Source organism: Sphingomonas sp. BL2 (assembly GCF_056680015.1).
In genome coordinates this window covers 3596563-3711905 of record NZ_CM155261.1, presented here as the reverse complement: position 1 = coordinate 3711905, position 115343 = coordinate 3596563, and the positions used below count along the sequence as shown (strand labels likewise).

At 62.2% G+C, this 115343-nt stretch carries 90 protein-coding genes and 1 riboswitch (1 of these 91 running past the window's edge); of the genes, 41 read left to right on the top strand and 49 right to left on the bottom strand.

Translation table 11 applies throughout. The annotated features are described in order from the left end of the window. Positions 1 to 837, bottom strand: the 5' portion of a protein-coding gene (locus tag AC1ME3_RS16990; protein ID WP_480954122.1) for a histidine kinase dimerization/phosphoacceptor domain -containing protein. Its footprint begins 264 nt before the window's first position; 837 of the gene's 1101 nt are visible here — the first part of the coding sequence; it begins with the start codon at positions 835 to 837; its stop codon lies off the left edge, out of view. A 303-nt stretch (positions 838 to 1140) separates the two neighbouring features. Here AC1ME3_RS16990 and AC1ME3_RS16985 point away from each other — a divergent pair, with 303 nt between their 5' ends. Together AC1ME3_RS16985 and AC1ME3_RS16980 are read left to right on the top strand one after the other, a co-directional pair. After that, positions 1141 to 2163: an IS110 family RNA-guided transposase gene (locus AC1ME3_RS16985; protein ID WP_480954121.1), complete on the top strand. Its 1023-nt coding sequence runs from the start codon at positions 1141 to 1143 to the stop codon at positions 2161 to 2163. 691 nt (positions 2164 to 2854) lie between these two features. After that, the gene (locus AC1ME3_RS16980) at positions 2855 to 3376 is read left to right on the top strand and encodes a hypothetical protein (RefSeq protein WP_480954120.1); all 522 of its coding nucleotides are present in this window, start codon (positions 2855 to 2857) and stop codon (positions 3374 to 3376) included. A gap of 77 nt (positions 3377 to 3453) precedes the next feature. Here AC1ME3_RS16980 and AC1ME3_RS16975 read toward each other — a convergent pair whose 3' ends face one another. Continuing rightward, a complete protein-coding gene (locus AC1ME3_RS16975; protein ID WP_480954119.1) occupies positions 3454 to 4443 on the bottom strand; it encodes a helix-turn-helix domain-containing protein in 990 nt (329 codons plus the stop codon). Next, positions 4440 to 9995 carry a hypothetical protein gene (locus AC1ME3_RS16970; RefSeq protein WP_480954118.1) on the bottom strand — a complete coding sequence of 1852 codons (5556 nt, stop codon included), beginning with the start codon at positions 9993 to 9995 and terminating at the stop codon, positions 4440 to 4442. Before AC1ME3_RS16970 ends, AC1ME3_RS16975 begins: the two co-directional genes overlap by 4 nt. An 893-nt stretch (positions 9996 to 10888) precedes the next feature. Between AC1ME3_RS16970 and AC1ME3_RS16965 the strand changes: the two genes are divergently transcribed. Further along, positions 10889 to 11809, top strand: a complete 921-nt coding sequence (locus AC1ME3_RS16965) for a sterol desaturase family protein (RefSeq protein WP_480954117.1) — start codon at positions 10889 to 10891, stop codon at positions 11807 to 11809. A gap of 45 nt (positions 11810 to 11854) precedes the next feature. On the opposite strand, the gene AC1ME3_RS16960 is transcribed toward AC1ME3_RS16965, so the two are convergent. The 7 genes from AC1ME3_RS16960 to AC1ME3_RS16930 form a co-directional block, all read right to left on the bottom strand. Beyond that, on the bottom strand, positions 11855 to 12016 hold the full coding sequence (locus tag AC1ME3_RS16960) for a hypothetical protein (protein ID WP_480954116.1): 162 nt from the start codon (positions 12014 to 12016) through the stop codon (positions 11855 to 11857). A 569-nt stretch (positions 12017 to 12585) separates the two neighbouring features. Then, positions 12586 to 14193 carry a glycoside hydrolase family 32 protein gene (locus AC1ME3_RS16955; RefSeq protein ID WP_480954115.1) on the bottom strand — a complete coding sequence of 536 codons (1608 nt, stop codon included), beginning with the start codon at positions 14191 to 14193 and terminating at the stop codon, positions 12586 to 12588. A gap of 196 nt (positions 14194 to 14389) precedes the next feature. Then, a complete protein-coding gene (locus AC1ME3_RS16950) occupies positions 14390 to 17260 on the bottom strand; it encodes a TonB-dependent receptor (protein ID WP_480954114.1) in 2871 nt (956 codons plus the stop codon). Between the two features lie 140 nt (positions 17261 to 17400). Then, positions 17401 to 18915, bottom strand: coding sequence for a glycoside hydrolase family 32 protein (locus tag AC1ME3_RS16945; RefSeq protein ID WP_333922609.1), 1515 nt, complete (start codon positions 18913 to 18915; stop codon positions 17401 to 17403). Beyond that, positions 18912 to 20219 carry a sugar porter family MFS transporter gene (locus AC1ME3_RS16940; RefSeq protein ID WP_207894249.1) on the bottom strand — a complete coding sequence of 436 codons (1308 nt, stop codon included), beginning with the start codon at positions 20217 to 20219 and terminating at the stop codon, positions 18912 to 18914. The genes AC1ME3_RS16945 and AC1ME3_RS16940 overlap by 4 nt, the downstream gene beginning before the upstream one ends. Positions 20220 to 20280: 61 nt before the next feature. Continuing rightward, positions 20281 to 21243: an ROK family protein gene (locus tag AC1ME3_RS16935; protein ID WP_333922607.1), complete on the bottom strand. Its 963-nt coding sequence runs from the start codon at positions 21241 to 21243 to the stop codon at positions 20281 to 20283. A 188-nt stretch (positions 21244 to 21431) separates the two neighbouring features. After that, a complete protein-coding gene (locus tag AC1ME3_RS16930) occupies positions 21432 to 22556 on the bottom strand; it encodes an ROK family transcriptional regulator (protein WP_333922606.1) in 1125 nt (374 codons plus the stop codon). A gap of 477 nt (positions 22557 to 23033) precedes the next feature. On the opposite strand from AC1ME3_RS16930, the gene AC1ME3_RS16925 reads away from it, so the two are divergent. Then, positions 23034 to 23570 carry a J domain-containing protein gene (locus AC1ME3_RS16925; protein WP_443027423.1) on the top strand — a complete coding sequence of 179 codons (537 nt, stop codon included), beginning with the start codon at positions 23034 to 23036 and terminating at the stop codon, positions 23568 to 23570. A gap of 532 nt (positions 23571 to 24102) precedes the next feature. Here AC1ME3_RS16925 and AC1ME3_RS16920 read toward each other — a convergent pair. Continuing rightward, positions 24103 to 24411 (bottom strand): hypothetical protein, encoded by a 309-nt coding sequence (locus AC1ME3_RS16920; protein WP_480954113.1) that lies wholly within the window; start codon positions 24409 to 24411, stop codon positions 24103 to 24105. A gap of 486 nt (positions 24412 to 24897) precedes the next feature. On the opposite strand from AC1ME3_RS16920, the gene AC1ME3_RS16915 reads away from it, so the two are divergent. The 16 genes from AC1ME3_RS16915 to AC1ME3_RS16840 all read left to right on the top strand — a co-directional run bounded on the left by AC1ME3_RS16915 (position 24898) and on the right by AC1ME3_RS16840 (position 41040). After that, positions 24898 to 25776: a TorF family putative porin gene (locus AC1ME3_RS16915; protein WP_480954112.1), complete on the top strand. Its 879-nt coding sequence runs from the start codon at positions 24898 to 24900 to the stop codon at positions 25774 to 25776. A gap of 113 nt (positions 25777 to 25889) precedes the next feature. Next, positions 25890 to 25979, top strand: coding sequence for a K(+)-transporting ATPase subunit F (gene kdpF / locus AC1ME3_RS16910; RefSeq protein WP_022685962.1), 90 nt, complete (start codon positions 25890 to 25892; stop codon positions 25977 to 25979). Between the two features lie 13 nt (positions 25980 to 25992). Continuing rightward, a complete protein-coding gene (gene kdpA, locus AC1ME3_RS16905) occupies positions 25993 to 27696 on the top strand; it encodes a potassium-transporting ATPase subunit KdpA (protein ID WP_480954111.1) in 1704 nt (567 codons plus the stop codon). Positions 27697 to 27707: 11 nt separating this feature from the next. Then, a complete protein-coding gene (gene kdpB, locus AC1ME3_RS16900; protein ID WP_480954110.1) occupies positions 27708 to 29744 on the top strand; it encodes a potassium-transporting ATPase subunit KdpB in 2037 nt (678 codons plus the stop codon). A 12-nt stretch (positions 29745 to 29756) separates the two neighbouring features. After that, positions 29757 to 30356, top strand: a complete 600-nt coding sequence (gene kdpC, locus AC1ME3_RS16895) for a potassium-transporting ATPase subunit KdpC (protein ID WP_480954109.1) — start codon at positions 29757 to 29759, stop codon at positions 30354 to 30356. Next, positions 30356 to 33031: a DUF4118 domain-containing protein gene (locus AC1ME3_RS16890; RefSeq protein WP_480954108.1), complete on the top strand. Its 2676-nt coding sequence runs from the start codon at positions 30356 to 30358 to the stop codon at positions 33029 to 33031. Before kdpC ends, AC1ME3_RS16890 begins: the two co-directional genes overlap by 1 nt. Continuing rightward, positions 33032 to 33718 carry a response regulator transcription factor gene (locus tag AC1ME3_RS16885; protein WP_334005796.1) on the top strand — a complete coding sequence of 229 codons (687 nt, stop codon included), beginning with the start codon at positions 33032 to 33034 and terminating at the stop codon, positions 33716 to 33718. It abuts the gene before it with no gap. Between the two features lie 121 nt (positions 33719 to 33839). Beyond that, positions 33840 to 34379 carry a hypothetical protein gene (locus tag AC1ME3_RS16880; RefSeq protein WP_480954107.1) on the top strand — a complete coding sequence of 180 codons (540 nt, stop codon included), beginning with the start codon at positions 33840 to 33842 and terminating at the stop codon, positions 34377 to 34379. A gap of 25 nt (positions 34380 to 34404) precedes the next feature. After that, the gene (locus AC1ME3_RS16875) at positions 34405 to 34797 is read left to right on the top strand and encodes a hypothetical protein (RefSeq protein ID WP_480954106.1); all 393 of its coding nucleotides are present in this window, start codon (positions 34405 to 34407) and stop codon (positions 34795 to 34797) included. Between the two features lie 12 nt (positions 34798 to 34809). Beyond that, positions 34810 to 35778, top strand: coding sequence for a magnesium and cobalt transport protein CorA (locus AC1ME3_RS16870; RefSeq protein WP_480954105.1), 969 nt, complete (start codon positions 34810 to 34812; stop codon positions 35776 to 35778). A gap of 148 nt (positions 35779 to 35926) precedes the next feature. Then, a complete protein-coding gene (locus tag AC1ME3_RS16865) occupies positions 35927 to 36190 on the top strand; it encodes a hypothetical protein (RefSeq protein WP_480954104.1) in 264 nt (87 codons plus the stop codon). Positions 36191 to 36430: 240 nt separating this feature from the next. Continuing rightward, complete coding sequence (locus AC1ME3_RS16860; RefSeq protein ID WP_480954103.1) at positions 36431 to 36724, top strand: hypothetical protein; 294 nt, start codon at positions 36431 to 36433, stop codon at positions 36722 to 36724. Then, a complete protein-coding gene (locus AC1ME3_RS16855; protein ID WP_056527030.1) occupies positions 36721 to 36984 on the top strand; it encodes a hypothetical protein in 264 nt (87 codons plus the stop codon). Before AC1ME3_RS16860 ends, AC1ME3_RS16855 begins: the two co-directional genes overlap by 4 nt. Before the next feature lie 17 nt (positions 36985 to 37001). Continuing rightward, complete coding sequence (lysA, locus tag AC1ME3_RS16850; protein ID WP_480954102.1) at positions 37002 to 38234, top strand: diaminopimelate decarboxylase; 1233 nt, start codon at positions 37002 to 37004, stop codon at positions 38232 to 38234. A gap of 187 nt (positions 38235 to 38421) precedes the next feature. After that, positions 38422 to 40311, top strand: coding sequence for a potassium transporter Kup (locus AC1ME3_RS16845; protein ID WP_480954101.1), 1890 nt, complete (start codon positions 38422 to 38424; stop codon positions 40309 to 40311). A 396-nt stretch (positions 40312 to 40707) separates the two neighbouring features. Beyond that, entirely contained in the window at positions 40708 to 41040 is a 333-nt protein-coding gene (locus tag AC1ME3_RS16840) for a YnfA family protein (RefSeq protein ID WP_480954100.1), read from the top strand. Between the two features lie 122 nt (positions 41041 to 41162). Here the strand turns inward: AC1ME3_RS16840 and AC1ME3_RS16835 are convergent, their stop codons facing one another. From AC1ME3_RS16835 to AC1ME3_RS16825, 3 genes are all read right to left on the bottom strand, one after another. Beyond that, the gene (locus AC1ME3_RS16835; RefSeq protein WP_480954099.1) at positions 41163 to 42557 is read right to left on the bottom strand and encodes a PepSY-associated TM helix domain-containing protein; all 1395 of its coding nucleotides are present in this window, start codon (positions 42555 to 42557) and stop codon (positions 41163 to 41165) included. 8 nt (positions 42558 to 42565) lie between these two features. Continuing rightward, positions 42566 to 44938: a TonB-dependent receptor gene (locus AC1ME3_RS16830; protein WP_480954098.1), complete on the bottom strand. Its 2373-nt coding sequence runs from the start codon at positions 44936 to 44938 to the stop codon at positions 42566 to 42568. Between the two features lie 79 nt (positions 44939 to 45017). Continuing rightward, entirely contained in the window at positions 45018 to 45428 is a 411-nt protein-coding gene (locus AC1ME3_RS16825) for a DUF2946 family protein (protein ID WP_480954097.1), read from the bottom strand. Positions 45429 to 45576: 148 nt separating this feature from the next. Beyond that, a riboswitch (cobalamin riboswitch) is annotated at positions 45577 to 45813 on the top strand. A gap of 169 nt (positions 45814 to 45982) precedes the next feature. Here AC1ME3_RS16825 and AC1ME3_RS16820 point away from each other — a divergent pair. Continuing rightward, complete coding sequence (locus AC1ME3_RS16820) at positions 45983 to 48022, top strand: TonB-dependent receptor (RefSeq protein ID WP_480954096.1); 2040 nt, start codon at positions 45983 to 45985, stop codon at positions 48020 to 48022. Positions 48023 to 48205: 183 nt separating this feature from the next. On the opposite strand, the gene AC1ME3_RS16815 is transcribed toward AC1ME3_RS16820, so the two are convergent. Further along, the gene (locus tag AC1ME3_RS16815; protein WP_480954095.1) at positions 48206 to 49729 is read right to left on the bottom strand and encodes a PAS domain-containing protein; all 1524 of its coding nucleotides are present in this window, start codon (positions 49727 to 49729) and stop codon (positions 48206 to 48208) included. 234 nt (positions 49730 to 49963) lie between these two features. Between AC1ME3_RS16815 and AC1ME3_RS16810 the strand changes: the two genes are divergently transcribed. After that, positions 49964 to 50371 carry a response regulator gene (locus AC1ME3_RS16810; RefSeq protein WP_209570587.1) on the top strand — a complete coding sequence of 136 codons (408 nt, stop codon included), beginning with the start codon at positions 49964 to 49966 and terminating at the stop codon, positions 50369 to 50371. A 56-nt stretch (positions 50372 to 50427) separates the two neighbouring features. Here AC1ME3_RS16810 and AC1ME3_RS16805 read toward each other — a convergent pair whose 3' ends face one another. The 7 genes from AC1ME3_RS16805 to AC1ME3_RS16775 form a co-directional block, all read right to left on the bottom strand. Next, entirely contained in the window at positions 50428 to 50571 is a 144-nt protein-coding gene (locus tag AC1ME3_RS16805; RefSeq protein ID WP_480954094.1) for a hypothetical protein, read from the bottom strand. Between the two features lie 321 nt (positions 50572 to 50892). Then, complete coding sequence (locus AC1ME3_RS16800) at positions 50893 to 51960, bottom strand: LacI family DNA-binding transcriptional regulator (protein WP_056059918.1); 1068 nt, start codon at positions 51958 to 51960, stop codon at positions 50893 to 50895. 10 nt (positions 51961 to 51970) lie between these two features. Next, positions 51971 to 53482 carry a tryptophan halogenase family protein gene (locus AC1ME3_RS16795; protein WP_480954093.1) on the bottom strand — a complete coding sequence of 504 codons (1512 nt, stop codon included), beginning with the start codon at positions 53480 to 53482 and terminating at the stop codon, positions 51971 to 51973. After that, positions 53479 to 54510, bottom strand: coding sequence for a cupin-like domain-containing protein (locus AC1ME3_RS16790; protein ID WP_133021367.1), 1032 nt, complete (start codon positions 54508 to 54510; stop codon positions 53479 to 53481). Before AC1ME3_RS16790 ends, AC1ME3_RS16795 begins: the two co-directional genes overlap by 4 nt. Next, positions 54503 to 55213: a SapC family protein gene (locus AC1ME3_RS16785; RefSeq protein ID WP_480954092.1), complete on the bottom strand. Its 711-nt coding sequence runs from the start codon at positions 55211 to 55213 to the stop codon at positions 54503 to 54505. The genes AC1ME3_RS16790 and AC1ME3_RS16785 overlap by 8 nt, the downstream gene beginning before the upstream one ends. Continuing rightward, the gene (locus AC1ME3_RS16780; RefSeq protein ID WP_480954091.1) at positions 55213 to 56802 is read right to left on the bottom strand and encodes a tryptophan halogenase family protein; all 1590 of its coding nucleotides are present in this window, start codon (positions 56800 to 56802) and stop codon (positions 55213 to 55215) included. The genes AC1ME3_RS16785 and AC1ME3_RS16780 overlap by 1 nt, the downstream gene beginning before the upstream one ends. Before the next feature lie 314 nt (positions 56803 to 57116). After that, entirely contained in the window at positions 57117 to 60164 is a 3048-nt protein-coding gene (locus tag AC1ME3_RS16775; protein ID WP_133021370.1) for a TonB-dependent receptor, read from the bottom strand. A gap of 203 nt (positions 60165 to 60367) precedes the next feature. Here AC1ME3_RS16775 and AC1ME3_RS16770 point away from each other — a divergent pair, with 203 nt between their 5' ends. Then, a complete protein-coding gene (locus AC1ME3_RS16770) occupies positions 60368 to 62626 on the top strand; it encodes a beta-glucosidase (protein ID WP_480954090.1) in 2259 nt (752 codons plus the stop codon). 333 nt (positions 62627 to 62959) lie between these two features. Beyond that, the gene (locus tag AC1ME3_RS16765) at positions 62960 to 64192 is read left to right on the top strand and encodes an MFS transporter (RefSeq protein WP_480954089.1); all 1233 of its coding nucleotides are present in this window, start codon (positions 62960 to 62962) and stop codon (positions 64190 to 64192) included. Here AC1ME3_RS16765 and AC1ME3_RS16760 read toward each other — a convergent pair. From AC1ME3_RS16760 to AC1ME3_RS16740, 5 genes are all read right to left on the bottom strand, one after another. Then, entirely contained in the window at positions 64189 to 65004 is an 816-nt protein-coding gene (locus AC1ME3_RS16760; RefSeq protein ID WP_253070125.1) for a glycoside hydrolase family 16 protein, read from the bottom strand. The two genes, AC1ME3_RS16765 and AC1ME3_RS16760, sit on opposite strands and share 4 nt — an antisense overlap. Before the next feature lie 16 nt (positions 65005 to 65020). Continuing rightward, a complete protein-coding gene (locus tag AC1ME3_RS16755) occupies positions 65021 to 66634 on the bottom strand; it encodes an adenylyl cyclase (protein WP_480954088.1) in 1614 nt (537 codons plus the stop codon). Between the two features lie 239 nt (positions 66635 to 66873). Beyond that, a complete protein-coding gene (locus AC1ME3_RS16750; protein ID WP_056059950.1) occupies positions 66874 to 67545 on the bottom strand; it encodes a DUF6445 family protein in 672 nt (223 codons plus the stop codon). 826 nt (positions 67546 to 68371) lie between these two features. Next, positions 68372 to 68977 carry a plasmid pRiA4b ORF-3 family protein gene (locus AC1ME3_RS16745; protein ID WP_480954087.1) on the bottom strand — a complete coding sequence of 202 codons (606 nt, stop codon included), beginning with the start codon at positions 68975 to 68977 and terminating at the stop codon, positions 68372 to 68374. Positions 68978 to 69237: 260 nt separating this feature from the next. Further along, a complete protein-coding gene (locus AC1ME3_RS16740) occupies positions 69238 to 71487 on the bottom strand; it encodes a TonB-dependent receptor (RefSeq protein ID WP_480954086.1) in 2250 nt (749 codons plus the stop codon). 187 nt (positions 71488 to 71674) lie between these two features. Here AC1ME3_RS16740 and AC1ME3_RS16735 point away from each other — a divergent pair, with 187 nt between their 5' ends. After that, positions 71675 to 73216, top strand: a complete 1542-nt coding sequence (locus AC1ME3_RS16735) for an alkaline phosphatase D family protein (protein WP_480954085.1) — start codon at positions 71675 to 71677, stop codon at positions 73214 to 73216. Positions 73217 to 73356: 140 nt separating this feature from the next. Here AC1ME3_RS16735 and AC1ME3_RS16730 read toward each other — a convergent pair whose 3' ends face one another. Then, the gene (locus AC1ME3_RS16730; RefSeq protein WP_480954084.1) at positions 73357 to 74232 is read right to left on the bottom strand and encodes an SDR family oxidoreductase; all 876 of its coding nucleotides are present in this window, start codon (positions 74230 to 74232) and stop codon (positions 73357 to 73359) included. Between the two features lie 78 nt (positions 74233 to 74310). On the opposite strand from AC1ME3_RS16730, the gene AC1ME3_RS16725 reads away from it, so the two are divergent. The 4 genes from AC1ME3_RS16725 to AC1ME3_RS16710 all read left to right on the top strand — a co-directional run bounded on the left by AC1ME3_RS16725 (position 74311) and on the right by AC1ME3_RS16710 (position 77285). Continuing rightward, the gene (locus AC1ME3_RS16725; protein ID WP_480954083.1) at positions 74311 to 75225 is read left to right on the top strand and encodes a serine hydrolase domain-containing protein; all 915 of its coding nucleotides are present in this window, start codon (positions 74311 to 74313) and stop codon (positions 75223 to 75225) included. 15 nt (positions 75226 to 75240) lie between these two features. Further along, the gene (locus AC1ME3_RS16720; RefSeq protein ID WP_480954082.1) at positions 75241 to 75381 is read left to right on the top strand and encodes a hypothetical protein; all 141 of its coding nucleotides are present in this window, start codon (positions 75241 to 75243) and stop codon (positions 75379 to 75381) included. A gap of 199 nt (positions 75382 to 75580) precedes the next feature. Beyond that, positions 75581 to 76558, top strand: a complete 978-nt coding sequence (locus AC1ME3_RS16715) for an SDR family oxidoreductase (RefSeq protein ID WP_480954081.1) — start codon at positions 75581 to 75583, stop codon at positions 76556 to 76558. 100 nt (positions 76559 to 76658) lie between these two features. Continuing rightward, a complete protein-coding gene (locus tag AC1ME3_RS16710; RefSeq protein WP_480954080.1) occupies positions 76659 to 77285 on the top strand; it encodes a class I SAM-dependent methyltransferase in 627 nt (208 codons plus the stop codon). A 98-nt stretch (positions 77286 to 77383) separates the two neighbouring features. Here the strand turns inward: AC1ME3_RS16710 and AC1ME3_RS16705 are convergent, their stop codons facing one another. The 3 genes from AC1ME3_RS16705 to AC1ME3_RS16695 all read right to left on the bottom strand — a co-directional run bounded on the left by AC1ME3_RS16705 (position 77384) and on the right by AC1ME3_RS16695 (position 80170). After that, entirely contained in the window at positions 77384 to 77749 is a 366-nt protein-coding gene (locus AC1ME3_RS16705) for a DUF4440 domain-containing protein (RefSeq protein WP_480954079.1), read from the bottom strand. Positions 77750 to 77887: 138 nt separating this feature from the next. Further along, the gene (locus AC1ME3_RS16700; protein WP_480954078.1) at positions 77888 to 78553 is read right to left on the bottom strand and encodes an SAM-dependent methyltransferase; all 666 of its coding nucleotides are present in this window, start codon (positions 78551 to 78553) and stop codon (positions 77888 to 77890) included. Positions 78554 to 78817: 264 nt separating this feature from the next. Beyond that, entirely contained in the window at positions 78818 to 80170 is a 1353-nt protein-coding gene (locus AC1ME3_RS16695; RefSeq protein WP_480954077.1) for an APC family permease, read from the bottom strand. 181 nt (positions 80171 to 80351) lie between these two features. Between AC1ME3_RS16695 and AC1ME3_RS16690 the strand changes: the two genes are divergently transcribed. Beyond that, positions 80352 to 81638 carry a glycoside hydrolase family 130 protein gene (locus tag AC1ME3_RS16690; protein ID WP_480954076.1) on the top strand — a complete coding sequence of 429 codons (1287 nt, stop codon included), beginning with the start codon at positions 80352 to 80354 and terminating at the stop codon, positions 81636 to 81638. Positions 81639 to 81709: 71 nt separating this feature from the next. Here AC1ME3_RS16690 and AC1ME3_RS16685 read toward each other — a convergent pair whose 3' ends face one another. Further along, positions 81710 to 82642: an AEC family transporter gene (locus AC1ME3_RS16685; protein ID WP_480954075.1), complete on the bottom strand. Its 933-nt coding sequence runs from the start codon at positions 82640 to 82642 to the stop codon at positions 81710 to 81712. Further along, positions 82639 to 84132, bottom strand: coding sequence for an FAD/NAD(P)-binding protein (locus AC1ME3_RS16680; protein WP_480954074.1), 1494 nt, complete (start codon positions 84130 to 84132; stop codon positions 82639 to 82641). Before AC1ME3_RS16680 ends, AC1ME3_RS16685 begins: the two co-directional genes overlap by 4 nt. A gap of 224 nt (positions 84133 to 84356) precedes the next feature. Here AC1ME3_RS16680 and AC1ME3_RS16675 point away from each other — a divergent pair, with 224 nt between their 5' ends. The 3 genes from AC1ME3_RS16675 to AC1ME3_RS16665 are packed head-to-tail and all read left to right on the top strand — an operon-like array spanning position 84357 to position 86503. After that, positions 84357 to 84761 carry a hypothetical protein gene (locus AC1ME3_RS16675; protein ID WP_480954073.1) on the top strand — a complete coding sequence of 135 codons (405 nt, stop codon included), beginning with the start codon at positions 84357 to 84359 and terminating at the stop codon, positions 84759 to 84761. A gap of 30 nt (positions 84762 to 84791) precedes the next feature. Beyond that, complete coding sequence (locus AC1ME3_RS16670; RefSeq protein WP_480954072.1) at positions 84792 to 85628, top strand: PQQ-dependent sugar dehydrogenase; 837 nt, start codon at positions 84792 to 84794, stop codon at positions 85626 to 85628. An 11-nt stretch (positions 85629 to 85639) separates the two neighbouring features. Next, positions 85640 to 86503 (top strand): hypothetical protein, encoded by an 864-nt coding sequence (locus AC1ME3_RS16665; protein WP_480954071.1) that lies wholly within the window; start codon positions 85640 to 85642, stop codon positions 86501 to 86503. A 338-nt stretch (positions 86504 to 86841) separates the two neighbouring features. Here AC1ME3_RS16665 and AC1ME3_RS16660 read toward each other — a convergent pair whose 3' ends face one another. After that, positions 86842 to 87336, bottom strand: coding sequence for a nucleoside deaminase (locus tag AC1ME3_RS16660; protein ID WP_480954070.1), 495 nt, complete (start codon positions 87334 to 87336; stop codon positions 86842 to 86844). A gap of 58 nt (positions 87337 to 87394) precedes the next feature. Next, a complete protein-coding gene (locus tag AC1ME3_RS16655) occupies positions 87395 to 88855 on the bottom strand; it encodes an aminotransferase class I/II-fold pyridoxal phosphate-dependent enzyme (RefSeq protein WP_480954069.1) in 1461 nt (486 codons plus the stop codon). Positions 88856 to 89057: 202 nt separating this feature from the next. Between AC1ME3_RS16655 and AC1ME3_RS16650 the strand changes: the two genes are divergently transcribed. Further along, positions 89058 to 89183 carry a helix-hairpin-helix domain-containing protein gene (locus AC1ME3_RS16650; RefSeq protein ID WP_480954068.1) on the top strand — a complete coding sequence of 42 codons (126 nt, stop codon included), beginning with the start codon at positions 89058 to 89060 and terminating at the stop codon, positions 89181 to 89183. An 81-nt stretch (positions 89184 to 89264) separates the two neighbouring features. Here AC1ME3_RS16650 and AC1ME3_RS16645 read toward each other — a convergent pair whose 3' ends face one another. From AC1ME3_RS16645 to AC1ME3_RS16625, 5 genes are all read right to left on the bottom strand, one after another. Continuing rightward, complete coding sequence (locus AC1ME3_RS16645) at positions 89265 to 89615, bottom strand: response regulator (protein WP_480954067.1); 351 nt, start codon at positions 89613 to 89615, stop codon at positions 89265 to 89267. A 91-nt stretch (positions 89616 to 89706) separates the two neighbouring features. Beyond that, complete coding sequence (locus AC1ME3_RS16640) at positions 89707 to 91197, bottom strand: PAS domain-containing protein (RefSeq protein WP_480954066.1); 1491 nt, start codon at positions 91195 to 91197, stop codon at positions 89707 to 89709. Between the two features lie 118 nt (positions 91198 to 91315). Continuing rightward, positions 91316 to 91780, bottom strand: a complete 465-nt coding sequence (locus AC1ME3_RS16635) for a response regulator (protein ID WP_480954065.1) — start codon at positions 91778 to 91780, stop codon at positions 91316 to 91318. After that, positions 91780 to 92781 carry a histidine kinase dimerization/phosphoacceptor domain -containing protein gene (locus AC1ME3_RS16630; RefSeq protein WP_480954064.1) on the bottom strand — a complete coding sequence of 334 codons (1002 nt, stop codon included), beginning with the start codon at positions 92779 to 92781 and terminating at the stop codon, positions 91780 to 91782. Before AC1ME3_RS16630 ends, AC1ME3_RS16635 begins: the two co-directional genes overlap by 1 nt. 607 nt (positions 92782 to 93388) lie before the next feature. Next, positions 93389 to 93940 (bottom strand): TetR/AcrR family transcriptional regulator, encoded by a 552-nt coding sequence (locus tag AC1ME3_RS16625; RefSeq protein WP_480954063.1) that lies wholly within the window; start codon positions 93938 to 93940, stop codon positions 93389 to 93391. Positions 93941 to 94031: 91 nt separating this feature from the next. On the opposite strand from AC1ME3_RS16625, the gene AC1ME3_RS16620 reads away from it, so the two are divergent. Continuing rightward, positions 94032 to 95096 carry an aldo/keto reductase gene (locus AC1ME3_RS16620; RefSeq protein ID WP_480954062.1) on the top strand — a complete coding sequence of 355 codons (1065 nt, stop codon included), beginning with the start codon at positions 94032 to 94034 and terminating at the stop codon, positions 95094 to 95096. Positions 95097 to 95297: 201 nt separating this feature from the next. Here the strand turns inward: AC1ME3_RS16620 and AC1ME3_RS16615 are convergent, their stop codons facing one another. The 6 genes from AC1ME3_RS16615 to AC1ME3_RS16590 are packed head-to-tail and all read right to left on the bottom strand — an operon-like array spanning position 95298 to position 102981. Beyond that, complete coding sequence (locus tag AC1ME3_RS16615) at positions 95298 to 95882, bottom strand: carboxymuconolactone decarboxylase family protein (RefSeq protein ID WP_480954061.1); 585 nt, start codon at positions 95880 to 95882, stop codon at positions 95298 to 95300. A gap of 59 nt (positions 95883 to 95941) precedes the next feature. After that, on the bottom strand, positions 95942 to 97513 hold the full coding sequence (locus tag AC1ME3_RS16610) for a hypothetical protein (RefSeq protein WP_480954060.1): 1572 nt from the start codon (positions 97511 to 97513) through the stop codon (positions 95942 to 95944). 53 nt (positions 97514 to 97566) lie between these two features. Beyond that, the gene (locus AC1ME3_RS16605; RefSeq protein ID WP_480954059.1) at positions 97567 to 98493 is read right to left on the bottom strand and encodes a CE1 family esterase; all 927 of its coding nucleotides are present in this window, start codon (positions 98491 to 98493) and stop codon (positions 97567 to 97569) included. After that, positions 98490 to 98807 carry a hypothetical protein gene (locus AC1ME3_RS16600; protein ID WP_480954058.1) on the bottom strand — a complete coding sequence of 106 codons (318 nt, stop codon included), beginning with the start codon at positions 98805 to 98807 and terminating at the stop codon, positions 98490 to 98492. The genes AC1ME3_RS16605 and AC1ME3_RS16600 overlap by 4 nt, the downstream gene beginning before the upstream one ends. Next, complete coding sequence (locus tag AC1ME3_RS16595) at positions 98804 to 100114, bottom strand: spinster family MFS transporter (RefSeq protein WP_480954057.1); 1311 nt, start codon at positions 100112 to 100114, stop codon at positions 98804 to 98806. The genes AC1ME3_RS16600 and AC1ME3_RS16595 overlap by 4 nt, the downstream gene beginning before the upstream one ends. After that, positions 100111 to 102981: a TonB-dependent receptor domain-containing protein gene (locus AC1ME3_RS16590; protein WP_480954056.1), complete on the bottom strand. Its 2871-nt coding sequence runs from the start codon at positions 102979 to 102981 to the stop codon at positions 100111 to 100113. The genes AC1ME3_RS16595 and AC1ME3_RS16590 overlap by 4 nt, the downstream gene beginning before the upstream one ends. Before the next feature lie 160 nt (positions 102982 to 103141). On the opposite strand from AC1ME3_RS16590, the gene AC1ME3_RS16585 reads away from it, so the two are divergent. The 5 genes from AC1ME3_RS16585 (at position 103142) to AC1ME3_RS16565 (ending at position 109729) form a co-directional block, all read left to right on the top strand. Then, a complete protein-coding gene (locus tag AC1ME3_RS16585) occupies positions 103142 to 104671 on the top strand; it encodes a carboxylesterase/lipase family protein (protein WP_480954055.1) in 1530 nt (509 codons plus the stop codon). Next, the gene (locus tag AC1ME3_RS16580; protein WP_480954054.1) at positions 104653 to 106263 is read left to right on the top strand and encodes an AMP-binding protein; all 1611 of its coding nucleotides are present in this window, start codon (positions 104653 to 104655) and stop codon (positions 106261 to 106263) included. The genes AC1ME3_RS16585 and AC1ME3_RS16580 overlap by 19 nt, the downstream gene beginning before the upstream one ends. An 8-nt stretch (positions 106264 to 106271) precedes the next feature. Then, complete coding sequence (locus AC1ME3_RS16575; protein WP_480954053.1) at positions 106272 to 106976, top strand: TetR/AcrR family transcriptional regulator; 705 nt, start codon at positions 106272 to 106274, stop codon at positions 106974 to 106976. 114 nt (positions 106977 to 107090) lie between these two features. Continuing rightward, on the top strand, positions 107091 to 108194 hold the full coding sequence (locus AC1ME3_RS16570) for a glycoside hydrolase 5 family protein (RefSeq protein ID WP_480954052.1): 1104 nt from the start codon (positions 107091 to 107093) through the stop codon (positions 108192 to 108194). Between the two features lie 434 nt (positions 108195 to 108628). Beyond that, entirely contained in the window at positions 108629 to 109729 is a 1101-nt protein-coding gene (locus AC1ME3_RS16565; RefSeq protein WP_480954051.1) for a hypothetical protein, read from the top strand. Positions 109730 to 109781: 52 nt separating this feature from the next. On the opposite strand, the gene AC1ME3_RS16560 is transcribed toward AC1ME3_RS16565, so the two are convergent. Beyond that, positions 109782 to 111293, bottom strand: coding sequence for a UvrD-helicase domain-containing protein (locus tag AC1ME3_RS16560; RefSeq protein ID WP_480954050.1), 1512 nt, complete (start codon positions 111291 to 111293; stop codon positions 109782 to 109784). Continuing rightward, positions 111293 to 113104: an ATP-dependent nuclease gene (locus AC1ME3_RS16555; RefSeq protein ID WP_480954049.1), complete on the bottom strand. Its 1812-nt coding sequence runs from the start codon at positions 113102 to 113104 to the stop codon at positions 111293 to 111295. The genes AC1ME3_RS16560 and AC1ME3_RS16555 overlap by 1 nt, the downstream gene beginning before the upstream one ends. A 110-nt stretch (positions 113105 to 113214) precedes the next feature. Between AC1ME3_RS16555 and AC1ME3_RS16550 the strand changes: the two genes are divergently transcribed. Beyond that, entirely contained in the window at positions 113215 to 113685 is a 471-nt protein-coding gene (locus AC1ME3_RS16550; protein ID WP_480954048.1) for a hypothetical protein, read from the top strand. A gap of 467 nt (positions 113686 to 114152) precedes the next feature. Here the strand turns inward: AC1ME3_RS16550 and AC1ME3_RS16545 are convergent, their stop codons facing one another. Next, positions 114153 to 115313 carry an acetyl-CoA C-acetyltransferase gene (locus tag AC1ME3_RS16545; protein ID WP_480954047.1) on the bottom strand — a complete coding sequence of 387 codons (1161 nt, stop codon included), beginning with the start codon at positions 115311 to 115313 and terminating at the stop codon, positions 114153 to 114155. Positions 115314 to 115343: the final 30 nt, after the last annotated feature.

The following is a 115343-nucleotide window of genomic DNA, read 5'->3' as shown; positions in this document are numbered from 1 at the left end:
GAGGATCAATCCAAGCGATGCCGCCTTACTGGACGGCACCTCTATTTGCGAAATGTTTGAGACCAGTTTGATGTCGTCGCGTCTGCTGGCACCAACGACGTCGCTGATTAGATTTTCGGTAAACGCCCCGACATCGAAGCGGGTTATGTCGTCCGACTGATAAAGACGGCGATGAACTGTCGCCAGCGCATCAACCCGTTCGAGCATGGTTTCAAGTTTTGATGAAACGGCCGGGTCTGATATGCTACGCGCCTGCAAACGCAGAAGCGAACCAATCATCGTAAGATTGTTCTTTACCCGGTGGTCGACTTCGTGAAGCAGCAGCGTTTTTGCGTCTAACGCGGCCTCCAGGTCGGACGTGCGTGCCTCGACCTCCTGTTCGACTAATAACTTCTGCTTTGAAATAATAGTTTGCGCTTTGACGCGGTCAGTAACATCAAGCTGGGAGGCGAAGAAGAAGACAACCTTACCAGCGTCATTGCGTACAGGACTCAGATACAACGCGTTCCAGAATGTAGATCCATCCTTTCGATAGTTTAGAAGGTCCACGGCAATGTCGGTTTGGGCGTCGATTGCCTGACGCACCTTAGTCACCTGCTCTCGGTCGGTGTCGGGACCCTGCAGGAAGCGGCAGTTACGGCCGATGATTTCACTCCGGTCATAGCCCGACAGCGTTTGAAAGGCTTCGTTGCAGAAAACGATCGGGTTATCGGTCTGCGCGGGGTCCGTGATGACCATAGGCATTCGGGTAGCCCGAACAGCCGCGGCAAAAGGGTCCGCTCGCCCGTGCTCGTAATCGAGCGCTTCCGTCAGATGCCAATCGTCCCGCTGCTTCATCACGCCTCCGTGGAGCGTGCCGACCAGCCGAACTCCGTGCCGGGACTAAATCGTTTTGATCGGCTTCCGTTCCGCTGAAAGATCGAGTTCGTCTCACTAAGGCATGGCCATTGGGCGGCATAGCTTGCGCGTACAAAGCCTCTTTGAGATTAAAAATCGGCGACCCGTCTTGCAGGCTGGAAGCTGAACGAATGGCAGAAGTAGGGAAAGCGAAAACGGCTCATGAGTGTCCGCTTGTGATGACGTGGACGGCTCTCCAACCCTCAAGCAGTATGTCCTGCGGAGAGTCGAAGGAGAGTCACGATGGGAAACGTCACAACGATCGGTCTGGATATCGCGAAGAACGTGTTTCAGGTGCACGGAGTGGATGCTGATGGCGCAGTGGTTGTTCGCCAGCGTCTGACGCGTGGGCGGATGTTGAAGTTCTTCGCCAAGCTGCCCCGGTGTCTGATCGGCATTGAGGCGTGTGCGACATCACACTTCTGGGCGCGCGAGCTGGTCGCGCTCGGGCATGACGTGAAGCTGATGCCGGCGCAGTACGTGAAGCCGTACGTCAAGCGAGGCAAGAACGACGCGGCTGATGCCGAGGCGATCTGCGAGGCCGTGACCAGGCCGACCATGCGCTTCGTCGGGATCAAGTCGCCCGAGCAGCAGAGCGCGATGATGCTCCATCGTGTCCGCCTGATCCTCAACCGCCAGCGCACGCAGCTGTCGAACGCGATGCGGGCGCACTTGGCCGAGTTCGGGATTGCAGCGCCGATTGGCAGAAACGGCATCGAGCAGCTCCTCGACGTAATCGCTGATCCTACCGATGAGCGCGTACCGGCCGATGCGCGGTTCTGCCTGGAGATGCTGGCAGCCCAGTTGCGCATCGTAAAGGAGCAGATCCTCGAGAACGATCGTCGCATCCTGGCGAGCGCACGCGAGACCGAGCTCGGTCGCCGACTGATGGAGATACCCGGCGTGGGTCCACTGCTCGCCAGCGCCATCGTCGCCACGGTTCCTGACCCCGCGATCTTCCGCTCGGGCCGCAACCTGGCTGCTTGGATAGGCCTGGTGCCGCGGCAGAACTCGAGCGGCGGAAAGGAGCGGCTGGGCAGCATCACGAAGGCGGGCCACCAATATCTGCGTCAGATGCTGATCGTCGGCGCTATGGCAGTCGTGCGCTATGCCGAGCGGAACGGGGCTAAGCGGCCCTGGCTCGTGCAACTGCTTGCCAGGCGGAAGACCAAGGTCGCCGCGGTCGCGCTCGCTAACAAGAACGCCCGCACGATCTGGGCGATGATGGCCAGCGGCGAGCGCTATCGCGAGCCGCAGATCGCGTAACAGGATACGGTGCGGGCGACCACACCGGACGAGGTTGGAAAGGGCGGATAGGAGCTAATGCAACAAGCCGGTTGAACCGCCGGATCGGGAAAACCCACAAAGACCCAAGCACCTCGAGTGCGTGTTTGTGATCGGGACCCGAACCGCGCGAATGGCATTATGGCCAGCGGCGCTAAGAGCCGCACAACAGGTCGGACACATGGCCGCACCAACCAGCATTGCAACGCGACTGTTCAAGCTTGCCAACGGAGGGCCGTCCACACATGGGTCTTTCATGAGTGACGACACTTGAGCCAAGTTCGATCGGCGCATTCATCTAAAAATTTAAGGTTACGGCAGAGGAAATGGCCGATGCAAAGTTGGATGCGCGCATCGCTATCTGTCCGAGGGGAGGCGCAAGGACGGATAGCGGATCGCCGCCCAGACTGGCCGGGATAGACACGCCGAGTTTCGTCAATACTCTGAACGTTGAACTAGTTCATCAATGCCGATGGGCGACGCAGGCCGAGACGAGGCAGGCGCTGTTCAAATACATCGAGGCGTCTGACCGGCCACCCAGCGGGTTCGCCAAACTGAGAATGATTAAAAGCTGCAGAATCGGCTCTTTATGCGTCGTCGTCCCGCGCTGCTGCCGCCGACATTGACGTGCAGCCCAACCTTCTGCCACTCTGAGAAGGCCATCGGAGATGACATGCTGACGTCCGCGTTTTTGACATGGCAATTCGCACTTGCCGCCGCCCTACCGGCAAACGCCTGCGAACTTCCTTCCGTCCAACAAGTGCCGACGAAAACGTCGATACTCGTGAACGGCGCAGTCGGAGCTAAATACTCATTCGATCGGGCGTCGATTGTACGTCATGCCTCCGCCTCCGCCGATGTAGATCAGCCGTCCACCGCTGGTCCGATCCGGGGGCGCTTCGAAGGTGTCCTTCTTTCCGACCTACTGAAGGCCGCGTCTCCGATCATTCCGCCACGAAAGAACAGCTTGATCGGCTTCGTCGTGGTCGCCCGGGCAACCGACGGTTACGAGATCGCCGTCTCCTATGCCGAAGCGGATCCCGCGGTCACCCGCACGCCAGCGCTGGTCGCCTTCTCGTGCAACGGACGGCCGATCTCGCCCACCCTCGTACTTCCAGGGAATCACGACTCCTCGCGCTACGTTCATGAGCTCGGAGGCCTAACCCTTCTCGACGCCGGATCGCTCGCGAGATAGCTGGTAGTGCAGGTCCTCAAGCCGTGTATGAGCTGATCGGACGCTCTGTTTGGCGCTGTTGACTGTTGCCTTTGCAGCTATTCACCAAAGAGTGCTGCACGCGCTTCCGAAGGCGTGATGCCGTAGCTGGCGCGGAACGTCTTGGTGAAGTCGGACGGATCGCCGCCGAATCCGGACACAAACGCCAACTCCTGGATCGGACGGTCGGGTTCGCGCGTGAGCAATGCCATGAACGTCTGCAGGCGCCGCTCGCGCAGATACGCCGCGACCGTTAATCCCTGTCCGGCGAAGGCGGCGTAGAGCTTGGTTCTGGAGACGCCGAGCATCATCGAGATCCGCTGCGGATCCAGAGCCGGATCGCCACTGCTGGCCGCGACGAGCGCCTTGGCGCGTGCGACAAGGTTAGATTTGGCGGCCCCTCGCTCATCTGTCCGGCCCTCGACGATGGTGAGCGCTAGGTTGGCACAATGAGTAAGCCCGCCGTCAAAGGCGACCGGGCGGATCGCACCAAGATTTTGGGCTAGCCAACGCAGCTGGAGTTCGAGCAAGCTGGCGAGCTCAACTCCGGTGAGGAGTCGGCCGGCGAGGTCTGTTGTCCCGGCGGTGCCGAGCGTGGCCGCCAGTTGGATGCGCGGCAGAAACAGCACCACGATGGACCCCGGATGGTCATGCATGACATGAGGCACCCCCGAATCCATGAGGAACAGATCCCCTTCGCTTAGCTGCAGCAGGCAGCCATTCGTCTCGACAGTGAAGCGTCCGGCCGTGACGAGGCAGACCAGGATGCCGTCCATGCTGTCCGCCGCGTCATCTTCGCGACTACGTCCGGTCGTGCCACCATTGCGCGATACGGAATGCAGGAAGGCCGCACGAGAGCCGACGAACCAGCGCATGGTGGTGTTGACCGGTTTCCCGTCGAACGTCGTCGGCTGCGTGCGGCGATAGAGCGCAGCGTCTGCGAGGTAGTCCGCACAAAGTCCCGAATCGCCGCTGTCCCGACCGTCGTATGCAAACCGTTTTGCGCGCCAGGGCCGGAATTCGTCGAGCGGAACCGGGACGGCGGTCACAGGCGGTAATTCAGCCGTAGCGTTGCACCCTGCGATCGGTAGTCGTCAGCTAGATCAGCTTCATACTGCGCCCGCAGGTCGAACTCTGTGGAACTTAGGATTGAGACGCCGGCCGCGACGTGCCCCATTAGGTCAGGCAGGGTCGTGACCGATTTGAACGGCGTCTCCGTCCCGACAAAGCGGGCAGTAACGCTCCAGTCGTTACCCGTCTGTAACACCGCGCCGCCTCTGACAAATGGGCGCAGCTCCCACCCACCCAGATCTAGCCTTGCTCCCACCTCGACCTGGGGCAAGAACGTGCCGGTACGGAGTGTCTTGCTGGCGAAGGCGAGTGCCAGGGGCGCGCCTGTCTCACGATAGCGATCACTGTGCGTGACGCTCAGGTTCGCGTCGAGCTGAGGCCGCAGGTAGAAGCTGCCGGCATCGAGCGTGTAGCTCACGCGCGTATGTAGGGCGGCGTGCTGGACGTCCGATTGCGCTTGCGCGACTCCGGAGACGCCCGGCAGGCTCACCGTCCGCATGCTGTCGTACGTCCCGGCACCCGCGGTGACGCCACCCACGATCTGAAGACGGCCTAGCTGGTATTTGAGCATCGCGCCCAGCGTGAAGTCATGTCCGTCGATGCGAGTGGGCCCATCGTCGTCGTAGAAGTCGCTGTGCTGGTAGGCGACGGTGATACCTGCCTTCAGATCGGTCCCGAGCGAGCGCTGCATGCCGAGCTGCACACCATCGGTGTTGGTGCGATAGCCCGTGACACCGTCCTCGTCGTCTCGGGAGCCCCAAAGGTGGAGACCGCGGACCCAGACGCAGTTCTCGTCCGACGTCGTGGCCGCTTCGGGCGCGGGGCAATCGACGATCGCGGCGAAAATGTTGCGCGCGGAGCCGGAGCGCGCCGTCGCAACCGCGCCCAGCACGTTGCCCGACAACTGCCGGAGCGAGGTGGAGAAGCTTTGCGGCGTGAAGGCGCGCGATAGCGCGGCGAAGCCGACGCCGCCGACCGAGCGGGCGCCGCTGTCGAAAGCGCCTTGGATCGCCGCTCCTACGCCCGCTTGGTTCGGCGCGAGTGCCGCCGACGCCGAACCGATCGAGGAGGCCGAGACGAGGTGAAGCGCATTCCCACGCACCGACTTGGTGACGCTGAAGTAACCGCCGCTCGAACCCGCATCGATCGTGAGTGCACTTGCGTCCAGCCCGCCCGCGGTCAGAACCGTCAGGTCATATCTCTGCACGACCGAGTTGACGACCATGGTGCCGCCCAGCTTAGCCTGTCCCGTCACATAGATGGTGTCCGCCACGATCGCAGTTGACGGCGAGGGCTGAGCAATGTTGATCTGGATGGTACCGGAACTCACCAGAGACCCGTTGACCATCAGGCTGCTTGGACCGTTGCCCCCCGGCAAGGGGCGGACCGAGAGCGTTCCCGTGTTCGTCAGCATCTGCGCATCGATGCGATTGGCCATGATCGTCCCGCCATTGTTGACGACGATTGCATTGATGCCGTTGTTCACGATGTCGCCGGCGATCATGCCCGTGTTGCTGATCGTCGCGCCCGTGGTGACAACGGCGTTACGCCCGAATCCCGCCCCGATGGCACCGCCGACGACTATCATGCCCGCATTCGTCAGATAGTTGTTGCGCCCAACCATGACCACGCCGGTTCCGTTGAATGATTGAACGGTCGAGCTGCCGTCGATCATGACGTTCACCCGCTCCGCGATCGGACCGGACGGCACTTCGTTGCCGACGCTCGACGCATAGACGCCGATCGCCTCGCTGCCGTAGACTGCCACGTTGCTGGCATCGTTCAGCGTCACGGTGGCCTGGCATGCCGAGCTGATGCAGGGCAGGGTCGTGCCGGGGATGCTCCCGCCGGCATCCGCGCCTGCGACCACCATACCCACCGGCATACCGGCAGGAGCGGGGCCCGTCGCGAAAAAGCCGCCGCCGCCGCCGACCGACTGGACGACGATGCCGTGCGCCCGGTCGCCCGTTGTTACGATCTGGCCGCCCAACAGATCCACCGAAACGGTACCGCCTGAACCGAGATTGGCTTGCGACCCCAGTGCTCGGACGGGTGCCAGCAGATCGATCTCCGACATGCCGCCGACCAGGCCGCCCCCGCCGCCGATCGACTGCGCTAGGACGCCGACCGCTCCTTCGCCACTAGTAAAGATTGCGCTCTTTGGACCGAGTTTGACGGTCACTTGTCCGCCCGTGCCGATATGGTTGCCGGAGAAGATACCCGTTCCGTCGAGTTCGACCCCGGTAGCGAACACGCCGCCGCCGCCGATCGACTGCGCCAGCACGCCATAGGCGTTGCGCCCGCTTGTCTGGATCACGGGGTTACCGACCGGATTGCCGCTGCGATCGACGATGCCGCCGAGATCGACCTCCACTGAGCCCGCGTTACTGCCGTTCAACCCACCGCCCGAGATGTTGAGCTTGAGCAGTGCCAGATTCTCGGGCGTGACGCTGACGATCGCTTGGCGGACGATGTTGGCTTCCTCCGGACTCTCGGTACCGTCGCCCTCGGCCGCACCTTTCTCCCCTTCCATGAAGGTGAAGCTGCCGCCACCGCCGCCGATCGATTGCGCGACAACGCCGATCGCACCGTCGCCCCGCGTGGTGATCGTCCCCGTGTCCTGGACGATGACGTTCCCGCCGTTGCCGGGAATACCGGTCGTATTGCCGCCTACCGACAAGGCGATGCCGGTGACGGAGCTGCTATTGGCGTTGGTCACGCCGGCATCACCGCCGCCACCGCCGATCGACTGCGCGAAGACGGCGTGGCTCTCGTCGCCTAGGGTGCTGAGCGTCCCATCGTTGATGACGAGGACCTGACCACTGCCGCCGGAGTCGCCGCCGCCGCTGCCGATGGCGATGCTGGCGCTCAGCGTGGCGTTGCCGCTCGCCGAGGAGGAGGCGCCGCCAGTGCCGCCGCCGCCGCCGATCGATTGCGCGAAGATCGCGCGCGATTTGGCGCCCTTGGTCGCAACCGAGCCGGTATTCTCTACCGTCACAGAGTTTCCGATGCCGCCTCGCCCCGCCGCGCCAGCGATCGCCGTGCCGACGTTGAGCGAGATGCTTGATTCGTCGGCTTCCTCACCGGGCGTGTCTGGCGTGGCTCCGCCGCCATCGGCCGCGGTCTGCCCGGAGCCGTTCAGATACTTCTGCAGCGTATCGAGGCGTGCGTAGGCGCCCCGGCCCTTCTCCTGCAGCTCGTAACCGCCAGCCACGGTCTCGATCAAGTCGTCGCTGATGCCGACGCCGGAGGCAAGATACTCGGCAATCTGCACCTGCAGGGCGGTGCCGGTGCCGACGCTGGCCGAGCCCGCCGCGCCGCCGCCGCCGCCGATCGACTGGGCGAAGATGGCGTCCGCGTTGGCGCCCCCCGTCAGGATCGCCCCACTGTTCTCGACGGTCACGATACCGCCATTCGCTCCGATCCCGCCGCTGCCGCCGACGCCGACATTGGCTTTCAACGTATCACCCACCGCGCCCTGCGTCGCCGCATTGCCGCCCGAGCCGCCACCGCCGCCGATCGACTGCGCCAAGATGCCGCGTGCGCCATCGCCGCCGGTCACCAATCCGCCTGAGTTAATTACGTCAACGTTGCCGGCATTCTCGATGACGAAGCCGCCACCCGCGCCGCCGACGCTGACCGCCGCGCTAATCGTGGGACCGACTTCCAAATTTTTGCTCTCGATATCGATCGCGGTGTTGCTTGCGGCGGCGGAACCGCCGACCCCGCCACCCCCCGATATCGCCTGCGCCACGATTGCGCTCGCCTCCTGTCCCAGCGTCATGACCAAACCCAGGTTGTCTACTGTCACGTTGTTCGAGCCGCCGCCGTTGCCACCGCTGCCACCAAGCCCCACGGTCGCCGTCAGGTTGCTCGGCAGCGTCGCGACCGAACTGGAGACGGCATTGCCGCCCGCGCCGCCGCCGCCGCCGATCGACTGGGCGAGGATGCCGATAGCCCCCGAACCGCCCGTTAGGACTACGCCGTCGTTGGCGACGCCGACGACACCGCCGGTGCCGGCGACGCCACCCGTCGCGCCAATCGCCACCGTGGCGTTGAAGGTCGGCAGCTCCTCTCCCGGAGCGTTCACCTGGATCGTCGTTGCGCGGGCGTCGCCGCCCACGCCGCCGCCGCCGCCGATCGACTGGGCGATTACGCCATATGCGCTCGCGCCCGCTGCGACGATGAGGCCGCTGTTCGTCACGCCGACCTGCCCGCTCGTGCCGCCGCCGCCGCCTGGGCCACCGATCGCGACGGCCGCGGTCGCTACGGTGCCCGCCGTCGTCGCGATGGCGCTGCCGCCGTAGCCGCCGCCACCGCCGATCGACTGTCCGATCATCCCGGTGGAGGCACTACCCGAGGTGGCGATCGACCCCGCGTTCAGCATGGAAATGCCGCCGCTGATCCCGCCCACGCCTCCGCTCCCGCCGACTGTATAGGTAAAGACCCCCGCCGTCAGCGTAGCCGCGTCGCCCGCGCGACCACCGAAGCCGCCGATGCTCTGGCCGAGCATACCGGTCGAGCGATCGGCAGTGGTGGTGATGTAGGCGCCCGCCTGGCCAATACCGGAAGGGCTGCCGTCGTCGGCGGTTCCAAAAGTCCCGTTCGCAAGGGAAACATCCCGTGCGGTGCCACCGGCGCCGCCGACACCACCCAGCGCGACCCCGATGCCTGCACCTTGTGCAGATGCGGAGCCGCCGTAACCGCCTGCGCCCGCGATCGACTGACCCACAAGCCCGTCCGAATCCGCGCCGGTCGTCGTGAGGCTGCCGCCGATCACCGTAGCCGCCACGGCGTCGCCCGTGCCCGCAGCACCGCCTCCACCGCCGTTCGCCTTGAACGCGGACGTGGCGGACGCGCCGGCGCCGCCCCCGGCGCCTAGGCTCTGCAGCAGCACCGCCGCCGCCGTGCCGCTGGTTCTGATCAACGTGTTGTTGATCTCAGCCGTGATCGAACCGGCTTCGCCGCCGCCGGCGCCGTCCCCGCCCGTACGGCCTCCCAAACCCGGCACCGGCGGGGCGCCCGCGCCGCCCAGGCCACCGATCGACCGGGCTACAATCCCACCCTGTAAGGCCTGGTTACCCGAGACATCAACATCGAGCACGGCACCGTCCACGGCGATGCTTGTCGTCTCCGTCATGACGGTCACCGCGCCGCCCGCGCCGCCCGCGCCGCCGCGGCCACCCGTGGCGCTGCCGAAACCTGACGCGCCGGGCCCACCGGCACCGCCCGCACCCCCAGTCGAGGTCGCCAAGATGCCGATGGCGGCGGTAGTGATGCGCGTCTGGGTAGTGGTCCCGCCCAGGTTCACAGAGACGTCGTTGCCCTCACCGCCGATGCCGCCGTCACTTCCATTGCCCACACCGTCGGCCGCATTGCCCCCAACGCCGCCGACGGACCTCAGATGGATGCCGATCCCCGGACCGGTGTTGGTCGCGATAAAACCGGCGTTGGCGCCGAGCGATATGGCGCCACCACTGCCCGCATCGCCGCCTGCGCCGGCCTGATCTCTGCTGGCTGACCCACCCATTCCACCGGCCCCGCCAATGCTTTCAAACAGTAGCGCACCCGCATCGCCGCCCGTCAGCGTTCCTCCGATACCATAGCCAATTGCACCCCCCTGGCCGCCCGTACCCCCTGCTCCGCCGCGTTCACCATTTGTCAGAAATCTGGGGGATCCGACACCACCCTGACCGCCGTTGCCGCCGTTCTGTGCGATGTAGACGGCAGGTCGACCATCCGTGACGAAGCTGTCGATCCCCACCCCTTCGGCTCCAGGCGCCGAAGATCCGGCGCCGCCTGTGCCGCCATTGTCCTGAGCATTTCCATCGGGACCGGGGGAGCCGTTCGACACTGGTGCAACGATGACGATCTGATCAGCCTTCGCGGGCACGGCGCACGTCAGACTGATCGCGGTGAGCGTGACTATCGCCGTTGAGCAATCCAACGAAGCCATTCTCGACAATCTGTGACCCATCATTCTATCCCCCCGTGCCCGAACCGATCCGATCATGTCCAATCTATCTAATCCCGTCGCGTCATCCTCGCTAGGGTTCGCGTTCGGACCGGCAGGGATCACGTCCGAAATCTAAGACGCAAGGTGGATGCCGTTCAGCGGATCAAGGTGCCCGATTCAGGCCTCTGCTATCCGAGCTTGTCAGCCCGTCTGTCAGGGTTTTTACAGCCGTAGATGACGAACTTAAAATCGTGATAGGTCACGGCGGGTATTACTGCATGCCATCGCTGATGCACTAGTCTGCTTGTTTGCTCATTCAAGGACAATTCACCTAGCCAGGGGATGAAATACCTGATGCGTCAATCTTGAGAGCCGAGCTATAGTCAGCGTCGGAATTGCTGCCAATCGGAACGGGAGGAACTGATGCAAACAGTATCGAATGGTATCCGAGGTATCGGGTCGTACCTGTGACATTGCCCGATCCGGTCGTCTACGCGATTCCGTTCTTCTTCGCCCTCACACTGCTGGAGGCCCTGTGGCTTGCTCGTCGTGACCAAAGCCGATGGTCGGCACGTGACGCCAGTTCCAGCATCGCACTCGGGATTGGTAGCTTCGTTGTGGGCCTGCTGACCGCAGGGATCGTGTTGGCGGCCGCGACATGGCTGCATCAATGGCGGCTCTTCACCGTAGGCTATCAGTGGTATTGGTTCGGCGCCTGTTTCCTGCTTGACGATCTGCTTTACTACGTGTTTCACCGCTCGGCGCACAGAGTACGCTGGTTTTGGGCGAGCCACGTCGTCCATCATTCCAGCGAGCATTACAATCTAGCCACGGCGCTCCGGCAGACGTGGACGGGCTTCTTCAGCCTGGCATTCGCGTTCAGGTTGCCGCTGGTAGTGATCGGTTTTCCACCTGCGATGGTGTTCTTCGTAGCCGGGCTCAACCTCATCTATCAGTGTTGGATACACACAGAAGTAATTGGACGAATGCCGCACTGGTTCGAGGCGGTCATGAACACCCCCTCCCATCACCGAGCGCATCACGCCACCAATCCACGCTATCTTGACCGGAACTATGCAGGCGTGCTGATCGTCTGGGACCGGCTCTTCGGCACGTTCGAGCCCGAATGTCGCAACGATCCCCCGCGCTATGGGATCGTGCATCAGCTCAGTCTCTTCAACCCCTTTCGCGCCGCTACACATGAGTGGATTGGCCTGATTCACGACGTGCGACGCGCACCTTTGCGAGCAAAGCTCGGCTACGTGCTGCGAGAACCCGGGTGGAGCCACGATGGCAGTCGTGAGACAAGCGAGACGATGAGAAAGAGATGGCAGGCCGAAACGTCTTCGAAAGCTAACGCTCAGCATCCGGATCAGGGTGAGCTCTAAGTCAAACGAGCGACTGTGACTGTTCTCGCTGCGTATATCGGGCGTCTAGGTCAGCGATGATTTCCGTTCAAGATTGTCTTCACTGTCCTCTTGGAGTTGCCCCTTGTCGAGCGTATCGCTTGGACGCCGGGCATCGCCTTCGTTCTGATGCTCCGTCGACAGATTCGACTCGTCAGTCTCGGTGGTCGGCTTGATTGGATCGGCCATGGTTGCTCTCCTTCAAGCGCCAACACCTGTGGCAGCACGGCGTTCCAGTTGGCCTTCCGCACTAGCGCTAGGGCAAGGACCGACCGGCTTTAGATACCGCAGAAGGCTAATCGCTCTGACGCAAATCCACCAGCATCATCCGATAAAAATTAAACAGCTGACGATGCGCGTTCGCCGCCTTTTCTGAGCAGTATCCCAACAGCCAGCGCATCTTCTACTGGCATCGCCGCTCGTGGTAGGCTTGCAGATCTTTCAGTTCGTCTATCGACATGTGTTCCCCCCTTTCGGTGCACTGCAAAGCTGGAAGGACAGGGTTAACATGTTGTGAATAAACCAATTCGGACCGCGGCCTGCAACCCCCTTTGCTAGTCTCGGCCTCTCTGCAAGCCGGAACGTGACAGGCGCGTGTTGCTTTTCGGGCAAAGCGATTAGCGTCCGTCAGAATCGACATGAACGAACGGCAGAAGTTGAGACGCGGATAGAGCGCTTCGAATGACCGGAAGTGGGTCAGCCGGACATGGATTAAAGGCGCCAAACCGAATTCGCTGCAAGCGCGAGTTCAAAACGCGCTAATTCATAGGCGTTATTGAAACACCCGATACCTTCAATCTAGCGTTGCTTACGCTCAGGTTAAGCAGCTTGGCCTCAAGAGGCGCCGTTATGAGTTCAGAAATTGTTGCTTTTCCGCTGCCGAGAAAAAGCTCAACCGATCCTGAATCAATGAATAGGCTTAAGTTTATCGAGCCCGTCGTGAAATCGCACGCGACACTACGTTGCTGCCGCCAAGCGTCAACATTCGGTACGTTGGGGCCGCTCTTTTCTCGGTGAAGGGAGACCGTATTGGTATGCGCAGTGAATAGAACTCGGGTTTCAAAATCATCATCCTTGCGAACCAATAAGATGATGTCGTCGGGCCAAATGGCCCCAATCCGGCTGAACGTCAGATCAATACGGCAGGCGGCCGCTTCTGCACCTGCCGGCCATACGTAATCCGTCCCTTTTGTAATCGTTTGATCCTGTCCGGCAATGGCGGGAGCAAAGACCTCATTCTGGGCAGCGAGCGGTGTGCTGAGCAGGCGTGGTACGTTCGCTACACGCTGAAGTCTTAGCTGGCGAACAAGGCTGAGTTGTCCGCGGTAATCTCGGGTGACAGGAATTTTGTTCACATAATCCCAGTTGCTCATCCAGGCTATCGAGTACGCCGACGCAAGCGGATCGGCCGCGGCTGGGTCGGTCCAGACTACAGCGGCGTAGAAGTCCGCCCCTCCATCGATCCACTGCCCCTCCAAGGCGTCGGACGTGAACGTCATCCCATCAAAGTCGCCGACCCAATAATAGCCGCCTACGGTGAAGCCGAGCTTGGTACCATTGCCGCCAACCAGCAATACCCATCTATCTGCCGACGTCGCGCCGTTAGCCTCGTACAGATGCAGCTTGAAGAGATGTGAGCATTCCATGACGCGCCCGACAATCGTCGAGGCGAAGCCACTGGCATATGTCCACTGCTTGAGATTGGTGGATGTGTAGATCCCGATCTTACCCTCCTCGGAGAGGGTCAAAACCCAACGGTTCGTGTGCGCATGCCAGAACACGGTAGGATCGCGAAAATCCTTGCGACCTCCCGGATTAGCCAGAACGATGTCATGGAACGCAAAGTTCGCTCCGTCGTCATGTGAGTACCACAATGCACAGGATTGGCCGGTGCCCGGCACCGGCATCGTTACGAGAGTTACGAGCGCTCCTGCGCCGAAACCGGCGGTATTTGCTGTATCAACAACGGTACTGCCGCTCCATACGTCTCCAAAGCGGTTGGTGTTTCGCGGGATCGCAATGCCACGGTCTTCCCATGTGACGAGATCCTTCGACGTCCAACGCCGCCAATTTGTGCCACCGGTAGGGTAGGTGGGATTGTACAACGCCCAAAGCGTCCAGGTATCGCCGATCTTCAGTGGGCGTTGCGGATCGTTGATCCAGCCGCCTGCCGGGGCAGTGATGTGATAGCGAGGCCGGCCGTTTTCTGCCTGAGGCACAGTGGCTGAAGGTGACGGAGGTATGGAGACCGAGCCGTCCGTCAAGGTCGTTGCTCCGCCCAGTGTTCGGCCACACCCAGCCATCATCGGAAAGCCGGCGATGAGCCCAAGCGTCGTGCGCCGGGTGTAGACGGTTTCACGTGGCATTGCCTTGGCTCCTATCAGGATATCTGTGGCAGACGGGTCCCGGCCTCCCGCACCCGAGCGGAATGGCATTTCGTTACACGGGACTCAGGGATCCTACGCTGCGCAGGTAGGTCAGAGTTCGAAGGCGTTGACCCGCGGTCAACTTGGTCCAAGTCCCTGCGCAGTGCCGTGTTGCCACACTGCGCAGGTCAGAGCGTTACATCTTGAATCGCAGGCCTAGGCTCATGTATCGACCTTCGATCCGGAGATCGCGACCAAAATACTGCGTCTCATTATAGTAGCGGTAGTTCTTGAACGGCTGCGCCAGGATGTTGCTGACGTTGGCCACGAGCGAGATGTTTTTGTACGGCTCGAAGCTCGCGGAGAAGTCCAGTCGTGACACAGGACGTACGAGTTCGCCCGCATATTGCGTTTCATTGATGGTGCGGTTGTAGCTCGTGGTATACCCCGACCGCCAGTTGTACGAGAGCCGGGCGGAAACCTTGCCCTTCTCGTAGAAGCCGGTGAGATTATAGGCCCATTTGGACAGACCAGTAATCCGCACTTGGCGATCACTTTCGCCGAGCGCCTGCGGCAGTTGGTTGGTGCCGTCGAGATAGGTGCCGTTCGCCTGCACGCCGAAGCCAGAGAACAGGCCGGGAAGGAAGTCGAAGAACGTCTGCGCCGAAGCCTCAATACCCTTGATGCGTCCGTTACCGGCATTTTCAGGACGGTTCAGCTGAACGCGGCCGTAGATCGGGTCGTTTACGACCTGTGTATAGTTGCCGATGAAGCCATTGAGATCGCGGTAGAACGCGGCGACAGATGCCGACCCGTTCTTGGAGAAGTACCACTCCAGAGTGGAATCATAGTTCTTTGACGTCAGCGGGCGCAGGTTCGGATTGCCGCCAGAGCCGGTTGCATCAAACTGCGGCGGCGAGCCATCCGGACCTGGGCTGTTGGCCGTGATGTTGAGCGAAGGGTTCAGCTGACCGAACCCCGGCCGGGTCCGCGTCTGCGTGTAGCCTAGACGAACCTGCCATTTCTGAGAGAAGCGAATGCGCGCAATGGCAGATGGCAAGACGTCGACGTAGTTCTGCTTGGTCGTCGTCGGGACGATACCAACGGTGCCATCGCTGCCCTGTACGCGACTGAAACCGCGATACTCACCATCTGTGTTGACGATGCGAGCACCGGCAGTGCCGTCAACCTCGATACCGCCGAGGTCGAACGCGAACTTGCCCTGACCATAGAAGGCATAGCTAGCCTCGCTAGCGGTGAAGCCGCCCAGCGGATCGACAGGGATCTCGGCAGTTGCGTACTTTGCCACAGCGTCACGAATGCCGCCGTCGTTCGGGAACAGCACGGTCGCCTGCTGGACCGACTGATAGGCAAGCTGGCGCAGTGCCTCGCTATTGGCGATGATCGCGTCACGATTTGGCGCAAGCCAGTTCTGAAAGCGCTGTGGATCGTTACGGAAGCCATCCGTAATCACTTCAAGCGCGCCGGTTGGAAGGCTCGCAAGCGGGATGTTGAGGCCGGCAGTGTAGGCGTAGCGAGTATTGTTCTGCGACGAGGCGTTGCGATCACTGGCACGAACGCCAAACTGAAGATGCGGCAGGAAGCCCCAGTCGGTTTCGAGATCCAGATCAAGACGGCCTTGAAGCCCGTTGCCCTTGGCGACGAACTCGCGCTGATTGAAGCCGCGCCAGCGGGCGTTGTCGGGGTTGGTGATGTCGTAGCTGCCTAGATCGAAAACTGCCGATCCGCGTGCGTCCCAATCGACGTTGATAGTCGGTGCAGTCGCAAGCTGGGAGTCGACGGCAAGCTCCAGGGCTTTGTAGCGGCTGTTGGTGTAGGCGAAGTCGCCCGACAGCGTTGCGCGGCCGGTCGTCCATTTAAAGCCCAATGCGCCCTGATATGTATCAGTCCGATCATCCTGCGCTACCCGTGAAAACTCGGGAACGTAGCCGCCCGTCTTGGTGAAGCTTGCGGCCTTGTTCGGCTCGCCCGGTACCAGGACGACGTTGCTGAGCGTGGGCGCAACGCCGTTGGCATCACGCCGTTCGAAGTTCACGTTAAACGAGTCCCGCAACACGTTGCCGCGATACGCCTGCCACAAACCTTCTGCGTAAACCTCAAGATCGGCCGATGGGCGCCACTGGATCGTACCGTTGATGGCCGGCCGGTGACGAACGCCCTTCTCGTAAAAGTTGCCGGCGTTTGCCGGAAAGTTGAAATTGCCAACGCCAGGGGTCGTGACCGTCAGATCATCGGCGGGATCATCGACGCCAAAACCGCGCGGCGTGATAACCGCGGAGTCAGCATAGCGATCGGCGTTGCGATAGGTGGTGCGCGTGTAGCTCATATTCACCAAGGCGCCGATCTCGCCAATCGGTGTGTCCCAGCGCTTCGTCAGCAGGAGGTTACCTGACGGGTCGAATGCTTTGGACTGATCATTGTATGATCCGCGGATTTCTCCGGCGATCTCGGTGTCTTTTACGTCGAACGGGCGACGCGAGCGCAGATTGACCAGCCCTGCCAGACCGGGTTCGATAAGATCGGGCGTCCCCGACTTGTAGACCTCGATGCCCGCGGCGACACCAGCCGGGAAATCCTGGAGATGCAAGACGCGGTCTTCGGCCGAGAAGAACTCGCGGCCGTTGAACGTCGTTGCAACGTCCGGGAGGCCACGCACCAGAATGACGCCTGCTTCGTCGTTGTAACGTAGAACCGTAACGCCGACGATCCGCGAGATGGCTTCGGCAGCGTTGTTGTCCGGCAGTTTGCCGATGTCGTCAGATACGACCGCGTCGACGATTGACGACGAATTGCGCTTGAGTTCCTGTGCAGAACCAAGCGCTGCACGGTAACCAGTAACAACGATTTCGTTGTCTCCGCCCGCCTGCGCGTTCTCCGGCGCCGCGTCCGATTGCGCCTGCGCAGCACTGGTGGGCGCAGAGTTGGGCAGTGGATCGCCGGATGTTGGCGTCTGGGCCGCTCCGGTCTGGTTCGTTGCCGGCGACACATCAGCTTGTGCCCAAGCTGAAGATGCAACAATCAGCGGCAGAAGTGCAGTAGTCGTCAACAGGACGTGGAAAGACCTCGTCATAAAAGAATCCCCTCTTTATTACGTTATTTGTTTCAGGTTATTGGTAGTCCGGGCCGCGAGGCCCGCTAGCTAGCTCGGGCCGGACATGCTTGCCGACTTTTGAACGGGACCCGTCGTCACTTCGCTGCGACCTTCACTGGGCCTGCGTTCATCGGCCATGCGGTGAGCTTCAGTTGCGCACTGCCGCCGCGCGAGGACGCGCTCCACCGCAGCAGGCCACTGCCACGGAAGAATCGATCGGTGATCGTCCGCTCGCCATCGTTGATGAAGACTTCGAGGATCGACTCGTCTGCCAGAATGCGCAGTTTCACGCGATGCGTCTTCAGATCGACGGGGGCGACGTGGCGGCTGGCAAAGCCGTCATGGAAATGCGGTCCAGAGCGCGTCCGATCCACGAAGACCTCGTTCACGGTCGGATTAACGCCGACGACGGTCTGATAACCCTCGCCATCCGTGAGCGTGATCGCCACCTGCTCGGACGAAGCAGCGTCGATCGCGAACTCCAGATCCGCCGAACCACCCTGAATGGGAAGCGCGGTCGGGCTGTCGTTCAACGTCGCGGCGAATTCCTGTCGGGCGCCGTGCAGGGTCGCGACCTCGCGCACCGGCGTCTGCATGATCCGATACCCGTCGGGCGATTTGCGCAGCGTAACCTGGCGTGGGACGGTCATCAGTCCGCGCGATGGCCAGGTTGGGATGGCTTCCGCGTAACGCCAGTCGTTAGCCCAGCCGATCCAGATGCGGCGTGGATCGTCCTTGGGCAGATCGTTCCACGACACAGCGGCGTAGAAGTCTGCCCCATAATCCATCCACTGCGCATCGCCGGGCCAGCCCTGAACCGGCGTGAATCGCGTCCCATCGAAGTCGCCGACGAAATACTGACCACCCGAGCCCCCACCGACGGCGTTGTCGCCGAGGTTGATGCCGAGCACCCAGTGCTTTTCGCCGGAAGCTCCGCCCTCGACGGGCAATTCGAACAGATCCGGACACTCCCAGTTTTTCCCGCGACCGCCGGCGGGGCCGAAGCTGCTGGCGAACGTCCACTGCTTGAGGTTCGGCGAGGTGAAGATCACCGCGCGGTTCTCCAGCGCCATCACTGCGACCATCACCCAGCGCTTGGTGGCGGCGTGCCAGAAGACCTTTGGATCGCGGAACTCTGGCGATCCGACGTTCAGAACCTCGCCGTGGACCGTCCAAGTCCGACCGCGATCGTTGCTATAGGCGACGTACTGCGACTGGAGCTTCGCCTTGGGGTTGTGCCCGGTGTAGATCGCGATCATCGGCGGTTTGCCGTTGCGTCCGAAGCCGCTGGTATTGTTCCAGTCGATCACGGCGCTGCCGGAAAAGGCCATGACGTCGGCGGTCTCGGGAATCGCGATGGGCAGTTCCTGCCAATGGACGAGATCGCGGCTGACTGCGTGTCCCCAGTTCATATGGCCCCAGCGGTCGCCATGAGGGTTGTACTGGAAGAACAGATGATACTCGCCGTCATAGTAGACGAGCCCGTTGGGGTCGTTCATCCAGTTCTTGGCTGGGGCGAAATGATAGCTAGGCCGGGGATCGGGCCGCTGCGCCGACGCCGAGGTTGCCAGAGCGGCAGCTGCCGCCATCAGCAGTGCAATCGTCTTCATGCTGCAGCTCCCCGCAAATCCATATCTTCCAAGGCGACACCGTTCGTCTCGGGCATCACTTTCCATGCCCAGACGAACTGGAGCAGCATCATCGCGCCAAAGAATGCGAACACCCATCCGCCGACGGCGCTGGCGACCACCGGGAACAGCCAGGTGATGATCGCTGCCATGACCCAGTGCGTGGTCGAACCCAGCGCCTGACCTTTGCCGCGAACGGAGCTTGGGAAAACCTCGGAGATGAACACCCAGATCACCGCGCCCTGGCTCACCGCGAACGCTGCGATGAAGGCGAGAAGTCCGACGAGGATCAGGGTGCCGTTCGGCGCGACGCGCTCGAGCTGCCAGCCGACCAGAAGCAATGCGGCAGCACAGATGATCGACCCGACGAACAGCAGCGGCTTGCGACCGAAGCGGTCGATCAGGAACAGTGCCAGCGCCGTAAACAGCAGGTTGGTACCGCCCACAGCAACCGATTGCAGCAATGCGCTGTCAGCACCGGCACCGGCCAATTCGAAGATGCGCGGTGCGTAGTAGAGCAGGGCGTTGATGCCGGAGAGCTGATTGAACATCGCGATCGCGATTGCGCAGGTGACGGGGAGGGCGTGCGACGCCTGGAAAAGGCGTGGAGCCCCCTTGGCGGCTTCGCGCGTGTCTGCGGCTTCGATGCGGAGCAGTTCGGCACCGGGGTCGCTAAATCCAAGCCGCGTCATCGCGGCGACGGCGCGTTCGCGGTGCCTATGCACCGCCAGCCACCTTGGGCTTTCTGGAAGAAAGAACGTGACGATGAGGAATATGACGGACGGCACCCCGACGATGCCGAACATCCAGCGCCAAGCCGTCTGGGGGGGCAGGATCTGCGCTATGATGTAGTTGGAGAGGAACGCGATGAGGATACCCAGCACGATGTTCAGTTGGTTCATCGCCACCAATCGGCCGCGGAACCGCGCCGGCGAGACCTCGGCAATGTAGATCGGCGTGACGACCGATGCGGCGCCGATCGCCACGCCACCCAGGAAGCGGAATGCAATCAGCACGTACCAGTCGTGCGCCAGCGCAGTACCGAGCGACGACACGACATAGGCTATCGCGACGGACAGCATGATGGCTTTGCGGCCGTACCGATCGGCCGGGGCGCCTGCTATCAGCGATCCCAGGACGGTGCCGATCAAGGCTGAGGCCACGGTAAAGCCAAGCGATGCCTCGGTCAGCGCGAACTGGCTTTGCAGCGCATTGGTCGCACCCGAGATCACAGCGGTGTCGAAACCGAACAGAAGACCACCAAGCGCAGCGCCTGCCGCGCTCATGATGATCGCCGGAGTTGCCCGGGCGTCATCGGCAACACCCGCGGGGCCTGAACTAACAACACTATGCATTGACGGCTTCCGCTTCGATGGAGGTGGTTTCAGTAACGGCCCAATGCATCGGCCACTGTCGGGTCGCTTTTCGATAGGCGAGCGCGAGGGCGCCTGTCAGACCTGCCGAAGAGCCCGCGGTTGGCGCCGCCACATAGTCGGCCATGTCGATCGCGCGCATGCTGGCATCGTAACCGGCAAGCTTCGCGGTCAGCGCCCTGCGCACACGGTCATACATGGGCGGTTGCATGACGCCTCCACCGATGATGATGCGGTCGGGCCGCACGGTATAGGTAAGTGTCGCACAAAGACCGGCGAGGTAGTCTGCCTCGATGTCCCATGCTGGATGACTGCTGGGCAACGTCTCCGCCGGCGTACCCCAACGAGCATGCATCGCAGGCCCTGAGGCCAGACCTTCAAGACAGTCGCCGTGGTAAGGACAGATTCCGGCAAACTGATCATCGCTAGGCGCGCGTGGCAGTTTGATATGACCTGCCTCGGGATGATTAGCGCCACCATGCGGAGCACCGTTAATCAGAACGCCAACTCCGATGCCTGTTCCAACCGTCACATAACAGAACGTATCGAGCCCTTGGCCGCTGCCAAACAGCCGCTCGCCAACTGCAGCACAATTCACGTCGGTATCGAGTGCTGTGGGCGCGGAGATAGTTTCGCGGAAATGCGCAAGAAGGTCGACGTTCTGCCAACCCGTTTTCGGCGTTGACGTGATGCATCCGTAATCGATTGCAATCGGATTCAAAGAAAGTGGCCCAAAACTGCCGATAGAGAACGCCGCAAGAGTGCCGTACTGCTCGCTCGCCTGAGCGAAGAAATCGCTGGCCGCGCCTAGTGTCTCTTTCGGCGTCGTGGTCGGGATGCGTGTCTGCATCAACGTCGCGCCATCACGATCGGAGATCGCGCAAAGAAATTTGGTGCCGCCAGCTTCGATTGCGCCGAGAATCAATGGCTCAACCATGAGCGCGATTCCGAAAATAGTCGGCGCACGACAGTGGCTTAGGACGAACGAACACGAAATCTCTCTCCTGACACTTGCCACGCCTTCGTGGTCAGGTACTAAATCTACTAGTGTGAGTTAGTCTGTCAAGCACAGTTAGAAATCCAGTCGGCATAGACCGTGTTTTTATTGTGGCCGTTTCGGGCAGATCAGCTTTTCTTGAACAGGCTCGCCAAGTCTGGGGTAAAGCTTGCGTGGAGTGGCAGCAGGGCTGCGCCCACGGCTGCAGCTACGTTGCCAAGACCTCCTCGGCGGATCTCAGGGACAAAGAAATCCGGCGGTGAATTAGTCAAAAAGTGATCTTGCAATCCTGTGGCGATTGCATCGAGACACGTGGAAGAAAGGGCACCGTCAATGATGACGGCTTCGAGATCGAGAAGGCTGTTTGCGCTAGTCACTGCGAAGGCGAGTGCCTCAACACACCGACGCGTCCACGCGGAACGCTCCTCGGCAACGGCTTCCTGGTTAAGAGCGTAAAGCGAGGCGTGGTGGATCAGATAGTCGCTCTTGCCGGCTGCGCAGACAGGCATTGACGCGAGTGCTCCGGCATTGCCATGTCTGCCTTGATGTACCCGACCGCCCAAAACTAAACCTCCGCCGACGAAGGTGCCGATATTGACTGCCAGGAAGTCCTGAAGATCGATGCCTGCGCCGCATAGCAGTTGGGCCAGTGCAGCGGCATTACCGTCGTTTTCGAAAAATGCAGGCCAGGCGAGTCCTGCTTGAAGGCGATCCGCCACATCAGCACGTCGCCACTCGTCCGCTTGGTCGATCGATATACCAAGCTCGTCACGCCATTCTCCGAGGAACCACGGCATTGCAATTCCAATGCCCATAAAGGCTTCGTTACTGAGCAAGTTCGTGGCCGCGAGATGTTCGTCAATGAACGCGTTGACGTGCCGAAGCACGGTATCGATAGATGGAAAGCTGTCGGCATGGCGACAGACGGCTTTGCGCTCTCCGTCGAAATCCAGAAGCGCGATCGTGGTATCCCCACGGCCAACCTCGACGCCGACCGTGTATCCACGCTTGCCGTTGATACGATAGATGGTCGCAGGCTGGCCCATGCCGCCGGTGCGCTTACCTGCCTGAAACAGCAGACCTTCACCATCCAGCTCGTCAACTATGCGTACGACTGCCTGTGGAGACAGCGTAGTCACGCGAGCGAGTTCAGCTTTTGACGCGCCGTTCATACGTCGCACGGCTGACAGGATCAGGCGCTCATTATACCGTCGCATCCCGCCCGCATTCGTGCCTCGCCGTATCGTATCCACGCCGTATCCTTTTCAAACGCGGCGTTTTGCACAGGTACTTGCCACCGTGGTTGCTCGTTAACCCGATCAGGCGTTTCGGCCTATGCCAAAGAGCGGCCGGTTAACAACGTCAACCGTAGCCCGTCGTGATTACCGAGACAGGTCAGGAACAGATCGTTTTCGGTGCGTCCTGCAAACCTGGTCGATCTTACGCGGTGTGGAGTATGGTCCCTTTCAGCTGGGCATGCGTGTGGCGCTCCGGCAAGGATATGAAGAAGTGTCTGAAGTTAGGATACGCAGAGGGACGATCGAACGCCGACTATGGGTCTGCGCCGGGGGCGTCGTGGTGTCGTCAAAAGCACGAAGTTGCGGATGGGAATGGTAGCCATCTGACTGTTGGCGCCTAAAGCTTTCTTTTGGATCACCGAGAAAGCTAGGTTAATATCACGCCTCAAGCGGACTTTTCTTTTTTGCGTTTTAGCCGCAAGTAACAACTAGATGGCTCTCTCACGCGACTATTATTCTGTTCTAGGCGTGCCCTCGACAGCAAGTCGAGACACTATCCACGCCGCGTGGAAAGCGCTTCTCCGTCAATATCACCCCGATGCCAACCATGGTGTGGATGTCTCTGCTCGTGCGAAAGAGATCAACGAGGCGTATTCTGTTTTGGGAAAGAAGGAAGCACGCGCCGCCTATGATCGGTCGCAGATCAGGCCGTCTGCCCACCGAGCGACTGCGGACCGCCCGTTTCACCCCAGGAAAGCCGGCAGGCGCCCGATGCGACCTAGCCCGTCGATGCAGCCCAGCGGTAGCCTCTCGCAGCCGCTAGAGACCAACGAATGGCTGATGGGCCTTTTCCTGCTGATCCTCACCGCCGCACCGATCGCTACAATCCTGGTTCTGTGGAATGACGAATCCGGATTGGCACCTACGGTTCGACGTAGCGTCGCCGCTCATCCAGTGCCTGAGCCTCCTGCAAAAGCCGTCCGCAGCTCATCGGGCACAAAACTCGGACTTGGACAGCCTGCTTCCTAAACTATCGCCCAGTCGGGACATTCGAGTTCGCAGGGTCAGGCGCCAAAAGCGGTGGCAACGCGAAGATGAACGAGCGGCCGAAGTGGGGAAGCCGGAAAGGGGGCGGGGACGTCTGATTATGGGTCGTCGCTGGTGCGGCGGGTGTCGACCAACTCACGCCGTTCTTTAGCAAGGGCGTGAACGGCGGCTTCTCTCAAAACCCGCCATTCAACCTATGCGAACACGATGTGCGGCTTCGTGACCCATCCCAGCCATCCCCCTATTGAGTGAGAGGCGAGTGACCTGCCATGTCGCAAAACACCTGTTTGTCGCACAGTGGTGTTTCAGACCGGGTTTTCCGATCAATTGCTTGCCGAACGGCCATTATGGGAAGGATAGTGGCCTGTCTGCTTTAGGGCGCCGGGATAGCAATAGCCGATGTTGTGCATGGCTATCGCCTTGTTCGAAAGTGACAGTTTTTGAAACGCTAGTGGCCAAGGATACTGACGAATGAGGAATCGAGAATGTGCGTTCGTAGCTGACAGCAAGAGCGCTAGGCCGTTTGTTCCAGCGCTGAGCCTGCCATCGAAAACATAACCGTTGCTAGCATGGCAAGCACGACTTCGCTCGCTCGCCAGCAGTCAGGAGCAATTCCGTCTTTCCACCACCTCCAGACCAATCCTGAGAATATGTACATGCCGGCAAACGCTAGATAAGCTTTAGTGGGAACCATCTCGCGGAAAGTTACACCCGCCACGACAAATACGAGCGTTAGTGCGGTGGCTACAAACACAGCCTGTACGAGTTTGCGTTGTATGGAGCAGTTCCAAATCACAAGTAAAGCCAATAGCTCGAGGATCATTAACCCAAGATATATGGCAGATATGAAAAGCGTTCCCATATTATGGTTTGTCTTTTTTATTAGCGATATATTTTGCGACACCCTCCTTCTCAGAGGTGGTACGATTTAAGCTATGGACATTTATCCACAGTAAAACGTCGAAAGCGACTATTGCTAGAACAATAACGGCTAGCATTAACATGCCAGGGGCTGACATTTGCCTAACGTCCTTATCAAATTACTCAATTATAAGACGTGAGATAGTTTGTCCGGCATATAGACAAAAGATCGGTTTGGCCGATCTCCGTAGTGCCGGCGTAGTGTTGAATTTTTATTCAAAAAAGTAGCAGTGCTGAGCCAGCTACTGACAGCATAAAAAAAGCGTCAGCTATATGCGCGCTATATGCCTTTTCCGGGAATCGATCTCGAATTGATATGCTGGATGAGCCTAATCGCACATCCCTGAAGGCGTCGTCACGTGACGAGTGCCGCTCAAGGGGTGTAATAATGAAGTTCCGTCATGCGGCCGTGGTCGTCGCGATCATGGCTTTTCCAGCCACTGTACAGGCTCAGTCGACGCCGAACGACAAGGCCGAGGCTGCTGAAGCCACGGCTCCGCCATCGACGCTGACGGTGAGCGGCTCTGCGGCAATTGCATCCGATTACCGGTTCCGCGGCGTATCGCAGTCCGACCGGGAAATGGCAGTCCAGGGTGGTATCACGGTGTCGCACGACAGCGGTCTGTATGCTGGTGTCTGGGGATCCAACCTTGCTGGGTGGGGAACGTTTGGCGGCGCCAACATGGAGCTCGATCTTATCGGGGGCTACAAGGCGAAGCTCGCTGATAATGCGACGCTCGACGTCGGCCTCACCTGGTACATGTATCCGGGCGGCGCTGATAAGACCGATTTCGCTGAGCCATATGTGAAGCTGACCGGCACGGCCGGCCCTGCAACGCTGACCGCAGGCGCTGCGTATGCGCCCAAGCAGCAGGCGATCGGCAAATGGTACAACACTGGCACCGATGCCGCGAACGGCGTCTACAACAACCCCGGCGACAAGGACGACAACCTCTATCTGTGGGGTGACGGTGCGCTGGCGCTTGCTGGCACGCCGATCACGGCAAAGGCGCATGTTGGCCACAGCTGGGGTCAGGACGGCTTGGGTCCGAACGCCACCGCCGTCGCACCTACCGGCGCCTACTGGGATTGGTCGCTCGGTGCCGATGCCACCTACAAGAACCTGACGTTCAACGTCAGTTACATCGACACCGACATCTCGAACCGGGAGGCAACGTACCTCCGCCCCAGCTTCAGCAAGGGTCAGGACGGCACCGGCAATATCGCTGGCGGCACGGTCGTGGTCTCGCTGACGGCTGCCTTCTGACCTTCTGAAAGGACATCTGATGCAGGACTTGCTCTGGATCGCAATCATGGTCGGACTGGTGGCGCTCACGCTCGCCTATGTCCGCCTGTGCGACAACGCCTGAGGAGACGGCAATGACCCTCGACCTCTGGCTGGCGGCGCTCACCGCGCTTGGCCTCCTAATCTACCTGGTGGCGGTTCTCATCCGCCCCGAACGCTTTTGAAGGAGGCGGACCGATGACACTCCAGGGCTGGTTCCTGATCCTTGCCTTTACCGGCATCCTGCTCGCGCTGGCGAAACCCGTCGGCCTGTGGCTTTTCGCCCTCTATGAGGGGCGGCGCACGCCGCTCCACATCGTGCTCGGCCCGGTCGAACGCGGCTTTTACAAGCTGTCCGGTATCGACCCCACGGAAGAGCAGGGCTGGCGCCGCTACGCGGTGCACATGTTGCTCTTCAACGCCGTCCTCATGGCGTTCACCTACGCGGTACTTCGCCTTCAGGGAATCCTGCCGGGGAACCCACAGGGCCTTGCCGGTGTCGGCGAGCATCTGTCGTTCAATACCGCGATCAGCTTCACCGCCAACACCAACTGGCAGAGCTATGGTGGCGAGAGCACGATGTCGAACCTCAGCCAGATGCTGGGGCTTACGATCCACAACTTCATGTCGGCAGCGACCGGCATCGCGCTCGCCTTTGCACTGTTCCGCGGCTTCGCGCGGCGCGAGACGAAAGCGATCGGCAATTTCTGGGCCGACGTTACTCGGATCACGCTTTACCTCCTGCTGCCGATCTGTGTCGCACTGACGATCTTCTATATTGCCAGTGGAGTGCCCCAGACCCTCGCTGGCGTCATTGACGTGCAGACGCTCGAAGGCGCTCGTCAGTCGATTTTGCTCGGGCCTGTCGCCAGCCAGGAAGCCATCAAGATGCTCGGCACCAATGGTGGCGGCTTCTTCAATGCCAACAGTGCGCATCCGTTCGAGAACCCGACCGCGCTGACCAACCTTATCCAGATGCTGTCGATCTTCGTCATCGGCGTGGGCCTGACCTGGACCTTCGGCAAGGCCGTCGGCAACACCCGGCAGGGTTGGGCGATCCTGTCCGCCATGATGATCCTGTTCCTGGTCGGCACAACGGTCACCTACTGGGCTGAGGCAGCCGGCAATCCGGTGCTGCACAATCTCGGCGTTGCGGGCGGCAACATGGAAGGCAAGGAGGTACGCTTTGGTATCGCCGCGTCCGCCCTGTTCTCGGTCGTTACCACGGCCGCGTCGTGCGGTGCTGTGAATGCCATGCACGACAGCTTTACCGCTCTTGGTGGTATGATCCCGCTGTTCAACATGCAGCTCGGCGAGGTCGTTATCGGCGGTGTGGGTGCCGGCATCTACGGCTTCCTGCTGTTCGCCATCCTCGCGGTGTTCGTCGCCGGGCTGATGGTCGGTCGTACGCCTGAATATGTCGGCAAGAAGATCGAGGCTCGCGAGGTCAAACTTGCCGTACTCGCAATCGCGGTGCTGCCGCTCATGATTCTCGGCTTCACCGCGCTCTCGTCCGTTCTGGGCCAAGGCCTTGCAGGCCCGCTCAACAAGGGGCCGCATGGTTTCTCGGAGATCCTCTACGCGTTCACCAGCGCGGTCGCGAACAACGGTTCGGCCTTTGCGGGTCTCACCGCCAATACGCCCTATTATAACGGGCTGCTGGGTGTTGCGATGTGGGTCGGTCGCTTCTTCATTATCGTGCCCATGCTGGCAATCGCCGGCAGCCTGGCTGCGAAGAAGTACACGCCCGAGAGCGCAGGCTCGTTCCCGACGACGGGCGGGCTCTGGGTAGGGCTGCTGGTCGGCATTATCCTGATCCTGGGCGGTCTAACCTTCCTGCCGAGCCTCGCGCTCGGTCCCATCGCCGATCATCTGATGATGATCCGCGGGCAACTCTCGTAAGGGCGCCGGACATGGCAAAGACCCAGACCAAGAGCCTGTTCACGGCCGACCTCGTCGTGCCGGCGATCAAGGCCTCGTTCCTAAAACTCAACCCGCGCGAACTGATCCGCAACCCGGTGATGTTCGTGACTGCCGCAGTCGCGGCACTGATGACCGTCCTGCTCGTGATCGGGCAGGACAATCTGTCGATCGGTTTCAAGCTGCAACTCGTTATCTGGTTGTGGCTGACCGTGCTCTTCGGCACGTTCGCCGAAGCGCTGGCCGAGGGACGTGGTAAGGCGCAGGCGGCAAGCTTGCGCGCTACCAAGGCGGAATTGACCGCCAAGCGCCTGAAAGGCGACGGGCGCCAGTTCGACTCCGTGCCAGCGAGCCAGCTCAAGGTCGGTGACATCGTCTTGGTCGAGACCAACGATTTGATCCCTTCGGACGGCGATGTCGTCTCGGGTGTCGCCTCGGTCAACGAGGCAGCAATCACCGGCGAGAGCGCGCCGGTTATCCGTGAGGCAGGCGGCGACCGATCGGCGGTTACCGCCGGCACCCGCGTCATCTCCGACGAGATCCGCGTCAAGGTGACGGTCGAGCCCGGCAAGGGCTTCCTCGACCGGATGATCGCACTCGTCGAAGGTGCCGAGCGCCAGAAGACGCCGAACGAGATCGCTCTGACTCTGCTGCTCGTCGGTCTTACGATCATCTTCCTGATCGCAGTCGGGACGATCCCGGGCTTCGCCACTTATGCCGGCGGGTCGATCCCGGTCGCGATCCTGGCAGCCTTGCTCATCACGCTGATCCCAACGACAATTGCTGCGCTGTTGTCGGCCATCGGCATCGCCGGCATGGATCGCCTGGTACGGTTCAACGTGCTCGCAAAGTCGGGCCGCGCAGTTGAAGCAGCGGGCGACATCGACGTTCTGCTGCTCGACAAGACCGGCACGATTACGATCGGTGACCGTCAGGCGAGCGAGTTCCGGGCGGTGTCCGGGACCAGCCCGCAGGAGCTGGCTGAGGCCGCCTTGGTGGCGAGCCTTGCCGACGAGACGCCGGAAGGCCGTTCGATCGTGCTTCTCGCGCGTGAAAAGTTTCACGTGGCAACAGCTGAGCTGCCTGCCGGTGCCGAGATCATCCCGTTCACGGCACAGACGCGTATCTCGGGTGTGAAGGTCGGCGGATCGTTGATCCAGAAGGGTGCGGTGGATTCGATCCTGCGTGCCAACGCAGGCTCGGGCGAGACCGCAGCGGCTACGGAACTGCGCCGGATCACCGATGAGATCGCACGCGCCGGTGGTACGCCGCTTGCAGTTGCGCAGGACGGACGTCTGCTTGGCGCCATCTTCCTCAAGGACGTGGTCAAGGCCGGCATACGCGAGCGTTTTGGCGAGCTGCGTGCAATGGGCATTCGCACGGTGATGATTACCGGTGATAACCCACTGACCGCTGCCGCGATTGCGGCAGAGGCGGGCGTGGACGATTTCCTTGCCCAGGCGACGCCTGAGGACAAGCTCGAGCTGATCCGTAAGGAGCAGACCGGCGGTCGACTGGTCGCGATGTGCGGCGATGGCACCAACGACGCACCTGCGCTCGCGCAGGCAGATGTTGGCGTTGCGATGAATACCGGCACGCAGGCTGCACGTGAAGCGGGCAACATGGTGGATCTCGACAGCGATCCGACCAAGCTGATCGAGGTCGTAGGTCTCGGCAAGCAGCTGTTGATGACCCGCGGTGCGCTGACGACCTTCTCCGTCGCCAACGACGTGGCAAAGTATTTTGCCATCATCCCGGCGATGTTCGTCGTCCTCTATCCAGGCCTTGGCGTATTGAACGTGATGCGGCTGGGATCGCCTGAAAGCGCGATCCTGTCAGCGATTATTTTCAATGCCGTCATCATTCCCTGCCTGGTTCCGTTGGCGCTCCGCGGTGTCGCCTACAAGCCGATGGCAGCCGGACCGCTGCTCGCCCGCAATCTCGCGGTCTACGGCCTTGGCGGCCTGGTAGCACCGTTCATCGGTATCAAGATCATCGACCTCGTGGTCGGTGGCCTCGGTCTCGCGTAAGGAAAGACAGACATGGGCAAGGATTTCTCCTCCGCGCTGCGGCCTGCGATCGTCATGACGATCCTGTTCGCAGTCCTTCTTGGGCTCGTCTACCCGTTCGCCATGACAGGGATCGGTCAAGCGATCTTCCCCTCTCAGGCGAATGGCAGCCTCGTGCGGGACGCTCGTGGCACGGTCATCGGCTCGAGTGTCGTTGGACAGGCGTTCACGGCAGATCGCTACTTCCAGACCCGGCCTTCGGCTGCGGGTAAAGGCTATGACGGTCTGGCGTCTTCGGGTTCGAACCTTGGTCCGGCAAGCCAGGCTCTGGTCGACCGCGTGAAGCCGGACGTTGCAAAGCGCCGTGCAGAAGGTGTTTCCGGTCCCGTACCGGCTGATCTGGTCACCGCCAGTGGCTCGGGGCTCGATCCCGATCTGTCGCCCGCTGCCGCGTTGGCGCAAGCGTCGCGCGTGGCTCGCGTTCGCGGTGTGCCAATCGACCGTGTTCGCCAGCTAGTCGCTGACACTACTGAGGCGTCCATCCTGGGCGAGCCGCACGTCAACGTACTGGCCCTCAACCGTGCACTCGACGCGCTATCAGGCACCAGCACCTCCGGGACACGCTCGCGCTGATGCCTGTTTCAGGCGATGGTAGACCTGACCCGGACGCCCTTCTACGCGCCGCTGCGCAGGAGGGCAGGGGGCGCTTCAAGGTTTTCCTGGGCGCGGCCCCCGGGGTCGGCAAGACCTTCGAGATGCTGTCCGAGGGCGCAGCGCGAAAACGGGACGGCGTCGACGTCGTCGTCGGGGTGGTGGAAACCCACGGGCGTGCAGAAACCGAAGCGCTTACCCGAGGCCACGAGATCATGCCTCGGCGGGCGATCGCCTATGAGGGCCGGACTCTTCAAGAGATGGATCTGGATGAGATCCTGGCCCGGGCACCACGTCTCGTTCTGGTCGACGAACTTGCACATACCAACGCACCCGGCAGCCGCCATCCCAAGCGCTATCAGGACGTCGAGGAGCTGCTTGTCGCAGGTATCGACGTCTATTCGACCGTCAACATTCAGCACGTCGAGAGCCTGAATGACATCGTCGCTAGCTTCACGCGTGTCCGGGTACGCGAGACGGTACCGGACAGCGTCCTGGAGATGGCCGAGATCGAGGTCGTCGACATCCCGCCGGACGAGCTGATCGAAAGACTACGGGCCGGCAAGGTCTATCTGCCTCATGAGGCGACACGGGCGCTCTCACACTTTTTCTCCAAATCCAATCTCTCGGCATTGCGCGAGTTAGCGTTGCGTCGTGCGGCCCAGGCGGTCGATGCCCGGATGCTCGATGACGTCCGCGCGCTGGGGCTTGGCGGTACATGGGCGGGCAGCGACCGTATTGTCGTCGCAATCAATGAACTGCCCGGTGCAGATGCGCTCGTACGTGCTGCCAAGCGGGTTGCAGACGGACTGCGTGGTCCATGGACCGCCGTCTTTATCGAAACCCCGCGTGCAGCTCATTTCTCTGACGTCCAGCACCAGCGCGTTGCCGCGGCCATGACGCTGGCGACGCAGCTTGGCGCAGCCGTCGCGACGGTGCCTGCGACGAATGTTGTAGAAGGTATCCAGAACTTCCTTACCGACGCCCGTGCGACCCAGCTGGTCATGGGCAAATCGCACCGGTCGCGGTGGTTCGAGTTCCTGCACGGCTCGGTCGTCGACCGGGTGATCCGCGATACCCCCGGAGTCACGGTCCACGTCCTGCCGATAATGGCTGATCAGGGCGGTAAAGAGCGTCGCCGACGCCGTCCCGCTCGGTGGGGTACGCCTGCCGGCTACGCGATCACGACTGCACTCGTTGCAAGCGTCACCGGCATTGCCAGTGCACTCTTCCATGTGCTCGATCTTGGTAACGTTGCGCTTTTGTATCTGTTGCCGGTCATGGCGGCCGCAAGCCTGTATGGTCTGCGCACCGGCCTCTACGCGGGTATCGCCTCGAGCCTGGCCTATAACTACTTTTTTCTGCCTCCCGTCGGTACGCTGAGCATCAGCAATCCGGAGAACCTGGTGTCGGTGGTGGTTCTGCTCGGCGTTGCGATCGCGACCAGCCAACTGACGTCGCGTGTCCGGGCACAGGCAGATCTAGCTGCGGCCAGCGCCCGCACCAACGCAACGCTTGCCGGTTTCCTGCGCCAGATCACCAGCGTCAACGATATCGACGTGGCCGCGCAGATGATTTGCGATGACGTCCGAGGTCTGCTCGACGTGCAGGTCGTTTTGCTCGTACCCGGAGTCGGCAAGAGCCTGGAAATTCTCGCCGCGAGCGATGCAGCGTATCATCTGGGCACGATGGATACCGCCGCTGCCACATGGGCCTTGGACACCGGTATGGCGGCCGGAAAGGGCTCGGGCACGCTTGCGGCATCGGAATGGCTGTTCCAGCCGCTAAAGGCGGGTGGGCGCGTGCTGGGCGTGCTCGGTGTGGCCAAGGATACGACCGCGAACCCGGTTCGTGCCGACCAGCTGCCGTTGCTTAGCAGCCTCATCGATCAGTCCGCACTTGTTCTCGAGCGGTTGCGGCTCGAGGTTGAAATGCGTGATGTGGAGACGGTACGGACCAGGGACCGGCTACGCGCGGCCCTCCTGTCTTCGGTCAGCCACGACTTTCGCACGCCGCTCACCGCGGTCATTGCAGCGGCAGACCAACTCGAGCACGGAGCGACGCCCGAACTGATCGGGACGATCAAGGGCGAAGCTGCCCGCCTCAATCGCTTCGTCGCCAACCTGCTCGACATGGCTCGCGTGGAGGCGGGCGCGTTGAAGCTCAATATCGAAGCGACCGACCTTGAAGAAGCGGTGACCGGTGCAGCGCACGATGCCCGGCGCGCTCTCGAAGGTCATGGCGTACGGCTTGACGTCCCGCCGGGCCTTCCCCTTGTCCGTGCCGACCCGCAGCTCCTGCACCATTGCCTGCTCAATCTCCTCGACAATGCCGGTCGCTATGGAGATCCGGGAACCGAAATCGTTATTGAAGGCCGCCATCGTTTCGGAGAGCTTCGTCTCGTTGTCTTAGACAATGGACCAGGCTTGCCGCCTGGCCGGGAAACGGAAGTGTTCGAGACGTTCCGCCGCCTTGAGGGCTCCGATCGTGCCATTGGCGGCACTGGCCTTGGGCTAGCGATCGTCAAGGCATTCGCTGAAGCAATGGGCATGGCCGTCGAGGCTGCGAACCGCGACGATGCCACCGGTGCCGCCTTCACTCTCGTCTTCCCCTCGACCCTGATCGTCCGTGATCCCGCACCAGAAGGTCTAACCTGAATGCCTGCCAAAGTACTCGTGGTGGACGATGAACCCGCCATCCGTCGCCTTCTTCGCAACACGCTCGTCCGGGCTGGCTATACGGTTGTCGAGGCCGAGGACGGACGGCAGGCGTTGCACCAGGCAGCAACCGAGCACCCAAGCGCTGTGCTGCTCGATCTCGGTCTGCCCGACCGCGATGGTCTGACCCTTATACCGCTGCTCCTCGTCCACGGCGATGCCGTCATATTAGTGGTATCCGCACGAGACGCGGTCGATGAGAAAGTGACTGCGCTCGATCTCGGCGCGCACGATTTCGTCAGCAAGCCATTCGACACCGATGAGTTACTGGCGCGGCTTCGCGTGGCGTTGCGCCACCACGGACTATCGGAAACAACACAGAAGATCGTGCAACGCGGCGATATCAGCATCGATCTGGATCGACGGATCGTGTTCCGAGGAACAGAGGAACTTCACCTCACGCGCAAGGAACACGACGTGCTTGCCGTGCTCGCCCGACATATCGGTCGGGTCGTGACACACGAGCGCGTACTTGCCGCTGCCTGGGGAGGTGAGGAGGAACCACGCGTCGAGTATCTCCGCATCGTCATCCGCAATCTTCGGCAGAAGCTGGAGCATCCAGGGCCGGTCGGCAGCGTGATCGCAAACGAACTGGGTGTTGGATATCGCCTGCGCTCCGACGCGTGACTATCGCGTAAGACCAGGCAAAATCGTCCTGCACTATGCGGGCGCTACGCAGATAACTGGAATCGATCTCGAATTGCTATGCCGAGGTCGATAACTGGATTGCCATAACAAGGATTGTGGCATGACGGCGTGGCATCGGTCGCGGCGTGCGGACCTCGGTTTGCGCGCCTCTGGACTTCTCCTTTGCGCAATAGCGTACACCGCTGTTTTGCGCCTGAGTGCGATGCATATTTCATCTCAGAATGCTGGCGCATTTGCTTACGTTTTTGCAGCGATCTGCTTCCTGGGAGCGAGCGCCGGCAGCGCGCTGGTGATGCTCGGCCACCATCTGTTCGACGAAATCGAGGTCAGCGAGCGCTGGCGGCCCCGGTCTCGTGACACCTTCCTGCCTCCGGAGAACTCGAAAGTCATGAATACGACGGAACCTGCATTGCTCGTGGTCGGACGAGATACCGATGGCAGCTGGACCGTACGCGAGAGTGCAGGGGAAATGCTGGGACGTTTCCCCTCTGCCCAAGCTGCGGAACGCTTTGCCCAAGGCGAACGGCGTGGCCGCACCGCCGTTGCGATCGCGACGTCCGCAGGGTTTCAACCACGGATCGCTGGCCGCTTGAGCCTTCGTACCGGCGGGGTCGGATCCCCGGAAACCGCTGGTGCATAGATTACCGCCCCGTCTCGTCGGCGTAATGCTGATCGCGGCATCGGGGGCATCGACCCTCGTGCACCGCTCGGTCTACCAAGCGGCTAACCAAGGACCGGCGCAAACTGCGGAATTCGCGCTTGGATTGTTGACCTTCATGCTCGCAAGCGCTGGTATCCTCCTGCTGGTGCATGGCGGCAAGCTTCTCGAGCGGGGCAACGCTTCTAGCCTAACGCCTGAGAGACATCCGGCGGACATCGCTGCAAGGCTGATGGAACCGATTAAGGTCCATGGACGCATCTACGATACCCGACGCGGCGCCTCCTTGATGCAGGCACGTCACGCTATTCGGACGTCGCGTCGCTTGGTCTCTCGCAACACGCCGCACGGTAAGCCTCTGCTCGGGACCCGACGTTCCATCCTGTCGATCTGGCGCTGATCGAGCTTCGCTGTGCCTGTCATTGCCGCCTACCTTTACCGGCACGGTCGCCGTGTCCGTGAGGTCTCGATCGACGAACGTGTCGATTGCCCGAGCGACCGGTCGGAGTTCGTCTGGATCGGTTTGTCCGACCCGTGCGAAGACGAGTTCGATACGCTGCGTGAACTATATGGTCTGCATCCTTTGGCGGTCGAAGATGCCCTGAAGGACGGGCAGTTACCCAAGGTCGATGTTTACGGCGACCAGCTGTTCGTGATCGGGCGTACAGCGCATCTGACTGACGGCCATATCGTCTATGGCCAGACTGCGACCTTCCTGGGTCACAGCCACATCATAACCGTGCGTCAGGGGTCCACCCGCTCGCACAAGACACTGCGCCAACATCTTGAGGCCGCTCCCGACCTTCTGGGGCAGGGGGGCGATTATGTCCTCCATGCGGTGCTCGACTTCATCGTCGACGGTTATCTGCCGTTGATGACGGCGCTCGAGGAGGAAGTCGCAGCGATGGAAGAGCGCATGCTCGACACGTTCCTCGACCGGGCGCAGATCGCGCGCATCTTCTCGTTGCGACGCGACCTGATGCGGTTCGATCGCATTCTGGTGCCGATGGAAGAGGTCGCCCGCAAACTGGCACGCAACGATTTGCCGTGCGTTGATACCGAAGCACGGCATTACTTCAGTGACGTTCTCGACCATATTCGCCGCATCGAAGCAATGGCGAGTGGTCTGCGTGAGGTCCTCACATCTGTATTCGAATTCAGCAACCTGATCGAGCAGCAGCGCACCGGCGTCATCACTCGTCAGCTGGCTGCCTGGGCCGCGATCCTCGCTGTCCCGACCGCGATCGCCGGCATCTACGGCATGAATTTCGAGCATATGCCCGAACTGCGCAGCCCTTACGGCTACCCGATCACGCTCGGCGTCATTCTGACCATCTGTTCTGGCCTGTACTGGCGCTTCCGCCGGACGCGCTGGCTGTAGCGCCAAGGCGGTAAATGCGACGAGCCGTTGCCAATGCTACGGCCGCACTATGGGGTTTGCGGGAATCGATCTCGAATCACTATGCCGGGGGTCGTAATTGGGGTGCGCGGGCGCCTGGACGCTCGATCATAAAGGCACGAAGGCGAACATGTCGTCTGAACCCAATCCGGAGCCCGATGAACGCGGGCTCGTCATCTACGTCGGTCAGGACAAGGCGGGCCATTGGCTCGTGCAGGACAACGGCAAGAAACTGGAAGGCCGTTTCGTTTCACGCAGCGCGGCGTTGAGCTTCGCCAAGGGCGAATGCCAGATCTACCATGCGAGCCTGGAAATGGCGGGCATCCCACTGGTTCCGTTAATCCCGTTCGGTCCGGTGACCGCAGATGATTACCAGCTGCCGCGCGCAGCCTGAGAGGGCACTGACATGACAGCCAGAATGAAATGGGTTGGCGCACCATCGGGGTCAGCCAACCACACGCGACCGGCATCGTCTGTGACTGTCGGCAGCCGGGTCGCGCAGAGCGATCCACGTTGGCCGCGTATCGCGTCTGCACTTGGCGATCTCCGAGAAAGGCATCGGCACTCCGTTCGTATCGTCGACGCCGACTGTGCTTGCGGAACGCTGCTGATCGAAGCGGCAAGGTACGCTCGCGTGCTCGGGTTTACCGCGATCGAGGGCCACGGCATTGATGGAGCACCGACGATGATCGGACGCGCCCGTGCAGCCGCGACGCGGTTGCACGAGCCCGCGATCGGCCTCACCTTCGAGCTTGCCGATATGGCGCAGGCGTTGGCACGGGAAGCCGATTTCCCGGCCGACATCGTGCTATGTCACGACCGTCACGGCAAGGGCAATCAACCCGGTATCGGGGGGCTACTGGCTGCTGCCGGCGACCTTGTGATCGGCGACCCGGTATCGGCCGTTACCCGCGGGCAGGCAGCATGACCCGGCGTGACCTGCAATGGAAAGCTGGCGGCTTTGCGCTGACGGCCATCTCCTGCGCCTTGTGTACGGCCGTCGATGGTTCGCCATTGATGATCGTTTTCTTTCCGCTAGCGCTGCTCGGCCTGCCGCTGATGATCCACGGCAAACGGGTTGGTCAGATGTTCCGCGCAGAACGGCGGGGGCACAGCCACACCATCGACGTGGTTCATACCGCGCGTGTTCGCCGACGGGGCCAAGGTGTCGACGGCTTCGGGCAATGACCATTCGAGGACCGAAGATGAGCTTCTTCGACTATCATGACGGCATCCTCCATGCCGAGCAGGTACCACTGCCGGAGATCGCTGACGCCGTGGGCACGCCTGTCCACGTCTATTCCGCTGGTGCCCTGCGTCACACTGCCAACGGTTTCACAGCGGCTCTCCGTCACCTTCAGTCCGCCCGGTTCGCCTTTGCGGTCAAGGCCAACCCAAACACCGCAGTGCTCCGGCTGCTCGCTGAATGCGGCTATGGCGCGGACATCGTGTCGGGAGGCGAACTGCGTCGCGCCCTTGATGCGGGCATCGCGCCCTCCGGGATTGTGTTCTCCGGTGTCGGCAAGACCGACCGCGAGCTCATTGATGCGCTAGATGCCGGGATCGGCCAGTTCAACCTCGAGCTGGAAGAGGAGGGACGTGTTCTGTCGCGTCTCGCGCAAAGCCGCGGGGTCCGAGCGCGTGCGGTCCTAAGGGTCAACCCGGACATCGACGGGGGCACCCACGCCAAGATCTCTACGGGCAAACGTGAGAACAAGTTCGGTGTCGCCATCGCCGAGGCGCCTGACATGTTCGACCGTCTTGCGAGCCTGGACGGGTTGGACCTGCACGGAATAGCGCTCCATATCGGCAGCCAGCTCGGCGACCTGGGCCCGCTCGAAGCGGCCTACCGGCGGGTCGGTGAACTGGTGTTCGAGTTACGCGCGCGCGGTCACACGATAACACGTGTCGATCTGGGCGGTGGGCTGGGCATTCCCTACCGTCCCGGCGATACGATGCCGTCGTTTGGTGATTATGCGGCGATGGTGTCGCGGGTAACGGCGCAGTGGAACACCGGCCTCACGTTCGAGCCTGGCCGGGTCATCGCTGGCTTGGCGGGGGTTTTGATGACCCGCGTTATATGGGTGAAGCCGGGCGTCACACATCCGTTCGTTATTGTGGATGCAGCCATGAACGACCTCGCACGGCCTGCGCTCTACGACGCGTATCATCGTTTTGCAGCAGTCAGGCCGAGCGGGGAAACGATGGTTGCCAATATTGCAGGTCCGGTTTGCGAGACGGGTGATACCTTCGGTATGGCGCAAACGATTGATAGGGTCGGACGCGGTGACCTCGCGGTATTCCATGCCACTGGTGCTTACGGTGCCGCAATGGCATCGAGCTATAACTGCCGCCCGCTAAGCCCTCAGGTACTGGTCGATGATACCGATTTTACAGTGGTGGGCGATCGGATCCTCCCGGCGGAGTTGGCAGCGTAACCTGCACCAACCTCGACGGTGTGGATGAGCGGACCTTGCCGATCGAAAAGCTACTGTGCAGCGAAAAACGCCAGCCTTTGGCCGGCGCGTCACCATGTTCGGCGCCCTCAAGGTCAATTCGGAGCGAACCGGGCTGGCCAACGTTCTCGTGGCAATGCTGACATAGCATCGGAGCGACGGGGAAAGCATGGACGTTCAGCGACAGCATCCGCATGAGATAAAAAAGCGAACTGGTATCGCTGCGGGATTAACGGCGCTGGGTGTCGTTTACGGAGATATCGGCACCAGCCCTCTTTACGCTTTTAAAGTTGCCGTCACGGCTGCGGGCGGCGCTCCGGGCGCTGCTGCGATTGGTGTCGCTTCGCTTATCATCTGGTCGCTTGTTGTCGTCGTATCGATAAAATACGCCATCCTTATCTTGCGTGCGGACAACGATGGCGAAGGTGGGGTAGTAGCCATGCTCGCGCTCCTCGGCGCTCGCCATGCGGAACCCCGAACGCGGCAGGCCGCTCTTTTGATTCTGGGCCTGGTAGGCGCAGCACTCCTTTATGGCGACGGCGTGATAACACCGGCCATATCAGTGCTTAGTGCAGTCGAGGGATTGCAGGTCGACGCACCTATGCTGGCGCCCGCAATCGTCCCAATCACCATCGTTATTTTGATCGGTCTGTTCGTCGTCCAGGCCCGTGGGACCGGCTTTATAGGGCGTATTTTCGGTCCGGTGATGCTCGTCTGGTTCTTGGCGATCGCGTTGCTGGGCATCGCAGCGGTCGTCCGCCACCCAGCAGCCCTCCACGCGCTCAATCCAACGAATGCCATCAACTTCCTGCTTCACTCGCCACTGGGCGTAAGCTTTGCTGTCCTAGGCGCTGTGTTCTTAGCTGTTACTGGCGGAGAGGCAATGTACGCTGACATGGGGCATTTTGGCCGGTTCCCCATCAGGTTGGCGTGGTTCACGGTCGCCTTGCCCGCGCTGGTGCTGAACTATCTAGGACAGGCCGCGCTAATCGAGATGGATCCGTCGGCCGTCACCAATCCGTTTTACGGCCTTGCCCCTGGCTGGGCGCATTATCCCCTCATCGCTTTCGCAACTGCCGCGACGGTAATTGCCAGTCAGGCCATTATCTCAGGGGTGTTTTCGCTTACCCAACAAGCGATCCAGCTTGGCTTTTTGCCAAGGCTGGATGTTCGCCACACAGCGGCCGATCAGGAAGGGCAGGTCTACCTTCCTCTTGCAAACTGGCTTTTGGCAGCAGGTACGTTAGCAGCCGTCCTTATCTTCCGATCATCCGAGGGGCTAGCTGGCGCATACGGTATTGCGGTCTCTGGCCTCATGGCAATATCGACCTTCTTGGCGGCGTTGGTTGCGCTCCGGTGGGGATACAGCCCCTTGCTCGTCGTACTCGTTAATGGCGCCTTCTTCCTGCTTGATATGGTGTTTTTTGCAGCGAACGGGGTCAAGCTCGTCGAAGGGGGCTGGTTTCCGCTTGTGATTGCAATCGTCGTTGCGTTCCTGATGCTGACGTGGCGGTCGGGAGTACGGCTAGTTGAGATGTCACGAGCACATCAGCGTGAGGATGAAGAACACTTTGTTCAACGTCTCGACGGGGTTTTGGATTGTCGGACGAACGGTATTGGTGCGTTTCTGAGCGCGGCAACAACTGGCATACCACTTGCGCTGACGCAGCATATCAGGCACGGACGATCGCTCCAGAAACGCGTTGTTCTTGTTTCGGTTGTTGTGGTTGAGACACCTTATGTCCCAACGGAAACACGCGCTGAAACATCTAGAGTCTGCGACAATATGGATCGCGTGATTTTAAGCTTTGGCTTTATGGAAGTCATAAATATCCCTGACGGTTTGGCGGCATCCGGTTTATTTGACTCGGGCGATCTTACGGACGTCAGTTATTATATTGGCCAAGAGACAATCATCGCGGATGCAGAGATTTCAGGCATGGCGCCATGGCGCGAAGAAATATTTGTCTCAATGCAGCGAAATACGGCACCGACTGGAAACTCTTTTTGTATTCCATCGCAACAACTGGTTGTTGTTGGAACCGAAGTTCGTATCTGATCATCGTATCAGTCCCGGCAGCGTCGACTAGATCCGTTGACTGTTCTGACCCCTACCCCATTGAACGGCCCAATCTATCACGCGCCATCCTGTCCGAAACCACGCGTTAGTCACCAATCGGGGTTGGCGACGGCGTTTTGCGACAATCGACAGGGTGCCGTCCGAAATCACCCGTTTGTTTCACAATGGTAATTGGGGAGCGGTGAGAAGATGTTCGAAATCTTAAGCTAAGCCCTAGCCTTTGCGGCGCATAGATCGAGTGACGAGTTGCGTGACATGGATCGCCCACGATCGAACAGGACCAGCGATCGTCACGCAAACCCTCGTTTGTGGAGCGCCCGCTACGGTAGGATGCGCCCATTTGCCGACGTTCGCCGGTTCTGCGAAAGCGTCAAAATGACTGCTTTCGCCTTCATTGGAGCCGCTCTAGCGGAGATCGCCGGGTGCTTTGCCTTCTGGGCATGGCTGCGGCTCGGGAAATCTGCGGTGTGGATAGCTCCCGGCATCCTCTCGCTATGCCTTTTCGCATACCTCCTAACCCTTCCCCAATCGGATCAGGCAGGCCGGTCCTATGCGGCTTACGGCGGCGTCTATATCGCATCGGCGATCGCGTGGCTGTGGTTCGCCGAGGACACGAAGCCTGACCGCTGGGACCTCCTCGGGGCAGCAATCTGCCTTGTTGGGGCGGCGGTGATCTACTTCGGGCCACGAACGGCGAACGGCAGCTAACCACCACGTCCGGCCGTTCCCGTGCGCCAAGGGCTTAGCGTACGATTTAGAACATCTTCTCACCGCTGCCCTAATTGCGAAGGGGTTTCTCACACAGTTGCCTGCGAGCTAGGGGGCGTCGTTCAAACAGTGCGAAGGGCGGGAGACTCCAGTCCCAGCCAGAGCCTCGCTCTGGGGAGGCGTCGCAGCAGGACCCTTTCGACTATCGTCACGATCAACAACGTCAGCCCGAACAGTGGCATATAGATCCCAAGACCGACGATCGCTGCGACCAACACGGGCCGGTAGCGTGGGCGCGCCGATGGCACCGGAGCGCCCAACAAGCCCGTTGGTCGCCTCCGCCACCACATAACCCCTCCCGATACGGCTAGGACGACCAGCAGCAGCGCAGTGAGTGAGCCGAGGATCTGGTTGGCGATACCGAACAGCGCGCCCTCGTGCGCCGCGATGCCGTAGCCGATGATCCGGTCGATCCAATGGCGGTCGGCGAACGCGACACGGCCGACAAGGCGCCCTGTAGCACCATCCACCTGCGCGTCAGATCGCAGCGGACGATCGGCTGCGTCAGACGACACCGCCCACGGTGCACCATCATGCTCGGGCGGAGACAGCAGCACGGGCGGCGCGATCCGCAACGGCCGGACCGTCGCGATCACGCGGGCAAGTTCACCCGGTCGGATCGTGGGCGTGGCCATGACCATGCCGTCATGCCCGGCGTGAGGGCCGAGCATTGCGTCTGTTTTCGGCGTTGGCGCCTTTCCGCTGATCGTCCAGTCAACCGGACCCTGCGTCGCGCCCGTGAGCGTGCGGACTTCGCCGAGATAGCTGCCCCAGGCGTTTGCCCACGGAAGGCCAGTGAGGATCAGCCCGAGCGCGAACACCGACACCCAGATGCCGGCAGTCGCGTGAATATCACGCCAGAACACGCGTCGGCCGCCCCTCAGGCGCGGGTAGAGGACACCCGCGAGCCCTTTCCGGTTGCGCGGCCACCACAGATAGAGACCTGTCAGGAGCATGACGATCGCCCAGCAGGCGGCGATCTCGACGAGGTAGCTGCCCCACACCCCCGCCAGCAATTCGCCGTGAAGACGCGACACGACATTGAGCGGCCGATCTTCCTCGCCAATGACGTTCAGCACCGCAAGCGAGTGCGGATCGACGTAGACGCGGTGATCAAAGCCATCACTGGAGACGATGATACGCACGGCGTTTCCCGGCTTTTCTGGGAGCACATATTTATGCAGCGACGATCTCGGGACTGCCCCCAGCGCTGCGCGGACCTGCGCATCGGGTGAGACCGTCCGTCCGGCAACCGGGAGATGATCGTAGGGCCGGTCCAACACTGCTTCCAGCTGCGGCCGCCACAGATAGATCGTGCCCGTCAGCGACAGCCAGATGATGAACGGGATGCAGAACAGGCCAGCATAAAAGTGCCAGCGCCATACCGCGTTGTACCACCGCGCACCGGGTGTCCGCCAGCCGTTAGGTGGGTTCCCGTTCATTGCTGAAGTGTCCATGCCCGCCATCATAAGGCCTTGGTCAGACGTATCCCGACCGTCCGCGGCGGGCCGACGAGATAGGAAAAGTAGCTGGTCGCAGTAGTGTTGCCGGGCGACGTCGTGAACTCCTGACCGAAGACCGGTACGGCGTCGAACAGGTTGGTAACGAACAGGTCGATCCCCACGCCGCCACGCATCGTCACCCCAGCCGAGGCGTCGACCAACGTATAGGCCGGACGCGGCAGCACCTCACCCTCACCAAACCCGCTGTTGGACCCGCCGACGTGACGCGCCGCGGCGAACAGATTGCCGGTCAGGTCATCTGTGAATGCTGCTTCATACTCGCCGCGCACATTCCACAGCCAGCGCGGCACATCGAGCACACGCGACCCTGCCGGCAGAAGCAGGTTGGGGACGTCATTGCGGTAGGTCGCGTCGGTGAACGAACCGCCCGCATGAAGATCGAGCCCCCGGATTGGCGACACGGTGACCTCAAGCTCGCCGCCACGGCTACGAACCCGGCCGGCATTGACGGTAAAGGAGATGGTCGTCGCATTGTTGATCCCGCACGCTGTCTGGAACGCCTGCTGATAATCCCTCCAGTCGATCGCATAGGCAGCGCCGTTGATCCGCACGCGACCGCCCCACAGGCTGGTCTTGGCGCCGATCTCATAATTATCGGTACGGTCGCTGTCGTAGGGTGGCGGTACGTCGGGAATGCCTGCCGCGCGACGTTCCGCGGCCGAGCAGATATCGTCGGTCACGGGCGCATTGACGCCGCCCGTCCGGAATCCCTGCGAGTAGCTGGCGTAGAGCGTCGCGGCACGGCTTGGCTCATAGCTTAGCGTGAAGCGCGGTGTGACGCCGTTCTCGCGATTGCGCTCGTCATAGTCGTAGGCGAGATCGCCGCCTGCGACGCCACCGACCCCGTAGCGTCGGCTCGCCTCGCGCTGGCGATAGGCAAACACCCGTGCGCCCGCCGCGACCTTCACCTTCGGTACAACGGCATAGGTCAGCTCGCCGAACGCCGCGATCTCGCTCTCACGGAAGCGCACCGTCGTGTCCTGGATGACCGCCGGGCTGCTGGTACCGAGCGGCAGCGGCGCGGTGACGCCGAACAGGTCAGCGACGGTGATCGTACGGCCAGAGTCCTGATGAAGATCGCGGTAGAGCGCGCCGAACACATATTGCAGCCGCCCCGGGCCATCGGACACCGCACGCACCTCCTGCGTGAACTGCTTCGTGCGGCCGAAATCCTTGAGCGGCGTTGGGAACAGCTTGCCGCCTGGACCCGGTCCGACGATGTCCTCGACGATCGGAGAATCGAACGCGGTGACGTCGAACGACAGCCGGTTGCGCCGGTCGAGCCAGGATGAATTGGACGATACGGTGAAACCACCGAGCGCATCGAACCGGTTCTCGATCAGAAGCGAGCCGATCACGAACCGATCCTTGGCGTACGTGTCCGCATACCGCGCCTTGAGCCGCGCGCGCTTACCAAAGGTCACGTCGCTATGGGGGCGGTCCACATTGCTGTACGCGTCCTGCCACATCAGCGACGGCGTGATCGTCAGGCTCGGCGTGGCATTCCAGCGAAGCGCAGCGCGAACCGTGCCGGTACGCGTCCAGTTGACGTCCTTGCGGACCGCCGACGTTCCGGCGTTCTCGGTCAGGTCGCCGGTAGTGGGTCGGAGATCGTCGATCCAGCCGCCCTGCCGGGCAAACCCGCCCGATATGCGCAGTGCCAGCGTATCGGCGACGATCGGCAGATTGAGCATCGCCTTGGCGTCCCAGCTCGTACCGCCATCGGTTACGGTCGAGACGCTCGCCTGACCCAGTGCGGCGATCTTGGTAGCATCCGGCTGGTTCGTCACGATGCGGACAAGGCCGCCCATCGATGACGAACCGAACAGCACGCCTTGCGGTCCGCGCAGCACTTCGACCCGAGCGACGTCGAACAGCTGCGGGTCAGGTTGTGAAAAGCCGCGGAGCGCGCGGGTCTGAAGCGGGGTCTCGTCGAGATAGACGCCTGTGGTCGGCGACTGGACGAACCCGACCCCGCCGATCCCGCGTATGATGTACTGCGAGTTGCCGGGCCCAGTGGTCGCGAAGGCCAGGCCCGGCACGGAGTCCGCGACACGTGAGAAGTCCTGCGCATTGAGGTGGCGAAGCAGGTCAGCGGACAGGATGGTGACGCTTGCGGGCACGTCTTGGAGCGCTTGCGGGCGTTTCAACGCAGTAACGATGATGTCGCCGGTTTGCGCTGGTCCAACGCTCAGCGCGTTGGTCGCTGTTGCGTCGGCCTTCGTGGGGGATGCCGCCAGATCCTGAGCAAATGCTGGTACTGCGAGCAGGAGGCAGGGCAGGCATGCCCCCGCCAACAAGTGGGATCGGATCATGAATAGGCCTTTGACCGGCCCCGCGAAAGCACGCGGGCCGTGGACGTGGTTGCCCCTGAAGGAGCACGCGATCAGTTGGTCAAAGGAGGGCCGGTGGACCTCGAAGCGGAGGCCGAAGATAGCTGCGGCGAGTGATCGCCGGCAGCACGGTCGACGAAAGCCCGACCGCCATGACGAAGGCGATCAGGATGACGAACTGAATAGGATCGATCGCACCGAGCGATGCTGCTGACAGGCCCGCAAACGCGCACAGCATTTCAGCCTTGCCGTGATCCTGCGACTTGCCATGATCGGGCATGTCGCCGTGTATCTCCGGCATCGCCATCGTCACGGCTCGAGGGGCGACGCCGGAACATAGCTCGATTGTGATCCGGCCATGCTCGCTGCCGATCATGTACCCGGACGGTACGAGCAACTTGAGTAACAACGCTGCCGCGCACACGAGCACAGCGAAGTAGCGTTGCGCTAGGAGGCGACGAACGGCGAACACCGAACGCGGGTAGCGCAGGCAGGCAGTCCTGTCATTGCCGTGTCGATCTTCCCTGCAAACGGACGGGATCAGAGAAGGCCGAGGCTGTCTTGCCGATCGAAACCTTCCTCGGTACGCATTGTCCGTCAGGCCGGAGAAGTGTCTCCGACCCGACAAAGATCGCGTTGGTGTCCCGAGAGGGACTTAATAGGGAACACGGTGTGGGAGACGCTCTCTCGAAGCCGAGGCTGTCCCTGCAACTGTAAGCGGCGAGCGAGACGTACATCGCGTCCTCTTCTGGAGGGTGCAGCCACTGGACCAACGCCGTAACGGCCGAGATCCGGGAAGGCCGTATGTCGAGCGACGACCCGTGAGCCAGGAGACCTGCCAGCGTCTGGTCGCTCTTGCTTTGGTCCAGGGGATGGTCGGGGCACGGTTCTTCCGTCTGAGCGACGAACGAGCGGCGGGGGTCGCATCGGTTCGTGTCGCGGGCGCTTGCGTCCGCCTGCCGACGCGTGCCGACCGTTCACAGCGGACGCCCCCGTCCGAAGTCGCTTGGCGCACGGGGGACGGACATGAAGACTCTAAGATTACGAACAAAATGGCTCGAATGCGTGGCTATCGCTTCAGTATGTAGCACCACACCCGCATGGGCTCAGGTGCAAGGCACCGAGGCTGTGCCTACGCAGGTACCGAACGACATTGTCGTGTTCGGCCGAGGCGAAGCAAAGATCGGTGTTGCGCATGCAGCGAGTGAGGGCACCGTCGCCGGTGCCGACCTTCTGGTTCGCCCGCTGCTGCGCGTCGCTGAATTGCTAGAAGCGATCCCCGGCATGGTTGCCGCGCAGCATTCGGGAAGCGGCAAGGCCAACCAGTATTTTCTGCGGGGCTTCAATCTCGATCACGGGTCGGACTTCACGACCTATATTGACGGGGTGCAGATGAACCTGCGCACCCACGGTCATGGCCAGGGCTATCTCGATCTCAACGGACTGATCCCGGAGATCGTGGCGCGCGAGGATTTTCGTAAAGGGCCATACCGTGCTGATGGCGGCGACTTCGCACTGGCGGGAGCGGCGTACATGACCACGATCGACAGCTTTGCCCGGCCGTGGCTTTCGGTCGAGGGCGGCTCTTATGGCTATGGTCGGATCGCCGCGGGCGGGACGATTGATGGGATTGGTGCGGGGAAGCTGACGCTCGTCGCACAGACCAAGGTCTACGACGGACCATGGGAGGAGCCTGAGCATCTGCGACACGCATCTGGCTTCGCGAAGTATACCGCTCCAGCTGGCGCAGGCCAGATCGAAGCCTCGCTCAACGCCTACCGCGCGACCTGGCGTCCGACCGAACAGATTCCCGAGCGCATAATCGGTACCGCGCTCTGCAAGAACGTGTTCTGCTCACCCGATCCGACGGCACGCGGCGAAACGACACGCCTCGTCGGCAACGTCGCGGTCCGCCAGCCCGACTGGCACGCCAATGTGTATGGTCAGTTCTACGACTGGTCGATGTATTCGAACCCGACCTACACCGATCCGGACGGGACCAGTGCGCAGATCCGCCAGTTCGACAAACGCTGGATCTTCGGCGCAAGGGGCGAAAAGCACTGGACGCTTGCACCGACCCTCGCCGTCTCGCTCGGTAGCGAAGAGCGCTACGACCATATCGGTAGCGTCGGTGTATATCGCACCAGCTCGCGATCCTTCCTGTCGTCGCTCGGTCGCTATCATGTCGAGGAAGCGTCGGCGGCATTGTACGGCGAAGCGACGTGGACGCCGGTTACGGGTCTCCGCCTGATCGGTGGGGTCCGCGGCGACTATTACCACTATGTCGTTCGCGCCCGGGATCAGGCAGCGGTAGTGGCCGGCGAGGGTAGCGGTGACGACACGATCCTGTCGCCCAAGGCGTCGATCGCGTACTCGCCAACCGATCGGCTGGAGTTCTACGGTAACTGGGGCCGAGGCTTCCACTCCAACGACGTGCGCGGCGCGGTGAATGTCGAAACGCCGGTGCCCGTGCTGGTTCGCGGCAACGGCCGTGAAGTCGGCGCCCGGTGGCAGTTGCCGGGCATCACGCTGACCGCAACCTATTGGTGGCTCGACGTCGACAGCGAACTGCGCTTCGTCGGAGATTCCAACGCGGTCGAACCGACCGGTGCCAGCGAGCGTCGTGGCTATGAACTGGTGGCGTTCTGGCGGCCAAGGCCGTGGCTTGCGATCGACGGCAACTATACGGCAAGCCGATCGCGCTACGACAATGGCGACCGCATTCCCAACGCCTTCGAGAACGCCGCATCCGCCGGGATCGCGCTGGTGCTTGATCCGTGGGAAGCAAGTGTTCGCGTCCGCCATCTCGGGCCCTATCCGTTGATCGAAGACAACAGCGTCCGAGATTCAGGAAGCACCGTCGTCAACGTCCGGGCGGCTCGCAAGATCGGACGGTTCGAGGTGTACGGCGAGGTGCTCAACGTCCTCGACAGCCGCGACAAGGACATCGCCTATTTCTATGAATCTTATATTCCATCGTTCGATACCGCGGGACCGACAGATGATCGGTTGAGCCGGGTAGTTGAACCACGCACCTTGCGCCTGGGTGCCCGGGTGAATTTCTAGGCAGTGCCAGATGATCGCCAGCCGCGAATGAAGCTGGCGATCATTTTTATTGCGGTACCGGTTCAATGTTCCCGCGCTACCCTGTGGGGATGGACCGTTGTTCCCCTACCAGGGGCAAAACGGATAGGGGCTATAACGTCAAGCCGAACACACTGTCTTGGTGCTTTGTGAGAGGCCAGCCCCTTAGTTCCTTTCTTCGGCTCTATTACGCTGCTCGTTGTCGTTTTCGTTGTCATTGTCGTTGTCGGCGCTGTCGACCAACGGTGCGACGGCTTCGAACACGACGCCGCCAGAAAGGTATGAGATTTTAGCCGTTCCACCGGTTTCGTGCGCCAAAACACGCTGAATGAGCTGTGTGCCAAAGCTGGTCCTCGTTGGCGGTTCAACCGGTGGGCCTCCTGACTCAATCCAGGTGAGGTGGAGATCATGTGGCTGCCAGCCGTCCATGACCTTCCAGCTCAGATCAATCACGCCCTCGGCGGTCGATAGCGCGCCGTATTTTGCGGCGTTGGTTGCAAGCTCATGGAGGGCAAGGGCGAAGGCGACGACGAGGCGGGGCGGGAGCTGAAGGTCCTCGCCGGAAAGCTTAAACCTCTGCCCGTCTTCCACCCCAAAGGGGGTAAGGGTACGCTCGACCAGCGCACGCAGAGATGTGCTTTCGAACCTGCCACTGATCAGCAAGTCATTCGCGGCCGACATCGCATGTATGCGTGCTTCCAGCGTCGTGCCGGCCTCCTGCACAGAGGTCGCCCGGCGCATCGTTTGCGAGACGATCGCCTGCAAGGACGCGAGCGTGTTCTTCACCCGGTGGCTTAGCTCATTAGCCAAAAGGGTCCGATGCTCCTCAGCGCGTCTCCGCGCAGTCACATCCTGGGTTGTCCCGACGATTGCCAATGGTGTGCCATCGGCGCGGTAGCTGGCCTGCCCCCGGATCTGTACCCAACGTTCCTCGCCTGCCGGCGTCCGCAAGCGGTACTCGATATCCAGCAGCGATCGGTCGCGTACGGCGCGCTCTATGCCATCGACCTGCATCTGCCGGTCTTCCGGATGGATCGACTCCCGCAGTTCGTCGAGGGTCAGAGGATCGGTCGGGGCACGACCGCATATCCTCTTGCATTCGGCAGATGCCGTCAGCCTGTACGTATCGAGATTGATGCTCCAGGACCCGAGACGGCCGGCATCAAGAGCAAACTGAAGCCGTTGCTCGCTCTCCTGAAGCTCGGCAATGCGGCGCTCTACCTCTGCTTCGAGGGCATCGCGATCGAGCTGAAGATTGACGAGGCGTTCGCGCTCAAGAGTGACGTCGTACTGCGAGGCGAAGAAATAGAGCAGCACCCCGTCGTCGTTAAACACAGGCGAAACCAGCAACCGGTTCCAGAAATGCGTGCCGTCCTTCTTGTAGTTCAGCAGGTCGAGTTCGATCGACTCCCGCGCACGTATCGCGTCTCGAACGCGGCAGACGTCGGCCATGTCCGTGTTCGGTCCCTGCAGAAACCGGCAGTTGCGACCCATGATCTCGCTGCGGGCATATCCGGTCAGCTTCCCAAAGGCGTCGTTCACAAACACAATGGGATTGTCAGGCAACCGGGGGTCGGTGATGATCATCGGCATGCGCGTCGCGCGGACAGCCGAGGCAAAAGGGTCGGACCCGCTATCGCCGCGCGTCAGTTCGCGTACGATCCGCGCTTCTTCCTGGATATCTCGCAAACGTCACTCCGTTCGCGCGCTCAACGGGCCTTATGTCGTTGGACGCTACGCGTTTTTAGCTCTTTAATGTCAGTAGGCTAAGATGGCTATTGCGACAAGACTACTGGGTTAACAGCCTGCAAACGACGCCGGCATGGCCCGCAAATACGGCCATGCCGCGGTCGCATTCCAAGAAAACGAGCGTAAAATCCTCGCGGGCCGCAACTCGGCCCATGGCGGGCGGGTTAGAGCTCCATGACCCTTTCAACCGTACCTTACGCGCTCGTTGTCGATGATGATCCGCTCATCATGATGGATACGACTGCTATCCTCGAAGACGCCGGATTCCGCTTTTACGAGGCCATGGATGGCGACGAGGCGAAGCGGGTCTTAGCCAACAATTGGGAAAGCATCGTACTGCTGTTCTCTGACGTCGACATGCCCGGCGACACCAACGGCTTTGCGTTAGCACGGCATGTCGCCGAACGCTGGCCGGCGATCGAAATCGTGATCGCGTCCGGTCATGTTCTACCAAAAGCGGGCGAAATGCCTGAAAAGGCCACATTCATCTCCAAGCCGTTCAACAAGCAAATGGTGCACCAGCATTTGCGGAATATGCTCCCGGACAACAAATTGCCGGAGCCGCTTAAAAAGGCGGTTTGATCAATGACACTGCTTATTGGTTAAAGCCGAAATAGTCGAGATGGGGAGGAATGATATCAATGTCGAACGATCGGGATCACGTCGATTGCGGAAGCTAGCAACGCACCAACGACCGTGAGGCCAAGGTTGTCCGCGAGTTCTAGTAACACTTCCAATTCGTCTTTCAGGTCTTGGGCCGTCAGCGGGTTATCGGAGCTCATAGAGACAGTATATTTGTTTTAATCCAGCGACGTCGATAGTATGGATGTGCGACGCTCACTGCGATTTCTACTACTGCTCGTAAGCTAGCTTAACGGATGGCGGCTATCGTGAGATATGATCGCACGCCCAAACGTCCAAATTTGGGCGGAAGCGGAATGGCCGGAATTGGTGGAAAGCAGAATGGCCGCTTTCGAGCGAACCGTGGCCTGAGCGGACGTTCGTTCATACGGCGGAGCGGATTTAATGATTGAATCCGGCTCCAGACCCAGCGCGTTCTTCGGATCCGCTGGTCACGACGACCTATTGAGCTATGTATTTGATCAGGTGTTTCCTTTTCCGCCAAAAATCGATGCGGTGGACTCGCGAACGGTCATCCTCGCGGGTACCGTAACCGGGGTGGCGGTCGTTGGGCCGTTGACGTGGTCGGCGATGATGAGGTTGACGGCCAGCGCGGTGACTTCGGCGATCGGCTGGACGATGGCGGTCAGCGACGGATGCGCCAAGCGGATGATCGGGGTATCGTCGAAGCTGATCAGAGATAGGTCCCCTGGCACGGCGAGGGTACGCTCGCGCGCGAGTTCGAGCGTCGCTAGCGTCATCTGATCGTTGCTCGCGATGATCGCGGTCGGCGGCTCGTTCAGTGTCAGGAGTTCCGATGCCGCGGCGCGACCAGAGGCGTGGCTGAAGTCGCCGATCGCCAGCAGATCGTCCGTCGCCAGGCCAGCCGCCTGCATCGCCGCACGCCAGCCGTCGACCCGCCACGCGCTCAGCTCATATTCCGCCGGCCCGGCGATAAAGCCGATCCGCCGGTGGCCGAGGTCGAGCAGATGCTCGGTCGCGATCCGTGCCGCTCGCGTGTCGTCCATGATCAGTCGGATGCCAGGCCCGTCGGTCAGCGAGCCGATCCGTGCGAAGCTGATGCCGTGTGCCTCGAGCAGGTTGATGATCAGCGGATTGCCCGAATGCGGGGGCGTCAGGATCACGCCATCGGGTTGCAGTGCGGCGATCGCGGCCAGCAACTCGCGCTCGATATGGTCGCTATGCGTGTCGACGAGCTCAACGATCAGGCGATAGCCGTGTTCGGCGCAGGTCAGCATCCCGCCGAGCATCATCTGGTCGAACCAGTCGGTCCCTTGCCGCGCGCGCCAGTCGGCGATGGTTCGCTCGCGGTCGTTGAGCGCGAGGATCAGGTACGAGCGTGATCCGCCCATGCGTTGCGCGGCGATCGACGGGACATAGCCGAGCTTGTCGATCGATGCCTGGACGCGTTGCATCATCTCGGGCCGGACACCCGTTTCCTTGTTCACCACGCGGCTGACAGTCTGCAGCGAGACACCAGCATCAGCCGCGACATGCTTGATCGTTACCGCCTGACGCCGCCGTGCCATGCGTCTGAACTCAGGCTGCGAGGACGGGTGAGGGGGCGGGTGCGGCGCCGCAGTAGCGCGCGACGTACTCGGCATGCTCGGGCAACCCCGCGACGGTCGCGTTGGTGCCGTCGCGCAGGCCGCCGAGCAGCCGCGCCAGTTCGTCGTCGCGCAGCTTGGTCGCGATCGGGTGATAGCTCCGCGGGACGATGCCCTGGCCGAGCATCACCTGCACCCAGCTGTTCTCCGCGAACAGCTCCTCGTTCTTGCGGAACACGCGGCCGGTTTCGCGGAATAGCTCGATCTTGTGTTCGAGCGAGGCGGGGATCGGCATCGCCGCGCATTGCCGCCAGAACGCGCTGTCGCGGCGGTTCGTCGCCTTGTAGTGCAGGATCAGGAAATCGCGGATCTGCAGCATGTCGGTATGCTGCTGGTCGTTGAACTCGGCGACGTCGCGGGGGCTGACTGGGCCCGACGGGAACAGCCGCAGCAACCGCAGTACGGCACGCTGGATCAGGTGAATGCTGGTCGATTCCAGCGGCTCCATGAACCCGCCCGACAGCCCAATCGCGATGCAGTTGCGATGCCATTGCTGCCGCCGCGCGCCGGTCACGAAACGGATCACGTTCGGCTCCGTCAGCGTCTTGCCCTCGATATTGGCGAGCAGCCGGTCGAGCGCTGCGTCGCGGTCGAGATAGCGGCTGCAATAGACGATGCCGTTGCCGGTGCGATGCTGGAGCGGGATGCGCCACTGCCAGCCCGCATCATGCGCCATTGCCCGCGTATAGGGCAAGGCAGGCCGCACGCTCTCGGTCTGAATCGCGATCGCGGAATCACACGGCAGGTAATGCGTCCAGTCATCGAACCCGGCGTGCAGCGCGCCCTCGATCAGCAACGCGCGAAACCCCGTGCAGTCGAGGAACAGGTCGCCCTCGATCCGCGCGCCGGACTCGAGCACCAGCGCGGCGATGTCACCGCTCTCACCGTTCAGCTCGACCTGCGCGATCCTGCCTTCGAGGCGGCGCGTGCCGTCGGCCTCCGCCATCTTCCGGAGGAACTTGGCGTAGCGCGTCGAATCGAGCTGGTACGCATAGTTCATCCGGTCGTCGGGCAGATGCGCGAATTTGCCCTGCAACGCAGCACGCAGCTCGAGACAGTAATCGTCGTAGGGCTGCGCGTGACCCTTGGTCAGGCCGTGCAGCCAGAAATGCTGGAAGCCCGCGGACCAGTGATCCTTGCCGGTGATCCCGAACGAGTGGAAATAGCGCTCGCCACGATCCTTCCAGTCGTCGAACAGGATGCCGAGTTTGAACGTCGCCTGCGTCTCGCGCATGAACTCGGCTTCGTTGATCCCGAGCAGGCGGTTGAAGGTGATCATCGGCGGGATCGTCGATTCGCCGACGCCGACCGTGCCGATCGCATCGGATTCGACCAGCGTCAGCTCGATCGTGCTGCCCATCGTGCGCGCGATCGCGGCGGCGGCCATCCAGCCGGCGGTGCCGCCCCCGGCGATTACGACGCGGCGTATAGGGTGTTCGGTCATCGGCTGAGCGCTCTCAGGAGGAAGGCGCGGAGGCGACCCGCGGTGTCGGCGGTGAGCGGCGCGAGCACGCCGCGCGCCGCCTCGGGAATATGGTCCGTGACGTCGGGACCGTTGGCGAAGACATACTGGTCGAACATCTCGCGCCAATGCGCCTTCTCGTCCGCGGGCAGGTCGCGGATCGCCAGCATCGCGTGGTTGAGCGCATCCTGTGGCTGGCCGAGCCAACGCGGCGTCTCGCGCCACCAGTAATTCACCAGCACGTTGAAGTCGGACAGCCCCTCGACATGATGCCACCACATCGCGGGAATGTAGAGCGCGTCGCCAGCCTCCAGTTCCGCGACCTGGCCGTGCTCCAGCGCCTGTCGGAAACGGGGGTGTGCGGCGAAGTCCGGATCGTGGAAATCGACCATGCTGACCGCGCGCCCGGCCGGCGTGTTGTCGACCGGGCCGAGGTAGAGATTGCGGAACTGGTCGCGCGGGAAGACCGTGAAGCGGCGTCGCCCGACCGCGACGCAGGCGAGATTGTCGGGCACGTCGTTATGCGCGGCGATCCGCGTCCGGGTGCCCATCCAGATACTGGCGAGCGGCGTGCGGACGCCCAGCGCGACATGGTTCGCCTCGTGCAGCCCGACGAAGAATTGGTGCATGTCGATCGACGCGAGATAGATGGCATGCGCGTTGGCCACGCCTTCGTTGGCGTCGATCCGTGCGAAGATCTCGGGCAGTTTCGCGCGCAGCATCTGGAAGTTCATCGCGTGCGCGGCGTCGTAGAACAGTCGCCCGCCGCTGTCGGGCATCGCGACGGAGACCGCGAAGGGCAGGTCGCGGGCGTGGCCCTGGATATAGTCGCGTGCCGCTCGCGACGATTGCAGTCCCGCGCGCACCATAGGCCAATCCGCGATCAACCCACGGCCAATGAACGGCGTGGTCGCTGCGCGCAGATGCACGTCCAAGTCTGCGGGATCGCGGATCTCGATCTCGCGGATGCGCGGCATGGTCGCAAAGATACCGGGATCGGCGTCAGCCACGCGTCATCCGCCGGTTCTTTCGCGCGATCAGGTCGCCGATATTGCCGAGCGACGCGAGCGCCATGAAGATCGGCATCAGGTACCCCGCGGCGTGCAGGTCGGCGACCGCGGCATCGTCGAGCGCGACCAGTCGATCCTCGTCGATGACGTGATAGCCGACCAGCCGGTTCTTCGAGCCATCGTCGAGCGTGACGTCCATCGTCAGCGGTTCGAGCAATTCGTAGCGGCGCAACGTGGCGAAGAAGTCTGCGGACGCGACATAGTCGGTGTCGAGTGCGCGGAGCTGATCGGCGATCCGTTCGAGATACGGCGTCGGCCGCCCGGTATCGTCGAACACGCGCGTGCCTTCGCGGGCGCCGATACGGGGGCTGGCCATGTCGAGGTGGACCTGGCGGACGTCGCCCGCGCCGCGCCCCACCAGGAACGGCTGGCTGTCGATCGCGAGCGGGCGATAGCGCGCGTCCCATCCGGCGTCGGTCAGGAACAGGTTCTCGCCGGGCTCGAACCCGAACATTGCGAGCGCGGTAAAGCTGTCGCGCGTCTGGTCGAGCTGGAACAGGATCGGATAGTGCGTTTGGACGCGGCGAAACTCGCTGGGGACGGTGATGCAGGTCATCACCGCGTCGCCGAGCGCGGGCGTGCGCTCGGTGCGGATGCGCAGGTCGCGGTGGTCGTCGGCGGTGAGGATGACGTGGTCGGACATCAGGCTGATAATTCCATCGCAGGAGCAGTCGTATGCCGCAGGGCGTCGAGATACGCACGATTGCTCGGCAGGCCGGCAGCCAGCATACGCCTGCGCTGATCGATCTGTGCGAGCAAGGTTTCCGTGCGCGCCCGGTCCGCCGTCGCGATCGGTCCGCGGGTCGGCGGCGGAAAGCCCATGCCGTACAAGACATACTGATAGCTCGCGGCGGGGAAGATCTCGTCGATCATCGGGAAATCGGCGCGCGACGGTGGCTGGTGCCGCCACAGCGCCAGCAGTTCGACGAGGCGCGGGGGGATAGAGGCGGCGTCGCGGTGATCGCGCCAATAGGGTTCGTCGCGTTCGCTGAGCACGTAATGTAGCTTGAGGAACTCGACGATCCGGTCCCAGCGATAGCGGAACAGCGTGTTGAAGCGGGTCGCTTGGATGTCCATCGCGCCGCGGTGACTGGGGAAATTATCGAGCAGCGTATCGAGCGACAGTTCGATCAAAACGATCGCCGAGGCTTCAAGCGGCTCCAGGAACCCGGCGGAGAGCCCGACCGCGAGGCAGTTGCGCTCCCAGAATTTCGCGCGGTGGCGGGACTGGAACTTGAGCTGGCGGAAGGTCGGCAGCGGCGCGTCCGGCGCGTCCGGCGCGGTGGCGCGGATATGCCGCGTAAGCGTGTCCGCCGCGGCATCGTCGCTCAGATGCCCGGAGGAATAGACGCAGCCGATGCCGCGCCGGGTGGGCAGGCCGATGTCCCAGATCCAGCCGGCGGCATGCGCGGTGGCGTTGGTCTGAGAGGCGATCGGGCTGCCGGCCGCGACGGGCATCTGCACGGCGAGCGCGCGGTCGTTGAACAGTTCGCGGTCGCGGTCGATCGTTGCGACACCGTAATGGTCGCCAATCAGCAGTGCGGCGTGGCCGGTGCAGTCCACGAAAAGGTCGCCGGCGATGGCGCCCGATGCGCGCGTGCGGACCGCGACGATATCGCCGTGCTCGGTGCCGTCGATGCCGACGACGTGGTCGCGGACGTGACGGACGCCGAGCCGCTCGGTCGCGTGACGCGTCAGCAGCGCCGCGAGCTTGCCGGCGTCGAGATGGTAGGCATAGTTCAGCGTGCCGGCATAGTCGGGCATCGCCCGCTGGCGTGGTGCGAGGTCGTGATGGCAGATCGCGCCCTGCGCGCCGACCATGTCCGCGAACCGCCCGCCATGCTCCGACCAGGCCGAGACGAGATCGCGCGGGTCGCCGTCGACGGGGGCGGTAAAGGGGTGAAGATAGCTGTCGTCGGCCGCGCCCGTGCGCCAGCCGTCGAACCGGGAGCCCTGCTTGAACGCGGCATCGCAGGCGAGAAGGAAGTCGGTTTCGGTGATGCCGATACGTTCGAGCGTGCGACGCATCGTCGGCCATGTGCCTTCACCGACGCCGATCGTCGCGACATCGGGGGACTCGACGAGGGTAACGGAGAGCGGGCGCGCGGTGTCGCGATCGGCACGCGCGGCGATCAGGCAGGCGGTAAGCCAGCCGGCCGTGCCGCCGCCGACGATCACGATGTGCGTGATCGGGTGGTCGCTCGTGATTCCGGGGCCGGTATTCGTGGCCATCGTCCGTTTCCTGTTTCCCTATCTGCGCGTGCCAACTCGTTCCGTCCGCGGCGGTTGCGCCATCCTTGGCCGTCATTCTGACGAAAGTCAGGACCCAGGGTACCTGAAGACGGTCGTCATTGGCTCTGGGTCCTGACTTACGTCAGGATGACGGAGCAGTTCGAGACCGTCCATACCTCACGCTCTTCCCCCGCCAGGGGGAGGTGGCGCCGTAGGCGACGGAGGGGGAGGACACGGAACCGCTGTTACCCTTACCTCCCCTTCCGTCTGGCAAGTGCCAGCCACCTCCCCTTTGCGGGGGAGGATCGTTCGCCTTAGAAGTTGAAGCGGAGGCCTGCCGAGTAGCGTGCATACCCCGGTTGCGCGAACGTCACGAAATTGTCCGAGCGACGATGCCCGCGGCGGCCCTGGCCGGTGAGGTTGATCGCTTCGGCGAACACCGCGAGCCCCTTGGTCATCTGGACACTCGCGCTCGCATCGACCTGGCCATACGCCTCGACATAGGTCGGGTCGAACGCACCCCCGGCATAAAATTGCCCGCGCCAGTTATACGCGACGCGCGCCTGGATGCCGTTCTTGTCGTAATAGCCGACCGCGTTGGCGCTGTCGCTCAGCCCGGTCAGCGCGAACTGGCCGATGTTGGGATCGAGCGTGTTGTCGTATTTCGCGTCGCCGTTGACGATCGTGTAGTTCAGGATGACGCCGAAGCCGGTTTCCCACAGCCGGTGCTGGATCGCGAATTCCCAGCCGTTGATGTTCGCGGTCTGGTCGCTGTTGAACGGCTGGCTCAGCTGGAAGTTGAACAGATCGTCCTCGGGTAGGCCGAAGATGTTGCCGTTCAACAGGCCGGCATCGCTCGTCCCCGTAACCTGCGACGAGGCGGGGAAGTTGCGCAGGATGTAATCGCGCACGCGCAGATTGTCTGTCGTTCCCAGCGCCGCCACCGCTTGGCGATAGCGCGGGCCCGAGCCTGGGTTGCGGAGGTTGAACGCGGGCGTGTTGAGCTGAGTCGTGCCGATGAAGTTCTTCACGTCCTTGGTGAAGTATCCGACCGAGACATAGCTCTCAGGCCCGTAATACCATTCCGCCGACAGATCGATGTTCTTCGATTTGAAGGGGAGAAGGTTCGGGTTGCCCTGGCTGCCCGTGCCGCCGCCGATACGCGGGTTGGAATCGATGTTCAGGCCACCCTGCAGGCTGCCGTAGTCCGCGCGCGTGATGGTGTGGCTGTACGAGGCGCGCAGCTTGACGTTGCGCACCGGTTCGATGTCGAAATCGACCGCGGGGAGCCAGTTGTGATAGTTGCCCTTGAGCGAGGTGAACGAATTGGCGCCGTATGTGAGGGCGAATTCATTGGCGCCGGTCCAGCGCGTGCCGTTCGGAATCGGCACCAGTGCGGACGAGTTCACCTGCGTCTCGTCATAGCGGACTCCGCCGATGATGTGCGCCGGGCGACCGAACACGTCGAACTTGCCGTTGAACTGGATATACGGCGAGATCGTCTGCTCGCGAATCCGGCGATCGTTGGTGTAGTTGGCAAGGCAGGTGCCGGGCGCGGCGACGCCGGTCTGCGGCGCACTGCAGATGTTGTACTGCGCGCGCAGCAATTCGGCCATCTGCTCGAAATTGAAGGTGTAGATCGACTGCGGGATCGCCGGATTGCCGGACCCCGAGACGCCCTTGAACTTGTCGGGGATGCTGGTGAGGTTGAAGAAATCGTCGGGCACCGCGGCCGCACCGAACGAGGCGCCGCGCGGATCGATGCCGCCCCAGGTCTCGTTCTGAATGAAGCCGTAGGCCGAGCGGACCTTGTTGTCGACGTACGAGAAGCCCCAGTCGATGCTGTCGAGAAACTCGCCGTCGTGGTCGTAATGACCCTTCAGCTGGAGCTGGTTGATCTCGTCCTTGAAATACGCGTTGCGGAACGCGTTGCCGGTCGGCGTGATCAGCGCAGCGTTGAGCGGGTCGATCCCCGGATACATCTGGTACGAGATGATCGGCAGGTCGTTCTCGAAGTTCACAGTCTGCGACTGGACGCCAAAGATCGCGCCGCCAATCGACGTGCTGCTGCCGTAATCGTTGGTCGGCTTTGAGACCGCGGTCGAGTGATGCGCGTCGAGCGACATCGTGACGTTGCCCGGCGCTTCCCAGGTCAGGTTGCCGCCGATCGACTTGTTCTCGGATTTGTTTGCGGTAAGCGAGCTGCTGTACGACAGATCCTTGCCGGGCGCGAAATTCTCCGAATAGAAGACCGGCCCTGCTGCGGGGCCATTGGTCCAGGCGCTGCGCGTGTCGCCGAAGTTGAACCAGATCCCTACGCTGCTGTCGCGGACCTCGACCTTGTTGCTCGAATAGGTGAAGTCGAGCGTCGCGGTCAGCGTGTCGGTCGGCTTTGCCTGCAACACGAGCTGGCCGTTGATGCGCTCGCGATCGATGTCGATGACGTCGTAGGCGGCGCTCTGCGGGATCTCGTAAACGTCCGTCGGACCGGGGCGATTGGTGATGTTCGCGGCGCCGGGCGTGCCGGGCTGCGCCAGCGTGCCCCAGTTGTTCTCCGCACCGAGGAACCCATCGCGGAAGCCGACGCTCGCCGAGTTGTTGCTCGCCTTGCGACGCTGGTACGCGCCGCTGAACAGCACGCCGATGCGGTCGTCGGCGAACGTGGTGGACAGGATACCCGAGACTTCGGGCGTGATCTGGTCCTTGCCGTTGCGCGAGCTGTCGAGCACGCCCTTTGCGGCGATGCTGCCGCGCGTGCCCGGCTTGTCGAGCGGGCGCGGGGTGCGGATGTTGATGCTCGAACCGATGCCGCCCGACGGTATGGCGGCGCGACCGGTCTTGTAGACCTCGACCGCGGCCACGCCTTCGGAGGCGAGGTTGGCGAAGTCGAACGAGCGCGAGGCGGGCGCGCTGGCGCCGTCGCCGAGCGTCGAGGTCGGCATCTGGCGGCCGTTCAGCGTGACGAGGTTGTACTCGGGACCGAAGCCGCGGACGGTGACGGTCGAGCCTTCGCCGTTCGAGCGGTCGATCGACACGCCGGTGATGCGCTGGAGCGACTCCGCGAGGTTTGTGTCGGGGAACTTGCCGATGTCCTCGGACGAGATCGCGTCGACCACGCCCTGGCCGTTGCGCTTGATGTCGATCGCTTCACGCAACGATGCGCGGATGCCGGTCACGACGATATCGTCGGTGGTCGCGTTGGGGTCGGTCGGGGCGGCCTGTGGCGCGATGTCCGACGGCCCTGGATTGCCGACGGTTGCGGCCGCGTCCTGCGCCATGGCGATACCGGGCGTGCCGACCAGAGCCAACGCGGACGTGCCGATGATGAAACGCGAAAGCGAGCGAGCTGCGAAGCTACGCATGGTAATCCTCCCCTGTAGACGACGCTATGACCTGCGCCTTTTCCCGTGAACGTTCACTTTCCCGCTGCATGACATAGTGTCAAGCGCGGTAGCGCTACCGTTGTGAACGTTCTCAAAATATGCTGTTGATAGTGGCTCTGGCGCAACACGCCGCCGGACGACCGCCTTCGAGAGCGGTCGCCGCATCGGGAAAGGACGCAAGAATGTCGAACAGGTTTCGCGGGATGCTGCTGGGGGCGTCGCTGCTTGCACTCGCAGGGGCTGTCGATGCTCGGGATGCGGGCAAGCTCGGCACTACGATCGTCGCCAGTGCCGATGCGCGCGCGCGGGCCCTGGCTATCGTCGCGCGGATGACGCTCGACGAGAAGATCGCGCTGGCGCACGGGCTGTTCCCACCGATGGCCGCCGGCAAGACCGCCAGTGAACTGATCCCGTCGGCCGGGTATATCGACGGCATTCCGCGGCTTGGCATCCCGTTGGTGCGAGAGAGCGATGCGTCGCTCGGCGTCGCGAACCAGGTCGAACAACGCAAGGGCGACGTCGCTACCGCGCTACCGTCGAGCCTCGCGACCGCGGCGAGTTTCGACGTCGCGATCGCGCGTGCGGGCGGCACGATGATCGGCGCGGAGGCGCGCGCCAAGCGGTTCAATGTGCTGCTGGCGGGAGGCGTGAACCTGACGCGTGACCCGTGGAACGGGCGTAATTTCGAGTATCTGGGCGAGGACCCGTTGCTGGCGGGGGAGATGGCTGGCGCGCATATCGCCGGGGTGCAGTCGAACCACATCGTGTCGACCGTGAAGCATCTTGCGCTCAACGCGCAGGAGACCGGGCGGATGGTGGTCGACGCGCGGCTCGACGAGGCGAGCCTGCGGATGAGCGACCTGCTCGCCTTCCAGATCGCGATCGAAAAGGGGCTGCCGGGATCGGTGATGTGCGCCTATAACAGGATCAACGGCGACTGGGCGTGCGAGAACCGACACCTGATGACCGACGTGCTGAAGCGCGACTGGGGCTATCGCGGTTGGGTGATGAGCGATTGGGGCGCGGTGCATTCGACCGCCAAGGCGGCGAATGCGGGGCTCGACCAGCAATCGGGGCAGGAGCTCGACAAGGCGATGTATTTCGCTGCCCCGCTGAAGGCTGCGGTCCAGTCTGGCGCGGTGCCGGTCGCACGGCTCGACGACATGATCGCGCGCTATCTGACTGGGCTTATCGAGACCGGCGCGTACGACAATCCGGTCCCGGCTACCGCGCAGGTGCCGCCCTATGCCGCGCATGCCGAGGTCGCGCAGCGCGCTGCGGAGGCGGGCATCGTGCTGCTCAAGAATGACGGCGACCTGTTGCCGGTGGCGCGGACAGCCAGGCGCATCGTGGTGATCGGTGGGCGGGCAGATGTCGGCGTACTGTCGGGCGGCGGATCGAGCCAGGTCCGCTCGGTCGGTGGCGCACCGATCGAGATTCCGCTGACCTCGGGCGCGGCGATGTCGTTCGCGCGCTACACCTATCACGCGTCGTCGCCGCTGAAAGCGCTCCAGGCCGCGCTGCCGGGTGCAACCGTGACGTTCGTCGACGGAAAGGACGTCGGGGCAGCGGCTGCTGCGGCGCGAACGGCGGACATCGCGATCGTGTTCGCGACACAGTGGACGACCGAGGCGCAGGACGTACCGAATTTGTCGCTTCCCGATAACCAGGATGCGCTGATCGCCGCGGTCGTCAAGGCCCAGCCGAGAACGGTCGCGGTGCTCGAAACCGGCGGGCCCGTCCTGATGCCGTGGATCGGATCCGTCCCGGCGGTGCTCCAGGCCTGGTATCCGGGCCAGCGTGGCGGCGAGGCGATCTCCGACATCCTGACGGGCAAGGTCTCTCCGTCGGGCCGGCTGCCGATCACCTTCCCCGCCGCGGCATCGCAGGCGCCGCGCGTTGCACCGGTCGGGCTGGACCGGCTGACGTCGGTCGAGGCGCAGGCCGCGGCAAACCCCGCGAACGCATCGACCTTCCAGCTCGAGAGCTTTCCGGTCGATTATGTCGAAGGCGCGAACGTCGGCTATCGCTGGTACGAGAAGCAGGCGCAGCGTCCGCTCTTCGCGTTCGGGCACGGGCTGAGCTACACCAGTTTCGCCTATCGCAACCCGGTAGTGACGGGCGGGCGATCGCTGAACGTCACGTTCGAGGTCACCAACACCGGCAAGCGGGCAGGGGCGGACGTCCCGCAGATGTACGTCGCGCGCGACGGTTCGGCCACGCCGATGCGGCTCGCGGGCTTTGCGCGTGTGACGCTGAAGCCGGGGGAGACGCGGCGAGTCACGCTGACCGCCGAACCGCGCATTGTCGCCGATTACGACACGACGCTGCCCGGCTGGCGGATTGCGGGGGGTGCTTACCGGGTGGCGCTCGCGCATGATGCGCAGGACCGGGCGTTGGTTGTTACGACCACGCTCGATGCGGCGACGATGAAGCCGTAGTCTTTTCTCTGTCCGGGTCCGAAATCCTCCCCCGCCAGGGGGAGGTGGCTGGCGCTTGCCAGACGGAGGGGGCGGTACGCGATGAACTATCGTTCCGTGTCCTCGCCCTCCGTCACTTTCAGCGCCACCTCCCCCTGGCGGGGGGGATTGCAGAGACTGGCAACCGTCACCGTACGCTTGCCCTCGATACGCATGTTTCCTCGCGAAGGCGGGGATTTAGCCTGAGCTCCCGCCTTCGCGGACGAACAAGGAACGCGCTAAATTATCCTGACTCGGTAATTAGCGGGTATGAGCGCGGTTGCCTGTCCGGCTCGGACCGGCATAGGTGGACGAATGGCGCGTCTACCCGTTTCCCGTGACGTCTTGCCCACCCCCGTCCGCCGCTCCACCGGTTTCCTGCTCGTCTTCGCGCTCGCCTATGTCGGTGGGGTCGTCGGCTATCTCCCGCTGCTGACAATGTTGCTGCCGATCAAGGTCGACGCGGTCGTTACCGCGATCGGGGGTGCGGGGCGGCTCGACGTTCTTACCGTGATCGTCGTTACGGGGGCTCTGGCGGCGAGCGTGTCGAACATCGCGTTCGGGTGGCTGAGCGATCGATCGGTCGCGCGGGGCGGGGGGCGCCGGGGCTGGCTGGCTGGGGGCTTCGTGGCGACCGCGATCGCCTACGCCGCGATGGCTGTCGCGAGTACGCCGATCGCGCTGATCCTCGCGGTCGTCGCGTTCCAGGTGGCGGTCAACGCGGTGCTCGCGCCGCTGCTCGCGATCATGGCCGACGAAGTGCCGGATGCACAGAAAGGCTTGGCCGGCGGCCTGCTGGCGATGGCGAGTCCGGTGGCGTCTGCCTTGGCGGCGCTGCTGGTGGCGACCGCGTCGCTGAACGAGACGCTGCGGCTTGCGATCTTGCCGGTCGTGGTCGCCTGCTGCATCGTTCCGCTGTTGCTGACACCGGCGCAACCGATCGCGCGAATCGATCCGAGATCGCCGATCGAGGCGGTGCTGCGCCGGGATCTGGCGCTCGCGTGGAGCGCACGGCTGTTCGTGCAAGTCGCTGGCAGTGCGCTGTTCGTCTATCTCTTCTACTATCTCGAAAGCATCGCCCCGTCGGTGGCGCCGGGCAGTATCGCGGCGCGGATGGGGATGGTGATGATCGTCGGGTACACCGTGCCGCTGCCGATCGCGGTCCTGGTCGGACGGCTGGCTGATCGTTCCGGGCGGACCAAGCCGTTCCTGTTCGCCACCACCATCGTTGCTGCGTCCGGACTGTGTGGCATGGCCTTCGCCAATGACTTTACAAGCGGCGCGGTCGCATTCTGCGTCTATACCGCGGGGGCGTCGGTGTTCCTCGCGCTGCACGCGTCGTTCGCCATGCAGTTGCTGCCGAACCCACTGCACCGCGGACGTGACCTGGGACTGCTAAACCTGACCAACACGCTGCCGGGGCTGCTCGGGCCGACGCTGACCTGGGCGCTCGCGACGCCGACCGATTTCGATTCGGTGATGCTCGTGCTCGCGGCGCTGACGCTGTGCGGCGGCGGGATCATCCTCGCCGCGCGCGGCCGACACTAGCGGCGCCAGTAGCGGACGTAATCGACCGCCATGCGCTGCGGGAAGGCGGCGTCGTCGATTCCCTTCTGGCCACCCCAGTCGCCGCCGACCGCGAGGTTGAGGATCAGTTCGTACGGACGCGTGAACGGCCAAGCCGCCTTGCCGCCAGGCTGATTGTTGGCGACCCGCATGACCGCGCGGCCATCGACGCCGATGGTGATTGCATCCGCCCGCCAGTCGAGCTGATAGCGGTGATATGTGGTGCACGCCGTTGCGACCTGTGTCTGGGCGCCACGCTGCGTACCCTTGACGTGATTGAAGGCGGCGGTGTGCAGAGTCGCGTGGACGGTGCCGGCATCCCAGCCGACCATTTCCATTACGTCGATCTCGCCTTCGTCGGGCCATTTGCCGCCTGACGGCAGCAGCCAGATGGCCGGCCAGCTGCCGCGACCGCACGGCAGCTTCGCACGGACTTCGTAAAAACCGTAGCCGCGGGGCTCGCGAGAGACGAGCTTGGCGGAGGTGTACGCCTGGCCGCCCCAATCGGCGAACTTCGATCTGTCCAACGTCTCGCGCCGGGCCTCGATTACCAGCGCGCCGTCTTCGATGCGGGTGTTTTCGACGCGGTCCTTTGCGTAATATTGCCGTTCGTTATTATACCAGCCTTCGGTGTTGCGCGACACGTCGAAGCGCCATTTGGTTTTGTCGACCGCCTTGCCGTCGAACTCGTCGGCAAAGCTCGGTTTTCCCTTGGGCGCGACCATCGGCGCGCTGGCGCTGTAATTGGTCGCGCCCAGGGTAGCGGCTTGCGCGGCGAGTAGCAGCAGGATCATCGGATGGCCCTTTTCGTCATGGATAGCGTGTCAGCGTCTGGCGAACCGCGCCCGGTCGCGCGGCGGCGCCTGCATCGTTGACCAGATGCGCGATCGTACCCTGGCCGGTGCCGAGCGAGATGGTCGTTATGCTGGCAAAGCGAACGCCCGGTCGCCGCGGTGCCTCGATCGCGCTGTCCAGCACGATCGAGGGGTCGGCGGTAAAGTTGGCGTAGATGCCGAGGCCGGTCGCCTCGTGCGACGTGACTGTGTCCGCGACCTTGTACGCGGCCCAGCCTCGCGTCTTTCCCGCCTTATAAGCGGCCTGGTTCGGCGGGTCATAGGGCAGTTCGCACTGGTAGAAATTGGTCCGGCCGCGTTCGCCGTTCCACGTCACCTGGTATTTCTGGAAATGCTCGACAAAGAGGCCGTGAATGGTCACGTCGTCACCGTTGACGATGAGCCCCTGGTCGGCGGTGCTTTCGGTCCAGCCGACATGCACGCGTCCGCCATCGCGGTTGCCGTGGTCGGCGCGCCAGATCCAGAGATGATCACCGATCACGTGGTGGCTGTTGATCTCCAGGCAGGTCTGCGCCTTGCCCACAGTCGCGCCGCCGACCCGGAAGAAAAGGTCGGCGAGCAGGGTCGGGTTGCGGCTGTGGTCGTGCTTGGCACCGCGGGGACCGACCTGGATAAGTACCGGCGTTTCGACCGGCCCGGCGTCGATCAGCAGGCCGGCGATCGCGACACCCGGCACGTCCGCGACGACGATCGCCGCGGAACCCTGTTCGACGAGCAGGGTCGCCAGTCCCAGACCCAGCAGCACCGTTCCGGCATGTTCGATTCGCAACGGCTCGCGGATGCGGTAGATACCGGGGGTGAGCAGAAGATGCTTTCCCTTGGCCAATGCCGCGTTGATCGCCGACACGGGCGTATCGGGTTGGGCGATCAGGAACCGGGACAGCGGAATGGACGTGCCCGCGGGTGCGCCGCCGGCCCAGCTCGTCCCGCGCGTGTCGCGTCGCACGGCAGGGACGAAGACCGCCCATTCCCCTAAGCGCGTGATGTGCAGGAAAGGCTTCTCCCTTATCAAGGCCACCGTCTGCAGGCTGGTATAAGGCGGCTCGGGGAAACTCGTCGGCGGGGCGCCCTCGACGCCCGCGAACATCATGTTCCAGTTCGATCCCCGCCACCCGCCGATATGGCTGTTGCGGGTGAACCATTGCTGTTGCGTACCCGAGCGCACGGTTCCGTCGATTTGGCAGTCCGCCATGAACCCGCCGCTCGACCAGCCGCCATCGTCCAGCGCCAGGTCGCCGTTTAGATGCACGCGGCGATAAGGTGCGGCCTGCGACACCGCCCAGCGATCCGCGCCATCGGTGGGGCGCACCGAAAGGTTCTCTACGCCGCGCCAGAAATTGACGAGCGCCATGCCCTTTGCCCAGTCCGCTTCGGCATGGACGTGCCCGTCGATCGCGACGTCGCCGGGCAAAGGGCCAAGCCCTGCGACTTGCGTGAAGAACCCGACGTTCACGTCGATCGAATAGCGCCCCGGCTTGAAGAGAATCGCATGACGCGCGTCCGTGAAATGCGCGCGTTCCTGTTTGCGGAAGATGGCGTCTACGCGGGTCTGTACGACGTCTGCTGGCATGGCGGGGTCGACGATAAAAACGTTGGGGCCGAAATCCGGCGAGGCTGGGCTTGCGGATGCGGCAGCGGTTGGGAACGCAGCGACGAGACCCGTTCCGCCAAGTCCTTCGAGAAACGCCCGGCGCGTGTGGTTCAAGGCTGGCCTCCCCAGTATATGCTCCGGAACCGTCGCAGCGTGGTGCGGGCGCAGTCCGGTAGCGCGACCGGGTTAGGCCAAGTGAACCCGTGGCTCAACCGCCCTCATTCGATCGCGAGGAATGCGGTGATCGTCAGTCGCCCAACCGCTGGATCGGCGGATAGTGGCGCATCGCGTGCGATCGCGCCGCTGTGCAGGACGTAGCTTCGATACAGCAAAGCGCGATTATAGGCCGCATCGACCAGCGCCGTGCGTTCGAACAGCGCCGTATCGCTGGCGATATACCCGTCGGGCGGCGTCGCTGCGACTTCGTGGCCGAGGTGCTCGAAAAATGCGGGCGCGCGCGTCTCGTCGATCGTCTCGAACCCGGTCTTGCGATGTCGGAAAAACGCCGTACCTTCTCGGATCGTCGGCGAGAGGTAATGGATCAGCGCGATCCGGTCGCGCCCGTACGCGTCGACATGGGGCAGGCGTTGCCGAATATCGAGCGCTTCGGGCGTGGTCGTGACCATCGAGAATTGCGCATCGACGACGCGGATGCGGCGGCATGGTCCGAACTCCCGCCCCAGGGCGCGTGCGACCACGGGAAGTTGATCGCGCAGATACGTATCGGGAAGGGCCGCGCGGATGCCGGGATAGTGCTGCCCCGCGGGGACGAACGCGGCCTCAGCAGCCGCTAAGCGCAACCCATCGGGATCGCTGACAAAGCCATCGATGACGATGAGTGGTTCGGCTTCGCCACCGATATGCCGTCTGGTGATACTACGCATGGTCATGGCTCATCGTCCGTTATCGGTGTTTGACGCAGCACAACGCAAGGGCGTCGTTGATCCGTGGCCAACCTAAGACGGTCCCAAATCGGCATGTAGGATCGCTTCGTAGTTCGGCTCGAGCGGAGAGTTCGTCATATGCGTGCCATTACCGCAGCGCTCATCAGCGTGAAACCAACCGAAGATGACTTCCGAGAGGGCGATATACAACGCTTAGTTGCCCGTGGCGCGAGCATCGTTACGACCTAGCGTCGCAGATTCAACCGCTCGCGCGCCGGCTCGCGAAGGAACTTGCTTACTTCATTGATTAAAAAACAGCCGAACTTTATCGCATCTATGATTCACCACACCTGACGACTAAGATAATAATGTAGTACGGCGTCAATTTGCCGTACGGTACCGATTTTAATATTCATGCAATTCTTGTATATTTGCCGTCTGCCGGTCTCCCATTTCGGGAAGCTTGCTCCTTTTTGAGCGCACAAAAGCGCCGGGCGATATCAGCTATTTCGAACCGCCTATCGTAATTCATCGGTTCGTAAGCGGCGGCGAGGTAGGCTCGTGCAAGATCGAGCATCTGCCCGAGCGAAGCCCTCGCGCCAGGGTACGTTAGATAGGCTCGGGTTTCAGCCTCAGAGACCTCCGTTTAAGGGGGTGCCAAGCAACTCATTAATTGTGAGTTTCGGCACCCCCGGTCCGGGTCAGCGAGAAGCTGACGGCTCATTGAAGGCAAAATCAATGTGAATGGACGACCGGTTTCGGGAGGCGGCGGAAAGGGCGTGAATGTCCAAAAGTGGGTCTCTCGCGCCAGGATCTCGATCTATCAACTGCGTCAGTGGCGGTTGCAGCTCTTTTCGTAAGCGACCTTGCCGGCATGCCGGCGGATCGCAATCGCTGCGACTGCATTCTCCGAGGCGAGTTCATCGATATCGAGCGGGTCGAAGGGGGCGCCGTACCATTCGCGTAGCCGATGATGTTCCTCGTGAGCCACATTACTCATGGCCTTGAGGAAGCGTTCAAAGCCGGGAAGGCCGCCAATATCCTCGGGTGGGCACCGTCGCTCTCCGGTAAGAAAGCGTGGATATTTGATCCTATGCTCACCTAGTTCGACCGCCTCGACGACGACGGTGTGCCGCCAGTCATCGCCCATGTCATAGGTATAGGTGAACTGGCGGACGTCGCGATCGATGAGCGTACCAAGCTTGACGTTTCGGGCTGCGCCGAGGTTGCGGTCTGGCCACTTGGGGTTTGGTACGCCGTAGCGGCGTTCACCGACTTCAAAATGCCAAAGATGATAATCCTGCCACCCCATTGCGGCCTGGATCACGTCATGGAGCATCTTAAGGCTGCTCGTGACCGGCATCTCGACCATCCGCCAGATCTCGGGCCGGATGTCGTTGAGGCAGATGCGCACGCGCGCGATGGTCTCTTGCGTCATGCCACAGTTTTGGAGACTGGAGCGCTCGTTGCCAAGAGACCGTGTTGTTCCAGTCCACCCACTGAAGGGAAATCGCGTCGCGCAGTTAGCCTGAGCGACCGGCGGAAATTGGGGAGCGCCGAACGGCATACAAACGGCGGCTAATGGGTCCTACGGCAGTTCACGCCGATAGGGAGGCGAATGGCCGTACCCTTCTCGGTAAAACAGGACGGCCTTCGCCAGTAACGGCATCGACCGAGCGGCGGTCGATGCCATTTTCATCAAAAGCGTCGGCGGATCGTGCCGAACACCTGCCGCGGAGATCCTGCCTGCAGCGTGTTGTTGAGCGAGGCCGCGGTGTTGAAAAACTGGCCCGAGCCAAGCGCCGCGATGTATTTCTCGTCGGTCAGGTTCACCGCGTTGACCTGGATTTCGACGCCGGCCAGCGCGCTGCTCGCCGGGAAGCGATAGCCGATAGCGGCGTCGAACAGCGTGTAGCCCTTGACCGTCACGTCGCCGGTATACGTGACGTTACGCCGCGACGTGTAGGCGCCCGCGACATTGCCGAAAAACATGCCATCATCGTAATTGATCTCGCCTTTGGCGAGGTGCGCGGGGGTGTCGACGGTGCGGACGCCCCTAGTGGGCACGAATGCGGTCCCGTTGACGGTGTCGTCGTCATAGGTGCTGTCGTTGTACGAATACGAAGCAATAAGAGCGAGCGGGCGGGCGACCTGATAGGTCGCGCCGATCTCGACGCCGCGGCTGGTCACGCTACCGACGTTTTGCAGAATGCTCGGATTGCCGAGGATGTTCGCGCCGCTGAACGCCGCGAGCAGTCGGTTCTTGAACTTGACGTCATAGCCCGCAATCACGCCGCGCAATTTGCCCAGATCGAACCGCCAGCCTGCCTCGATCGTGCGGGAGGTTTCGGGCTTCAGCGTATCGCGGATTGCCTCGAAGCCAACCTGCGTAGTGCCAAAGGGTCCGCGGAACGAGCTGATATAGGCGCGCATGTTCTCGGCATAGTTGGCGAAGAACTCCTGCCGCCCGAGCTTGTAGGTCGCGCCGACCTGAGGCTGGAACCAGTCCTTTGCCGCGATCTTGCCGTTGATGAACGGCGTGCCGAACGTCGTTGTGATGCCGTTGGAAACACGCGTGCCCTTGAAACCGCCTGCGATCGTCAGCGCGTCGAGAATTTTCCAACTGTCGCTGACGAAATACTGGTTGGTAACGGTGGTGAGGTCGGTCAGGAAGTCGCTACGGAACGGATTGGCCAGGAAGTCGGTCACGTCGGGCCGGTTCGTCAGGCTGGCAGCATAGTAGTTGCGATCGGTGCTAGCGCGATTGTCCTCGTGCCAATAGCCGATCTGTAGCGTGTGATCGCCGAGCCGCGCAGTCGCGTTGGCGATGCCACCGTCGCGCTTGATCCCGTATTCGGTGGTGCGAACCGATAACGCGAAGCCATCTGGCGAAAACACGGCTGGAGTATAGATGCCGCCACTGCCCTTATCGTAATGGTGGTAGTAGGTTGCAGTCGTATCGAGCCAGTCCGCGATGGGCATGTCGAGCGTCATGGCGCCGAGCCAGTCGCGACGTACGCCGCCGCTGTCGTAATAGGTATCGTTGACGTTGGTATACGGCGTCGGGAACACAACGCCAGCGGTCGGGAAGGGCAGTGCCCGATTGGCGTTGCGCGCGGTCTGGTTCGCACTCACTTGGGACAGCTGAATGGCGGTCGCATAGTCCGGCCGCAGGAAGTCGAGGCCATAGCCGATCCGGCCGAGCGTCGCTGGCGACAGATCGGCATAGTTACGCTCCTTGTGGAGCGAGTAGTTGAGCCAGCCCGTCAGGGTCGCATCGCCAAGCTTCTGGACGATCTTGCCGTTCACCTTGGTATCCGACTGGTTGCCGTAGCCCTTCCACTTGCTGGCGTCGTGGACCACGCCCGAGACCGACAGCAGCGTGCCCGTCGATAATTCACCACTGTCGAGGCGACCATACAGATGAACGGTATCGTACATGCCGTAGGTCAGTGCGACCTCACCACCGGCTACCTGTGACGGCGCGCGCGAGACGAATTCCAGGTTGCCGCCAAGATTGCTGGTCGAGGCAATGCCTAGTGAGCCGGCGCCCTGCGACACATCAACGCGCGCTATATTCTCGGCGGCGATCGCACGACTGACGTGGAGGCCATTATGCCCATTGTAAAACATGTCGCCCAGGGGGACGCCGTCAAGGGTGTAGCCCATCTGGCTCTGGTTGAAGCCACGCACCGACAGACGTGTGCCAAGCTCGTAGCTGCCGAACGGATCGGAACTCTGAAGCGCGACGCCGGGCAGGCGGGCGACGGCCTTGAGCGGCGAACTGCCGGGCGGGAGGATTTCGATCGCCTTGCGTGAGACGGTCTGTTCCTGACGGACTTTTCCGGTGCCGTAGACGACGATCTCGCCGTTGGTGTCGGGCGCGTCCTGCGCGGGAGCTGCGTCGGGCGACGTTTGGGCAACGGCGGGGCTGGCGACGGCCAGCATGGCACTCACCGAGGCAAGCAAAAGCGTCTTCGAAATCACTGGAGTTCCCGCCTGATGAGACTGTGGAGCGTCACCGCTCGAGCGGTGATCGTTGCCGTTCGACTAGATCCGTTTCAGGACGCTTTCATTACGGTGACGCTACGGATTTGTGACGTACTGAGCGATTGTCACGATCCGGTCACGTGCCATGGATAGCGCTATCGTCATGGCTGGTCCGGATATCCTTTGGCATCGTCGAGCGCTGATCGGCGCGATGGCGTCGCTTGCAGTGCTGCCGGCGATTGCGGTCGATGCCGGCGCGCGGGCTTACGCCGATCCGTTCGCGCTCGGTGTCGCCAGCGGGGATCCCGGTGCCGATGGCTTCGTGCTGTGGACGCGGCTCGTGGGCGCGCAGTTGGAGCCGTTGCAGGCGGCGGCCGTCGTGATGTGGTACGAGATTGCAACGGATGCCGCGTTCCGCGGGATCGTGCGGACCGGGAGGGGGCTAGCGCACCCCGAGCGCGCGCATGCGGTGCATGTCGAGGTTACCGGGCTGCCCGCCGGACGCCCCTACTGGTACCGTTTTCATGCGCTTGGCGCGACGAGCCCGGTCGGTCGCGCGGTTACGGTGCCGCGGGTCGCAGACCGGTTGCGGCTCGCCGTGACGTCATGCCAACACTGGGAGCAGGCGCGGTTCGGTGTCTACCGCGATATCGTCGCTGCCGAGCCCGACCTGATCCTGCAACTCGGCGATTACATTTACGAACAAAGCTATCCCGACGTACCGCGCGTCCGCGATTTCGGCGCGCCCGAGCCGCGCGACCTTGAGGGCTATCGACGACGCCACGCGCTCTACAAGACAGATCCGGAGCTGCAGTTGGCCCATCGAGCCTGCCCGTGGGTGGTGACGTGGGACGATCACGAGGTGTTGAACGATTATGCCGGGCTCGCCAATCGCGAGGGCCTGCCGTCAGCGCTGTTCGCTGCCCGGCGTGCTGCGGCGTACCAGGCATATTTCGAACATATGCCGATCCGCCCGAGCCTGTGGCGCGGACGGCGTGAGGCCCACCTGTATCGCGCGGTCGACTGGGCGGACCTCGCGTCACTGTCGGTGCTGGATACGCGCCAATATCGTAGCTCGCCGCCCTGTGCTGCGCCCAACGTTGCGCGCAACGTACGGCTCAATGATTGTGCAGAAGCCGCAGCGCCGTCTCGCACGATCATGGGCGACGTGCAGGAACGCTGGCTATCCGACCGTCTGGCGGGCGAAATGCGTCCCTGGACGATTGTCGCGCAACAGGTGTTTTTCGCGCCGCTTTGGCTCGACGGCGCGCATCAATCGACGTTCAGCGATCAATGGGATGGCTATGCTGCCAACCGGCACCGGGTGCTGCTTGAAATGACGCGGCCAGCCGTGCGTAATCCGATTGTGCTGAGCGGCGACGTGCACTCTTTCTGGGTGAATGATCTCGATGGTCCGAGTGGTTCAGCAATCGGAAGCGAGATCGTCACCTCCGCCCTTGCGGCCGCGTCGCCGCCCGTCGGCCGGTTCGGCGACATCGATCGCAACAATCCGCATGTTCGTTTTCATGACGTCGAGCAGGCAGGCTGGGCGAAGCTAGATTTCGACCACGACAAGCTACGCGTCGATATGCGGATGATTGTCGACCGAGCGGACGCTAGCAGCGCAATACGATCATTGGGCACGTTCACGACGCAATCAGGCTCGCGAAGAATGGAAAGGGATTAGTTCGTACCGCGATGCGGTGGCAAGATGAACATGCGTCCGGTTTGGGGAAGCGGTAATGGCGGCGTGAATGTCGGGATATGGGGCCTGTCGCAACCTCAGCTGACCGCTTTCGCGATCGGCTGAGGATATGCCGTTAGGGTTTAGGAAATCGGAACCCCACCGGTCACGGCGACGACATTGCCGGACATGTAGCTCCCCTCCGCCGATGCGAGCATCACATAGGCGGGAGCGAGCTCGCCCGGCTGACCAGCGCGGCCGATCGGAGTGTCCTGGCCGAGCGTTTCCAGTTCTTTCGGTGACTTGGCGATCGGCTGGATAGGCGTCCAGATTGGACCGGGCGCCACCGCGTTAACGCGAATGCCGTCGCTGGATAAAAGGTTGGACAGGCCCACCGTCAGGCTCGAGATAGCGCCCTTGGTCGCCGCGTAGACGATCATGTTCTTGCCAGCGACCTTTGCCTGCTCGCTAGTCGTGTTGATGATCGCCGAACCGGGCTTCATATGCGGCGCAGCCGCCTTGGCCAAACGGATCATGGCAAAGACGTTAGCAGCGAAGGCACCCTGCATCTCGTCATCATCGATGCTATCCAGGTCGTCGTTCATTGTCTGAGCGGCGGCATTGTTTACGAGCACATCAATACCGCCGAGTTCCGCGATCGTACGCTCTACGATGCTTACGCAATGATCCCGGCCGCGGAGATCGCCTGGTAGCAAAACGCAACGCTGCCCTGCCTGCTCAACCCAGGTCTGGGTCTCCTCAGCGTCGGTCTGCTCATCCGCAAGGTATGAGATCGCCACGCTTGCACCTTCACGGGCATAAGCAATCGCTACTGCCCGGCCGATACCGGAATCTCCTCCTGTTATGAGCGCTACCTTGCCTTTGAGCAGGCCCTTGCCGACGTAACTTTCCTCGCCATGATCAGGCTTAGTTCGCATGTTCGTCGTCAAGCCCGGCCGCGGCTGTTGCGGCTCATCCGGAAAACTTGTCGGATGGATGGTGCGTGGATCGTCGGTCATATCAGTTCCTGCTGGTGGCATCAGCAGCAAACGGCTCAACGGAGATAACGTGCCGGGTAGCGGGGTTGTAAGGCAAATTTGACGGGCGACATGTTGCCGATGCGGCTCATCCTTCCCTTGCTTATCCTCCTCACCGCCTGCGACGGATCAGCGTCGTCCGCCGGTGCGGCCAATTCGAGCGCGGTCGCCGGATCGGACACGAAAGGGATGAACGCCGCAGCGATGCGCGACGTGCAGGCTCGGGCCGCCGTACTCCCGCGGCTCCGTTCGCTCCTCATTCTTCGCGACGGACAGACGCTGACAGCGCAGGTGTTTAACGGCGGTCCCCCGCTAGATCAGCCGGTCAACATCAAGTCGGCGTCGAAGTCGGTAATGTCGGCATTGATCGGCATCGCTATTCAACGCGGTGTCTTTGACAGCGTCGACCAGCCGGTGCTGCCGCTGCTCAGACGAGACGCGCCCGCCGATCCTGACCCACGTCTCGCGGGGGTGACCATCGGCAACCTCCTATCGATGCAAGCTGGGCTCGAGCGCACTTCCGGCGAGAACTACGGCCGCTGGGTATCTAGCCCCAATTGGGTACGTTTCGCGCTGGCCCGGCCGTTCGTCGCCGATCCCGGAACGGCGATGCTCTACTCCACCGGATCTACCCACCTGCTCTCGGCGATGCTGACGCGCGCGACAAGAAAGAGCACGCTTGCCAACGCGCGGGCGTGGCTCGGTGAGCCGCTCGAGATCGCGATCCCGTCCTGGCCGGCTGACCCGCAAGGCATCTACTTTGGTGGCAACGAGATGAAACTCTCGCCCCGAGCACTTGCCCGTTTTGGCGAGCTTTATCGATTAGGTGGTATGATTGAAGGCCGGCGCATCGTCCCGGCTAAATGGATCGCGCAAAGCTGGACGCCGCGCGCGATCTCACCGTGGAGCGGGAAGGAGTACGGCTATGGCTGGTTCCTTACCGAGATGAGAGGTCATCCAGTGCGCTTTGCCTGAGGCTATGGCGGCCAGATGATCTACGTCATCCCCGATCTGCGAATAACGGTGGTCATGACGTCGGACCCAAATGGCGCCAGAGACGCGGGGCACATTGATGCGCTGCATGGCATCGTCGAGAGCGCAATCGTGCCCGCTGCTGAACGAGGTGCCTAGCGAGACAACCGCTAGATGGATTACAGTAGGTCTCTGTGGCCAATGTCGGCAGGACTAGATCGTGAGACGCCTCCCCGACGCGGAACACCGGGGGGGTGTCGGAACGTTAAGGGTCCATGGTTGATCACAGGACAGTTCCTTTGACGCGACAGCGCCGCCTCCCCATCGGTCCGGTGGCTAACGCCTCGGGCAGCTTCCGATGAGTGCCGGTCATACTCTCGCCGGGAAGCGGGTGGTTATCACCGGTGCGTCAAGTGGCATTGGCGCCGCGACTGCCGTGGCGTTCGCTGAGGCGGGCGCAAACCTCGTCATAGGTGCCCGCGGTAAAGAAGGGCTCGATGACGTTGCGCGGTGCTGCGTCGCGGCGGGCGGCCACGCGACTGTCCGTCCGGTCGACTGCACCGACGCGAGCACTGTGGCAACGTTCGCAGCCGAGGCGCGCGATCTGCTCGGTGGAATTGACCTGTGGTTCAGCTGCGAAGGTGTCGGTGTGCTTGGCCGGTATGAAGACGTCCCGATCGCGGATCACGCCCGTGTCGTCGATGTGAACCTTGTCGCCCACATGAACGACGTCCATGCAGTACTGCCGATCTTCCTAGCGCAGGATCACGGCACTTGGGTAAACATGATTTCGGCGGGCGGTTTTGTCGCCACGCCGTACGCTGCGGCCTACTCGGCGAGTAAGTTCGGGTTACGCGGGTTCAGCTCGGCGTTGCGCGGTGAGGTATCGAAGCGCCCGCACATTCACATATGCGACGTCTGCCCGACCTTCGTCGATACGCCCGGCGTTGACCACGCCGGTAACTATACTGGCGTACGGCTTTCGTTACCCCCGGGTTCGCTCGCACCAGAGACGGTTGCTAAGGCTGTCGTGCGGCTAGCCACGCACCCCCGTAACCTCACTGCGGTCGGCGCGCCGGCAATCGCCTTCAAACTCGGCGAGTTCGCGGCGCCGAACCTGCTGGCGGCAATCATGAGTGGCTTCCTCGACACCTGGTCGGCCCGTGCGCCCAACGGCGACGACAGCGATGGGGTGTTGTTCGAACCTGGCGTCCCCGCCGGTCCGGATGGTGGCCGACGCGATCCACAGCGGGGGCGCAAGGTGGCAGTCGCGGCTGGCGGCATGGCGGTTCTGGGCCTTGCGGGGGTCGGTGTCTGGCTCGGCCGCCGCCGGTGATTGAGGACAACCGCTATCTCGCGGTGCGCCCCTGGATACGGTTCCCAACGGACGCCGTGGTCGCGGATACTGGCGGCTTGGCATTGCAGGGGCTTATCGCATGACCGAAGCGATCGAATTGGGACTGCTGGTGCAGGCCTTCGACCGACAGGATGATGGCGACGATCTTGGCTTCTACGCGCCCCCGCGTTTGGTCACGCACATCGACGAGGCAGCAGTAGATGCACTGACCAGCCTGTACCGCGATGCGATCCCCGCTGGCGGGCGGGTGCTCGACCTCATGTCGAGCTGGGTCAGCCACCTGCCGGACGAGGTCGTCTATGCCGAGGTCGTCGGCCACGGCATGAACGCGGAGGAACTCGCGGCCAACCCGCGCCTCGATCGCTGGTTCGTCCAGAACCTGAACGATGTGCCTGACTTGTCCGAAGAGGACGCGCGCTACGATGCCGTACTGATCTGTGTCGGCGTTCAATATCTGCAACACCCCCTGGCGGTACTGCGCGAGGTTCGTCGTGTGCTAAAGCCGGAAGGCCGCGTCATCATAAGCTTCTCGAACCGCTGCTTCCCGACCAAGGCCGTGGCGGTCTGGCGTGCTCTCGATACGCAGGGGCACGCCTCGCTTGTCCGCCTCTATCTGGAAACAGCAGGGTTCCGCGATGCCGCGGCTTCCCTACTCGCCGACGGTCGCCTGGGCGATCCATTGGTCGCGATAACCGGTCGCAGTTGAGGCTGTCGGGATCACGCGAGCAATGAGGGCGCTGACTCCTGGTTCAGTACCGTTGCGCCTGTTACAGGTATGTATCAGGCGCAACGGCAACCCAACGGTCAGGCTTCGAGGCTGGCGGTCAAGGGTGGTGTCTGCTGATGTTGGACGACCAGCCAATCGTCGTGTCCCCGCATCCGCAAAGTAGAGGTGCAGTGTGCCTCGTACTTCTCGTCGCCGCTCGCGCAGCGCGCGATGTAGGCAAGGACGATCAGCCCTTCCTGAGGACGTGACACTCGTCGATCCGATAACTCGATCGAATCCCAATCGGGCGTAGCCTTGACCGCATCCTTCGCTTCCTGCCCCTGGAAGACATAAGGCGGCCGGGGCAAGACCATGACGATCTTCTCGTCGATCCGGTCCTGGTAATGCTCGTCGCTGGCATCCCATAGGCTACCTTCGAATTCCCACACGCGCTGGTCGTCCATGACGTCTCTCCTTCATGGCTCAAGCGCGGAAGGAGGGGGGAGGGTTCCGAAGACTTGAAGCTGCTACGGCAATATCGCTCAGCGATCTGGCTTCCGAAGTTTCGGATCTGGGTCGAGTATGATCGAGCAGCACCCTACTCAGGAAGCGGTTTGTTCTGGTTTTCTGATCGCGCGATGCGCGCGCCAGTTAGCGCCCGTAATGCTATTACCGTTTACCACTCCCTCGTAGTTACGGCCTAGTGCCGTAAAGCGAATGAGGCTGCCACGCAGTCCGGTGCGAGTTAGCGTCTCCGTCGACCCTGCGCGACGTAGCGCACCACCAATATCCTGGAAGTGTTGGTGTAGGGTTACCCGGGCGCCATCATCGAGCACCCACTCGCCAGCCACCGCCGCGGGCACTCGCCAAAGGTAGAGATGCGACCCACCAACCCGACCGGTGCTGTCCGGCGCCCAATCCGCCATATCGAAAGCATGACTGACGATACGCGAGCCAGGCGCAAGATCACGCAGCAAGCGAGAGCGCAAACGTAAGTTGACCTGGGGTAATAGGAACATGGTCACGACCGAGTGGCCGCGCACCGGAGTTACGAACAGGTCTTGCGCCATAAAGCGCGTACGGTCAGCGAGTCCGGCCCTGATTGCGGCAGCTTTTGCCTCGCCGATCAACACCGGGTCGATGTCGATCCCGGTTCCTGAAGCACCACGCCTGGCAGCAGCAATCAGAATGCGACCGTCACCTGTCCCGAGGTCGAGCACGCGGTCGCCCGGACCAACGGCCGCCATGTCTAGCATCTTGTCGATCACCTCCGGTCGGGTGCCGAGATAGGGTACGTCAAGCGTCGGTCCATGACCGGTCAACGTTTCCCAGGAACACCGGGCAACGCCCGGCGAAAGGCACCGAGCACCGAGTGCGACGCTCCCGCTGACGAGCACCGTGAGAGCTAGCGCGGGTAGATTGAAACGACGAGCCATCGATCTGAATCGTACCGTCAAGTATTCCTTGAGGCCAGTATTCCACAGAATTAATATGCCGTATTTGCACGACTTGTCGCACGAATGACGGTGGCGTTAGTCCTGCCCTACTGGGGGTCGCGATGGATCTCGCACCAGAAACAGAAGGAGCACGCCGACCGCGAGGACAGCGACACCGACCAGCGCGCTCACTCCGGTATAGGCAATGCTCGAATAAAGAAGGTAGGCGCTCGTCGCGCAGAATAGTGCCGGTAGAATTGGATAGAGGGGGACGCGAAAACTACCCGGTGGGGGCGGACCGCGACGTCTGAGCACGAACACCGCTCCACCCACCATTAACAGAAAAAACCAGAAGACCGGCGCGGTGTACTCGACCACCGCGCCAAAAGCGTTGCGGTTAAACGTTGCGCCTAGGACGAGGAGGAGGGCGATGCCACCTTGGAGAAGCATGGCGTTGCCCGGCGTGCCGCGGGTGGCGTTCCAAGCTCCGAGCCAGCCAAGACGAGGGAATGTGCGGCCCAATGCATAGCTCGTGCGCGCACCGGTGATGACGGTGGCATTGGCCGAACTGAGCGCCGCAACCGCGATCGCTAAGCTTATCGAAGTAGCGCCGGCGGGGCCAAAAGCGCGTGCCATCACGTCGGCTGCCACGGTTTGACTATCAGCCACGCCTTCCAGCCCCAGCGCCCTCAGGTAGGCACAGTTCACGAGCAGGTAGAGCAGCGTGACTAGTCCCAGTCCGGTGACGATCACCGGTGCGATACGTCGACGTGAATTCTTCAACTCGGCGGAGATGTAGACTACTTCGCTCCACCCACCATAGGTCAGCAACACGAAGACAAGCACCAGCCCGAAGGCACCTTCCCGTTCGGTAGGAGGAGCAGGTGCGGCTTCTGGCGCAACGAGCAACCCGGCGACGATGACGGCGAGAAGACCTGCGACTTCTGCACAGGTCATCCAGAACTGCGCCTCGGCACCCTGTCGGATGCCGAGCCAATTGAGAAACGTGAGCCCGATGACGAGGAGCGTGGCATAGATGCTGCTGGTATTAGCTCCGAACGACCAGACGGCCGCGACATAGTCCCCGAAGACGTAGGCCAGCAGCGCCAGCGAGCCGGTCTGTATCACGGCGAGACGCGCCCAGCCGTAGAGGAAGGCCACGCTGCGGCCGAATGCCAGTTCGAGAAAGTGGAAGTCACCCCCGGCACTTGGGTGGGAAGAGGCGAGCTCGGCATAGCAGAGCGCGCCGATGATGGAGAGCAGGCCACCCAAAGCCCAGGTTCCGAGAAACATTGCTTCGCTAGAAGATGCCCCTGCAACCATTGCGGGAGCGCGAAAGATGCCCGCTCCAACCACGATGCCGACGCACAACGCCATACCATGCCGAATACCAAGCGTTGGCTTGGGCTTCGCAAGGGCGTCTTCTGCTGGCAAGGTAGTGTCGTTCATTGCCGCCTTCTGCAACGCTCGGCGACGTTGGGAAACCGTTTGATTGGGCGCTCGCTGCGATCTTGCAACGCGAAGCCGCAAAGCGGGCGTTTTGCTGCCAGCGTGGGATCATGGCCGGTTCGGTAACGTTACACAGTCTGTTGCGAGCGTTCTCTCGCGCTAACTGAAAGGCCCGACGCCGATGAACGCTGCCGATGTTTTCGCGACGCTCGACGTGGAACTGAAACCCGATCCGTCGCGCACCGTGATCAGGCCGTTCAGCTTTGGCTATCCGCAGGCGTTCGCGGCGGACCACCCGCCACGCAGCCAGGTGGTCGTGGACCGCATCCTGGCGCTGGACGACACGATGCGGGCGAGGATGCTCGACTTGTTGCTGACGCCGATGCGCGAGCGTCATCGCAACGTCGAGCAGGTGCTGTTGCGGCGCTTCGACGAGGTACAGCAAGACTTGGGCAATGGTGATTTCACCAATGCCGAGCGCCTCCTGATTGGCGCGTATTTCAGTCAGGAATACGCGTTCGAGTCCGCCGCGTTGTTCAATCCCAGCATCGTCTCTCTGACGGACGAAGAGCCGAGCGTACCCGGTGCTGTCCGCTTCGTCATATCGTTGCGCGGGATCGGCGAGGGGCATATCTCGTCGATCACGTTTCGCACCGGTGAATGGGGGCCGGGCGACCGCCTCGTGATCGATCCGCCGAGCGCCCACGGCGTGCCGCCGCGCATCGAACGCCAGGATGACGGTTGGGTCCGGCTGCTATGCGAGGACAGCCAGGACGCGTCCGAAACCGTCATCTTCCCCGTTCTGCCTAGCCAGCGCCAAGGCATCGAGGATCTTCGCCTCGTCAACTTCACCGATCACGACGGCGTCCGCAGCATCATCGGCACGTACACCGCGTTCGACGGCAAAGACGCGCGCCAGGAGATCCTGCGCGGGGTCGACCTGCGCCGTGTCGAGATGAGGCCGCTTACCGGAGCCATGACGGGCTACAAGGGCATGGCGCTCTTCCCGCGGCGGATCGGTAATCAGTTTGTGATGCTGGGGCGGCAGGACAGCGAGAATATCTGGCTGCTGCGATCGGACGATCTCTACACGTGGGAAACCGGAGCGCCGATCATGGCGCCGAAATATCCGTGGGAGTTCGTGCAGCTGGGCAATTGCGGCTCTCCGATCGAGATAGACGAGGGTTGGCTCGTCTTCACGCACGGCGTCGGTATGGTGCGGGGATATTGCGTCGGCGCCTGCCTGCTCGACAAGGAGGATCCGTCCAAGGTGCTGGCGCGCACCGCGTCGCCGTTGCTGTTCCCGAGCGCAGAGCAACGCGGGGGCTATGTGCCCAACGTGACCTATAGTTGCGGTGCGCTGATCCAGGATCGTCGCATCCTGCTCCCCTATGCGATCGGCGACGAGTTCTCGGCGTTTGCCGTGGGAGACGTGGATGACCTGCTGTCGGTCATGACCGCCTGTTGATCCGCCGTGTCGATGGCAGCGTTTTGCGGCGCCGCCATCGGCTGAGAGCCGGACTGCCCAAGGAACCGAGACTAACTTGTCGGCATGGCCGAGTGAAAGAGGCACACAACCAGCAGAACAAGGACGAGGGATACGGCGCTCGACATCGCGACAAGGACCGCTGCCTCTTTGCGATTTGTGTCGAGGAGGGTCGCGAACAGGGTCACGTTGCTGGCGATCGGGAACAGGGCGACGAGCCCGACGATCACGCGGTCGCGCGGGCTTAGCACGCCGACGAATGCCGCTTCGAGTGCGAGCGCTGCGCCGAGCAGTATCAGCCCGGCGACTTGCCTGACCGCGAGGATGCGCGTCGTCAGCTTTGGCCGCCAGTCCTCGCGGCCGGTTTCGGCAAGGTTGAGGCCGATCACCGCCATGCCCAGGACCGACACCAGCGTGCCGGCGATCGAGACGATCGGCGCGGCCGCTTCAGGCATCGTCACGCCGCCCCATTTCGCGATGATCGAGCCGATGACGACATAGACGAGCGGCACCCGCAACGCCTTGGTCGCGGCGGTGCGCGTGCCCTCCTTGGTACGGGCAATGAGGAAATACCCGATCGTGTTGCCGTACAGCGCGCTGCCGATATACGCGCAGATCACCGTCGATACGCCGACTTCGCCGAACAACGCCTGGCTGACGGGCACCCCGAAGAACGCGACGTTGAAGAACGAGAAGGACGCCGACAGCAGTTTGGGGTCGAAGTCGTCGCCGAGCCGCTTGGCCAACCGGTATGCGGGGATGCTCATCAGGGCGGAGACGACGAACATCAGCGGCGGGATCACCCACAGCTGTCGTGGTTCCGCACCGAGCACCTTGTCGATGACCAGCAAGGGGATGAGGCCGAAGACGAGGACCTTTGAACACAGCTTCGCTGCCCAGGGCACGCGGGCGCCGACGGCCCAAGCCAGCAGGATCACGCCGTAGAGCGGCAGCAGCGCCGCGGCGATATTACCGAGCGCGCTCATTGCTGGCGCAGGATATCGTCGACCGCACGACCGGCGCATTCGACGTTGAACCAGACCGCGTTGGTGTCGCGCAACTCGCCGTTCAGCAATTGGCCGAGTGCGTACAACCGAGGTGCGTCGCGCGTGGCGGATATGATCCGACACGTCGCCCGGTGCGCGATGGCACCACCGACCGGATGCGGTTGCAGCCAGTCCTTCGCAAGCAGGTCCTTGATCAGCGTCTCCTTCATCTCGTCGAGCGTGGTGGCCTGGCCCGTGGCGTTGACGACGATCGGCGTGTCGAGCGTGTCGCCATTCTCGAACCGGACCGTGAAGCCCGTACCGCTCTCGTTGGCAACGGTCTCATCGATCCGCCCGCGTACGCTGAGCAGTCCGCGGGTCATCGCATCCGCCAATCGCCGCGCGTTCGCCATCGGCGTGACGAAGCGCGCCGCGGCGAAATGCGCCGCCAGCCATTGCCCGAATCGTTTCTGGTCGGCGGGGCGCAACAGGTTCCAGATCGCCGTCGAATCATGCCGTGCGGCGGTGAGGATGCGCTGGAACGGTTCGTCTCCGGCTTCCGCTGCGGCAATGTCGTGTAGCAAGGCGGCCTCGGCGTCACCGTCGTAGCGGTCCTCCGCCTGCCAGTCGATCGCGCGTCCGGCAGCAGCCTCGGCTTCAAGACGAAAGAGGCGGAACAGGTCGACCACCGAGAAGGCGCTGCCCCGCTCGCGGATCAGCCGATGGACGTTTCCGAGTGTAAGGTGCTGACGGTCATAGCCTGTCTCGGGCGCCGGAATTTCGACGCGCGGCAGCATTCCCTCCTTCGATATCAGGTGGATGTGACCGCGATGCCCATCGTCGAGCAGGGTCATCACTGCGTCGATGGCACTCAGGCCGCTGCCGAGGATGACGACGGACTGATCTCGCGCGATCCCCTCGGTCATGCGGTGGGCGGGATAGGGCGAGTCGAAATAGCCGGACATACCGTTTAGATCGCCGAACCGATCCGGATCGGGCGTGCCGATCGTCAACAGGACGACGTCCGTCCCGATCGTCGTCCCGTTCGCGAGCCGAACCGTCGCTGCGGCATGATCGCCCTCAATGGCGATAGCTTCCTCGCGGTGGACGTGGACATCGATCCCGGCGGTCCGCGCCTGATCGAGCGCGCGGTCGAGAACCCCTTGCATGTAGACGCGGTATTCGCGTCGCTGCGGGTATTCGACGCCATCGGGATCGAGCGGGGAGTCGGATGCCGCGCGCCGCGCCTCCAGCCAAGTTCGAAAATCGCCCGGCTCGCGGTCGTAGAGCCCCATGAGGCGGGATTCCGTGTTCAGGAGATGTCCGGGTTGCTCCGTCCCGAATGCCAATCCCCGCGCAAGCTCATCGTCACGCTCGATCAGGTGGATCATCCAACCTTCGCCCGGATCGTAGCTAAGCCGAGTTACAGCTTCGGCGAATGCGGCAACGCCGCAGGCACCCATGCCGATAATAGTCAATGTTTTCGGCATGATATCCCGTTCGCTGAGGAACGGCGACAACGCGCGGCAGCCTTTTCGTGCCACGGTAAACGTGAAACTTTTGTCATTTTAAGTGGTTCGAGCAGTTCCTCGGCCATGGGACGTTGCACCAAGGGCCGATCGCTCGGAGCCTAAATAATTCGCACGGCTGTCTGTCTCGCGGATATCCTTGATTGTCAGGGGGTTACACTATCGATCATGATCCGGGAGACATTATGAAAACGATTCTCGCAGCCGTCAGCCTTTTAAGCCTGACAAGCGGCGCCGTCGCACAGCAAACACCGGCAGTGGTGGGCCTGAAGGCGCAAGCAGAGCCTTATGCGACTGCGTCCGTGGTCAACCATCCCAAGACGATCGGCTGGCCCGAGGGACGTAAGCCGAAGGCGCCGCAAGGGTTTGAGGTCGTCAAATTCGCGGGCGGACTGGACTATCCTCGCCAGGCGTTGTTGCTACCCAATGGCGACGTGCTTGTCGCAGAGGCTCGTACGAAGCCGAAGCTGGACGCCGAGCCGGACATTCAGCGGGGCCAAGCCCTGTCAAAAACGACGGGCTTCAGCGCCAACCGTATCACATTGCTACGCGACGCGAACCGCGACGGCGTCGCCGAACAGCGTTTCTGACTGATGGAGGGGCTCAACCAGCCGTTCGGCATGCAGTACGCAAACGGTCGCCTGTATGTCGCCAATACCGACGGTGTCGTCAGCGTCCCGTTCACGCCCGGCCAGACGCGCGTAACCGCAACGTCGCAGCCGCTCGTGTCGCTGCCCGCGGGTGGCTACAATAACCACTGGACGCGCAACCTGTTGCTCAGTCCGGACGGGCGAACGTTGTACGTGTCGGTTGGCTCGGCGTCCAATGTCGGTGAGCATGGCATGGACGAGGAGACACGCAGGGCAGCAATTCTCGCGGTCGATCTTCGTACCGGACGAGAGCGTCTTTATGCATCCGGGCTTCGCAACCCGGTCGGTATGGCGTGGGCGCCGGGATCGAACGTGCTGTGGGCCGCCGTCAACGAACGCGATCAACTCGGCGACGATATTGCGCCGGATTATCTCGTCGGTGTGCGCGATGGTGGTTTCTACGGATGGCCCTACAGCTATTACGGCAAGCAGGATCCGCGTCATGCGAATGACAGGCGCGAACTGTTGGCGACAACGTTGATGCCCGACGTCGCGGTCGGTCCCCATGCCGCTGCGCTGGGCGTAGCATTCGCACAAGGAACGCCGGCCGAGCAACAGGTTGCTTATGTCGCGCGGCATGGCTCGTGGAACCGGTCAACGTTCATCGGGTATGACGTACTCGCGGTACCATTTGCAAACGGAAGGCCGACGGCCGCGCCGCAGCCGTTCCTGACCGGGTTCGTCGCAGACGAGAAGACGAATGAAGTCTATGGTCGACCGGTGAGCGTGCAGACGCGCGACGACGGCGCGATCTTCGTCGTCGACGATGCCGGGGATACGGTGTGGATGGTGCGACGCACCTCGTGACCATACCGGCCTTGATGGTTCTCGCAGCGACGCTCGCGTTGGTCGCTGCGTCACCCGCGTCGTCGCAGACCGTGCCGTTCATCGACACCGAGGATGCGACGTTATCTGAGGTCGATGTCGGCGGTGGGAGCGTTCATCCGATCGTCTCGTTTGACGTCCGCAACGGCGATTACGCGCGAGGTGCGTATGACGACGATGCCGCCGGTCTTGGCAGGGTTCCGGTCCATGTCTCGGTCGGCGCCGCCGCAGTGCTAAAGCGCGGTGCGGACGGGCAGGGGACGCTGTTCCTCGTAGGGCAAAGCTCAAACGGCTTTCACGCGCCCCGCCCCGACGAAAGATCCCGTCCGCGCGGTTGGTACGAGAGCAACACGATTGTCGGTCTGGCATGGCGACCGGTCGATGGGCTGTCGGCCGCCGCAGCCTATGCCATCAAGGCAAGTCCCAACGGCGTAGCGAGCACGACCCATGAAGCCAGCCTGACGTTCCTGTACACCGGCAAGGACGCAGTGGGATTCCTTGCTCCCCGCTTTGCCGCCACGACGCGGACGAAGGGGCAGGGGGGCTTCTACACGATCGTCGGCATAGCCCCCGCGTTCCCTCTCACACGCTCAAAGGATGGCCTCACGCTCACGTTGCCAGTCTCGGTCGGTGCCGGTTGGCGCAGCTTCTATGCAGCGGATAGCGGAGACAGGGTTTACGGCAGCGGCGGGGTGAGCGTTGCCCAGCCGTTGAAGATCGCTAGCGCAAAGGCGACGTTGCAGGGCGAAGTTCTCGCCTTAGTTCGCGACGCTCAACTCCGACGGCTCGACGCTCCCGACGGCACGACCGCCTCTATCGTGCCGCTGGCGACCATATCACTTGCATTGACGTGGTAACGTAGTTTGCACGTGCCGGTCGGCAGTAACCGGGTGTAGGCGAACGTAGGTCGAGCCCTGCTGATAGTTGTTGAATCTATGCCGGCCTAGTTAAACTGCAGCACACCGCTTGACCTACTGGTTAATGTGATAGATTGTCGGAAAAGTGGCCGTGTGACTATTATCCGGCCGAGAAAAACTTACGTAGTTAAGCGTATCTGAACGAATGTCCGAAAGCAGCGAAGGCGCAAAGCCAGCGGAATGGCTGCTTCTGGGGCGTCGGGGCGGCTTCAAGGAGGCTTTGCGTTACCCTCGCGCTCACAGCCGCAAACAGTCGACGCCTATGACATGCTGTGTGCTTATAGGTTGGCCTGTTCCTCTTTGTTTAAGTCAGCATCGGGACCGTAATAGAGTTCAGCGCACGCGTCGCGCAGGCAGCCACCCTCGATCTCGATATCGTCCCGATAGGCGTCCCCGATGAAGCCGAGAGTGTCGACGTGCTTTGCCTCGAAATACATCGGATGCACATCGTTGCGACCAGCACCGTAAACGACGCGGCCGACTTTCGACCAGATCGATGCCATCGTGCACATGCCGCAGGGCTGGAGTGTCGAGTATAACGTCGCCCCACGCAGCTCCAGTTCTCCGGTTTGCTCACAAGCCCGACGGATCGCCATCATCTCGGCATGAGCGGTTGCGTCAGGCAACTCCTTGGTCTGATTGCGTTCGGCGGCAATAACCTTCCCGTCTAACACGATGACGCATCCAAGCGGGGAGGTTGAGGGATCGGACCCTTTGGAGCGCGCGAGGTCTATCGCCATTTGCATCCAGTGTTCGTCGGTATCGGTCTGCATTGCGTTTCCACCTAATTGCAGTTGCTGTTAGATTTGGCGTGTCGATCCGGTTGCTGCGTCAGCTCTGAACCACCCTGACGGTCGCTTCTGTGGGATCGACCGGATCCATCACAAAAGCCCCGGCATCACGGTTCGCGACAAGCCATGCGACGTGTGCAGCAGTGATGCGCTGGCCCGGCACCAGTCGAGGGACGCCGGGCGGTGCGGGCGCGATCATCTCCGCTGCGATCCTTCCCTCAGCCGCCTCGTAGGCCACCATCTCGGCTGAGCCGTAGAGTGCCGCAGGCCCGGGCATTGCCATGTCGACGGACATGGTGCCGATCCCTGGCACAGGCGAGATTGCCGGCAGGATGGAGGGATCGGAAGCGAGCTGATTCACGAGATCCTGCAAACCACGGACGAGCTTGCGGAGATCGGACCTAGTTGTGCCCAAGGACAGAACAGCCAGAATATGCCGGGTGTCGGACAGCCCCATGCTGATCCGGTGATGCTTGTAGAGCCAGTCGTCGATCGCATACCCTGCTACGCCCAGCGCCGAGACGTCGATCAGCACCTTGGTGACGTCCAGACTGGCATCTGGCAGCAGATGATCATGACCGAACACGCGCAGGGGCGCGATACCAGCAATCTTCCTGCGGACCTTTTCCGCCAGCGCAATGACGCCGTTCCACATCTGCTCCCCGTTCAACGCGTGATCTCGCCGGGTCGCGTCAAGCGTTGCTAGGATGGGCACCGACGGACTGGTGGTCTCGAAAAGCTCATAGGCCATCCACAATCGCTGGCGATCGATCAGGTCGCCCTTGGCGACGATCACCGATCCCTGCGCGAGGGCCCCCATCGTCTTATGGGCGCTGTAGACGGCAGCATCCGCTCCCTTGGTCAGCGGATCGTCAGGCAGTCCTTCACAAAATGCGAACGCACCCCCCCAAGCGGCATCGACGATCATGGGAATACCGTGATCGTGACAGACAGTGGCGAGTGCCGCGATATCGCTCGTCACGCCGTAATAGGTTGGGCTGACGACGATGAACGCCTTGGCGGTTGGATTGGCCGCCAAGGCGGCGTTCAGCGCCTGCGGCTCAACACCATGCTCAATGTCCCATTCCCCGTCGATCTGGACCGGCACGATGGCGGCATTGAGCCCTGTCGCGAGCGCGTAGGTACGCTCGGCCTTGTGGGCATTCGCCGCGACCAGAATGGTGTCACCTGGTCCGGCGACCGAGGCCATAACCGTGTGAAGACTCTGGGTGGATCCGCCGGTTACAAACCGGCAGAAGTCGGCATTCCAGGCCTCTGCCGCGATCTCGTGCGCACGTTGAAGGGCCAGCTTGCCTTCGGTACGGTCGTCGAGCCCCTTCGGCGTCAGCACGTCGGCTTGGAAAACGCGCTTGCCGAGCAGTGCCTTCATCCCGCCAGGAATGGCTGCACCCTGGTTGTGGCCCGGCGCTCCAAATCCGATGACCGGCCTCTTCTCGATCGCCGCCAACGCATCGGCCAACGGCGCACTATTCTGATCCATGCCGAACCCTCTCCTGATCGAGTGGGTGAAACGCACGGATACTGGAAAGCCCCTCCACGATGGTTGATCTTCTTTATCAAACAAGCAGTTATCCGCCGAAGGCGGACATGAATCAAACCTTCCGCCTAGCTGGCTAGGGCGCTCATCGATAGCAAAGCCCTTTCCAACATTCCGTCACCAAGGGTACGAAAAAGGAAGAGCTATGAGGAACGAGATGCCGATCAACGTCAACGCGGCGAGTGCGGCGGAGTTGGACGCCATCCCGGCGCTAGCGGGGCACGGGTTCGAGATCGTCCGCTATCGTGAGGAACGCGGCGGGTTCAAGTGACCTGAGACAACTTGATGAAGTACCCGGTCTTACAGGTAAGGCCGATGGGGTTTGCTTCACTGACCTTTGGCGATTGCTGACTCAGGCGGGCGCCAGGCTTTGGAACGCCGCGATAAGAGCCTGTTCGTTGATCGGTTTGTCGAGAACGATCATCGATGGCCGACTGACGTGGCATGCCTCGCGCGTGCCAGTCACGAAGATGACGGGCGTCGGCCCATGCTCCGAGATGATGGCTTCCACCGCGGCAGGCCCGGTACCGGCTGAGAGATTGACGTCGGACATGATGATGGAGGGAGGCCGCAACCTCGCGGCATCGATTGCCTCATCCTGCGATGCAGCCTGATCGAAGGATGTGCCGCCAACCCGTTCGATCAGCTGGATGATGTGATCGGCGATGAGGAAATCATCCTCGATGACGAGCACATGGCACATATGACAGATCCCGTTAAGCTGAGCTCTTAACCAGTGTGGTCACGCAATGGGCCCGCCACGGGGTTAATAAATGTCAGACAAGGTCGAAAGCTTAGATCGGCGCTTCGATTGCGAAGCGAACACCTTCCGGCAAATATTGGATTTCCGTCTTGCCGCGGATGTGGCGTGACAGGACACGCTCAATCATTCGCGTACCAAATCCAATACGCGTAGGCACGGCAACGACAGGACCATCCTGCTCTGCCCAAGAGAAGGTAAGTCGACGTTCCGTCGCATTGCCGTTTAGGTCCCAGCGTATGCTAACCTGACCCTCCGGTACCGAGAGCGCACCATATTTGATCGCATTGGTCGCCAGCTCGTGCAGCGCCATCGACAACGCAAGTGTCACTTCCGGGGTCAGCCGTATCGTCGGCCCGACAGCGGAAAACCGTCGACCGTTGCTGTCCATGAACGGCGCCAACACCCGCTCGACGATCTCACCGATTGCCGCGCCTTCGATCTCATCCTTAAGCAGAAGTTCGTGCGCAGACGCGAGGCTAGCGATGCGGCCCGACACCGCATCCCGAGCTTCAGCGAGGGACGCAGCATCGCGTAGCGTCTGACTCACAACGGCACTGACCGTCGCAAGCGTGTTCTTCACGCGGTGTGTCAGTTCATGTGCCAGAACCGACCGTTGCTCCTCGGCGAATTTGCGAGCTGAAACATTGCTCGAAAAGCCCGAAACTGCCAACGGTGTGCCATCCGCACGGCGCTGCAGCGAGCCTTGGGAATGGATCCAGCGTTGCTCGCCTTCAGGCGTCAATATGCGGTATTCGACGTTATAACGCGTGCCATGCTCGATAGCGCTGTTCAGCGAAGATCTGACGAGTTCGCGATCCTCTGGATGCACGCAAGCCAACAAGCCTTCCGCCGATAATATCTCTCCGGCCGGCCTTCCAAAGTTTGCAAGACAGCTTGGCGAATAGCTAAGCCGCCATTCTGGCAAGTCGATGGTCCAAGTGCCCAGTCCGCCAGCATCGAGCGCAAGCGCCAGGCGCGCTTCTCGTTCGGCCAAAGCGACTTCGCGCTTCGCAAGCTCGGCACTCAGCGTGTCGCGGTCGCGTTCCAACTGCAACAGCCCGTGCCGCTCGAGCGTGACATCGAGCTGGGATGCAACGAAGTAGCGTAGGCTGCCGGTCGCGTCATGCACGGGCGCGACCATGAGGCGGTTCCAGAACGGCGTACCATCCCGACGGTGATTCAGGAGGTCGATATCGATCGGCTCGCGGCTAGCGACCGCATCCTTCATACGTCGGACGTCGGCCTGATCGGTCAACGGTCCCTGCATAAAACGGCAGTTCCGGCCAACGACCTCGACTGCCGAGAACCCCGTCAGAGCCTCGAACGCACGATTGACGTAAACCAGCGGGTTATCCGGTAGCGTTGGATCGCTGACGACCATCGGCGTAATGCAGTGATCGAACGCCGCAACGAAGGGGTCATGCTCGTTGAGGCGGGACGCAAAGGCGTCGACAGCCTCGCGTACGACACCTGAGGCATCGTGCGGTCGAATAGGCGAAGGTGGGAGTGGCTGACGGTCCAAAGCGGGAACGTCCTAGCGGTAAGACGTTGATGGATCAACGTAATCGAATTTATGTATAACTTCTGTCATCTGTCGTCCCACTTCGTGAGGCCGTGGATTGTCGCTTATCACCCGGAAATCAGGGACTGGTCTGGGACCACTCTGCGGCAAACGCGGGCGCTGCAATGAAGCTCGCTGGCTGCGGGGATACGGGCGGTGGATCGCAGACACCCTCTTCGATGTAGCGCATTGCGGACATCAGACCATTCCGGGAGAAGGGCTTGGGTATGACGCCATGGCCACCAGCAAAGTCGGCTGGGATCTTAAGTGGGTTTGCAGTGACGAAGACGACTATTGCGTCCGCCCATCGATTCCGGATCAGTGCACAGACATCCAGGCCGCTGGTGCCTTTCGCAAGCTGTATGTCGACAAAAGCCAAGTCCGGATGGGGATCGCTTGCCAGGTCTTCAACTTCGTAGAGAGACGCGGCCTCGCCGACGACACGGTGACCGGCGTCTTCGATCATCGCTTCAATATCCATCGCCAAAAGAGCTTCGTCCTCGACGATCAGCACATTCAACGGCGGTTGGGCACGTACATTCATTAATCGTCCACCGGGAATGAGAGGGATACACGAACACCGGGGGCGGCGTCAGACCACACGACGTCGGCTCTGACTTGCTTGGCGAGGCGGGAAACAAGCATTTTGCCAATGCCGTCCGGCTGAACGTAATTGCTGGCAAGCCCATGCCCATCATCGGTGATTTCGATCAGGGCATTATTGCCTTCTAGGGCGGTGAGGACGGAAATCGTACCGGCTCGCCCGTCGGCAAATGCATGCTTGATACCGTTGGTCGCTATTTCGTTGAGGATCAACCCAAGCGATGCCGCCTTACTGGACGGCACCTCTATTTGCGAAATGTTCGAAACAAGCTTGATGTCGTCGCGTCGGCTGGCACCAACGACGTCGCTGATTAGATTTTCGGTAAACGCCCCGACATCGAACCGGGTGACGTCGTCCGACTGATAAAGACGGCGATGCACTGTCGCCAGCGCATCAACCCGTTCGAGCATGGTTTCAAGTTTTGATGAAACGGCCGGGTCTGATATGCTACGCGCCTGCAAACGCAGAAGCGAACCGATCATCGTAAGATTGTTCTTTACGCGATGGTCGACTTCGTGAAGCAGCAGAGTTTTCGCATCTAACGCGGCCTCGAGGTCTGACGTGCGCGCCTCGACTTCCTGTTCGACCAATAACTTCTGCTTTGAAATTATAGTCTGCGCTTTGACGCGGTCAGTAACATCAAGCTGGGAGGCGAAGAAGAATACAACCTTGCCGGCGTCATTGCGTACAGGGCTCAGGTACAACGCGTTCCAGAACGCAGATCCATCCTTTCCATAGTTTAGAAGGTCCACGGCAATGTCGGTCTGGGCGTCGATTGCCCGACGCACTTTAGCCACCTGCTCTCGGTCGGTGTCGGGACCCTGCAGGAAGCGGCAGTTACGGCCAATGATTTCACTTCGGTCATAGCCCGACAGCGTTTGAAAGGCTTCGTTGCAGAAGACGATCGGGTTATCGGTCTGCGCGGGGTCCGTAATGACCATAGGCATTCGGGTAGCCCGAACAGCCGCGGCAAAAGGTCCGCTCGTCCGTGCTCGTAACCGAGTGCTTCCGTCAGATGCCAATCGTCCCGCTGCTTCATCACGCCTCCGTGGAGCGTGCCGACCAGCCGAACTCCGTGCCGGGACTAAATCGTTTTGATCGTTTTCCGTTCCGCTGAGAGATCGAGTTCGTCTCACTCAGGCATGACCATTGGGCGGCATGGCTTGCGCGTACAAAGCCTCTTTGAGATCGAAAATCGACGACCCGTCTTGCAGGCTGGAAGCTGAACGAATGGCAGAAGTAGGGAAAGCGAAAACGGCTCATGAGTGTCCGCTTGTAGGTCGGGTTGGAAGGTGTGGGTCTGCCCGCCTCAATCGGTCTGGTCGATTGACGCTTATGGACAGACATTAAACCGGTCCACCCTTGAAGGACTACTAGCTGTTTGGCCAGTATGACATTTCTCGCTTCTCCGTCTCGTCGCGGCAATTGCTGCGCAGACACTCTGGGATAGGTCTTCGGACAGCAGAGCTCTAGGACGGCCGTCTAGCGAATTGACATGATCAGTTCCCGTCTACGATTGTGATTGAGAAGCCCAGTTCTGAGCTCTTTTCACCTGTGATCCTGCAGAATTGCACCAGCAATGATGGCCAGCAAATTATCGGCGCGTGAGGAGAAGGCGGGTTGGTCGCCAAGCCAGCCTAGTGCGCCGATGATACCGAAAAGATCGATACCATCAATATCCGTGCGCGCCGTTCCTTCAGCTTGAGCCCTTTCGAGCAGACGCCCGCCGGCCGCACGCAAGCTGGTACAGGCGGCGTGCAGAGCGGAACTTTCATCGTCCAGCGCGGCGGCCATGACGGCAACAACCCCGTTGTAGCTTCGAACGAACAAGACCGCCTGGGGAAGCCAAAGCGAAAGGGCTTCATCGGGTGCCTTGGCCTTACCGAGATCGGCAGCCTCGCGCGTCAGTTCGTCCAAGCTGGTGCGTAGAAGTGCCTCCAGCAGAGCCTCACGGGTCGGAAAATGCCGATATAGCGTTGCAAGTCCAACGTCGGCCTGCCGAGCGATATCGCGCAGCGATGCATCCGCACCTTGCTTGGCGATCACGTCCCGTGCGGTTGTCAACACATGGTGATAATTTTTCTTGGCGTCGGCGCGCATGGCTCCCTCACTTGACAAGCGGATCAGTGCTACGGATATGTGTAGCACTGATCCGCTTGTCTACTAGCTTTTGATCTTGAAGGAAACACCCATGCAAAATGCCCTTCGCTACAAACTTTTCGGCACGCATACAGGCTTGCGCGTATCGGAACTTGTTCTCGGCACGGCCAACTTCGGTACCGCGTGGGGCCACGGTACCGATGCTGCCGAAGCACGCCGGATCATCGATACCTACGCCGGTGCGGGCGGCAACTTCCTCGACAGCTCCAACGGTTATCAGGACGGCCAGTCCGAGGAGTTTCTCGGCGACCTGCTGACCGGACGGCGCGATGAGTTCGTGTTGTCCACGAAATATGCCGTGAAAACGAATGCCGCATCGGGTATTCTTGTCACGGGCAACAGCCGGCAAGCGATGGTTTCGTCGGTAGAGGCCAGTCTTAAACGGCTGAAGACTGATCGTATCGATTTGTACTGGGTCCACGTCTCGGACGGGGTTACGCCACTGGAAGAGATTGTCCGTGGTTTCGACGACCTGACGCGAGCCGGCAAGATCCTCTATGCGGGCTTGTCGAACTTCCCAGCCTGGCGGGTGTCGCGGGCTGCGACGATTGCGGAGCTTCGCGGCAGCGTCCCGATCGCGGGCATTCAGGTCGAGCATAGCCTCGTCCAGCGCGCGACCGAGGCGGAACTGATTCCGGCCGCCCAAGCGCTTGGGCTCGGCGTCGTCGCCTTCTCGCCCCTCGGCGGTGGTGTGCTTACCGGCAAATATCGTGCCGGCAAGGCGCAGGACCGGCGCGACGAGGCTTGGGCCGGCGCTGGCTTTCAGCCTGAAAATAGCCCGCAGCGTACGGCCGTCCTGGACACTCTGATCGCGATCGCGGACGAAGCCGGCGTGAGCCCCGGCGAGATCGCAATTGCCTGGGTTGCTGCGAAGGGCTCCCTGCCGATCATCGGACCCCGCACGCTCAAACAACTTGAGGCCAACCTGGCCGCAGCAAACGTAACGTTGTCGGCAGCGCAAATGACGCGCCTCGATACCGTGAGCGCGATCCCACCAGTCTACCCGTACACTGTCCTCAACGAACGCCGAATCCAGGACCTCATCACGGGCGACATGGTCGACCGGATCGACATTTTGGACCGCCCCGTAGCCTGAGTGTTGCGTAAAATTCGACCGCCTGCTCCGATACTTTCGTAGATCGGAGCAGGCGGTAACTACGGCTATATCGAGCGATGTCTGTTCGCGGCATATGGCTTTTCGGATGGGGACGGTGTATTTTGCTATAGCCGCATGCCTGACAGCAATTTGATCAGATCGGCTTGATACCAAGCACATGAAATGCATTGGTCAATCGTCTTAATCCGATGACGTCTCCAATGGCGACCGCTTGGACCCGATCTTGTCTGTGGTCTCCATTGGCACCCGACAGCCATTCAGGAAAAGGCTAAGCAAATTGAACCATGAGATCATCAGGATAATCTTGCGTGTCATTGTGGCGCCATGCGCGTCGAGCAGACGTTGTAATGTCGCGTCGGTCAGCGTGCCGTTGCTGCTCAACTCGTCGGTAGCGGTACACACCAGCGCGCGATCGTCCGGAATGCTCGTGATTGGGCCCGGCGTACCGATCCGCTCGATTTCCATGTCGGACAGTCCATTGTTCCGCGACATCGGAACGTTCGCCTGCCACTCGTACGGAACATCGAGCACGGTCGCAGCGCGCAGAATGATCGCCTGACGCAGCTTCGGATCGATGCCCTCTGTAGCGAATACCGCTTTAACCAGTCCGATAGTCGCCTCACACATGTCGCCGGTACCCGCAAACATCTTGACGACATTCAGTGCTTTCGCAGGATCATAGGCGTCACCGAGGACACGCGAAATTTCTGCGTCCGAGGGGAGGGGAACGACGACGTCGTTCGCATATGGGTTTGGTCCAGCCATCGGTTTTCTCCCAATAATATTAGAAATAGTTCCGCTTCCCGGGAGGCCCGGGCTCGGAGTCAGTTCTGCGCGGTTGTGGGATGGCAGGGCGCTCGCACGCTCGTATCGGCATCAAGCGCGGGGTGCGCCCCAAGGGTATGATCGGCTGATCTGAGGACCGTTGCCGATACACCGTCTATGCGCGTGAGCAACTCAGCAATCATGGCCGTCTGTCGCGTCGCCAGGTCGGTGTCCAGCTTGTCCATGTGGCCGTTCTTGACGATGCCCAGTAGGTAATTGGGACCGCCTATGATCCCGACATGCGGAACGCCGCTGACATGGAACACCGCGCCGGTCGTCGTGCCAGGACCAGCCTGGATACCATGCTGACGCAGGTCGAACTTACGGAAGCCGTCCTTGACTAAATCGTTCAATACCCCACCGGTTGTCGCAAAGTTCATATATTCGTTGCGCCCCGTCGGCGCGTAGCCCTTGCCGGGAACGTCTTCCCATTCGGGCGCGCCGAGGTGTTCGATCGTTACCGCAGCCGCGGCACGCTTGACGAGATCCGGATGCGCCCGGACCCAGCCTGCACATTCGGGCAGGGCACCGCTCATGTGACCGGGCCATCCTGCGAAGACCAAGGTCCGGCGGAGGCGTTGGTGCTTGGGCAGGCTGGCGAAATGCCGGGCCAGTTGGAGCATCGCCAAGCCGCCATTTTCCTCGATGAAGTTCTGGCCGTCGGTGTGGGTGTCGATGACGACGACTTCGTCGCTCTCGCCTGGGAGGATCGCCGTTAGCGAGGGCACAGTGCAATCGACCCACTGTGCGTCGAGCGTGAGCTTTGCGCGTTTCCCGAGCTCGGCGAGCCGGCGGACGGCATTGCCCGCTTCGTTTCCGACGAACAGTGCCGGGAGCGGCGGCTTGTAATGACTGGCGTGGGGGGAGAAGTTTCCGGCGATCATCGCATCCGACACGTCGATGATGATGACGACACCCGCCGCCCCCTTCGCCAGCACCGCCTCGAGCGGGAATGCAGGCATGAGCCACAGCCGTTTATAGGGCCGCGACAAATATTCGGCTTTCTCCGCGTCCGGCACGTGGATGTAGAGCGGATCGACCAGACGCTTGATCGTCGTCTGCGGTAGCTTGCCGTCGAACACGACGATGCTACCGGCCGGAACGTCGCCGAGCGCGGTCGGGCCGTTCTTGTCGATCGTTCCGCCGTAATGAAGCGGCGCGGTGATACCGCCGGCGGGAGCGGGTTGCGATCGGACGTAATAGGCGATGTTCGGGACCGGCCTCATCGCTACGCCGTCCTCGAGATCGAGCCCGTAGGCCAGCGGATCCCAGCGCCGATAGGCATAGCTGTCACATGGTCCGAGGGTCAGGCCGATCTGCTGGAACTCACGTGCGAGGAAGTCGACGAAGCGAACATGATTGGGGTGTCCTGGCAGCCGCGGTCCGAAATCCACCATCCGTTGATAATCGCGGCGGATTATCTCGGGCGTCGGCAACGGGACGATGTCGCGACCGGGCGACGCCGCCCCCGCCCCCGCAACGCTTTCCGCTAGAGCGATGCTGCCGAGTGCTCCCGCGCCAAACAATACTTCACGGCGTGTCGTGACGCCTGTCAGCCGGTTCTGAGACATGGTGCAATGCGCCTCGTTTTGATCGCTATCGGAGGGACGATGCCGTCCCGCGGTCACTGGGTGAAAACGGTGGTCCAGATATATTCGGACACATCGATCGGCGCGTTGTCGCCGCTGTAGCTCTGCGTGGGACCGCGATAGCCGTTGTAGAGGACATGCCGGCCGCCCACGATCGTCAGCAGTCCGGTCCGGACGCCGCCCGCGCAGTCGGTATAGACATCCTCAAGTACCTGATCCGGGATCACGGCACGGCTGGTCAGGGTTGACGAGCAGCCGTCATTGGCTTTCCAGGCGGCGAGGCTCGCCGGCGCGGACTGGATGCGGATCGGTACGCCCGCGATGTTGCTGACCGGCGCGTCGGGCCTTGATCCGTCATAGGGGATCGTCGTGTCGGCAGTGCCGGCGATCGAATACAGCGTGACCGGACGGCGCGGCGTGCACTTGTCGAGGTTGAGCGGGAAGGAGACCGCGGCGGACGCGCGGACGACGTCGGCGGCTTCGCACGCCATACGGTGCGCCATCGAACCGCCATTGGAGATGCCGGTGACGTAGATGCGGGTTGCGTCGATCTTCGCGCGGGCCTTCACCCAGTCGATGATCGCTCGTGCGAAGTGGACGTCTGGCACCTCGGTCGCCTTGCTCGTCGAGCAGCAACCATAGCCGTTCCAGCTTCGCGCGAGTCCCGCGGGATAGACGACGATGAAGCCGCGCTTATCAGACTGCTGAAGCTGGCCGGAGACGCTGCGCTCCTCTTCGGCGGTCGAGCTGAAACCGTGGAAGTCGAGCACGAGCGGTACCGCCTGCGTACCGTCATAGCTTGCCGGTACGTGAAGCTTGAAGGTTCGGGGGACGATATCGGGTGCGATGATGTAATCGCCATCGCCCGGCGCAAGCGCGGTCGGCGCCAGAATTTGCGCGGACGCGGCGGTCGGCAAGGCCAGCAGAAGCGCCAGCGCGGCACTCAGCGTACGGATCGTCATGGTATCCTCTCCTCGGGCTTCGATGGGGTGGTGATCGGTGCGGCGCCTAGATTTTTCAGATGCGCCAGTTCGGGCGGCAGCGGCGTGTCGGTGAAGGTGCCGCTGACGATTGGCGGAGCTTCGAGGCCGGACGGCGGGGGCGGCGTGACTATCGGCGTCTGCCGTTTCTGGTCGACGACGGGCTCAACTACATCGGCGTGCAGGTCGGTGTCGTTGCGGACGACGACGATGTCGCTACCGCTGGTGTGGCGTTTGCTGCCGTCGCACGCAGTGAGCGTCAGGGCAGTGACGATCAGCGCCACGGAGCGCATCACAGTGCCGGCCGCCTGAGCCTTCGTGCCACGGCAAGGTGGAGGCAGACCGCGATCACAAAGACCGGTGCCATCGCGTAGAATGCCCATTGCAGCGGCGTATCCGAATGGCCGTTGCGCGCGGCATCACTGACCATGCCGAGGAACGTCGGACCAAGCCCGCCGCCGATCAGGTTCATGACGAGCAGCATCACCGCGCTGGCAGTCGCCCGCCGATCGGCGGGGACGCGTGCCTGCACCAGCGCACCTGCCGGCGTCAGGTAGAAATAGTTGCAGAAGAGCGGCACGGCGAGCAGCGCCAGCGCGATCCGCCAGTCGGGCGCTGCGACGAAGCCAAGGAAGAACGGCAGCGATACCGCCGTGGCAAGGGCGGGAATGAGTCCGTATGCGGCGGTCGACCGTCGTGACAGGACGTCGACCAGTCGGCCCGAGGCGAAGATGCCGCAACAGACGCAGACGCCAAGCAGGACCGCGAAGTAGCTGCCCACCTGCTGCAAGGTCATGGCTTTCTCGCGCATCAGGAACAACGTCAGGAAGGCGAGCGTGCCCGATCCGATGAACGCCGATGCGGCCGCAGCGAATGCGGCTAGCCGGAGTGTCGTGTCGGCCCAGAAGAGGTGAACGCTGGAGATGAGGTCGATGCGCGCCGGCGCTTCCGGGGCATTCGGTACAGCGGCATCCATCATGCCCCGCGCGGGTTCGCGCAAAGCGATCGAGGCGATCAAGGCCGCGACTATGCCGATCGCGCCGACGACCAGGAATGCGTGGCGCCAACCACCGCTGGTGGCCAGCGCCGCACCGCCGGCGACGCCGAGCATCTGGCCCAGCGGCGGCCCAAGATTGTAAAGCGAGAGTGCGGTGGCGCGGCGTTCGCCGGGAAACAGATCGGCGATGATCGAATAGGACGGCGCAACGCCGCCAGCCTCACCGACACCGACCGCAATCCGCGCCGTCGCGAGTTCACCGTAGCCGCGGGCCAGACCGCAGGCGATCGTCGCCGCACTCCAAAGCGCGCACGCGACGGCGACGATGCGCACCCGGTTCGCACGATCCGCGAACCAGGCGACGGGGAGCGACAGCACACCGTAGAACAGCGCGAAATACAGTCCACCGAGCAATCCGAGCTGGCCGTCGGTCAGCTTCAGATCGTCCTGGATCGGCTTTGCCAGGACTGACGGTAATGTCCGGTCGACATAATTGAGAATGTAGACGACCGTTAGAATGCCAAGCGTGATCCAGCGCCGCGCTGGCGTCGGTGTCCCCGCTGTGCGCGGGGAGGGGACCTCCGGCGTGGCGCTGGCAGCGGTCACCAGAACTTCATTCGTGCGCCAACGGTGATCGTGCGACCAGCGACGTCGTACAGGCTGGCGTTGGTCGGATAATCATATTGGAACGCGCCGCTTGGAATGATCGGCGGATGCGCGTTGAACAGGTTGTTGACGGTGCCGAACAGCTGCATGCGGCGGTCCGTGCCGACATCGACATTCAACGTGACGTCGGTGTACCAGGCTGCACGGATGCGATTGTCGGACGGGCTGAGCGCCGGATTGTAATAGTCGGTGCTCGCCTGGAACTTGCCTTTCCCGACCAGCCGTTCCTGCGCGTAGAGCGTGACGGCGCCGGCCGAATAGGATGCGCTGGCAAGCGCGGTGACGCGCGGGTTCTGATACGTCCCCACGACACCGGTGTAATCGATCGTCGCGCCGCCCGGGACGCCGATCGAATAGTTGATCAGATACGATGCCAGCGCCCTGACCTGCATCGTCCCGCCGGCGAGCGGTGCGGTGTAGCCGATCTCGCCGTCGATGCCGCTCGTCTTCAGACGGCTCAGATTCTGTTGGGGCGTGAAGACACGGACCAGCCCGGTCCGCGCAGCCGCATTCGTGTAGACGAGGTTCGCGCACTGGGCCGACGTGAACGCCGAGGCGGTGCACGCATCGATCGTCTGCTGCGGCGTGAGTGTCTGAATGACGTCGTTCACGTTGATGTTGAAGTAATCGACGGAAGCGACCAGCCCGCGAATACCGGTGAAGACGACACCGCCGGTATAGGTCTTGGCGATCTCCGGATCGAGCGCGATGCTGCCGATCCGGCTCTGGATGACGTTGGCAGCGAGGTTGTTGCGCGTGTCGTTGACCGTGACCTGGCTCTGGATCGAGCCGCCGAACAGTTCCTGGATGTTGGGCGCACGAATATCGCGCGACACGGTGCCGCGCAGCGCGATGCCGTCGACCGGTTTCCAGACTGCGCCCGCCTTCCACGTCGTGACCGACCCGGAGATGCTGTAATCGGTGTAGCGCGCGGCGCCGTTGAGATCGATCGATCCGATCGGCGAGCGTGACGACAGGACCGGCACGTTGACCTCGCCAGCGATCTCCTTGACGTCGAACGAACCCCCCAGGGGTTGCGTGTTGCCGAGTTGATAGCTGCCGGCGCCGGCGAGCACCGCGGCGGGAACCAGACGCAGGCCCGTCGCAGACACCGGGGTGGTCGATAGCGAGTCGGTGGTCTGCGTGACCGAGTTCTTGCGGTAGTCGGCACTGATCGCGACCCTGACGTCGCCGGCGGGGAGCGTGAACGCGGACCCGCTCAGCGCAACTTCGGCGACCTGCTGCTTGACCACGGCACGGTAGAAGGCGGTGTCCTTAATATAGTCGATCGCGGCCTGGGACGGGCTGCCGCTACCGAACAGGTTGATCGGCACGCAGCCGGGATACAGCCCCGGGTTCGTCAGCGTGACGTTGCAGACGATCTGGCCGTTGGCGGGATTGCGCACCGCATCGACTGCCGCGAAGAACCGGCTGTAGATGACGTCGTTCGCGACCTTGGTGAGCTGGGTATTATGGCTGCGCGAATAATAGGCGTCGAGCCGCCAGTCGCTCGGCAGCTTCCATTTCAGGCCGGCGACCAGATTATAGGTGTCGTTGGTCGTCGTCGCCGTGGCGGGCTGGGTATCGTACGAGAAGCGCCCAAGCTGGAATCCACCGAGGCGGTTGGCGGTCAGGATCGACTGCACGGCGGTCGGCAGGAACGCGTTGCCGCTCAGGATGGTCGGCGCGTTGAAGCCGGGAATGAAGAAGTCTTCGACCTGTTTGTAGCGATTGCGCACGCTGCTAAACATGCCTTCGCCAAAGACGGTCAGCGTGTCGGTGACGTCGAATTCGGCATGCGTGAAGCCGCTACCATAGCGCACCTTGGCGATCAGGTTGGTCGATGTCTTGGGACCGTCACCGCCGACCTGCACGCCGTCGACGATGGTGCCGCGGTCGAACGGGAGCAACGTGCCGCCCGGACCGAACTGGAGCACACCAGACCCCAGCCCGGTGCCGCCGTAGATCACGCCGCCGGGCGAGAAGATCGGATTGTTGAAATCCGAGACGATGATGCTCTGTGCGGCATTCGCCGGATCGCGGATGACGGCATAGGCGTCCCGGCCCCAAGGGCGCTTCGCGCTGCTGCCGACGCCGTCGGAGCTGTAGAACGCGCCGCTTGCGACGATGCGGCCACGTCCGCCGGCAAAGCCCGAGCCGGCGGTCAGCGTGACCTTCTGCGTGCCGTTGTCGCCGTACGTCGTGGTGCCGGCCTGGACGCTGCCCTTCAGCCCTTCATAGCCGGTATCGAGGACGAAGTTGACCACGCCCGCGACTGCGTCGGATCCGTAGGCGGCGGACGCACCGCCGGTGACGACATCGACGCGCTTGACGAGTTCCTGCGGCAGGATGTTGGTGTCGACCGTACCCAGCGGCGTCGACGGTGGTGCGCGCCGGCCGTCGAGCAGCAGCAGCGTGCGCTGCGCGCCGAGATTGCGCAGGTTGATGAAGCTGCCGGAATCGGCGGCGTTCGATCCGCTCTGGCCATTGGCCGCACCGGTCGATCCGCGGAAGGCGGGGAGCTGGTTCAATCCCTGCGCGATGGTGCCTGGTGCCGAGGTTTCAAGCTGGCTTGCCGACACGACGGTGATCGGCGTCGGCGCGCGCGATCCGTCGACGATTGTGCGCGATCCGGTGATGATGATGTCCTTGGACTCGGTGCTGTCGTCGGGCGGTGTCGTATCCGCCTGGACCGGGTCGGCACTGGTTGCCGCCGGTGCGCGCTCGCCCGCAGCTACGGTTTGCGCCGCGGCAGGCCATGCCGCCAGCACGAGCATCGATACCGATGCACGAAGAAGCCCTCGCATCCTCTTACTCCCTAAAAACGGCGCTCTTCGGCGCTCGTCCATAGTCATCTCCGAAAGATAAAATGGAGTCAATACTGATTGACATGTGAATTAGTGAATGATGAAAAGGGGTATCAGCGCGGCCATCAGAGCCCGTGGAATGGATAGAGGAGCAGGGCGCATGACATCAGGATTGACGAGGGGGCTGGTCGCGGCGGGGCTGGTCGCGGCGCTGGCCATGTTCGCAGGCGTTGCACCGGCTTGTGCCGCACCGCAGGGGCCTGTTGTGACCGTCGAAGGTGGCGCTGTCGCCGGACGCGCCACGGACGATCTGCGGATATTCCAGGGTATTCCTTACGCCGCGCCGCCAGTCGGCGATCGCCGGTGGCGCGAGCCGGCCCCCGTCGTTGCCTGGCAGGGAACGCGCGACGCGACGCGGTTCGGCGCGGCCTGCATACAGCCGGCGGGACGTAAGGAAGCCTGGGCACAGGTCGGCCCGACCAGCGAGGATTGTCTGTTCCTCAACATCTGGCAGCCGGCAAAGCCCGGCAAATATCCGGTAATGGTATTCCTCCACGGTGGAGGGTTCACCTACGGATCGGCAGGCGTACCGCTATATGACGGTGCCGCCCTGGCACGGCGCGGCGTCGTCGTGGTGACGCTCAACTACCGACTCGGAGTGCTGGGCTTCTTCGCGCATCCTGCGTTGACGCGCGAAGCACCGGGCAGCGCGCTCGGCAATTATGGAATCATGGATCAGATCGCCGCACTGCGATGGGTGCGGAAGAACATCGCTGCCTTTCAAGGCGATGCGCGTAACGTCACGGCGTTCGGCGAGTCCGCGGGGGCTGGCACGGTGCAGCTCCTGATGGGGTCGCCCGCCGCAGAGGGTCTGTTCGACAAGGCGATCAGTCAGTCCGGTGCGGGCGGCTCGGTACTGCCGAGCTTTGCAAAGGTGGAGGCGGTCGGCAAGACGCTGAGCGATGCTGCAGGGCTGGGCGATGTGACCGCGGCACAGCTGCGCGCGCTACCGGCCGACAAGCTGCTGATGCGGAGCTTCCCCTTCATCGATGGGAAGATCGTCGTCGCGAGTCCGGGTACCGCGTTCTTGCGCAAGCGCGAGAGGAAAATACCGCTGCTCATTGGCGCGAATTCGAACGAGTCGACTCTGTCGTCGAACAACGCCGATGGGGTGAAACTCGCATTGGGCACCGCGGTGAGCGACTTCGAGAGGCAGTATGTCGCGGCACGACCGGGTAAATCGGCCGACGCGGCGAAAACCGATCTGGCGGAGGATGTCCTGTCGATCCTGCCCTCGGTTTCGATCGGAGCGATGCATGCCGCGGCCGGTGGCCGCGCATACAGCTATTATTTCGACCAGGTCCCCGCATCGCAACGCGCTGGTTCCGCAGGGGCAGGGCATGGCGACGAGCTGCAATATCTCTTCGGCAACCCGTATGACGGTGCAGTGTGGGACGATGCCGATCGTGCCGCCTCGCGAGCGATGGGTGACTATTGGGTGCAGTTCGCGCGAACCGGTGATCCGAACGCCAAGGGGACAGTCGCCTGGCCGCGGATCGACGGTGCAACGGCACCGCGCAGCCTGACGATCGCCACGCCGATCAAGGCGACCATGCTCACTCCGTTGGAAGAGCAGGCGAGAAAGGCCGCGCTGGCAACTTCGATCGCCGCGTGGACGAACGAGCCATGACCGTCGAGCGGTCGCACGCAGGATCGATGCAGCGCCATGACCTCACCGTAGAGAAGTTTCTGGACCATGCGGCCAAATGGCATCCCGACGTGACCGTGGCGTCGGCAGGCCCCGATGGGGTGGTTCGAACAGGCTATGGCGAACTACGGCGCGAGGCGGGCCAGCTGGCGGCTGCGCTATCCGCGGGGGGGATCGGGCGGGGTGACATGATCGCAACGCTTGGCTGGAATACCAAGGGGCACGTGCTGCTATGGTATGCGGCTGCTGCGATCGGCGCGATCTGCCATACGCTCAATCCACGGCTGAGCGCAGCGCAGCTCACCGCGATGATGGCGCGCAGCCGACCACGCCTCCTGTTTTATGGTTCAGGCCTTGCATCGTTGGCGTCCGAGATCACCAACGGCGCGCGATCGACGATCGCGATCGACGATCCGGAGCGTTCCGCCGGTACATCGCTGCGCGATCTTACGGCCGGGGGGTGTGACTATGAGGCGCCGGTTTGGGGGGCCGCCTTGGAGGACGATCCTGCAGGGCTCTGTTTCACGTCGGGGACGACTGGTCCGCCCAAGGGTGTCCTCTATACGCATCGCAGCAATTATCTGCACACCCTGCGCCTTCTTCAGGCCGATGCGCTGGCGCTGACGGCGGACGACCGCGTGCTGCCGATCGTGCCGATGTTCCACGCCAATGGCTGGGGCATACCGTTTGCAGCGCCAGCTGTAGGCGCAGGACTCGTGCTGCCCGGAAGGAACCTGGACGGCCCCAGCCTCGCCGGCTTGATCGCGTCGGAGGCGGTGACGGTCGCGGCGGGTGTGCCCACAGTCTGGCTCAACCTGCTTGATCATGTCGAGCGCCACGACATTGCGTTGCCGTCCTTGCAACGAATCTATCTCGGCGGGTCGGCCATGCCGATCGACGCGCAACGCCGACTGGAACGCGGTCTGGGCGTGTCCGTCCATGCGAGTTGGGGCATGACCGAGCTTTCACCGCTCGGCACTGTCGCCCCCCACGGCGTCGAGCGGACGCGTTCCGGATCGGCGGGGCGTGCGCCGATCGGTCTCGATATGCGGTTGACGGACGCATCCGGCACAGTGCTCGGTAGGCAGCGCGAGACAGAGGGGCATCTTCAAGTCCGCGGACCGAGTGTCGTGCAGCGCTATTTCGGGACTGCGCAGGATGCGACCGATGCCGAAGGCTGGTTCGATACCGGTGATCTGGCGCGCATCGACGCGGACGGTAGCCTGACGATCACGGGACGGGCGAAAGACCTCATCAAATCCGGCGGCGAGTGGATCAATCCGGGCGAGATCGAGCGCATTGTCGCCGAGGGTCTGGATACGGGCTTGGTCGCGGTCATCGCACGCGCCGACGCTAAATGGGGCGAGCGGCCGGTCCTGATCTATGAGGCCAGCGCCCACGTCGATATCGAAGCGTTGCTGGATGGCCGGATCCCGCGGTGGTGGATGCCCGATGCGATCGTCAGGATCGACCGAATGCCGCTCGCCGTTACCGGCAAGATCGACAAGCAGGCTCTCCGGGTAACTTTTGGCGCAGCCGAAGCGGTTGCGTCCGACGCGGTCCTCCGCGCATGACCCTCGTCATGGCCACTGATACACCCGCCGAACGCCCGCAGCCCAAACGTTCAAGAAAAGAGCGTCGCGAGGACAGCATCGAGCAGATTCTCGACGCTGCGGAATATCTGTTTTCGAAACACGGCATCTACGGTGTGACACTCAAGGACGTCGCGCAGCGCGTCGGCGTCCACACGTCGCTGATGCACTATTATTTCGCTGACAAGCAGGCGCTGTTCGTCGAGGTCTTCGAACGGCGCGCCACTGTCACACGCGCGCGGCGCATCGAGGCGCTCGATGCTTATGAACGTGCGTGCGATGGCCGCCCGACCGTCGAGGGCGCGCTACACGCGTTCCTAGATACCGATCTGGATCTGTATATTTCCGGCGGCGAAGGGTGGCGCAACTGGGGTGCGCTCGGCGGCCAACTCAGTAACACCGACTATGGGGCCGAGCTGATGGACAAGCATTTCGATCCGGTCGTGATGCGGCTGATCGACCTGCTCAAGCGGGCGATGCCCGACATGGCAGAAGAGGATATCTTTTGGGGCTATCACTTCGTTACCGGCAGCCTGCTGCTTACGCTCGCGCGGACCGGGCGGATCGACAAGCTGTCGAACGGTCTGTGCCACTCCGACGATTTCGAGGCCGTCAAAGCGCGGATGGCGCGGTTCATGGCAGCGGGTTTCCGTGAATTTGCAGCGACGTCGGCCTCGAAGGGCGTGGAAGGCTAAGCAGAAAATACTGACCAACAGGCCGAAAGAACCGCAGCGGCGGTCGCGGTGACAGGAGAGATGCACATGAAACGTCGGATTTGGCCCGCTCTGATCGCTCTCGCTTGCACCACCATGGGCGCGCGCGAAGCCAGTGCCCGCGAACGGTGGACGAGCGCGCAGGCTAACGCCTGGTATGCGAAGCAGCCTTGGTTGGTAGGCGCGAACTACGTTCCGGCCAACGCGATCAACCAGCTGGAGATGTGGCAGGCCGCGACCTGGGATCCCGCGGCGATCGACCGCGAGTTCGGCTGGGCGCAGGCGATGGGCATGAACACGATGCGCGTATTTCTTCACGACAAGCTCTGGCAGCAGGATCCCAAAGGCTTCAAGAACCGCATCGACACGTTCCTCGCCATCGCGAAGAAGCACGGGATCCGGCCGATGCTGGTTTTCTTCGACAGTTGCTGGGATCCCGATCCGAAGCTCGGGCCTCAGCACCCGCCAATCCCGGGCGTCCATAACTCAGGCTGGGTGCAGTCTCCAGGGAAGGCGATCCTCGCGGATCCCGCGGCATGGCCGCAACTCAAGGCGTATGTTCAGGACATCATCGGGACCTTCGCGAAGGACGATCGCATTCTTGCCTGGGACGTCTGGAACGAGCCCGACAATCTCGCGCCTGCCTATCCGGTGACTCCCGGCAAGGTCGCCCAAGTCCGGGCAATGCTCGGCGATGTCTTTCGATGGGCGCAGGCGATGAATCCGACGCAGCCGCTGACGAGCCCGGTTTGGAGCCATGACGGCGACTGGGCACCGGGCGGTAAACGCAAGCCAATCGAAGCCATCCAGCTCGATCAGTCCGACATCGTCAGCTTTCACAATTACGATTGGCCAGAAACGTTCGAAGCCAAGGTCAAACAACTACTCCCCTATGACCGGCCGATTTTGTGCACCGAGTATATGGCAAGAGGTAACGGCTCGACCTTCGACGGCAGTCTGCCGATTGGTAAGCGCTACAACATCGCAATGATGAATTGGGGCTTGGTCGATGGAAAGACACAGACGCGGCTGCCTTGGGACAGTTGGTATCATCCTTACACGCTGACCCAGCCAACGATTTGGTTCCACGACATGTTGGAGGCCGATGGGACGCCGTACCGTCAGTCGGAGGTCGACCTGATAAAGCGCTTGGTCGATGCGCCCAAGAGCAAGTACCAGCCTCCTCGTACAGGTAGCTGATATTCCGCCTACCCGGCCAGTGCAAGACTGTAGGCCTCAGTTCTTCGCGAGCGAATAGTTGAGGGCTGCGATTTCATATCGCGGGGATGAACGAGCGGCCGATGTTGGGAAGCCGGGGAAAGGGCATGAGCGTCCGATTGTGGGTCTGCCCTCGGCAGTTCAGACGAGGCAGCTCACGACTAACATACGCCGCTTCAATGTGGCGCTGGGAATGTCTATCTGCTCCGGAGCCGCCATTCCTGTTCGGTCGAGCGGTAAGCCAGCAGTGCGCCCCCATTCTTGCCTTTCAGTCCAACGTTAAGCGATCCCAAAAGCGTTCGCTGTGCTTACGTTACCACTAGAGACACGTTTAGGCAGCGTCGGCTAGAAGGTCGACGCTGACGGTTTACCGTCACTCAATGCCCCCTTGGCAGGGGCGCAGACGCTAGGACGATATGATGTCATCGGATGAGGCGCCACCCGAACGCGCTCCTCTTAAACCGGCGCCCGACGTTCAGAAATTTCTAATCTCGGCGTCATGTCATATTGCCGGGCGCCTCGATACGCCCAATCTCCTTATTGCCGACGCGATGCCCGGTCTCGGAAATCGCGCGACGTATCAGCGACTGCGAAGCGCGAACAATGCCCGGGCGGTATTCGCGCTGGTGTTCCGCACCAACCCTGGCGATCAGGGCGGTTTCATTATCCCGCAATATGACTCGGTGGCTGAGCAGGTCTGCGGCTATCTCAGCCTGTTCTATGGCAAGCGCTTCGACAGCCATGGGGCGATTGAGAATAGTGGATTGTTCGGCCTTCCTGACCTGCGCGCGCTCGACCTTTTCTGCGATCCGCGCCTACCACAAAACGGCAATGTGCCCCGCATCGATTTCGGGCTTCCGCTTGAGCTGGAGCGGTTCGACGCGATGCTGCCCCTCCTGTTTTCCGCGCCCGGCGGCGACCCGCGCCTCGTGCCGTTCCGCACGGCACTAAAATTCTACCAGCAGGCGCTATGGGCGGCCGAGCATGACATGGAGATCGCCTATCTACACCTGATCAGCGTCGGAGAGATATTAACTGGGTCCCTCGAGCTCGACGAGGCATCTCTATTGGATGTCCAGACCCGCGCGTTGCTCGCGCGGATCGAGGCCGAGATGCCCGATGGCGCGAAGACCGCGCGCATCTTGCGAAGCAAGCTTCGCGGCATCAAGCGGCGCTTTGTCCTCGGCTTGGAGTCGCTGCTCGACCCTGCCTTTTTCGAGCAGTCGCAGGCCGGGCCTAGCTTTGCCCGGTTGGAAGCCAAGACGATCGCGAAGCGGCTTTCCGCCGCCTATGATCTTCGTAGCCGGTACGTGCATACGGGACAGAGCTTTGGGATTGTTGTAGGGCCGCGTAGCATGGACTGCGAGGAGGTCCAGCCGGGAAAGCCCATGCACGCGGATAAGGAATTCGCGAAGGCACTGGCCTGTGCCCCAACATATATCGGGCTTGAGCGCATCGTGCGCTACTGCCTGCTACGCTATCTCGAGACGGTGGGTCTGCAGCTGCCCGTCCGGTAAGTCGCGGTCGACGCGCAAGCCTTATCGCTACCAGCCACGGCGACGTGACGCACTAGACACGCAGCAGAGGGCTCGGATTGGCCTTGGACGCGACAATCGTCAGGCCGTCCTTGGCACGACTCAGCGCCACATAGAGGAGGCATCGCGCGTCGTGCTTGTCAGGAAATGTCTTGGCGTCGACTGGCATGAGAATGACGTTGCCGCACTCAAGCCCCTTGGCCTTGTGAATGTTGCTAATCGCCTTTGCCGGGAGCTTTGGCCGTACGAATGTGCGCCGGTTGGTCAGTTCAGCCAATCCTGCTTCGACGTCGTCAAACCGACCGAGATGCACGGCATCCCAATATTCACTGAAATGATCGATCTCGATCTCCCGGAACGCCGGATCGCTGCCCCTGAGGGCGTAAAGCTTACTCAGCATCACCGCGACACCGCGATGATCGGGCTGACCGACGACAAAGGACGCTAGCTCCTGCAGCAGCGCGGGCTTGCCCTTGCAGGCCGTTAAGCAGCCCTCGCGCGCTTCCCGCTCGAACCTGTCCGCGAACGCCTTTTTTGTGAAACCCTTGCCGACTTTGCCGAGGAACCGCACCGTGGCCCCCGCGACGGTGGCGGCATCGGACTGCGCTGCATGAAGGTCGTCGATGAGTTGTTCTAGCGCCGAGCGCGTATGCCCCTCCCAGAGCGGCAGCCGGCGGTAGAACATCCCGCGGCAGGACCGCGTCGCCTCGTTATAGCGCGTCAGCACAAGCAGCGATTGCGCCCGCTTCTCCACGTCGAAGATCGGCTTCCCTTCCGAATAACGCAGCCCTTGCGCTTTTTGGGAGATGTTCTCGGCCAAAACGACCTTCACGCTGCGCGGCAAGGCGCCGGTCAGATCGATCTGGCTGCCCGCCTTCAACGTCGCGCGCGCTTCGAGCGTCCATCGACCAAGCTCCGAGCAGCCGCCGCTCCAGCGATGCGGCGTCGTGAGCGACGCGCACGCATCGGCGCCCTTGAGCAGCATGGTCCAGTCGCAGGTCGCGGACGCAGCCGACTTCTGATCCTCCTTGTAAATGTGCTGCATGGGATCGCCGAAAATCCGCGTACGAGAGCCTTGCCGGAGTAAGGCCATTACCACGGCATGCTGGTCGCCACTGGAATCCTGATGTTCGTCGCAGATGATCGTTGGATAGCGGACAGCGATGGCGGCTGCGACCATCGGATGGCGATCGACAAGCCGGGCCACACGCGCCGCGAGCTGCGCATGGCCCTTGGGTGTGCGCCGTGTCCAGGCACCGATGTCGGCGGGCAACCCGAGCCCACCATGATAGGCGCTCGCGACCTGCGCGATCAGGCTGTCGATAGTCCTGATCTCCACGCGTCGTCCGACCCCCGCCGTCCGTTCGGTAAAGACATTGCAGGCGGCATGGGTGTGGGTGACGATCAGAACGCGCCCGGGCGAGGCGGTCGCTACGTCACGGGCATATTCGGCACCTTGATGGGTCTTACCGCATCCAGCGGGCGCCTCGACGACCACAAGCGGCGCATCGGACCGGAGAGTCTTGGCGACCGTGCGATCCGACATCACGGCAGGTCGGCCAGCGGATGCAGCTGGACCGCGCCGCGCACGGCGTTGCAGAACGGCAGTAGGCGCGGGCCGAAGTCCGGCCATAGGCCGAGGCTCCACACCTTGTCTGCGAGTTCCCGCCCGCCGTTGAAAGTCTTGAACCAAGCTCGGGCGTGCGCGCGATAGACATTTTTCTCCGCCTGCCTGCCGTCCGGAACTTTGCCTAGCGACGCCTCTGCCAGCAACGTTCGAAGGCGATCCCCCGCCGCAGTCTGGATCGCGGCGAAGTCCCGCTCTTCGATCCGGAGCCGGTCAGCGAGGGAACGGAAGCGTTGGGCAGTCTGCACGCCCGTGGGATCGATGATCAGGCTCTCGAGCTTGTTGTCCGGCGTGGCAGCGATGATCTCCTGTTCGATGCAGCCGTTGGACCAGCGGAACAGCAGCTTGCCCAGCGTGCCCTCAAGCGTCCGCCAGCGCTGCGGGTAGAGATTCTCCTCATCGACGAATCCGGCGAAGCTCAACCGGCTCTTGTCGAGCGCCTCGAGCAGCTGGAGGGTGTTTTCATGGCCGCCGCCATTTGTGACGTGGACGCCGCACGGCGCGAGACCTACCTCGATCGCGCGGCTCAGCAGGGTGGTCACGAAACCCCATTCGGTGGCGCCTTCCGCGATCACCGCGAGCCGGGACAAGAAGATTTCGGGATCGCGCTCCCGATGCCGGACTGCAGCTTCACCCTTGATCTCTCCGATCCTGCCCTGATGATCGACGTACCAGAGTGTGGCCGCACCCGCAGCGCCGATCGCCGTCGGACTGTGTGTCGTGAGGAAGACCTGGGTACCCGCGGTCTGGAGTTGCTTGATCAGCACGCGTTGCCGGTACGGTTCGAGACCGCGTTCAATTTCGTCGACGACCGTGATAGGCGTCTCGCTCTGGTTCTGCTCGGTGATCGCCAGCGCCGCGAGCCGGCGCGTGCCGGCGCCCCAGCTCGATAGCGGCAACGCCACGCCATACCGTTGCGCCGTCAGACCGACCATTGATGCGATTGAGGCGCCCTGGCCGCCGGTGATTTGCAGATCGAGATCGCTCGGTAGGTTCTTGTGGCGAAACGCCGCGTCCAGTTTGACGAGTTCGTCCTTGGCCTGATCTTCGAGCTGGTTCTTCACATTCGAGCTGGCGAGTTCGCTAGCCATGCGCGAGCGCAGCGCCTTGTCCGAAAGCAGGCGGTCGAGCGCGGAGCCCTGGACCAGGCGAAGGTCCCGATCGTTGCGATCGTCGCCGCCAAGCCGGATCAGGCCGATCGCGCGACGAAGGGCAACGGGGAAGGCATCGGCTGTCCCGTCAGGCTGGACGATCTCGTAATAGAGTTCGAGCTCGTCGGTTCCGCGAACCCTGATCTTGTAAACTGGCGTCTCGGCGTCGTTTGGGGCACTGTCGAGGTCCGGGACCATGGCGTCGCTGCCGTTCCAGCCCCATGGCCACGCCGGCTTCATCTGGACGTTAATGCCGCATCCGGGCGGCAGCAAAATTATTCCCTCAATGCTGAAACCCTGCTCGATCTGCCGGGCATGATATTCGGTATCGGCGAGGTTCGCCGGATTGACCGGGCTGAGCAGCAGGCTGATCGCGTCGAGGATCGTCGTCTTGCCGACGTCTCCACCGCCCAGGATCAAGTTCATGCCGGGCTTCGGATGCCAGTCTAGTTCGGTCAGCCCCCTGAACCGTTCGATGCGCAGGCGCAGAAGCGTCGATGTACAGGCTTTAGCTTCTGCCGGATCGTCTTCAGCGATAGTCATCACAAATCCCTTGAGCGAGTGATCGAGCGTCGCCAAGCCATCCCTCCTTGGTGCGCCATTCGACGATCGCGGCATTCATGCGAGAAAGACTTTGCTGCATGTTCCGATGCTAGTCCGGTGCGCAGCGAGTGTCAGGAGGGCAGGCGATGGAAACGCATTATTTCGAGCGGTTGAAGGCCCACATCCTTCCGCTGTCTGAATCTTTGACCTTCGATGTCGCGCGTCAGGAATGGAATCTGGTGGGCGTCGAGATTAGCGAGGAATACGACAACTGCCCTTGCGGCCAGGAGATCAAGGAGCATTGTTATATTCGCAACAGGCTCAACGGCAATGCGACCTGTATTGGCAATGTCTGCATCAACCGGTTCATCCAGATCGACACCGGGAACCTGTTCGACGGCCTGAAGCGCATCGCCAAGGACATTTCGGCGAACGCGAACAACGACCTTATCGAGCACGCCTTTCGAATGGGATATTTGTTCGGGGAGAAAGAATATCGGTTTCTGAAACAGACCGCGCTCAAGCGCAACCTCTCAGCTGCGCAGGTCGCGTGGAAGCAGAAGATCAATCGGCGCATCCTGAGCAAGACGATTGTCCACCGTCGAAGCGCAACATGATCAATAGGGGATATCCACCATTCTAGATAACGGCCCAAATTCTGTCGCTCTGCAATGCCGTTCAGGCCAGCGCTGAACGTCCGCCTCGGACACCACTGCCGTTCGGTGCCTCTCATGCAATCGACGGCTTTGTCCCACTTTTCGCCGTTCCACGTCCTCGACCCGTCGCTTATGGCGAGCGGATCAGTCTAGATGAATGAACGACCGAAGCTGGGAAGCGAGCAGGGTGGCCTGAACGTCCACTTGTGGGTCTTAGTGCGATCCGAAAGACCGTTCGAAAAGCGGAATTCGAACTCAAGAGTTTCAAAGCTCACGCTGACTAAACGTGAGCAAGCGCGTTATTGACCATTCCCAATTACAAGTGAAGCGTCTATTCATCTTGGCAATGGATCGTGGAAGGTCATTGTGTTACGCTATTAGATTGTTCGATGTCGTCGTGTGGTGGTCGCGTAATGCCATCACAAGCGTCAAACAATCTCGAATATCGTTGCGTTCGCTATTCCGCCCCCCTCGCACATTGTTTGGAGTCCGTAGCGCGCGCCGCGCGCGCGTAACGCGTGAACGAGGGTTGCCGTCAACTTCGTTCCGCTCGCGCCCAACGGGTGGCCGAGCGCGATCGCGCCGCCGTTGACGTTGAGGCGCGAGGGATCGGCGCCGGTCGCCTTCAGCCAAGCCAGCGGGATGGCTGCGAACGCCTCGTTCACCTCGTAAAGGTCGATATCGGCCATTGACAGTCCGGCCCGGGCCAGCGCCTTGGCCGTGGCCGGGATGGGCTCCTCGAGCATGATCACGGGATCGCCGGCGGTGACGGTGAGTATGTGGACGCGCGCGATCGGCGTGAGGTTGAAGCGTTTCAGCGCAGCCTCGCTGACGATCAGGACGCCGCTGGCGCCGTCGGTCATCTGGCTCGCATTCGCCGCGGTGATCGTGCCGCCCTCGACTAGCGGCTTGACCGCTCCGATCGCTTCGATCGACGTGTCGAAACGGACGCCCTCGTCCCGCGTCACCGGGCCTGCCGGCGTGTCGACGGGAACGATCTCGCCCGCGAATGCGCCGCGTTCGATCGCGGCCGCAGCGCGGCGATGACTTTCCAGCGCGAAGGCATCCATGTCGGCGCGCGTAAGTCCGTATTTGTCTGCGACCATCTGCGCGCCGGTGAACTGGCTGAATTCCGCGACATCGTAACGGTTGCGGATCGCCTCGCTCCACGGACCGGTGCCGAGCCCGGCATCGGCGTGAAGGCGGAAATTCGACCCCATAGGGACTCGCGTCATGCTTTCGACGCCGGCCGCGATCACCACGTCCTGCGTACCTGACATCACCGCCTGCGCCGCGAAATGCAGCGCCTGTTGCGACGATCCGCATTGCCGGTCGATCGTCACCGCGGGGACGCTGTCAGGTAGCCGCGATGCGAGCACGAGATTGCGCCCGAGCGCGAACGCCTGTTCTCCGGCCTGGCTAACACAGCCCACGATGACGTCTTCGATCGCACTCGGATCGATTCCCGTTCTATCCACGAGAGCGTTGAGAACGATGGCGCCAAGGTCGGCGGGATGTACGCCAGCGAGGCTACCTTTGCGACGCCCACCCGGTGTGCGCAATGCGTCAACGACAAAAGCATCCGCCATTGAATTCATCCTAATCCATGCGCCGCAAGG

Excerpts from the sequence above, each read along its gene's own strand:
- AC1ME3_RS16985 (WP_480954121.1), top strand. The coding sequence starts at position 1,141 with ATGGGAAACGTCACAACGATCGGTCTGGATATCGCGAAGAACGTGTTT.
- AC1ME3_RS16980 (WP_480954120.1), top strand. The coding sequence starts at position 2,855 with ATGCTGACGTCCGCGTTTTTGACATGGCAATTCGCACTTGCCGCCGCC.
- AC1ME3_RS16970 (WP_480954118.1), bottom strand. The coding sequence starts at position 9,995 with ATGGGTGGGTCAGCCAGCAGAGATCAGGCCGGCGCAGGCGGCGATGCG.
- AC1ME3_RS16960 (WP_480954116.1), bottom strand. The coding sequence starts at position 12,016 with ATGGCCGATCCAATCAAGCCGACCACCGAGACTGACGAGTCGAATCTG.
- AC1ME3_RS16955 (WP_480954115.1), bottom strand. The coding sequence starts at position 14,193 with ATGCCACGTGAAACCGTCTACACCCGGCGCACGACGCTTGGGCTCATC.
- AC1ME3_RS16945 (WP_333922609.1), bottom strand. The coding sequence starts at position 18,915 with ATGAAGACGATTGCACTGCTGATGGCGGCAGCTGCCGCTCTGGCAACC.
- AC1ME3_RS16940 (WP_207894249.1), bottom strand. The coding sequence starts at position 20,219 with ATGAGCGCGGCAGGCGCTGCGCTTGGTGGTCTTCTGTTCGGTTTCGAC.
- AC1ME3_RS16935 (WP_333922607.1), bottom strand. The coding sequence starts at position 21,243 with ATGGTTGAGCCATTGATTCTCGGCGCAATCGAAGCTGGCGGCACCAAA.
- AC1ME3_RS16925 (WP_443027423.1), top strand. The coding sequence starts at position 23,034 with ATGGCTCTCTCACGCGACTATTATTCTGTTCTAGGCGTGCCCTCGACA.
- AC1ME3_RS16920 (WP_480954113.1), bottom strand. The coding sequence starts at position 24,411 with ATGATCCTCGAGCTATTGGCTTTACTTGTGATTTGGAACTGCTCCATA.
- AC1ME3_RS16915 (WP_480954112.1), top strand. The coding sequence starts at position 24,898 with ATGAAGTTCCGTCATGCGGCCGTGGTCGTCGCGATCATGGCTTTTCCA.
- kdpF (WP_022685962.1), top strand. The coding sequence starts at position 25,890 with ATGACCCTCGACCTCTGGCTGGCGGCGCTCACCGCGCTTGGCCTCCTA.
- kdpA (WP_480954111.1), top strand. The coding sequence starts at position 25,993 with ATGACACTCCAGGGCTGGTTCCTGATCCTTGCCTTTACCGGCATCCTG.
- kdpB (WP_480954110.1), top strand. The coding sequence starts at position 27,708 with ATGGCAAAGACCCAGACCAAGAGCCTGTTCACGGCCGACCTCGTCGTG.
- kdpC (WP_480954109.1), top strand. The coding sequence starts at position 29,757 with ATGGGCAAGGATTTCTCCTCCGCGCTGCGGCCTGCGATCGTCATGACG.
- AC1ME3_RS16890 (WP_480954108.1), top strand. The coding sequence starts at position 30,356 with ATGCCTGTTTCAGGCGATGGTAGACCTGACCCGGACGCCCTTCTACGC.
- AC1ME3_RS16885 (WP_334005796.1), top strand. The coding sequence starts at position 33,032 with ATGCCTGCCAAAGTACTCGTGGTGGACGATGAACCCGCCATCCGTCGC.
- AC1ME3_RS16880 (WP_480954107.1), top strand. The coding sequence starts at position 33,840 with ATGACGGCGTGGCATCGGTCGCGGCGTGCGGACCTCGGTTTGCGCGCC.
- AC1ME3_RS16875 (WP_480954106.1), top strand. The coding sequence starts at position 34,405 with ATGCTGATCGCGGCATCGGGGGCATCGACCCTCGTGCACCGCTCGGTC.
- AC1ME3_RS16865 (WP_480954104.1), top strand. The coding sequence starts at position 35,927 with ATGTCGTCTGAACCCAATCCGGAGCCCGATGAACGCGGGCTCGTCATC.
- AC1ME3_RS16855 (WP_056527030.1), top strand. The coding sequence starts at position 36,721 with ATGACCCGGCGTGACCTGCAATGGAAAGCTGGCGGCTTTGCGCTGACG.
- lysA (WP_480954102.1), top strand. The coding sequence starts at position 37,002 with ATGAGCTTCTTCGACTATCATGACGGCATCCTCCATGCCGAGCAGGTA.
- AC1ME3_RS16845 (WP_480954101.1), top strand. The coding sequence starts at position 38,422 with ATGGACGTTCAGCGACAGCATCCGCATGAGATAAAAAAGCGAACTGGT.
- AC1ME3_RS16840 (WP_480954100.1), top strand. The coding sequence starts at position 40,708 with ATGACTGCTTTCGCCTTCATTGGAGCCGCTCTAGCGGAGATCGCCGGG.
- AC1ME3_RS16835 (WP_480954099.1), bottom strand. The coding sequence starts at position 42,557 with ATGGACACTTCAGCAATGAACGGGAACCCACCTAACGGCTGGCGGACA.
- AC1ME3_RS16830 (WP_480954098.1), bottom strand. The coding sequence starts at position 44,938 with ATGATCCGATCCCACTTGTTGGCGGGGGCATGCCTGCCCTGCCTCCTG.
- AC1ME3_RS16820 (WP_480954096.1), top strand. The coding sequence starts at position 45,983 with ATGAAGACTCTAAGATTACGAACAAAATGGCTCGAATGCGTGGCTATC.
- AC1ME3_RS16810 (WP_209570587.1), top strand. The coding sequence starts at position 49,964 with ATGACCCTTTCAACCGTACCTTACGCGCTCGTTGTCGATGATGATCCG.
- AC1ME3_RS16805 (WP_480954094.1), bottom strand. The coding sequence starts at position 50,571 with ATGAGCTCCGATAACCCGCTGACGGCCCAAGACCTGAAAGACGAATTG.
- AC1ME3_RS16800 (WP_056059918.1), bottom strand. The coding sequence starts at position 51,960 with ATGGCACGGCGGCGTCAGGCGGTAACGATCAAGCATGTCGCGGCTGAT.
- AC1ME3_RS16795 (WP_480954093.1), bottom strand. The coding sequence starts at position 53,482 with ATGACCGAACACCCTATACGCCGCGTCGTAATCGCCGGGGGCGGCACC.
- AC1ME3_RS16785 (WP_480954092.1), bottom strand. The coding sequence starts at position 55,213 with ATGTCCGACCACGTCATCCTCACCGCCGACGACCACCGCGACCTGCGC.
- AC1ME3_RS16780 (WP_480954091.1), bottom strand. The coding sequence starts at position 56,802 with ATGGCCACGAATACCGGCCCCGGAATCACGAGCGACCACCCGATCACG.
- AC1ME3_RS16775 (WP_133021370.1), bottom strand. The coding sequence starts at position 60,164 with ATGCGTAGCTTCGCAGCTCGCTCGCTTTCGCGTTTCATCATCGGCACG.
- AC1ME3_RS16770 (WP_480954090.1), top strand. The coding sequence starts at position 60,368 with ATGTCGAACAGGTTTCGCGGGATGCTGCTGGGGGCGTCGCTGCTTGCA.
- AC1ME3_RS16765 (WP_480954089.1), top strand. The coding sequence starts at position 62,960 with ATGGCGCGTCTACCCGTTTCCCGTGACGTCTTGCCCACCCCCGTCCGC.
- AC1ME3_RS16760 (WP_253070125.1), bottom strand. The coding sequence starts at position 65,004 with ATGATCCTGCTGCTACTCGCCGCGCAAGCCGCTACCCTGGGCGCGACC.
- AC1ME3_RS16755 (WP_480954088.1), bottom strand. The coding sequence starts at position 66,634 with ATGCCAGCAGACGTCGTACAGACCCGCGTAGACGCCATCTTCCGCAAA.
- AC1ME3_RS16750 (WP_056059950.1), bottom strand. The coding sequence starts at position 67,545 with ATGACCATGCGTAGTATCACCAGACGGCATATCGGTGGCGAAGCCGAA.
- AC1ME3_RS16745 (WP_480954087.1), bottom strand. The coding sequence starts at position 68,977 with ATGACGCAAGAGACCATCGCGCGCGTGCGCATCTGCCTCAACGACATC.
- AC1ME3_RS16740 (WP_480954086.1), bottom strand. The coding sequence starts at position 71,487 with ATGCTGGCCGTCGCCAGCCCCGCCGTTGCCCAAACGTCGCCCGACGCA.
- AC1ME3_RS16735 (WP_480954085.1), top strand. The coding sequence starts at position 71,675 with ATGGATAGCGCTATCGTCATGGCTGGTCCGGATATCCTTTGGCATCGT.
- AC1ME3_RS16730 (WP_480954084.1), bottom strand. The coding sequence starts at position 74,232 with ATGACCGACGATCCACGCACCATCCATCCGACAAGTTTTCCGGATGAG.
- AC1ME3_RS16720 (WP_480954082.1), top strand. The coding sequence starts at position 75,241 with ATGATCTACGTCATCCCCGATCTGCGAATAACGGTGGTCATGACGTCG.
- AC1ME3_RS16715 (WP_480954081.1), top strand. The coding sequence starts at position 75,581 with ATGAGTGCCGGTCATACTCTCGCCGGGAAGCGGGTGGTTATCACCGGT.
- AC1ME3_RS16710 (WP_480954080.1), top strand. The coding sequence starts at position 76,659 with ATGACCGAAGCGATCGAATTGGGACTGCTGGTGCAGGCCTTCGACCGA.
- AC1ME3_RS16705 (WP_480954079.1), bottom strand. The coding sequence starts at position 77,749 with ATGGACGACCAGCGCGTGTGGGAATTCGAAGGTAGCCTATGGGATGCC.
- AC1ME3_RS16695 (WP_480954077.1), bottom strand. The coding sequence starts at position 80,170 with ATGAACGACACTACCTTGCCAGCAGAAGACGCCCTTGCGAAGCCCAAG.
- AC1ME3_RS16690 (WP_480954076.1), top strand. The coding sequence starts at position 80,352 with ATGAACGCTGCCGATGTTTTCGCGACGCTCGACGTGGAACTGAAACCC.
- AC1ME3_RS16685 (WP_480954075.1), bottom strand. The coding sequence starts at position 82,642 with ATGAGCGCGCTCGGTAATATCGCCGCGGCGCTGCTGCCGCTCTACGGC.
- AC1ME3_RS16680 (WP_480954074.1), bottom strand. The coding sequence starts at position 84,132 with ATGCCGAAAACATTGACTATTATCGGCATGGGTGCCTGCGGCGTTGCC.
- AC1ME3_RS16675 (WP_480954073.1), top strand. The coding sequence starts at position 84,357 with ATGAAAACGATTCTCGCAGCCGTCAGCCTTTTAAGCCTGACAAGCGGC.
- AC1ME3_RS16670 (WP_480954072.1), top strand. The coding sequence starts at position 84,792 with ATGCAGTACGCAAACGGTCGCCTGTATGTCGCCAATACCGACGGTGTC.
- AC1ME3_RS16660 (WP_480954070.1), bottom strand. The coding sequence starts at position 87,336 with ATGCAGACCGATACCGACGAACACTGGATGCAAATGGCGATAGACCTC.
- AC1ME3_RS16655 (WP_480954069.1), bottom strand. The coding sequence starts at position 88,855 with ATGGATCAGAATAGTGCGCCGTTGGCCGATGCGTTGGCGGCGATCGAG.
- AC1ME3_RS16650 (WP_480954068.1), top strand. The coding sequence starts at position 89,058 with ATGAGGAACGAGATGCCGATCAACGTCAACGCGGCGAGTGCGGCGGAG.
- AC1ME3_RS16645 (WP_480954067.1), bottom strand. The coding sequence starts at position 89,615 with ATGTGCCATGTGCTCGTCATCGAGGATGATTTCCTCATCGCCGATCAC.
- AC1ME3_RS16635 (WP_480954065.1), bottom strand. The coding sequence starts at position 91,780 with ATGAATGTACGTGCCCAACCGCCGTTGAATGTGCTGATCGTCGAGGAC.
- AC1ME3_RS16630 (WP_480954064.1), bottom strand. The coding sequence starts at position 92,781 with ATGGTCATTACGGACCCCGCGCAGACCGATAACCCGATCGTCTTCTGC.
- AC1ME3_RS16625 (WP_480954063.1), bottom strand. The coding sequence starts at position 93,940 with ATGCGCGCCGACGCCAAGAAAAATTATCACCATGTGTTGACAACCGCA.
- AC1ME3_RS16620 (WP_480954062.1), top strand. The coding sequence starts at position 94,032 with ATGCAAAATGCCCTTCGCTACAAACTTTTCGGCACGCATACAGGCTTG.
- AC1ME3_RS16615 (WP_480954061.1), bottom strand. The coding sequence starts at position 95,882 with ATGGCTGGACCAAACCCATATGCGAACGACGTCGTCGTTCCCCTCCCC.
- AC1ME3_RS16610 (WP_480954060.1), bottom strand. The coding sequence starts at position 97,513 with ATGTCTCAGAACCGGCTGACAGGCGTCACGACACGCCGTGAAGTATTG.
- AC1ME3_RS16605 (WP_480954059.1), bottom strand. The coding sequence starts at position 98,493 with ATGACGATCCGTACGCTGAGTGCCGCGCTGGCGCTTCTGCTGGCCTTG.
- AC1ME3_RS16590 (WP_480954056.1), bottom strand. The coding sequence starts at position 102,981 with ATGCGAGGGCTTCTTCGTGCATCGGTATCGATGCTCGTGCTGGCGGCA.
- AC1ME3_RS16585 (WP_480954055.1), top strand. The coding sequence starts at position 103,142 with ATGACATCAGGATTGACGAGGGGGCTGGTCGCGGCGGGGCTGGTCGCG.
- AC1ME3_RS16575 (WP_480954053.1), top strand. The coding sequence starts at position 106,272 with ATGGCCACTGATACACCCGCCGAACGCCCGCAGCCCAAACGTTCAAGA.
- AC1ME3_RS16570 (WP_480954052.1), top strand. The coding sequence starts at position 107,091 with ATGGGCGCGCGCGAAGCCAGTGCCCGCGAACGGTGGACGAGCGCGCAG.
- AC1ME3_RS16565 (WP_480954051.1), top strand. The coding sequence starts at position 108,629 with ATGATGTCATCGGATGAGGCGCCACCCGAACGCGCTCCTCTTAAACCG.
- AC1ME3_RS16560 (WP_480954050.1), bottom strand. The coding sequence starts at position 111,293 with ATGTCGGATCGCACGGTCGCCAAGACTCTCCGGTCCGATGCGCCGCTT.
- AC1ME3_RS16550 (WP_480954048.1), top strand. The coding sequence starts at position 113,215 with ATGGAAACGCATTATTTCGAGCGGTTGAAGGCCCACATCCTTCCGCTG.
- AC1ME3_RS16545 (WP_480954047.1), bottom strand. The coding sequence starts at position 115,313 with ATGGCGGATGCTTTTGTCGTTGACGCATTGCGCACACCGGGTGGGCGT.